Origin of the sequence: Kiloniella litopenaei, from assembly GCF_000982415.1 — a bacterium.
In the GTDB taxonomy this organism is placed as follows: Bacteria; Pseudomonadota; Alphaproteobacteria; order Kiloniellales; family Kiloniellaceae; genus Kiloniella; species Kiloniella litopenaei.
The window spans coordinates 1-115,343 of sequence record NZ_LANI01000021.1; the positions used below are offsets into that span (position 1 = coordinate 1).

General features: G+C 46.4%; 108 protein-coding genes and 1 tRNA gene (1 of these 109 running past the window's edge). 61 read left to right on the plus strand and 48 right to left on the minus strand.

Translation table 11 applies throughout. From position 1 onward, the window contains the following. Positions 1–90: 90 nt before the first annotated feature. Entirely contained in the window at positions 91–1,449 is a 1,359-nt protein-coding gene (locus WH95_RS14145; protein WP_046508411.1) for a DEAD/DEAH box helicase, read from the minus strand. A 480-nt stretch (positions 1,450–1,929) separates the two neighbouring features. Between WH95_RS14145 and WH95_RS14150 the strand changes: the two genes are divergently transcribed. From WH95_RS14150 to WH95_RS14175, 6 genes are all read left to right on the plus strand, one after another. Beyond that, positions 1,930–3,117, plus strand: coding sequence for an ABC transporter substrate-binding protein (locus WH95_RS14150; protein ID WP_204247795.1), 1,188 nt, complete (start codon positions 1,930–1,932; stop codon positions 3,115–3,117). Positions 3,118–3,274: 157 nt separating this feature from the next. Continuing rightward, positions 3,275–4,201: a branched-chain amino acid ABC transporter permease gene (locus tag WH95_RS14155; RefSeq protein WP_204247796.1), complete on the plus strand. Its 927-nt coding sequence runs from the start codon at positions 3,275–3,277 to the stop codon at positions 4,199–4,201. Positions 4,202–4,209: 8 nt separating this feature from the next. Continuing rightward, the gene (locus tag WH95_RS14160) at positions 4,210–5,226 is read left to right on the plus strand and encodes a branched-chain amino acid ABC transporter permease (protein WP_046508413.1); all 1,017 of its coding nucleotides are present in this window, start codon (positions 4,210–4,212) and stop codon (positions 5,224–5,226) included. Next, the gene (locus WH95_RS14165; protein WP_046508415.1) at positions 5,219–5,965 is read left to right on the plus strand and encodes an ABC transporter ATP-binding protein; all 747 of its coding nucleotides are present in this window, start codon (positions 5,219–5,221) and stop codon (positions 5,963–5,965) included. The genes WH95_RS14160 and WH95_RS14165 overlap by 8 nt, the downstream gene beginning before the upstream one ends. Next, positions 5,966–6,676 (plus strand): ABC transporter ATP-binding protein, encoded by a 711-nt coding sequence (locus WH95_RS14170; RefSeq protein ID WP_046508417.1) that lies wholly within the window; start codon positions 5,966–5,968, stop codon positions 6,674–6,676. Between the two features lie 3 nt (positions 6,677–6,679). Beyond that, the gene (locus WH95_RS14175) at positions 6,680–7,525 is read left to right on the plus strand and encodes an alpha/beta hydrolase (protein WP_046508420.1); all 846 of its coding nucleotides are present in this window, start codon (positions 6,680–6,682) and stop codon (positions 7,523–7,525) included. Positions 7,526–7,669: 144 nt separating this feature from the next. Here the strand turns inward: WH95_RS14175 and WH95_RS14180 are convergent, their stop codons facing one another. Continuing rightward, positions 7,670–8,137 (minus strand): thiol-disulfide oxidoreductase DCC family protein, encoded by a 468-nt coding sequence (locus WH95_RS14180; RefSeq protein WP_046508422.1) that lies wholly within the window; start codon positions 8,135–8,137, stop codon positions 7,670–7,672. A 130-nt stretch (positions 8,138–8,267) separates the two neighbouring features. Between WH95_RS14180 and WH95_RS20680 the strand changes: the two genes are divergently transcribed. From WH95_RS20680 to WH95_RS14190, 3 genes are all read left to right on the plus strand, one after another. After that, entirely contained in the window at positions 8,268–8,882 is a 615-nt protein-coding gene (locus tag WH95_RS20680) for a substrate-binding periplasmic protein (protein ID WP_052742041.1), read from the plus strand. A gap of 54 nt (positions 8,883–8,936) precedes the next feature. Continuing rightward, positions 8,937–9,071, plus strand: coding sequence for a hypothetical protein (locus tag WH95_RS21805; protein WP_281174838.1), 135 nt, complete (start codon positions 8,937–8,939; stop codon positions 9,069–9,071). A 295-nt stretch (positions 9,072–9,366) separates the two neighbouring features. Further along, entirely contained in the window at positions 9,367–10,299 is a 933-nt protein-coding gene (locus WH95_RS14190; protein ID WP_046508565.1) for a threonine/serine dehydratase, read from the plus strand. Between the two features lie 135 nt (positions 10,300–10,434). Here the strand turns inward: WH95_RS14190 and WH95_RS14195 are convergent, their stop codons facing one another. Further along, entirely contained in the window at positions 10,435–10,827 is a 393-nt protein-coding gene (locus tag WH95_RS14195) for a DM13 domain-containing protein (RefSeq protein WP_052742042.1), read from the minus strand. A 268-nt stretch (positions 10,828–11,095) separates the two neighbouring features. On the opposite strand from WH95_RS14195, the gene WH95_RS20685 reads away from it, so the two are divergent. From WH95_RS20685 to WH95_RS14215, 4 genes are all read left to right on the plus strand, one after another. Next, entirely contained in the window at positions 11,096–11,686 is a 591-nt protein-coding gene (locus WH95_RS20685; protein WP_052742043.1) for a TetR/AcrR family transcriptional regulator, read from the plus strand. A gap of 220 nt (positions 11,687–11,906) precedes the next feature. Beyond that, a complete protein-coding gene (locus WH95_RS14205; RefSeq protein ID WP_046508424.1) occupies positions 11,907–12,818 on the plus strand; it encodes a DMT family transporter in 912 nt (303 codons plus the stop codon). 35 nt (positions 12,819–12,853) lie between these two features. Beyond that, positions 12,854–13,834 (plus strand): hypothetical protein, encoded by a 981-nt coding sequence (locus tag WH95_RS14210; protein WP_046508426.1) that lies wholly within the window; start codon positions 12,854–12,856, stop codon positions 13,832–13,834. 189 nt (positions 13,835–14,023) lie between these two features. Beyond that, on the plus strand, positions 14,024–15,181 hold the full coding sequence (locus WH95_RS14215; protein WP_082114166.1) for a PA0069 family radical SAM protein: 1,158 nt from the start codon (positions 14,024–14,026) through the stop codon (positions 15,179–15,181). Between the two features lie 16 nt (positions 15,182–15,197). Here the strand turns inward: WH95_RS14215 and WH95_RS14220 are convergent, their stop codons facing one another. Next, the gene (locus WH95_RS14220; protein WP_046508428.1) at positions 15,198–15,692 is read right to left on the minus strand and encodes a DinB family protein; all 495 of its coding nucleotides are present in this window, start codon (positions 15,690–15,692) and stop codon (positions 15,198–15,200) included. A gap of 109 nt (positions 15,693–15,801) precedes the next feature. Between WH95_RS14220 and WH95_RS14225 the strand changes: the two genes are divergently transcribed. Both WH95_RS14225 and WH95_RS14230 read left to right on the plus strand, forming a co-directional pair. Continuing rightward, entirely contained in the window at positions 15,802–16,662 is an 861-nt protein-coding gene (locus WH95_RS14225) for a GNAT family N-acetyltransferase (RefSeq protein WP_204247797.1), read from the plus strand. A gap of 141 nt (positions 16,663–16,803) precedes the next feature. Beyond that, entirely contained in the window at positions 16,804–17,202 is a 399-nt protein-coding gene (locus tag WH95_RS14230) for a DUF983 domain-containing protein (RefSeq protein ID WP_046508430.1), read from the plus strand. A gap of 38 nt (positions 17,203–17,240) precedes the next feature. On the opposite strand, the gene WH95_RS14235 is transcribed toward WH95_RS14230, so the two are convergent. Further along, a complete protein-coding gene (locus WH95_RS14235) occupies positions 17,241–17,672 on the minus strand; it encodes an Lrp/AsnC family transcriptional regulator (protein WP_157845976.1) in 432 nt (143 codons plus the stop codon). A 184-nt stretch (positions 17,673–17,856) separates the two neighbouring features. Here WH95_RS14235 and WH95_RS14240 point away from each other — a divergent pair, with 184 nt between their 5' ends. After that, positions 17,857–20,889, plus strand: a complete 3,033-nt coding sequence (locus WH95_RS14240) for an aminotransferase class III-fold pyridoxal phosphate-dependent enzyme (protein ID WP_046508434.1) — start codon at positions 17,857–17,859, stop codon at positions 20,887–20,889. Positions 20,890–21,018: 129 nt separating this feature from the next. Beyond that, positions 21,019–21,588 (plus strand): TetR/AcrR family transcriptional regulator, encoded by a 570-nt coding sequence (locus WH95_RS14245; RefSeq protein ID WP_046508436.1) that lies wholly within the window; start codon positions 21,019–21,021, stop codon positions 21,586–21,588. Positions 21,589–21,613: 25 nt separating this feature from the next. Here the strand turns inward: WH95_RS14245 and WH95_RS14250 are convergent, their stop codons facing one another. Then, positions 21,614–22,510 carry a DMT family transporter gene (locus tag WH95_RS14250; protein ID WP_046508438.1) on the minus strand — a complete coding sequence of 299 codons (897 nt, stop codon included), beginning with the start codon at positions 22,508–22,510 and terminating at the stop codon, positions 21,614–21,616. A 171-nt stretch (positions 22,511–22,681) separates the two neighbouring features. On the opposite strand from WH95_RS14250, the gene WH95_RS14255 reads away from it, so the two are divergent. From WH95_RS14255 to WH95_RS14270, 4 genes are all read left to right on the plus strand, one after another. Then, on the plus strand, positions 22,682–23,560 hold the full coding sequence (locus tag WH95_RS14255; protein WP_046508440.1) for a helix-turn-helix domain-containing protein: 879 nt from the start codon (positions 22,682–22,684) through the stop codon (positions 23,558–23,560). 115 nt (positions 23,561–23,675) lie between these two features. Continuing rightward, entirely contained in the window at positions 23,676–24,269 is a 594-nt protein-coding gene (locus WH95_RS14260) for an NADPH-dependent FMN reductase (protein WP_052742044.1), read from the plus strand. 116 nt (positions 24,270–24,385) lie between these two features. Continuing rightward, positions 24,386–25,012: a GntR family transcriptional regulator gene (locus WH95_RS14265; protein ID WP_046508442.1), complete on the plus strand. Its 627-nt coding sequence runs from the start codon at positions 24,386–24,388 to the stop codon at positions 25,010–25,012. Between the two features lie 169 nt (positions 25,013–25,181). After that, positions 25,182–25,748, plus strand: a complete 567-nt coding sequence (locus WH95_RS14270) for a D-sedoheptulose-7-phosphate isomerase (protein ID WP_046508443.1) — start codon at positions 25,182–25,184, stop codon at positions 25,746–25,748. 90 nt (positions 25,749–25,838) lie between these two features. Here WH95_RS14270 and WH95_RS14275 read toward each other — a convergent pair whose 3' ends face one another. Beyond that, complete coding sequence (locus WH95_RS14275) at positions 25,839–26,534, minus strand: D-glycero-alpha-D-manno-heptose-1,7-bisphosphate 7-phosphatase (protein ID WP_052742045.1); 696 nt, start codon at positions 26,532–26,534, stop codon at positions 25,839–25,841. 428 nt (positions 26,535–26,962) lie between these two features. On the opposite strand from WH95_RS14275, the gene cysD reads away from it, so the two are divergent. The 8 genes from cysD to sthA all read left to right on the plus strand — a co-directional run bounded on the left by cysD (position 26,963) and on the right by sthA (position 41,781). Further along, complete coding sequence (gene cysD / locus WH95_RS14280; RefSeq protein WP_204247798.1) at positions 26,963–27,871, plus strand: sulfate adenylyltransferase subunit CysD; 909 nt, start codon at positions 26,963–26,965, stop codon at positions 27,869–27,871. Further along, the gene (gene cysN / locus WH95_RS14285; RefSeq protein WP_046508447.1) at positions 27,871–29,769 is read left to right on the plus strand and encodes a sulfate adenylyltransferase subunit CysN; all 1,899 of its coding nucleotides are present in this window, start codon (positions 27,871–27,873) and stop codon (positions 29,767–29,769) included. The genes cysD and cysN overlap by 1 nt, the downstream gene beginning before the upstream one ends. A 260-nt stretch (positions 29,770–30,029) precedes the next feature. Beyond that, entirely contained in the window at positions 30,030–32,381 is a 2,352-nt protein-coding gene (locus tag WH95_RS14290) for a serine aminopeptidase domain-containing protein (RefSeq protein WP_052742046.1), read from the plus strand. After that, positions 32,378–34,060 (plus strand): long-chain-fatty-acid--CoA ligase, encoded by a 1,683-nt coding sequence (locus WH95_RS14295; protein WP_046508449.1) that lies wholly within the window; start codon positions 32,378–32,380, stop codon positions 34,058–34,060. The genes WH95_RS14290 and WH95_RS14295 overlap by 4 nt, the downstream gene beginning before the upstream one ends. A gap of 71 nt (positions 34,061–34,131) precedes the next feature. Further along, positions 34,132–35,274 (plus strand): thiolase family protein, encoded by a 1,143-nt coding sequence (locus WH95_RS14300; protein WP_046508451.1) that lies wholly within the window; start codon positions 34,132–34,134, stop codon positions 35,272–35,274. Beyond that, the gene (locus WH95_RS14305) at positions 35,271–37,610 is read left to right on the plus strand and encodes a 3-hydroxyacyl-CoA dehydrogenase/enoyl-CoA hydratase family protein (protein ID WP_046508452.1); all 2,340 of its coding nucleotides are present in this window, start codon (positions 35,271–35,273) and stop codon (positions 37,608–37,610) included. Before WH95_RS14300 ends, WH95_RS14305 begins: the two co-directional genes overlap by 4 nt. Before the next feature lie 58 nt (positions 37,611–37,668). Continuing rightward, positions 37,669–40,089 carry an acyl-CoA dehydrogenase gene (locus WH95_RS14310; protein ID WP_082114167.1) on the plus strand — a complete coding sequence of 807 codons (2,421 nt, stop codon included), beginning with the start codon at positions 37,669–37,671 and terminating at the stop codon, positions 40,087–40,089. 300 nt (positions 40,090–40,389) lie between these two features. Next, the gene (gene sthA / locus WH95_RS14315; protein WP_046508580.1) at positions 40,390–41,781 is read left to right on the plus strand and encodes a Si-specific NAD(P)(+) transhydrogenase; all 1,392 of its coding nucleotides are present in this window, start codon (positions 40,390–40,392) and stop codon (positions 41,779–41,781) included. 97 nt (positions 41,782–41,878) lie between these two features. Here the strand turns inward: sthA and WH95_RS14320 are convergent, their stop codons facing one another. Continuing rightward, positions 41,879–42,355, minus strand: a complete 477-nt coding sequence (locus WH95_RS14320) for an OsmC family protein (RefSeq protein WP_046508454.1) — start codon at positions 42,353–42,355, stop codon at positions 41,879–41,881. A gap of 105 nt (positions 42,356–42,460) precedes the next feature. Here WH95_RS14320 and WH95_RS20690 point away from each other — a divergent pair, with 105 nt between their 5' ends. Continuing rightward, complete coding sequence (locus WH95_RS20690) at positions 42,461–43,360, plus strand: LysR family transcriptional regulator (protein WP_052742047.1); 900 nt, start codon at positions 42,461–42,463, stop codon at positions 43,358–43,360. A gap of 35 nt (positions 43,361–43,395) precedes the next feature. Here the strand turns inward: WH95_RS20690 and WH95_RS14330 are convergent, their stop codons facing one another. Next, complete coding sequence (locus WH95_RS14330; RefSeq protein WP_082114168.1) at positions 43,396–44,361, minus strand: DMT family transporter; 966 nt, start codon at positions 44,359–44,361, stop codon at positions 43,396–43,398. An 85-nt stretch (positions 44,362–44,446) separates the two neighbouring features. Then, on the minus strand, positions 44,447–45,046 hold the full coding sequence (locus WH95_RS14335) for a nitroreductase family protein (protein WP_046508457.1): 600 nt from the start codon (positions 45,044–45,046) through the stop codon (positions 44,447–44,449). A 114-nt stretch (positions 45,047–45,160) separates the two neighbouring features. On the opposite strand from WH95_RS14335, the gene WH95_RS14340 reads away from it, so the two are divergent. Beyond that, positions 45,161–45,691 (plus strand): MarR family winged helix-turn-helix transcriptional regulator, encoded by a 531-nt coding sequence (locus WH95_RS14340; RefSeq protein ID WP_046508458.1) that lies wholly within the window; start codon positions 45,161–45,163, stop codon positions 45,689–45,691. Between the two features lie 27 nt (positions 45,692–45,718). On the opposite strand, the gene WH95_RS14345 is transcribed toward WH95_RS14340, so the two are convergent. The 6 genes from WH95_RS14345 to WH95_RS14370 form a co-directional block, all read right to left on the minus strand. Further along, the gene (locus tag WH95_RS14345) at positions 45,719–46,699 is read right to left on the minus strand and encodes a bestrophin family protein (protein ID WP_046508459.1); all 981 of its coding nucleotides are present in this window, start codon (positions 46,697–46,699) and stop codon (positions 45,719–45,721) included. A gap of 167 nt (positions 46,700–46,866) precedes the next feature. Continuing rightward, positions 46,867–47,517: an ABC-type transport auxiliary lipoprotein family protein gene (locus tag WH95_RS14350; protein ID WP_046508585.1), complete on the minus strand. Its 651-nt coding sequence runs from the start codon at positions 47,515–47,517 to the stop codon at positions 46,867–46,869. 89 nt (positions 47,518–47,606) lie between these two features. Then, complete coding sequence (locus WH95_RS14355; RefSeq protein WP_046508460.1) at positions 47,607–48,641, minus strand: MlaD family protein; 1,035 nt, start codon at positions 48,639–48,641, stop codon at positions 47,607–47,609. Positions 48,642–48,755: 114 nt separating this feature from the next. Then, entirely contained in the window at positions 48,756–49,538 is a 783-nt protein-coding gene (locus WH95_RS14360) for an ABC transporter ATP-binding protein (RefSeq protein WP_046508461.1), read from the minus strand. Between the two features lie 2 nt (positions 49,539–49,540). Further along, positions 49,541–50,668, minus strand: a complete 1,128-nt coding sequence (locus WH95_RS14365) for an ABC transporter permease (protein ID WP_046508462.1) — start codon at positions 50,666–50,668, stop codon at positions 49,541–49,543. 83 nt (positions 50,669–50,751) lie between these two features. Continuing rightward, positions 50,752–51,321 (minus strand): CYTH domain-containing protein, encoded by a 570-nt coding sequence (locus tag WH95_RS14370; protein WP_046508464.1) that lies wholly within the window; start codon positions 51,319–51,321, stop codon positions 50,752–50,754. A 213-nt stretch (positions 51,322–51,534) separates the two neighbouring features. On the opposite strand from WH95_RS14370, the gene WH95_RS14375 reads away from it, so the two are divergent. Further along, positions 51,535–52,299, plus strand: coding sequence for a substrate-binding periplasmic protein (locus WH95_RS14375; RefSeq protein ID WP_046508466.1), 765 nt, complete (start codon positions 51,535–51,537; stop codon positions 52,297–52,299). Between the two features lie 87 nt (positions 52,300–52,386). On the opposite strand, the gene WH95_RS14380 is transcribed toward WH95_RS14375, so the two are convergent. Beyond that, positions 52,387–52,695, minus strand: coding sequence for a hypothetical protein (locus WH95_RS14380; protein WP_046508468.1), 309 nt, complete (start codon positions 52,693–52,695; stop codon positions 52,387–52,389). Positions 52,696–53,183: 488 nt separating this feature from the next. Here WH95_RS14380 and WH95_RS14385 point away from each other — a divergent pair, with 488 nt between their 5' ends. Next, positions 53,184–53,948, plus strand: a complete 765-nt coding sequence (locus WH95_RS14385; protein WP_052742048.1) for a sulfite exporter TauE/SafE family protein — start codon at positions 53,184–53,186, stop codon at positions 53,946–53,948. 66 nt (positions 53,949–54,014) lie between these two features. Here the strand turns inward: WH95_RS14385 and WH95_RS14390 are convergent, their stop codons facing one another. Next, positions 54,015–55,172 (minus strand): TauD/TfdA family dioxygenase, encoded by a 1,158-nt coding sequence (locus WH95_RS14390; RefSeq protein WP_046508471.1) that lies wholly within the window; start codon positions 55,170–55,172, stop codon positions 54,015–54,017. Between the two features lie 241 nt (positions 55,173–55,413). Between WH95_RS14390 and WH95_RS14395 the strand changes: the two genes are divergently transcribed. Continuing rightward, a complete protein-coding gene (locus WH95_RS14395) occupies positions 55,414–56,568 on the plus strand; it encodes an aminotransferase (RefSeq protein WP_046508473.1) in 1,155 nt (384 codons plus the stop codon). A 37-nt stretch (positions 56,569–56,605) separates the two neighbouring features. Here WH95_RS14395 and pdxR read toward each other — a convergent pair whose 3' ends face one another. Beyond that, positions 56,606–58,105, minus strand: a complete 1,500-nt coding sequence (gene pdxR, locus WH95_RS14400; RefSeq protein WP_046508474.1) for a MocR-like pyridoxine biosynthesis transcription factor PdxR — start codon at positions 58,103–58,105, stop codon at positions 56,606–56,608. Positions 58,106–58,407: 302 nt separating this feature from the next. Between pdxR and WH95_RS14405 the strand changes: the two genes are divergently transcribed. From WH95_RS14405 to WH95_RS14430, 6 genes are all read left to right on the plus strand, one after another. Then, positions 58,408–59,502, plus strand: a complete 1,095-nt coding sequence (locus WH95_RS14405) for an extracellular solute-binding protein (protein WP_082114170.1) — start codon at positions 58,408–58,410, stop codon at positions 59,500–59,502. 189 nt (positions 59,503–59,691) lie between these two features. Then, positions 59,692–60,837 carry an ABC transporter ATP-binding protein gene (locus tag WH95_RS14410; RefSeq protein WP_046508476.1) on the plus strand — a complete coding sequence of 382 codons (1,146 nt, stop codon included), beginning with the start codon at positions 59,692–59,694 and terminating at the stop codon, positions 60,835–60,837. Then, entirely contained in the window at positions 60,834–61,733 is a 900-nt protein-coding gene (locus tag WH95_RS14415) for an ABC transporter permease (protein WP_204247799.1), read from the plus strand. The genes WH95_RS14410 and WH95_RS14415 overlap by 4 nt, the downstream gene beginning before the upstream one ends. Positions 61,734–61,744: 11 nt before the next feature. After that, positions 61,745–62,614, plus strand: a complete 870-nt coding sequence (locus tag WH95_RS14420) for an ABC transporter permease (protein WP_046508478.1) — start codon at positions 61,745–61,747, stop codon at positions 62,612–62,614. 480 nt (positions 62,615–63,094) lie between these two features. Then, positions 63,095–64,279: an extracellular solute-binding protein gene (locus WH95_RS14425; protein ID WP_046508480.1), complete on the plus strand. Its 1,185-nt coding sequence runs from the start codon at positions 63,095–63,097 to the stop codon at positions 64,277–64,279. Between the two features lie 223 nt (positions 64,280–64,502). Then, on the plus strand, positions 64,503–65,045 hold the full coding sequence (locus tag WH95_RS14430) for a glycine cleavage system protein R (RefSeq protein WP_046508482.1): 543 nt from the start codon (positions 64,503–64,505) through the stop codon (positions 65,043–65,045). 62 nt (positions 65,046–65,107) lie between these two features. On the opposite strand, the gene ung is transcribed toward WH95_RS14430, so the two are convergent. The 4 genes from ung to WH95_RS14450 form a co-directional block, all read right to left on the minus strand. Further along, complete coding sequence (gene ung / locus WH95_RS14435) at positions 65,108–65,806, minus strand: uracil-DNA glycosylase (protein WP_046508483.1); 699 nt, start codon at positions 65,804–65,806, stop codon at positions 65,108–65,110. A 52-nt stretch (positions 65,807–65,858) separates the two neighbouring features. Next, positions 65,859–66,776 (minus strand): LysR family transcriptional regulator, encoded by a 918-nt coding sequence (locus tag WH95_RS14440; protein WP_046508593.1) that lies wholly within the window; start codon positions 66,774–66,776, stop codon positions 65,859–65,861. 165 nt (positions 66,777–66,941) lie between these two features. Beyond that, positions 66,942–68,207 carry an FAD-dependent monooxygenase gene (locus WH95_RS14445; RefSeq protein ID WP_052742050.1) on the minus strand — a complete coding sequence of 422 codons (1,266 nt, stop codon included), beginning with the start codon at positions 68,205–68,207 and terminating at the stop codon, positions 66,942–66,944. A gap of 184 nt (positions 68,208–68,391) precedes the next feature. Further along, positions 68,392–69,228, minus strand: coding sequence for a DUF748 domain-containing protein (locus tag WH95_RS14450; RefSeq protein ID WP_046508485.1), 837 nt, complete (start codon positions 69,226–69,228; stop codon positions 68,392–68,394). Between the two features lie 709 nt (positions 69,229–69,937). Here WH95_RS14450 and WH95_RS14455 point away from each other — a divergent pair. Then, a complete protein-coding gene (locus WH95_RS14455; RefSeq protein WP_082114172.1) occupies positions 69,938–70,627 on the plus strand; it encodes a cell wall hydrolase in 690 nt (229 codons plus the stop codon). 90 nt (positions 70,628–70,717) lie between these two features. On the opposite strand, the gene WH95_RS14460 is transcribed toward WH95_RS14455, so the two are convergent. The 3 genes from WH95_RS14460 to WH95_RS21030 all read right to left on the minus strand — a co-directional run bounded on the left by WH95_RS14460 (position 70,718) and on the right by WH95_RS21030 (position 71,892). After that, positions 70,718–71,119, minus strand: a complete 402-nt coding sequence (locus WH95_RS14460) for a carboxymuconolactone decarboxylase family protein (RefSeq protein ID WP_082114173.1) — start codon at positions 71,117–71,119, stop codon at positions 70,718–70,720. Beyond that, a complete protein-coding gene (locus tag WH95_RS14465; protein WP_046508486.1) occupies positions 71,109–71,531 on the minus strand; it encodes a MerR family transcriptional regulator in 423 nt (140 codons plus the stop codon). The genes WH95_RS14460 and WH95_RS14465 overlap by 11 nt, the downstream gene beginning before the upstream one ends. A 184-nt stretch (positions 71,532–71,715) precedes the next feature. Next, a complete protein-coding gene (locus tag WH95_RS21030; protein ID WP_082114174.1) occupies positions 71,716–71,892 on the minus strand; it encodes a DUF4169 family protein in 177 nt (58 codons plus the stop codon). Positions 71,893–72,017: 125 nt separating this feature from the next. On the opposite strand from WH95_RS21030, the gene WH95_RS21715 reads away from it, so the two are divergent. From WH95_RS21715 to WH95_RS14475, 3 genes are read left to right on the plus strand one after another with little or no spacing between them, the layout of a single operon-like run. After that, positions 72,018–72,818: a S9 family peptidase gene (locus tag WH95_RS21715; RefSeq protein ID WP_204247800.1), complete on the plus strand. Its 801-nt coding sequence runs from the start codon at positions 72,018–72,020 to the stop codon at positions 72,816–72,818. Continuing rightward, positions 72,818–74,119 carry a S9 family peptidase gene (locus WH95_RS21810; RefSeq protein ID WP_281174841.1) on the plus strand — a complete coding sequence of 434 codons (1,302 nt, stop codon included), beginning with the start codon at positions 72,818–72,820 and terminating at the stop codon, positions 74,117–74,119. The genes WH95_RS21715 and WH95_RS21810 overlap by 1 nt, the downstream gene beginning before the upstream one ends. 34 nt (positions 74,120–74,153) lie before the next feature. Further along, on the plus strand, positions 74,154–74,801 hold the full coding sequence (locus tag WH95_RS14475) for a lysozyme inhibitor LprI family protein (protein WP_046508487.1): 648 nt from the start codon (positions 74,154–74,156) through the stop codon (positions 74,799–74,801). 16 nt (positions 74,802–74,817) lie between these two features. On the opposite strand, the gene pyrF is transcribed toward WH95_RS14475, so the two are convergent. From pyrF to carA, 5 genes are all read right to left on the minus strand, one after another. Then, the gene (pyrF, locus tag WH95_RS14480; RefSeq protein ID WP_046508488.1) at positions 74,818–75,609 is read right to left on the minus strand and encodes an orotidine-5'-phosphate decarboxylase; all 792 of its coding nucleotides are present in this window, start codon (positions 75,607–75,609) and stop codon (positions 74,818–74,820) included. A 56-nt stretch (positions 75,610–75,665) separates the two neighbouring features. Continuing rightward, on the minus strand, positions 75,666–76,244 hold the full coding sequence (locus WH95_RS14485) for a histidine phosphatase family protein (protein ID WP_162199391.1): 579 nt from the start codon (positions 76,242–76,244) through the stop codon (positions 75,666–75,668). Between the two features lie 67 nt (positions 76,245–76,311). Continuing rightward, positions 76,312–76,788 carry a transcription elongation factor GreA gene (gene greA, locus WH95_RS14490; protein WP_046508492.1) on the minus strand — a complete coding sequence of 159 codons (477 nt, stop codon included), beginning with the start codon at positions 76,786–76,788 and terminating at the stop codon, positions 76,312–76,314. 78 nt (positions 76,789–76,866) lie between these two features. Then, on the minus strand, positions 76,867–80,127 hold the full coding sequence (gene carB / locus WH95_RS14495; RefSeq protein ID WP_046508494.1) for a carbamoyl-phosphate synthase large subunit: 3,261 nt from the start codon (positions 80,125–80,127) through the stop codon (positions 76,867–76,869). Positions 80,128–80,241: 114 nt separating this feature from the next. Continuing rightward, positions 80,242–81,447 (minus strand): glutamine-hydrolyzing carbamoyl-phosphate synthase small subunit, encoded by a 1,206-nt coding sequence (gene carA / locus WH95_RS14500; RefSeq protein WP_046508601.1) that lies wholly within the window; start codon positions 81,445–81,447, stop codon positions 80,242–80,244. Positions 81,448–81,659: 212 nt separating this feature from the next. On the opposite strand from carA, the gene WH95_RS14505 reads away from it, so the two are divergent. The 6 genes from WH95_RS14505 (at position 81,660) to WH95_RS14530 (ending at position 88,138) form a co-directional block, all read left to right on the plus strand. Continuing rightward, positions 81,660–82,112, plus strand: a complete 453-nt coding sequence (locus WH95_RS14505; RefSeq protein ID WP_046508497.1) for a GatB/YqeY domain-containing protein — start codon at positions 81,660–81,662, stop codon at positions 82,110–82,112. Between the two features lie 128 nt (positions 82,113–82,240). After that, positions 82,241–84,244 carry a DNA primase gene (gene dnaG / locus WH95_RS14510; protein WP_046508499.1) on the plus strand — a complete coding sequence of 668 codons (2,004 nt, stop codon included), beginning with the start codon at positions 82,241–82,243 and terminating at the stop codon, positions 84,242–84,244. A 76-nt stretch (positions 84,245–84,320) separates the two neighbouring features. Continuing rightward, entirely contained in the window at positions 84,321–86,330 is a 2,010-nt protein-coding gene (rpoD, locus tag WH95_RS14515) for an RNA polymerase sigma factor RpoD (RefSeq protein ID WP_046508501.1), read from the plus strand. A gap of 15 nt (positions 86,331–86,345) precedes the next feature. Next, complete coding sequence (locus tag WH95_RS14520; RefSeq protein ID WP_046508502.1) at positions 86,346–86,828, plus strand: ASCH domain-containing protein; 483 nt, start codon at positions 86,346–86,348, stop codon at positions 86,826–86,828. 133 nt (positions 86,829–86,961) lie between these two features. Further along, a complete protein-coding gene (locus WH95_RS14525) occupies positions 86,962–87,876 on the plus strand; it encodes an MBL fold metallo-hydrolase (protein WP_046508504.1) in 915 nt (304 codons plus the stop codon). 185 nt (positions 87,877–88,061) lie between these two features. Then, positions 88,062–88,138 (plus strand) — tRNA-Ile (locus WH95_RS14530). A 48-nt stretch (positions 88,139–88,186) separates the two neighbouring features. Here WH95_RS14530 and WH95_RS14535 read toward each other — a convergent pair. Then, the gene (locus WH95_RS14535) at positions 88,187–91,132 is read right to left on the minus strand and encodes a cold shock domain-containing protein (RefSeq protein ID WP_046508603.1); all 2,946 of its coding nucleotides are present in this window, start codon (positions 91,130–91,132) and stop codon (positions 88,187–88,189) included. A 165-nt stretch (positions 91,133–91,297) separates the two neighbouring features. Further along, positions 91,298–91,939, minus strand: a complete 642-nt coding sequence (locus tag WH95_RS14540) for a class I SAM-dependent methyltransferase (protein ID WP_218044508.1) — start codon at positions 91,937–91,939, stop codon at positions 91,298–91,300. A gap of 219 nt (positions 91,940–92,158) precedes the next feature. Here WH95_RS14540 and WH95_RS14545 point away from each other — a divergent pair, with 219 nt between their 5' ends. Then, positions 92,159–92,608, plus strand: coding sequence for a hypothetical protein (locus WH95_RS14545; protein ID WP_046508506.1), 450 nt, complete (start codon positions 92,159–92,161; stop codon positions 92,606–92,608). 1 nt (position 92,609) lies between these two features. Beyond that, positions 92,610–92,843: a helix-turn-helix transcriptional regulator gene (locus WH95_RS14550; RefSeq protein ID WP_281174840.1), complete on the plus strand. Its 234-nt coding sequence runs from the start codon at positions 92,610–92,612 to the stop codon at positions 92,841–92,843. A 124-nt stretch (positions 92,844–92,967) separates the two neighbouring features. Here WH95_RS14550 and WH95_RS14555 read toward each other — a convergent pair whose 3' ends face one another. From WH95_RS14555 to WH95_RS14570, 4 genes are read right to left on the minus strand one after another with little or no spacing between them, the layout of a single operon-like run. Then, positions 92,968–93,978, minus strand: a complete 1,011-nt coding sequence (locus WH95_RS14555) for a zinc-binding alcohol dehydrogenase family protein (protein WP_046508508.1) — start codon at positions 93,976–93,978, stop codon at positions 92,968–92,970. Between the two features lie 19 nt (positions 93,979–93,997). After that, a complete protein-coding gene (locus tag WH95_RS14560) occupies positions 93,998–94,414 on the minus strand; it encodes a cupin domain-containing protein (RefSeq protein ID WP_046508510.1) in 417 nt (138 codons plus the stop codon). Continuing rightward, positions 94,411–95,514 (minus strand): alkene reductase, encoded by a 1,104-nt coding sequence (locus tag WH95_RS14565; RefSeq protein ID WP_204247801.1) that lies wholly within the window; start codon positions 95,512–95,514, stop codon positions 94,411–94,413. Before WH95_RS14565 ends, WH95_RS14560 begins: the two co-directional genes overlap by 4 nt. A gap of 5 nt (positions 95,515–95,519) precedes the next feature. Beyond that, on the minus strand, positions 95,520–95,945 hold the full coding sequence (locus WH95_RS14570) for a VOC family protein (protein ID WP_046508515.1): 426 nt from the start codon (positions 95,943–95,945) through the stop codon (positions 95,520–95,522). Between the two features lie 114 nt (positions 95,946–96,059). Between WH95_RS14570 and WH95_RS14575 the strand changes: the two genes are divergently transcribed. Then, the gene (locus tag WH95_RS14575) at positions 96,060–96,971 is read left to right on the plus strand and encodes a LysR family transcriptional regulator (protein ID WP_046508517.1); all 912 of its coding nucleotides are present in this window, start codon (positions 96,060–96,062) and stop codon (positions 96,969–96,971) included. Here WH95_RS14575 and WH95_RS14580 read toward each other — a convergent pair. From WH95_RS14580 to WH95_RS14590, 4 genes are read right to left on the minus strand one after another with little or no spacing between them, the layout of a single operon-like run. Further along, the gene (locus tag WH95_RS14580; protein WP_281174842.1) at positions 96,968–97,258 is read right to left on the minus strand and encodes a GNAT family N-acetyltransferase; all 291 of its coding nucleotides are present in this window, start codon (positions 97,256–97,258) and stop codon (positions 96,968–96,970) included. The genes WH95_RS14575 and WH95_RS14580 overlap by 4 nt on opposite strands. Before the next feature lie 18 nt (positions 97,259–97,276). Next, a complete protein-coding gene (locus WH95_RS21300) occupies positions 97,277–97,420 on the minus strand; it encodes a hypothetical protein (RefSeq protein ID WP_157845978.1) in 144 nt (47 codons plus the stop codon). Then, complete coding sequence (locus WH95_RS14585; RefSeq protein WP_046508520.1) at positions 97,417–98,562, minus strand: saccharopine dehydrogenase family protein; 1,146 nt, start codon at positions 98,560–98,562, stop codon at positions 97,417–97,419. The genes WH95_RS21300 and WH95_RS14585 overlap by 4 nt, the downstream gene beginning before the upstream one ends. Beyond that, on the minus strand, positions 98,550–99,110 hold the full coding sequence (locus WH95_RS14590; RefSeq protein ID WP_046508522.1) for a DUF4166 domain-containing protein: 561 nt from the start codon (positions 99,108–99,110) through the stop codon (positions 98,550–98,552). The genes WH95_RS14585 and WH95_RS14590 overlap by 13 nt, the downstream gene beginning before the upstream one ends. Positions 99,111–99,320: 210 nt before the next feature. Here WH95_RS14590 and WH95_RS14595 point away from each other — a divergent pair, with 210 nt between their 5' ends. From WH95_RS14595 to WH95_RS14605, 3 genes are all read left to right on the plus strand, one after another. Next, on the plus strand, positions 99,321–99,785 hold the full coding sequence (locus WH95_RS14595; protein WP_046508525.1) for a DUF2269 family protein: 465 nt from the start codon (positions 99,321–99,323) through the stop codon (positions 99,783–99,785). A 65-nt stretch (positions 99,786–99,850) separates the two neighbouring features. Further along, positions 99,851–100,330, plus strand: coding sequence for a PAS domain-containing protein (locus WH95_RS20695; protein ID WP_052742052.1), 480 nt, complete (start codon positions 99,851–99,853; stop codon positions 100,328–100,330). A 142-nt stretch (positions 100,331–100,472) separates the two neighbouring features. Next, positions 100,473–100,712 carry a YdcH family protein gene (locus WH95_RS14605; RefSeq protein WP_046508610.1) on the plus strand — a complete coding sequence of 80 codons (240 nt, stop codon included), beginning with the start codon at positions 100,473–100,475 and terminating at the stop codon, positions 100,710–100,712. A gap of 100 nt (positions 100,713–100,812) precedes the next feature. On the opposite strand, the gene WH95_RS14610 is transcribed toward WH95_RS14605, so the two are convergent. From WH95_RS14610 to WH95_RS14640, 7 genes are all read right to left on the minus strand, one after another. Then, entirely contained in the window at positions 100,813–101,484 is a 672-nt protein-coding gene (locus WH95_RS14610; protein WP_046508527.1) for a Fe2+-dependent dioxygenase, read from the minus strand. A 99-nt stretch (positions 101,485–101,583) separates the two neighbouring features. Continuing rightward, a complete protein-coding gene (locus WH95_RS14615; RefSeq protein ID WP_046508529.1) occupies positions 101,584–102,687 on the minus strand; it encodes a DUF1513 domain-containing protein in 1,104 nt (367 codons plus the stop codon). A gap of 3 nt (positions 102,688–102,690) precedes the next feature. Beyond that, complete coding sequence (locus WH95_RS20700) at positions 102,691–103,818, minus strand: imelysin family protein (RefSeq protein ID WP_052742053.1); 1,128 nt, start codon at positions 103,816–103,818, stop codon at positions 102,691–102,693. Then, positions 103,818–105,347 carry a di-heme oxidoreductase family protein gene (locus WH95_RS14625; protein ID WP_046508531.1) on the minus strand — a complete coding sequence of 510 codons (1,530 nt, stop codon included), beginning with the start codon at positions 105,345–105,347 and terminating at the stop codon, positions 103,818–103,820. Before WH95_RS14625 ends, WH95_RS20700 begins: the two co-directional genes overlap by 1 nt. Before the next feature lie 137 nt (positions 105,348–105,484). Next, positions 105,485–106,771, minus strand: coding sequence for an imelysin family protein (locus WH95_RS14630; protein ID WP_204247802.1), 1,287 nt, complete (start codon positions 106,769–106,771; stop codon positions 105,485–105,487). A 393-nt stretch (positions 106,772–107,164) separates the two neighbouring features. Beyond that, positions 107,165–107,644, minus strand: coding sequence for a bacterioferritin (bfr, locus tag WH95_RS14635; protein WP_046508535.1), 480 nt, complete (start codon positions 107,642–107,644; stop codon positions 107,165–107,167). A gap of 301 nt (positions 107,645–107,945) precedes the next feature. Further along, positions 107,946–109,412, minus strand: coding sequence for an aminotransferase-like domain-containing protein (locus tag WH95_RS14640; protein ID WP_162199392.1), 1,467 nt, complete (start codon positions 109,410–109,412; stop codon positions 107,946–107,948). 80 nt (positions 109,413–109,492) lie between these two features. Between WH95_RS14640 and WH95_RS20705 the strand changes: the two genes are divergently transcribed. From WH95_RS20705 to WH95_RS14665, 5 genes are all read left to right on the plus strand, one after another. Further along, the gene (locus tag WH95_RS20705; RefSeq protein WP_052742054.1) at positions 109,493–110,107 is read left to right on the plus strand and encodes a LysE family translocator; all 615 of its coding nucleotides are present in this window, start codon (positions 109,493–109,495) and stop codon (positions 110,105–110,107) included. A gap of 414 nt (positions 110,108–110,521) precedes the next feature. Beyond that, complete coding sequence (locus tag WH95_RS14650; protein ID WP_046508539.1) at positions 110,522–112,036, plus strand: helix-turn-helix domain-containing protein; 1,515 nt, start codon at positions 110,522–110,524, stop codon at positions 112,034–112,036. Between the two features lie 116 nt (positions 112,037–112,152). Then, positions 112,153–112,536 carry a response regulator gene (locus tag WH95_RS14655; protein WP_046508541.1) on the plus strand — a complete coding sequence of 128 codons (384 nt, stop codon included), beginning with the start codon at positions 112,153–112,155 and terminating at the stop codon, positions 112,534–112,536. Positions 112,537–112,597: 61 nt separating this feature from the next. Further along, a complete protein-coding gene (locus WH95_RS21035) occupies positions 112,598–112,942 on the plus strand; it encodes a hypothetical protein (RefSeq protein ID WP_046508547.1) in 345 nt (114 codons plus the stop codon). Beyond that, a protein-coding gene (locus WH95_RS14665) for a sensor histidine kinase (protein ID WP_046508548.1) crosses the window boundary here: on the plus strand, positions 112,932–115,343 show its 5' portion. It continues 345 nt past the right edge of the window; 2,412 of the gene's 2,757 nt are visible here — the first part of the coding sequence; the start codon lies at positions 112,932–112,934; the stop codon falls past the right edge of the window. Before WH95_RS21035 ends, WH95_RS14665 begins: the two co-directional genes overlap by 11 nt.

The window sequence follows — 115,343 nt, forward strand, 5'->3', positions numbered from 1 at the left end:
AAAATCGACGGGGTTTGTCAACGGTCTGAAGGCTGCCCGATGGGCAGCCTTTTGCGTTTGTTAGAAACGTTATTGATGTTTGCTCTGGTATCAAGCGGCTTGACGCTTGGTGAATCTTTTCTGAGATCTGTTCTCGCCATTTGCATTTTGAGCCTGACGATTACCAAAGCCACCATTTCCGTTACCTGCGGAACGACCACGTCCAGGACCGCTTCGCCCGGGGCCACCGCGCCCCCGATTGCCACCGGGTTTGCCAAAGTTCCGGCCGCGACGATTGTTCGGGCGTTGGGAATTTGCATCGCGTTTGCTGATTTCAACGTGGAAAGGGTGATCCTTTTCAACGGTGATATCTTGACGGATGGATTTTTCAATACGTTTCAGCGTACCAATTTCTTTTGGCGAACAGAATGAATAGGCATCACCTGTGGCTTCAGCACGGCCAGTACGACCAATACGGTGTACGTAGTTTTCCGGGTCGGTCGGTAGGTCGATATTGACAACAACCTTGATGCCTTGCACGTCAATACCACGTGCCGCAACATCGGTTGCGACCAGAACGTCGATATCACCGCGACGGAACTTGTTCAGTACTTTTGTTCTTATGCGCTGTTGCTTGTCGCCGTGAATGGCATCAACGCGACGTCCATCTTCGCGAAGGGCGTCGGACCAGCGATCACACTCTGCTTTGGTCTGCATGAAAACCAGAACGCGCTCACCCGGATGTTTATCCAGAATATGGCCGAGAAGAGCCTGTTTCTGGCCACCGTGAACATAAAATGCACGCTGTGTAACGTTCGCAGCTGTTGTTGATTCTTTAGCTGTTTCGATGCGCACCGGATCTTTCAAAAGCTTTGTGATCAGACGATCAACAGATTTCGGCATTGTCGCAGAGAACAGAACAGTCTGGTGTTCAGTTGGCAGACTGTTTGCGATTTCAATCACTTCATCTGAGAAGCCAAGGTCGAGCATGCGATCAGCTTCATCAAGAATAAGCGTTGTTGTGTGATCAAATTTAACAGATCCACGTTTTACATGGTCGAGCAAACGGCCCGGTGTTGCCACAAGAATGTGCACGCCGCGATTAAGATCGCGGAACTGTGGGAACATTGGTGCACCACCCGTAACCGTTGTGTAACGGATCGGCAAAAACTTGGACAGGCCGCGAAGAACGTGACCGATCTGCATGGCGATTTCACGGGTTGGGGCAAGAATGAGGGCTTGTGGATGGTTGGCAACATAGCGCTCTTTTCGTTCATACAGACGCTGTAATAGCGGAAGAACGAAGGCAGCTGTTTTACCACCACCTGTTTGGGAAAGACCAATAACATCTCTGCCTTCCATGAGGGCAGGAATAGTCTTTGATTGAATAGCAGTAGGCGTGGTGAAACCTTGTGCGTCGATAGCACGTTGAAGCGGCTCAATCAGATTGAGCTCGGAAAACTGAGTCATGCAGGAAAGTTCCTTTAAAAGCATGGTGAAGGCTATACCTGGATCAATCTAGCTCTTCGCCGCACTTTTGGAGACATCAATGTCCAACACAAGGATAAGCGCTATCGATCTAGGCGGGGCTATTATGCAACCCCATCACAGCGAAAAAACATGTGCCGAAACCCAAGCTCTCTCGCGAAGTGACGCTTGAATATAGGAAGGGTCTCTTTGGGTCAAGCCCGATCCGACGATATCTTTTGCATGGCGCCTATGCATTGATTGTAATCGCATTGTGCATTCAGGCATTAGTTTAATGGTGCAAAAAGACATTCAAGTCACTGGATGCCGTGTTTTTGACGATAAAAAGTTGCCTGTTCCTACCCCTTCGATTACCGTATCCGCCATAATAATAGAGGGAGGCGCCGGGCTGTTGGCTTCGGGCCATAAATCGCGAGACAACTTCTTGGCTCGTTTTTAACGGGCAAATTTTAGGGGCGAAAAATGAAAAAAAACAAACATCTATTACCAATGCTTATGGCTGGTGCCATGGCGTTAAGTGCAAGTTTTGCATCGCCAGCTATTCAAGCTGCGGAGCCTGTTAAAATTGGTATGATCACAACATTGTCCGGTGGCGGTGCGAGCCTTGGCATTGATATTCGTGACGGTTTCATGCTTGGCTTGAAAATGAAAGACGGCAAGCTGGGGGGCGTCGAAACGCAGGTTATCGAGGTCGATGATGCCCGCAAGGTTGAAAACGCCAAGCAGATTGCAACGCGGATGATCAAACAAGACGATGTTGATATTGTAACTGGAATTGTCTGGTCAAACCTTGCCATGGCGGTTGTCCCAAGTGTAACCCGTGCGGGCAAATTTTATATCAGCCCCAATGCAGGGCCCTCTGCTTTGGCAGGGAAAAAATGCCATGAAAACTATTTCAATGTCGCATGGCAAAATGACAATCTGCACGAGGCTGCCGGGCAATATGTCACCGATAAGGGCCTGAAAAATGTTTATCTCATGGCCCCGAACTATCCGGCTGGTAAAGATGCGATTGCCGGATTTAAGCGGTTTTACAAAGGTAACGTAGCTGGCGAAGTTTATACAAAACTTGGCCAGGTTGATTACGCAGCAGAGCTGGCGAACCTTCGCGCGGCGAAACCGGATGCTGTTTATTTCTTCTTGCCGGGTGGTATGGGCATTAACTTTGTGAAGCAGTATTCACAGGCTGGACTTAGTGCGGATACGCCGCTTTTTGGCCCTGCCTTCTCGTTTGACGAAGGTATTTTGAAGGCGGTAGGTGACGCGGCGATTGGCGTTTACAACACATCGCAATGGAACAAGGACATTGATAATCCTGCGAACGCTTCCTTTGTAAAGGCATTCAAAGAAGCTTATGGACGCAGCCCGTCCCTCTATGCCAGTCAGGGATATGATGCGGCGCTTTTGATTGATTCAGCGATTGCTTCTGTTGGCGGGGATCTTTCAGATGATGACAAGTTCCGCAATGCCCTTCGCAAGGCAGAGTTTGAGTCCGTACGGGGTAATTTCAAGTTTGGATCAAACCAGCACCCGGTACAGGATATCTATGTGCGTATTGTTCACAAGGACGGGGACACCGTAACTAACAAGATTGTGAGCAAAGTCTTCACCGCTCATCAGGATGCTTACGCAACAGAATGTAAGCTATAAGTATAGTCCAAGCCTAATGACAAGACCTTAACAACAGGATCGGTTGACGTCTGAGAAAAGTGTTTTACGCACTCAGAATGCCAATCGATCCTGATGCTATATGGGGAACTGGCTTGGTCATGTCTGGCCGTGTCTGGCAATTATCTGGAATGTATTTATGTTAACGATTGAACTGTTTTTGGAACAGTCATTAAACGGGCTTCAACAGGGGGTTATGCTTTTCCTGATGGCGGCGGGCTTGACGCTGGTTTTTGGAATTATGCACCTCATTAATCTGGCTCATGGGTCTCTCTATATGATCGGGGCTTATGTGGCGGCCAGTGTAACCCAGGCAAGCGATAACTTTGCCCTTGGTATTCTGGCTGCTTTGGTGGCTGCTGGCCTGACCGGAATGTTATTGGAATTCTCGGCATTACGCAGATTGTATAACCGTGATCATCTTGATCAGGTCCTCGCAACCTTTGGTATGATTCTGTTTTTTAACGAGCTTGTGAAAATCCTCTGGGGTCCTCAGGCGTTATTTTTATCCACACCGGAATTTCTTTCGGGGACTTTGGAATTTATTCCGGGGGCTCCCTATCCATCCTATCGACTGTTTATTATCGGGGCGGGCCTTGTTGTCGCGTTACTTCTACGGCATTTGATTATTCATACTCGGGTCGGAATGCTGATCCGGGCCGGGGCAACACACCGTGAAATGGTTGGGGCCTTGGGGGTGAACATTGATCAGCTCTACACAATTGTCTTCGGGTTAGGGGCGATGCTTGCCGGGCTTGCCGGGGCCTTGGCCGGGCCAATGCTTGCCGTTGAGGTTGGGATGGGTGAAAAAATCCTGATCCTTACCTTTGTGGTTATTATTATTGGGGGCATTGGCTCTGTTCGTGGTGCCTTGGTTGGTGCGCTGCTGGTGGGAATGGTCGATACCTATGGTCGGGCTTTTTTACCAACAATCATGCGAGAGATTCTTGATCCGGCCTCTGCTGATACTGTGGCTGCCTCTATGTCTTCTGTTGCTATTTATGTGTTGATGGCTGTGGTGCTGATTTGGAAGCCCCGCGGTTTGTTTCAGGCGTACGGGAGCTAGCGGGTCATATGTTTTTAAACAAAATTTTAGGCTCAGAGGCCAGCTTAAGAGCAAAGATTGTGTCTTTGATCGGGCTTGTCATCCTCTTGACTGTTCCGGTTTTTGCCAACCTGTTCGATGAACCTTTTCTGGTTGATATCGCCAGTCGCATTCTGATCTATGCGTTGGTTGCTGTCAGTCTGGATCTTATCCTTGGTTATGGTGGCATGGTCAGCTTTGGCCATGGTGCTTTTCTGGGACTTGGCGCTTATGTCGTGGGCATCTTGACGCATCACAGCTACGAAGGAACCGCAATTGCCTTTTTGCCCGGGGAGTGGCAGGGAACAACGCATGCTTTTATCCAATGGCCATTGGCAATGCTGCTCAGTGGTTTTCTGGCATTGATTATCGGGGCCTTGAGCCTGCGAACATCAGGTGTTTATTTCATCATGATCACGCTGGCTTTCGCCCAGATGTTATATTTTTTCATGATCTCTATTCCGACCTATGGCGGTGAAGACGGCCTTAATATCTGGGAGAGAAGTGAAATTCCTCTGCTGGATCTTTATGACGCCAAAAGTTTTTATTTTACCTGTTTATTTCTTTTGCTTTTGTGCCTGTGGTGTTGTTCGCGGATTGTGAAAAGCCGCTTTGGCATGGTTCTACGTGGATGTCGGCAGAACGAAGTCAGAATGAAGGCGCTGGGGTACCCTGTATATCGTTATAAGCTTATGGCATTTGTATTGTCGGGCATGATCGCGGGACTAGCAGGTGCTTTGTTGGCGAACCATACCGAGTTTGTTGGTCCCGGCCTGATGCATTGGACCCGTTCCGGAGAGATCATGATCATGGTTATTCTCGGTGGAATGGGATCTTTGATTGGTCCGGTTCTTGGGTCTGCCGCCCTGTTGATGATGGAAGAAGTGTTGGCCGGGTTAACGGAACACTGGATGATTTTTCTGGGGCCGATGCTGGTTCTGATTGTCCTTTTTGCGCGCAAGGGGCTTTACGGACTGCTCGTCGGAAAGGGGGCAGACAATGGCTGATCCTATTCTCGAAGTCATAAGCCTGACGAAATGTTTTGGGGCTATTGCCGCGAGTGATGGCCTTACCTTTTCGGTGAAGCGTGGCACCATTCACGGCTTAATTGGTCCCAATGGTGCGGGTAAATCCACGGCGATTGCACAGTTGTCTGGAGAGCTGCAATCCGACGCGGGGCGTGTCCGTTTCGATGGGCAGGATGTGACCCGCTGGTCCGTGGACAAACGAGCAAGGTCGGGATTGCAGCGGTCGTATCAAATAACCAGTTTGCTACCGGAATTTACCGCCGAAGATAACGTGGCAATGGCGATACAGTCCCAGCAAGGTCACAGTTTCCGCTTTTGGGAGAATGCGCGCAGAGATCACAGCCTGCGGACGCCTTCGCGAAAAATACTGGAACGAGTTGGCCTTTCTGATTTTGCCGATAGTCCGGTAATGGATCTGGCACACGGGCAGCAAAGGCAGTTGGAACTGGCAATGGTTTTGGCGACAGCGCCCTCGATGCTGTTGCTGGATGAACCAATGGCCGGGATGGGACAATCTGAATCTCTGCGGATGATGGAACTTTTACGTCCCTTGAAAGGGGATGTAACCATGTTATTGGTCGAGCACGATATGGATGTTGTCTTTGCCCTTGCGGATATGATCACCGTTCTAGTCAAGGGGCAGGTGCTGGTGACGGGAACGCCTGATGAAATCAAAGGTCATCCCGAAGTACGGCGTGCTTATCTGGGGGATTATTAAATGGGGGATTTAAGGCTTTCAGGTGTTGAAACCAGCTACGGCCCCAGCCAGGTTCTGTTCGGTGTTGATCTGGAGATCAAGGCCGGAGAGGTTGTAACCCTGATGGGGCGTAATGGTATGGGAAAAACCACCACTGTTCGTTCGATTATGGGGCTGACGCCTGCAAAAAAGGGCGAGATTTCTTTCGGTGGTGTGGCCATTCAGGATTTTCGAAGCCATAACATCGCGCAGCTGGGTATTGGCTACGTTCCCGAAGGGCGTCAGGTTTTCTCGAACCTGACCGTGCTTGAAAACCTTGTGGCTACAGCAGCCAATCATGCGGGTGTTGATGATCCGTGGTGTGTTGATATGGTTATGGATCTTTTTCCTCGATTAAGAGAGCGTGCCAAACAATACGCCCGAACGCTTTCTGGCGGAGAGCAACAGATGTTGGCGATTGGTCGCGCTTTGATGACCAACCCAAGCTTTATGATTCTCGACGAAGCAACCGAAGGGCTTGCGCCGATCATTCGCGATGAAATCTGGCATGTGCTGGAACACAATCTGAAAAAATCGGGACAGGCCATTCTTGTGATTGATAAGCATCCGGAAGCCATGGCCCGGATTGCTGATCGACATTATGTCATGGAAAAGGGACGGGTTGTCTGGTCGGGAACCTCAGAAGATCTCCTGGAAAATGAAGAGATGCAACACCGCTATTTGGGAGTTTAGGCAATGACGATAGATCCTGAACTGGAAAAGCTTTACAACGTCCGTGCCGCGATACCGGACCATATGAATATTTTTGCTGAATGGGAACAGCGTGCGACAGATTTCAGCAATGCTGTTCCGGGTCTGTTGGACCTTCCTTATGGTACGGGCGATCGGGCAAAATTGGATCTTTATCTGACGGAAGATAAAGAGGCGCCACTGCATGTCTTTATTCACGGCGGCTATTGGCAAGCAAGGGATAAAAGTCAAACCAACTTTTTGGCCAAGGCCTTTGTGGATACCGGAGTGAATGTGGCGATGCTAGGTTATGACCTCTGTCCGACAGTCACTTTGAGAGAGCTTACTGAAGAGATCAGGCAGGCATTCGTCTGGCTATGGCAGCATGCTGACAAGCATGGCTATGACCAGCGCAAAATTCAAATTTGCGGACATTCGGCAGGGGGACATTTGGTTGGGATGTTGTTGACGACAGATTGGTCAAAATATGGTCTGCCAGCTGGTGCAAAATTCATACACAGTGCAATTGCAATTAGTGGCCTTTTTGATCTAACACAATTGGTGCCAACATCAATCAATAACAAACTGGGGCTGGATTTGGATGAAGCAAAGGCGTTAAGTCCTTTATTTGCGGAGCCCCAAAATATCTGCCCTTTTCTTCTTGTGGTTGGCGGTGATGAAAGTCGTGGTTTTCACCAGCAATCTGATAATCTGGAGAAAGCGTGGCGTGATAAATTTACACAGCTTGATCGCATGAATACTGAGGGTTGCCACCATCTTTCTGTGGTTGCTCAACTGGCTGACACAGAAAGTACCCTGTTCCAATGGGCTATCGACATGTTGAAAAGGTAGGCTCGTATTTTCAGGCACGACAGCATATCGAAAAAAGTAACAAGGTTACTGTGATGGTATGGTTTTTAACTCCGGACAGTCTTGTTTCGTTTTAGGCTTCTTCAGAGTGATTGGGAAATCGTTATAGATTGCTGTTTTCTATAGCTATTCAATCAAGCGCTTTTTCAGATTTTCATCAGGTAACAGACAGCGGTCTGTTCGTCCGAATAAGCGGTATCGGTTTCGTGCAATCATATCATACAGCCAGGTATCTAGCGGAGAGGGGATATATTTGGCTAAACTGAGAAACTTGGCCGGATAGGGCAGGAGAGATGTGGTTTGTGAAAATGCAGACATCTTGGCGTAGGCTCGGCCTTTTGATATCAAAAGATTGGTCTCAAAATTCACAGTATCCAAACCATAGTGCTGGAAGAGTGCCTGACCTAAATTGGATTGCCCCGTTGAAAATTGAAACTCTTTTTGTTTGTCGTGCTTGATTACAAATTGAACGAAGGCCGAACACAAGGCACATTCACCATCAAAGACAATGATTGGATTTTGATCGTTAAAGTCTGAAACTTTGGGATCAGCTCGATAGCTATAGTCTTTGAAGGGTAGGGATTTTCTTGTCATTGTCATTTCCCGCAGAGCCAAGGACAGTCTTTATCTGGTAAAAAAGAAAAAACAGCTAAAGTTTGTGGTATACTGTTTTGTGAGAGGGTTCAACCGCCTGTTTGGCAGATCAAGATGAAAGAGGTTGGCGATGAAATCTCGTACAAGTTCCATTTTTGCGGTCAGCATGTTTATATGCTGTTGGTCACAAATCACGTTGGCGGATGATTGTGATAAAACATACTCTATTGCTTATTCCAATAATTATATCCCTTATCAATATGTACCTGAAAGTAAGCAGCCGACGGGCTTGGATATTGATATTGTAGAATCAATTATGTCTGAATTGGGGTGTGAATATCGTTTGGTTTTGTCGCCGTCAAAACGGGCTCAGGCACTTTTACAACAAGGTAAAATAGATATTATGCCCGCAGCATCCGTTACCGAGGAACGGTCAGAATATGCTCATTTTTCAGCCCCTTATCGGGATGAGACCGTGGCAATGTTTGTGCGATCAATGGATTATGAACGCTACAAAGACTATGATTTAAAGGACGCTATTGATAACAAACTTAGTCTCGCGGCTGGTCTGGGTGGTTGGTATGGCCCTGAGTATGGCAAAGAGAAACAGCGTGCTTTGGATGCTGGCGTATTGAGACTGAACGCCGAGACCGGGGTCCGTATTCAACAGCTGTTAAATGATCGTGTTGATATTGTTATTGCAGATTTGTACGTTGGGTATCATCACGCCATAGAGGCCCGTTGATTGAATTCAATCCGACCTTTGCCTCATTTGCTGAATTCAGACCCTGCACATTTTATGCTAAGTAAAGAATCCGTATCCCCCGCTTTTGTTGATCGTTTTAACCTGGCATTGGCGAGTGTCCTGAAAAGCGAGGCGTATCAGGAACTTCTTGAGCGATATCGTCCGATAGAAAGTACGCCCTCTAATTAGGGCAGTCCCAAAAGCTGTTGTTGATTTGAACAGTAGGGGGCAATAAGAAAAACGAGCCAAATCGTATTTCTTTTATGCCCATGATCGCTTTATCCTGAAGATTGTTAAAAACACAGGTGCTGTCCCTTCCTCTTTGCTGTGCAATAGGGGAAATGTTTAGGCAATCTTTGTGTCAGGTCTTGGTTATGCTTGTTACTACTTGAAAAACAAGTCATTAATCATAATGTTTCATGTTGAAATTTTATCCTTTATTCTGAGAAATCCCAAATCTTTTTCATTAATTCTGGTGGTAACTGTGCCCGGACATATAACACAATCAACAATTTTGAATGCTTACGACTCAATCCGGGAGCATATTCGTCGTACACCTGTTTTAAGAGTTCCGGCGGGTGAGCTTATTCATGATGTACCAATCACACTAAAATTTGAACAAATGCAGCATTCTGGCTCTTTCAAGGCGCGGGGTGGATTTAATGCTCTTTTGTCGGGTAATATTCCAGAGACCGGTGTAATTGCGGCGTCTGGTGGAAACCACGGGGCCGCAGTTGCCTATGCAGCAAGTAAGCTGGGTGTTCGTGCCGAAATTTTTGTCCCGGAAATTGTCTCTCCGGCAAAGTTGGCCAAACTGGAACAGTATGGTGCCCGCATCAATGTTGTCGGGGAAAACTTCTCAGAAGCATTTTCCGCTTGTCTTGAGCGACAAAGGGAAACAGGTGCTCACCTACTTCATGCCTATGATCAGCTGGAAATTGTCGCAGGGCAAGGGACCGTGGGGCTTGAGCTAGAAGAACAAGCGCCAGAGATCGATAGTTTGTTGGTTGCCGTTGGCGGCGGTGGCTTAATCGGCGGGGTGGCATCGTGGTATCGTGGCAGGATAAAGATTATTGCTGTGGAAACAACAGGAACTGCGACACTACATTCGGCTTTGAAAGCTGGGTATCCGGTGGGTGTTTCTGTTTCCGGCTTGGCGGCGGATGCTTTGGGGGCAAGTACTATAGGTGACTTTGGCCTTGAAGCCAGCAAGAGCTATGTCCATCAGTCTGTTCTTGTCGATGATGCGGATGTGAAAGCTGCCCAGGATTGTCTGTGGAATAACTATCGCCAGATTGCTGAGCCTGGTGGTGCGACGGCTTTGGCAGGACTGTTGTCGGGCGCTTATGTTCCAGAAAAAGATGAGAAAGTTGGTGTGCTGGTTTGTGGTGGCAACGCTTCTCTATCTTCTTTTTAATTAAGGTTTTGGTTTAGAGCCGGATAACATAGAAAACGGCTAATCAACTTAATGATTAGCCGTTTCTGGAACGGGGTATCTCGGGGGGAGAGACAACCAGTTCTAGAGAAAATAATCTCTTGAGTTTTCAGGGGATTATTTCAGGTTGGCGACCCCCAAAGGGACATCAAATTTTTCACACCAGACATAAATTTCGTTGAAGTTTGCTGGATTGATGCCTGCCGGAAGGCTGTATTCCTGTTTCCCGGTTTTGCTTTTAAGTGGCGCAAAGATAGTGCTTCTATCAACGCCATCTTTACCAAAGGCAAGCTTTGGATCTGGGGCGCCATCAAGCGAAAAATTGTCCGCTAAAATAACGGTGTAACTGCCATCACTTGCTTTTTTAATTTCGACATTTCCCGTGGTGATATGGTCGCTTCTTCCTTCAAATGTTCCTTTTGAAACGATGCCACCTGCATGTGCGGATGTGATAGAAAAAGTTGTCGCGGCCAAGAAAGTTAATGCCAAGAATTTGAATAAACGGTTCATTTTTGTCTCCACAATAAAACGAGCTATACGGTTTCTGAAAGACCTGCTCATTTGTCTGGGCAGATCGGCTCAATAGTATGATTAAGAGTATCTGGTGCCCTGACGGGTGTTGATCCTGCTTCCTGATTAACATAGTATTGGGAACTGATCGGTTAAAAACACAAAGGCGTGATGATTTCGTTACCTCCACAAGATCGATCAGGGTGTTGAGATGCTATCGATCTATTCTTTTTGAGTTATGGATATCTAGGATTAAGGAGCGTAAAATTTGGCACGACCACGTGAGTTCGATGTTGATGATGCCCTGAATGGTGCATTGCAGATATTCTGGACAAAAGGGTATGAAGGAACTGGTATTACAGATTTGCTGAACGCAATGAAAATAGCCAGGGGGAGCCTCTATAAAGCTTTTGGTGATAAAAAGGGTTTATTCATTGCTGCATTGAAGCAGTATGAAACAAGCTGTGTTGATCCGGGGGTAGAGCTGCTACAGAGTAACAAAATCCCTGACGGAACAATGCGTATCCAAATGCTATTTGATACGGTTATTCTTGCTGTTGAAAATGACAACGATCGCCGTGGGTGCTTTTTGTGCAATACGGCGGTTGATCAAGCACCTCATGACACGGAAATAAGTAAAATCTGTCAGCAAATGATGGAAAAGATGGTTGAAGGATTTTATTGCGCTCTAGAGGATATTGCAGATCAATCAGATAAAGAAGACAAGATTTTACGTTCAAGGGCAATGAGTTTAAATGTGGCTTATAATGGTCTTCGTGTTATGGCCAAAGCGGGATATCCGCCATCAGATATCAAAGACGCGAGCAATAGAACACTGATAGAATTTGGGTTGTTATAATCTATTGATAAGGCTTGCCGCCAAGTTTGATGTCTGGTTTTTGAAAGCTGTCAGGCCCAAAAATTGTTCCGTTTAATTCATGTCTTGCCGAAGCTCATTCCATGCCTTAGCTTCCAAGGGCCTGCATATGGTTTGATAAACGGATGTTGGCAAAATCCAAAAAAACGCCCGAAAAGGGGCTGAAACAGGGCTTAGGCTAAGGCCCGAAAAAGAGGTTCGTATGTCTTCTCAACGCTGGGCAGTTCTGTTCTTGGTATCTGCGCAATTACTATGGGCTGGAAACTTTATTGTTGGCCGCGCGGTTTCTACTGAAATAGCCCCGCTTACACTTTCTTTCTGGCGTTGGACACTTGCGCTTGCCTGCCTTTTTCCCTTCACAATTTTTTCTCTAAAGAAAGATTGGCATTTGTATCGCCCTGTTATGGGGAAGATGATTGTTCTTGGGCTGTTAAGTGTCGCCAGCTTTAACACGCTGCTTTATTTTGGCTTACAGACAACTGCCGCGACCAATGCCGCGCTTTTTAACTCTATGATTCCGGTAATAATCATTGGACTGTCTTTTTTGGTTTTTGGGGATAGAATTCGGTCGATACAGGCCGTCGGTATCGTGATTTCCTTTTGCGGGGTTGTGACCCTTCTTGTCCGGGGGCACCCTGAGAATTTGATGAATCTGTCTTTGAACAGTGGTGATTTATTTGTTCTGGGCGCAGTATTGAGCTGGTCGTTATATTCTCTCTTACTTCGATGGAAGCCAGCTGGCGCTTCGCCTTTTTCTTTCATACTGTTGAGCGTGCTTATTGGTGAAGTGGCTCTTGCGGCACTCTATTTACCCGGGTGGATAGAGTCAGCCCCTCTCGAGATGACAACAAACAATTTGTTAGCTGTTTTCTATGCTGGTGTGCCGGTTTCTATTGTTGCTTTCATCTGCTGGAACGAAGGGGTTAAGCATGTCGGGGCCAGCTTGGCGGGACAGTTTATTCACCTTTTGCCTGTCTTTGCTGCGTCACTCGCTATTTTGTTATTGGGGGAAACGCCCGAGTTGTATCATGCGGTCGGGGCCGTATTGATTGGCTTTGGTGTCTGGCTGTCTGTGCGGAAAAAACGAAAACCAGTGGTTGTTTCATCCCAATAGAAAGCAGGTACCAGATTTCTATAAGGTAAAGGGATATGGGGGTACTATCGACACTCTTTGCAGGCATTGGAAACAGAGCATCTGTTATTCTCGCGCTGAGTTTACCCCTTTGTGCTTTTTTACCTTCTAAAGTAAGCGAAGTACTTCTGCCCTATATGGGGGGAATTATCATCGGGCTAATAACTGTGGCGATGATCAGGGTCGATCTGTCACGGGTTTTGGGGCATTTGAAAAGCCCTATTGCTTTGCTGGTTGTCTTGGTTGCCTTGATGTTGGTGTTTCCGCTAGGTGTCGATTTGGTCGCGCGCCATTTTTCACTGGACACCACAATACATATTGCATTGGTGCTGGTGGCCTGTGCGCCACCGCTAGGGTCGGCACCAAACCTTGCTTACCTTTTGAAGCTTGATGGCGAGTTGGTGTTCAATATTACTTTGGCTGGCACTGCGATTATACCTTTGACGGCACCTTTTATTATTGGGATGACGCTGGGGGATCAAATGGCCTTTGATCAATGGGCGCTATTTCAAAAGCTATTGATTACAGTGGGAAGCTCGTTTTTGATTGCCGTTATCGTCCGCAAAATGTTGGGGCGAGAACGCATTAAAAGAAGTGGTCTTCAACTAGATGGTATAAGCACTGTTATCATGGTGGTGTTTGTGGCAACGGCTATGGCTGGTGTATCAGTCACCATAGAAAACGACCCTGTGTATATGGTGTTTTTATTCGCTATTGCTGTTGTCTCTAACTTTGGGGCGCAGTTTTTGTTTTCTGTCCTTGGGCTTCTTGTTCGAAGCATGGTTGGACGATTTTCTTCTTCCCGGGGGATAAAAGTAGAAAGCGTTTTATCCTTTGCGATGGTCGCGGGAAATAGAAACTTGGGGCTTGTGGCAGCGGTCATACCGATTGTTTTTTTACAAGAGATATTACCCTTTTTAGCTCTTTATCAGATACCGATTTATTTGACGCCTCTGATTGGTGGTCTGTTTTACGGATACGTCTTGAAAAGACGATAAATGTCTAGGTTGGCGTGGATGTCGTACTGCATATCCCCTTGTTGAATGAGTACGATTCGCTGCAATTCTGAATCTGTTTTCCAGTGTAATATTCGTTGTAAGATTTTGATTTATAATAAATATTTTTGTTTTATAAATGAGTTCAATGAAAATGTTCTCTTTTTGTTCTTTTTGTTGTATTTCTAGTTTATGGAACAAACTACAGATCAATCATCGGAAAAGCAGGACGCGATTGTTACGGGACATCTTCATCCCAATGCGCATCGGGGACGGGGCGCCATAACAAATCGTGTTGGGCGGTTCGAAACCTTTGAGCGTGAGCGAACGGATGATGGCTGGGGCAGTCTGGATGAAGGCGAAAGGTTGCAAACCGAAGTTGCTCCTGATCCAAGTCGTTCTGTCATATCCAGAAATAATTCTCCGGATATACCTTTTGAACTGTCCTTTAATCCCTACAAGGGGTGTGAACACGGATGTATCTATTGTTTTGCTAGGCCGACGCATGCCTATCTTGGCCATTCGCCCGGGGTGGATTTTGAGCGTTTGATTTATGTGAAAGATGATGCCGCTGAACTGTTAGGTAAGGAGCTATCAAAAAAATCTTACCAGTGTAAGGTGATCGCATTCGGGGCCAATACAGATCCCTATCAACCCATTGAGCGAGAACAACTAGTTACTCGGCAGGCCTTGGAAGTCTGTGAAGCTTTTAATCAGCCAGTAGGTATCATAACCAAAGGCTATCTGGTCATGCGGGATGCAGATATTCTACAGCGGATGGCACAAAAAAATCTGGTTTCTGTAGCCGTATCGGTCACGACACTCGACCGGAAGTTGGCGCGGGCGATGGAACCCAGGGCGAGTACGCCGATGAAGCGTTTGGATGCAGTTCGACAGTTGACGGAACTTGGCGTGCCTGTTTCTGTGCTCATGGCGCCTGTCATTCCGGCTTTGAATGATCATGAAATTGAACGGGTTCTCGGGCTTGCGGCACGTGCGGGTGCTGTCTCCTGTAGTTATGTTTTATTACGACTTCCGGGGGAGATCAGGGACCTTTGGGTCGAATGGTTGCACTTGCACTATCCGGACAGGGCCAATCGTGTCATGAAAATCTTGAAATCTATGCGCGGCGGGCGAGATTATGATGCCCGATGGGGCAAGCGTATGCGGGGGGAAGGTGTCTTTGCACAACTCATTGCTGACCGTTTCTCTTTGGCCAGAAAGCGCTATGGATTAAATAAAAGATCGCTGCGGCATCTGGATGTCAGTCTCTTTTCAGTTCCATCTGATTTTTACCACTCTGGTTCTGATAAGAAAGCATCTACTAATCAGATGGATCTGTTTGACTGACATGCTTATCAAAACTCTAATCCTGAGCGCGCAAATAAAATGTCATACCTAGAGAAGGAGGGGTAACATTGGTTTGACTTAAAAGACAGTGTATCTGGCCTCTATGGTGCGTTTGATGGTTAAAGGCGTGTTGGAGAAGAATTCCCAAGGGGTCAGAATAGGTATCTCCGGCAATAGTGGTATAGCTAAGGGTGCTATCCAGTGTGTCTTGTGTAATGTTCCGGGCGTAATCAAGGATACGTAAATCTTCGTTCTCTCGCGCAGTTTGTAAGCTAGCGAAATCCTCATACAGCACATCAGACAAAGACAGCTTTTCGGGTTTGTTCTCAAAACGGCCGAACCAAATTCTGTCACCAACAAGGATGTGGTTAAGTGTGTTGTGGATTGATCCGAAAAAGCTGGGGCGTTCAGCTTTGTAATCCGTTTCAGAAAGATTTGAGCAGCTTTTATAGAGGGTATGATTGGCCCAGTAATTATATTCGGCGAGTTGTTGTAATTCCTTTGGTGTCATGTGGTGCAGTTCCAATTTTTGACATAATTTTGAGCTAAGCAGTGTGTGGTTAAGGTGCAAATTTTTCAATACTATAATGACGTAATTTATTTATCTAAAAGGTTTTTTCGTGACTGAAAGTACAAGTAAAGATCATTTTGAAATTCGCCTTGCTAAAGAAGACGAAATTCAGTTTTTGTGCGATCTGGCGGCGGGTGAAGGCTGGAACCCCGGCCTGAGAGACATTGAATGCTTTTATCAGGCGGATAAGACTGGCTTTTTTATTGGGCTTTTGAATGAGGAGCCTATTGCATGTATTTCTGCCGTTAAATATGGCGCTGATTATGGATTTGTCGGCTTTTATATCGTCCGGGAACAGTGGCGAGGAAAGGGCTATGGGCTTAGTATCTGGGACTATGCCTTGAATAGCTTGAGCGGGCGTATTGTTGGCTTGGACGGTGTTGTTGACCAACAGGATAACTATATCAAATCAGGCTTTAAACTTTCGCACCGGAATATCCGTTTTGAAGGTACGGCGCGGGCGCAAGGGAAAAAGGCACCGGGCCTTGTTGATGTGAAGTCCTTGCCTTTAGAACAGATCATGGCATTTGACGCAGGATGTTTCTTTCAGGAACGTAAGGATTTTCTGAAGGCTTGGCTTGGTGAAGAGGGCCACCAGGGCTTTGCAGCTGTTGATGGTGATAAGATTAGAGGTTACGGCCTTGTTCGCCCCTTTTTCGACGGTTATAAAACAGGACCCTTGTTTGCGGATGATCCCGTTGTAGCAAATGATGTTTTTGACGCCCTCTGCGCGGCGATTGAAGGCAATACCATTATTTTAGATGTGCCCGAAAACAATACAGAAGGGCTGTTGCTGGCAGAAAGATATGGGCTGGTACAAAGCTTTGAAACGGCCAGAATGTACAAGGGGGGTAGTATTAATCTGCCGCTGGATAGAATTTACGGCATAACGTCATTTGAACTGGGATGATGATTTGACAAGACGATGCTGCGACGTTGTGAAGCGTCACTTTGTTATCGTATAAAGCGTAATTTCAGACTATCTATAGTTCCATAACTAATCGGACCTGTTCGTTTGGGACAGTAACCGAATAACAATATGGAATTTAACATGCACGATACAGCAGAGAAAATTTACCCCAAACTGTCTTCTATGAAGACGGGAACCCGGGGGAAATGTCCGAGATGTGGCGAAGGGAAAATCTTTGACGGATTTTTGACCGTTGCCAAAGGGTGCAAGGTCTGTGGCCTTGACTATTCCTTTGCAGATCCAGCCGATGGACCTGCTTTTTTTATTCAGATGCTGTTTTGTATTCCTGTTGTTGTTTTTGCCCTATGGTTCGAAGTCAAGTTTGAGCCAGCGATCTGGGCGCATTTTCTCACTACGATGCCCTTGCTTTTGTTGACCTGTATCCTTCCTCTACGCCCCTTGAAGGGGTGGTTGATTGCTAGTCAGTTCTTTTTCAAAGCTGAAGAGGGACGCTTGGTTGTTGAGGGAGAGGACAAGTAAAGTCCAATAGGTAATTTAAAAATTGATTGGTTCTTAATCTAGGTTTCTAGTTCTCGGTTAAGAACCAAAGATGTTTTAAGCTCACTGACTACCGGGTTTGCAGACAATTTGTTGCGCACATCGTTGAGGGCCTCGGGCGTCTTTGCCATCACCTCAACCAGAAGATCGGGTTCACCCGCCAGAGAATAACACCGGATGACTTCCGGGAAGCTGGATATTTCGGTGATCAAATCTTTTGCGGGCGTCTGAGTCAGGTTCAAAAACAAAAAAGCACCAAAGCCACGGGTTGATGCATTTTTAAGCTCAACTCTGTACCCCGTAATGATTTGATCATCTTCAAGACGTTGTAAGCGATGACGCACTGTGGATCTGGCGATATTGGTTTGTGCCGCAATTCCCTTGATCGTTTCACGCGCATTATGGCGCAGTACCTGTAGGATCTGGCGATCAATTTCATCTAAGTCACGCATCGAACCGTCAACATCTTTTGCTTGGTGGAAATAACGGGCAGAGAATATCAGGCAGAGAATATCAGGCACCGGCCATAAAAACAATCAAACGCGCATAATGGCGAAAGAAGTGGGCGTTTATTTTTTTTATACTGCTTTCAACTAATTAACCGCAAAACATCATTCGTAGTACAAGGTGCATAAAATGTCCGTTGATCAACTCCATGTTTATACCATAGGTGAAGCCGAAGCTCTTTTTCAGGAGTTTTATGGTCTTGCGGCAAAGGCCACGGTTTTGCCGAGCGAAAGAGATCAGAACTTTCGAATGGACACCACAACGGGTGAGAGTTTTGTTCTTAAATTATACGCGCCCGAAACGGATGTGTGTTGGTTAGATGCTCAGGATCAGCTGCTTATTGAGTTGGCAAATAAGGATTCTGAATTGCCGCTTCCGAGAATGGTAGAGAACAATAAAAAAACAACGACTTTCAAGATTACAGATTATAACGGGCAAGATAGGTTCATCCGGGCACTCAGCTGGTTAGAGGGTGAGGTTTGGAATAAGGCTGCGCAAAATCAAAACCTGGATTTCAAACAGATCGGGGCGTTAATGGGACGCATGGACCTGGCTTTGAAATCCTTTATGCATGCGGGCGCAGACAGAACCTTTTTATGGGATGTCGCCCAGGCATCAGCTCATACAGCATTTATTGATTTGATAGAGGATACGGTCACACGCGATATCGTTGCGTCTATTCTTGATAAATTTACCAAGGAAACGGCAAGTGCTTTGAGCCGGTTGCCACGACAAGTTATTCACAACGATGCCAATGATTACAACCTCCTTGTGGATACACAGGGAAATATCAACGGCCTTATTGATTTTGGCGATTTCATTCAAAGTCATCGGGTATGCGAGGTGGCAGTCGCTTGTGCCTATGCGATGTTGGCACAAAAAGACCCGGTCGGACGCGCTTGTGATGTTGTCGCCGGTTATCACAAGGTTAATCCCCTGCACGAAGGTGAACTTGCCATACTGTATGATTTGATACGCGTGCGTCTGGCGGAATCATCCTGTATGGCTGCACAGCAATATGCGGCTAATCCGGACAATGAATATCTGTTGATTAGTCAGAAAGATGTACGCGATCTTCTTCACAAGATGGAACAGATCAACCCGAAAGTGGTGCATTATCGTTTGCGGGATGTCTGTGGTTTCGAGGCATGTGCCGGATCGCGAAAGCTGGAACAGTGGCTTTTGACCAATGCCGATAAGATCGGACCAATCTGCCAGCACGATCTTTCGCCCGAAAATGTACTGGTCCTTGATCTCTCGCCTCTGTCAGTAAATGACGAGGGGATCCCGCGTAGTGCAGAAGAAGCCACGGATGTTATCTTTGCTTTAATGAAAGAGGCTGGTGCAGCCGTTGGGGTTGGCAGTTATCTGGAAGACCGGGATGTATATAAGGGAGACTTTTTTGAGACGGTAGATCCGGATGAAAAACGCACCGTTCATCTAGGAATTGATCTTTTCCTTCCCGCCTATGAACCGCTTTATGCGCCGTTAGATGGTATTGTCCGTGTTCATAATGATAATACGCGGGATTATGACTATGGCCCGGTTGTGATTCTGGAACACAAAACAGATGAAGGACAGGTATTCTATACAAAGTACGGTCATTTGAGCCGAACATCGCTAGAGCTTTGGGAAGACGGTAAGACCTTCAAGAAGGGGGATGTTATTGGTTATCTTGGCCCTTATCCTGAAAATGGTAACTGGGCGCCTCATGTTCACTTTCAGCTTCTGCTGGATTTGATGGGAATGGAAAATGATGTCTGCGGTGTTGCCGCACGCAGCGAAATCAATGTCTGGTCATCTGTCTGCCCAAGCCCGAACCTTATTCTTGGGATGAAAACCAAATGTCAGGGAGATGTGACGCGCAGTTCGAAAAGCATTCGCGAGGAACGAGCCCGACATTTAAGTCCTAACCTGAGCTTGTCTTACGCGGAACCGCTTAAAATCGTTCGTGGGGAAGGACAGTATCTCTATACCGAACAGGGGGAAGAGTATCTGGATATGGTGAACAATGTTTGCCATGTTGGCCACTGTCATCCCCGTGTTGTTGCCGCTGCTACCGGGCAAATGCCTGTTCTCAATACGAATACGCGCTACATGCACGACAATATTGTCAACTATGCGCGTGAATTGTTGGCAACATTCCCGGACTCTCTTGAAGTTTGTTTTTTCACGAATTCAGGCAGTGAAGCCAATGATCTCGCGCTACGTTTATCACAGAACTATACCGGGCAAAGGGATATGCTGATTGTGGATCATGCATATCACGGAAATCTGACATCCCTGATCGATCTCAGCCCCTATAAGTTCAATCGCAAGGGGGGCAAGGGCTGCCCGGATCATGTGAAAATATGTCCGATGCCGGATGGATATCGGGGGCCGGTAAAATGGGATGATCCTGATTGTGGTGAAAAATACGCTGATATGGCCATTGAGCAGTTAGAGCTCTTGCAAAAACAGGGGCGGAAACCTGCGGCCTTTATTGCTGAGTCTCTGCTGGGGTGTGGCGGGCAGATTGTTCTGCCGGACGGGTATCTGAAACGTGTGTACGAGGCTGTGCGCCGTGCGGGCGGTCTTTGTATTGCTGACGAGGTTCAGGTTGGTTTCGGTCGCATTGGAAGCCACATGTGGGGCTTTGAACTGCAGGATGTGGTGCCAGATATTGTGACCCTTGGCAAGCCAATTGGAAATGGTCATCCCCTGGGGGCTGTTATCACAACCCGGGCCGTTGCGGATGCTTTTTTCAATGGCATGGAATACTTCAATACCTTTGGTGGAAACCCTGTCTCCTGCGCTATCGGGCGGGAAGTGTTACAGGTTATCCGGGACGAACGTTTACAACATAATGCTGAAAAGGTCGGGCAACGTATTCTCGATGGCCTGACAGAGATGATGGCACGCTATCCATTAATCGGTGAAGTGCGCGGGCGGGGCCTCTTTATCGGTGTCGAGCTGGTATCTGACCGGAAAACCCTGGAACCTGCTACTGCAGAAGCAAGCAAGGTTGTTAATCTTATGAAGGAAAAGAACATTCTGCTGTCAACGGATGGTCCGCTGGACAATGTCGTGAAGATCAAACCGCCAGTTTGCTTTACGATGGAAAATGCTGATCAGTTCCTGAAAGAGTTTGATGAGTGCATGGCTTTGGTTAGTCAGGCCTGATCTATTTAAAAAGGTTTTATGTGTTAGCCCAAAGGGACTTGAACAGTTTCAGGTTCTTTTGGGTTTTCGTTTGCTCATTCAGGAGTATAGTGAGTGCTTAATCACAACTGAAATTGAGTTGATTAAGTTATGCGTGATGGCACGGCGACAAAAAACAAAATCAATCGGGTGGCGATGGAGCTCTTTGCCAAACAGGGGGTGACTGAAACCACAACCAAAGATATTGCGGCTGGCGCTGGTATTGCCGAAGGCACAATATATCGTCATTACAAAAGTAAAGATGAATTGGTGAAAAAGCTCTTCCTGTCGCTTTATGAAGAACAGGGGAATTATCTATGCGACATTGCTGCGTCTGCAAAAGACCCCAAGCAAAAAATTGCTGACATGATTGCCAGATTTTGCCAGCTGTTTGCAGAGGACAAGGCGCTTTTTACCTTCTTGCTTTTGACACAACATGGTCAGCTAAAAGAAGTCCCGGATGACATGGTGACACCAGTGGTTGTCTTGCGAGATTTAATTGCGCAGGGGCAAGACAACGGACGAATAAAGCAAGGCGATCCTGACTTGATGGCGGCAATGGTTCTGGGCGTTGTTGTGCAACCCGCCGTCTTTCATGTCTATGGTCGCCTGACCCAGGATTATAAAAGCTTCACGCAAGATCTAACCGAAGCAGCGTGGGGTGTTCTTGGTCTTGACTAAGGTTGCTTTTGCTTTCTTGACCTGATCAGATTTGCTGTTGTCTTTTTGTCCCAGGTGACCATTTTGAAAAGACGATCAGATTTCCGCCGAGTGCCAATAAAACACCCAGAACTGACGTCTCTGTCCAGATATAGCCTTCGAAAAGGGTTGAGAGTGACAGGGCGACAATCGGAAAAAGAACTGTTGAATAGGCTGCTTTTTCCGCACCGATCTTGCCAATGAGTTTAAGATACATGGCGAAACCAATGACGGTTCCAGGGATGGCGAGATAAAAAAGAGATCCCAGATATTTGTATGAATTTTCCACATCAAATGAGAAGCCTTGAAGCAGGCACCAAAGCCCGAGTGTTATGCTGCCATAAACCAGTGCATAGGAATTCGAGACAAGGACATGGCGTCCCGCTTTTTGTTGATGCTGTGAGACCAGGTTACCAAGAGAGAAACAATAGGTTCCGGCAAGGGACAGAAGTAAGCCCAACAGGCCGGTATTTGCCCAGTTGCCAAGTTGAATATCTTCCCAGAAGAGGGCGCAAACTCCTAAAACACCAAGGCATGCACCAATCAAGGGTCTTGGTGTTGGCGTTTTTTGCTGAAAAACAGAGGCATTAATCATATTGAATATACTTGCCAGGGAAAAAACAACAGCGATCAGCCCGCTGGGCAAGTATTTGGCGGCGTTATAAAAGAAGATGAAATTTAGACAAAAAAGAAACCAGCCTTGTAGAACAAACCACTTATGCTGCCTGATGGGAACCCATGTGAGTTTTCCTATAGCCAACATAAAAAGAATTTGTGTCAATGCCGCCAAAGAAAATCGATAAAAAGCGGACACTTCGACCTGTACAGTGCCGACCTGAAAAGCAATTGCCAGCCAGGTTGTTCCCCAAATGAGGACTGTTCCGATATAAAGCAGGATATTCACGGGATGCCTAAATAGTTTTCTGTTGAAAGAAGCTTAAAGTCATAACGGCGGGAAGCCATGCTGTATATCAGTTTTGTGTGCTTTTTTCATATTCTTGCGGTTAAGTGAAGGCAGATGCCTTCTCAAAAGAGGATAAGCGGGCTAGATTAATAGAAATTTGTTTTGGCGAAGATGATGCGGCCTGAAGAACTGTATATATATAAAACCCTGAAAGAAGTGGGTGCGCAATCCAGTCAGACGCTTGATGTTGGATCAGGATTGTCTTTGTCTGCATGGCACAATGATGGCGGCTATGCTGTATATGAGAAAGCAAGCCATCACACGCTTAGTTATTATCTGCAGGGTGGCAAGGGCACACGGCGCCATAATGGAGAGCGCTCACTGGGAAAGGGCCATCCCGGTGCTGTTTGTATTATGCCTGCGGGTGTCCGTTCTGAATGGAGTATTGAAGCCCCTTTTAGGTTTATGCACCTCTATTTTGATCAGGCAGAGTTCGATAGGATTGCGCTGGAAAGTTATGACATTGATCCAAATTTGGTCGAGTTGGAAGATATTACATTTCAAAGTGATCCTGTTATTGAGCAGCTGTTTCGCCAGGTTATTTTGCCTTTGGATTGGCAGAACCCTGCGGATAAAATGAGTCTGTCTCATGCTGGTCAGCTTTTGATACAACATCTCTTTCGCCACTATAGTAATAAAAATGTCGAACCGACGCTTGCACGGGGCGGATTGTCACCTTTTGTAACGAAAAGGGTAAAGGATTATATCGAAGAGGCTCTGGATCAAGGACTGGTCATTGAAGATCTGGCCGCGGTTGCAGAGTTGAGCCCTTTTCACTTTACGCGTATGTTTCAATTGACAATGGGGCTTAGCCCGCATCAGTACGTTTTGTCGCGGCGCGTGCAACGGGCCAAAGATTTATTGGGTGACACTTATAATACGTTGGGGGCAATTGCGCTTCAGTGTGGGTTTAGCAGTCAAAGCCATCTGACAACACGCTTCCGCCGGGCAACGGGTTTGACACCGAGTAAATTCCGACAGCTATCTTAAGAATTTTATCTGGCTTAAAATTTACCTGATTTTGTTAATCTCTCTGGGTTCAGAGCTCTGCCCATGTTATGGCATATTTTGCCGATAACATTCTTAACCTACAGAGGGAAACAAGATGGCTTTGCCGGAAGATCAAAACAAGCCTTTTCATATTGTGGCTGTGGTCGGAAGTTTACGAAAAGATTCTTATAATCGTGCCTTGTTGAAAGAAGCGATTGCGGCAGCACCGGAAGGTGTGACCATCGAGTTTTTTGATCAACTGGCTGATATGCCGTTTTTTAATCAAGATCTGGAAGATATCGAGACGCCAGCAGTGGCGCTGGCCTTTAAGGAGGCAATTCGTCAGGCTGATGGGCTGCTTGTTGTGACGCCAGAATATAACAGTGGTTTACCCGCCGTTTTGAAGAATGCCATTGATTGGACTTCGCGCGGGGCACCGTCTGTTTTCAAAAATCTTGCCGTTGGTATTATGGGAACCAGCCCGGGGGCCTTGGGGACATCCAAAGTACAGCAGCAGTTGAAACAAAGTCTTTCTGGTCTGGGCGCCTATCCACTAGCGGCACCTGATTTTGTCTTACCACTTTACAAAAATCAATTTGATGATGAGATGAAACTTAGTGATCCGAAAACGGTGACACGTATAACCAATTATCTGAACCGCTTAAGAGAATTGGGACTTTGTTTAAATACTATTCGCCATCCAGCATAATTGCCCTGGAATATGATGTCGAGAAACCGGGGGAGTAATTAAATCATCTCTTGTCGATCTCTCTCCTTAGAAAATATTAATCGAAAGGTCGTGGCGTGCCCGTAACAGGTTTGGGAATGAGCGACGCGATTGCGTTGCAACTACGGAATGATATCCTGCGAGGAGAAATTTCTGGCGGTGAGCGTTTGCGTCAGGATCATATTGCCGAGCGCTTTGGAGCTAGTCACGTGCCTGTGCGTGAGGCCTTGCAGAAATTGGGTGCAGAAGGGTTGGTGCTTTTTCAGCCTCGACGTGGTGCGATGGTTGCGCCCTTGACCATGGAAGATGCCCAGGAAATCACGGACATGCGTGTTGAGCTGGAATGTCTGGCTCTTAATAAAGCCATGACTTTGTTTCCTGTAGCTGATTATGAAAGCGCCCAACAAGCTATTTTAAAGGGGAACCAATCTGAAGATCTTGATCAGCTCATGATAGCTAATTGGGATTTTCATCGATCTATTTATGCAGTGGAAAAACAACCCAGACTTATGAAGTCTCTTGATGAGTTGTGGTTGCATAATGAACGTTATCAAAGGCTTGTTTTTGAAACGATTCCCTATAAGCTGAAATCTCAACAGGAACATGCCGATATTTTAACCGCGGTCGAAGCGGGTGAGCGTGATCAAGCCGTAGATTTACTCGCAAAGCATATCACCGAAGGCGGGGTTATGATGACGCAAATTTTGGGTGATCGTTTATCCTGATCTTTGTTGGTATAACATTTCTCTGTACTGATAGTTTCTCTGGGCTGGAAAGTTTATGCCTTAAGTGCTAGGCCTGAAAGACGTGTAGAGGTATAAGCACATAATATGGACATAATATTAGTGCATTTCACTTAAATCATATTCCAGAGTTTCATAAAAAGGTTCTCCCGTGTCGTTTCAAAATTATTGCCAGACTGTTGTAAAAAACTTTGAAGCCCTCAGCGTTTTGGGGGATGTCATGGATGAAGCTGCTGATATCTGGGTACAGGCACTTAAGCGCGGCAATAAGATTATCTTTTGTGGAAATGGGGGATCCGCTTCTGATTCCCAGCATCTGGCGGCTGAATTGGTTGGGCGTTATATTATTGAACGTGATTCTCTTCCTTCGATTGCCTTGACCGTAGATACCTCTGCCTTGACGGCGATTGCAAATGACTATGGATATGAGCAGGTCTTTGCGCGTCAGTTAAGCGGTCTGGGTAAAGAGGGCGATGTTTTTGTTGGTATTACGACCAGTGGCAACAGTGGCAATATTATTGCTGCTGTTGATGTTGCAAAGAAGATGGGAATTACAGTGATGGGGCTCACCGGGCAAGATGGTGGCAAACTCGCTGAACTCTGTGATCTCTGTATCAAGGTGCCATCGGATACAACAAACCATATTCAGGAAATGCATATTGCCGTCGGCCATTATATCTGTGGCGTGACCGAAATCAGATTACGGGATGAACAATAATCACAGGTTTATCCTGTTTTATGATTGCTGTTAATACTTTCTCTTGGCCTTCGGTTGGCTCTTGACCATCGATTGGCGCGTCCAGAAAACTTAAGACACAAACAACGGCAGATTTTGCGCAGCTTTGATCGATTCCGCATCCTGAATTCGATAGGTCGGGCTGGATAATTGTCTTGCGAGGGTGACTTCCCCCGCACGAGAACCATGCCCGGTCAAGACGTGTAAGCCGCCAGCCAGCCCGGCTTTTTTCCCCGCCTCAAGATCTGAAGCTCTGTCACCGACAATCCATGATTTCTCCATGTTGATTGAAAACATGGTGCTGGCCCGCAGAAGCATGCCTGCATTGGGTTTCCTTGCTTCGTGGTCAGGGTGTCCGCCCCATGGGGTATCCCCTTTTTGGTGAAAGGGACAGGCGTAGACCGCATCTACATAGGAGCCTTTGGCCTTAAGTTGTTCATGCATCTTGTCTTGCACGGCCTGAAAATCCTGCCACCCAAAATACCCATACGCAATTCCCGCCTGATTTGTGATGATGATCACCGGTATGTTTTGTTGATTGGCGGCTATGATTGTTTCGGCTGCTCCGGGAATAAGCTCGACATCATTCGGGTTTTGAAGGTAATTCACTTCTTTGACGATAACACCATCACGATCCAGAAAGAGAGCTGGCCTGTTTTCTGACAAAATGTGGCTTTTGACATTTCTCTTTTCACACCAGATACCATCTTGCTGAATAGAAGGCATTGTTGTGTAAGGAAAACCGGGATCGTGAAAGAGCGTTTGCATGTGTCTTATTTCATTTATGAAGCAATAAGAGAATATATACCCTGTCTATCTTGTTGATAACAGATACTCAAATTTATTAATAAAAATACATTTGTTTTGTGTTGTTTGGTGTTTTTTCTTTTCTGGTTAAATGAAGAATCAGTAAGAAAAGTTTGTTAATTTATTGAAATATATAAAATATTTATAACTTAATTAATAACATATAATTAGTGTGCAATATTAAAAAATATCTTTTATTGTTGTTAAATTGAGTGTAGTACCTATTTTACATATCAGTTGAGCATGATTTTTCACTATTTACTGAAAAATTGTGTTTAATGGGTGGCCCTGATTTTCAGTTAAAACTTGACATCTGTTGAGTTTATGGCTGCTTTGGGGCTGATTTTTTTGTATTTTACCTGCTTGATAGCAGTATTTCGGAGGAAACGGTGAGCGACCCGTATCTGACACACTTAAAACAGCTGGAAGCTGAAAGCATCCATATCATTCGTGAGGTAGCGGCAGAGTTTCGTAACCCAGTGATGCTCTATTCCATCGGTAAGGATTCTGCCGTTATGCTGCATCTTGCGCGTAAGGCTTTTTATCCGTCAAAACCTCCTTTTCCCCTGATGCATATCGACACCACATGGAAATTCAGGGAGATGATTGCATTCCGCGACAAAATGGCTGCGGAATACGGGTTTGATCTTATCGTTTATACCAATGAGGAAGGACGAGAGAAGGGGATGAACCCCTTTGATCATGGCTCCGCTCTTTATACCGATGTGATGAAAACCGAAGCTCTGAAACAAGCGTTGGATAAATACAAGTTTGATGCTGCTTTTGGGGGCGCGCGCCGGGACGAAGAAAAGTCCCGTGCTAAAGAACGCGTGTTCTCTTTCCGGTCAGAGAACCATCGCTGGGATCCGAAAAATCAGCGTCCGGAACTGTGGAATATTTATAATGCCCGTGTGAAACCGGGGGAAAGTATTCGTGCCTTCCCGATATCCAACTGGACCGAGTTGGATATCTGGCAATACATCTATCGTGAAAACATTCCGATCGTGCCGCTTTATTATTCTGCTGAACGTCCTGTTGTTGAGCGCGATGGTGCTTTGATCATGGTTGATGATGATCGTATGCCACTTAAGCCCGGTGAAACACCGGAAATGAAATCTGTTCGGTTTAGAACGCTTGGGTGCTACCCACTTACAGGCGCGGTTGAATCAGAAGCCGCGACACTGCCGGACATTATTCAGGAAATGTTGCTGACAACGACGTCAGAACGCCAGGGGCGTGTCATCGATCACGATCAGGCGGGGTCAATGGAAAAGAAAAAGCAGGAGGGCTACTTCTAATGGCCCACAAAGATACCCTTATTTCTGAAGATATTCTCGCCTATCTAAAGGCACAGGAAGAAAAAAGCCTGTTGAGGTTTATTACCTGTGGTTCTGTAGATGATGGGAAATCAACACTTATTGGTCGCTTGCTTTATGATTCAAAGCTGATCTTTGAAGACCAGTTAACAGCGCTTGAAAGTGATAGCAAAAAAGTTGGCACGACAGGCGAAGATATTGATCTTGCCCTTTTGGTTGATGGACTTCAGGCCGAGCGCGAGCAGGGCATTACGATTGATGTTGCCTATCGTTTTTTCTCTACGGACAAGCGCAAATTTATTGTCGCGGATACACCGGGTCATGAACAGTATACCCGGAACATGGCAACGGGCGCATCGGGGGCAGAGCTTGCGCTGATCCTGGTTGATGCCCGCAAGGGTGTTCTGACCCAGACGAGACGTCACAGCTATATTGTGTCCCAGCTTGGCATTAAGAATGTTGTGCTGGTGGTCAATAAAATGGATCTGGTTGACTATTCTCAGGACAGATACAACGAAGTTGTTGAAGAGTATCTGGCCTTTGCCGAAAAGCTGGATATTCCAAACATTATCACCACACCAATCTCTGCGCTTAAGGGCGAGAACGTTATTGAGCCTAGCGCCGAGATGGATTGGTACAAGGGCCCAACATTACTTGGTCACCTGGAAACTGTTGATGTTACTACGGATATAACCGAGACAGCTTTCCGGATGCCTGTGCAATGGGTGAACCGCCCCAACCTTGATTTCCGTGGTTTTAGCGGAACGATTGCATCCGGACGTATCAAGCCGGGGGACGACATCGCCGTTTCTCCGTCAGGTAAAACATCCAAAGTTGACAGGATCGTTACCTTTGATGGTGATTTGGACGAGGCGATCGCGGGGCAAGCGGTTACTATTACCTTGCAGGACGAAATTGATATCAGCCGGGGGGATGTTCTGTCCAAAGCTGATGAAGTTCCGGAATTGAGTGATCAGTTAAGGGCACATATTCTATGGATGCAGGAAGATGCTTTGTTGCCCGGACGTCCCTATCTGTTGAAGACAGCGGCAACGACTGTTCCTGTCGTGATTTCTGATCTTCATCACAAGGTAAATGTGAATACCTTGGAAGAACAGGCAGGGAAAACACTGGAACTGAATGAGGTTGGTGTCTGTAACCTTGCTTTGGATCGGGCTATTCCCTTTGATGCCTATAAAGATAACCGGGAAACAGGTTCTTTCATTCTGATTGATCGCTATACCAACGCCACAGTTGGTGCTGGTATGATTGACTTCGGATTGCGCCGCGCAAGTAATATTGTCTGGCAGGAACTGGATGTTAACAAGGGTAATCGAGCCGAGCAGAAGGGGCAAAAACCCTGTGTTCTTTGGTTTACCGGTTTGTCCGGGGCAGGTAAGTCAACCGTGGCCAATCTGGTTGAAAAGAAGCTTTTTGCCGAAGGCCGACACACATACACGCTGGATGGGGATAATGTACGTCATGGTTTGAACAAGGATCTTGGCTTTACAGATGCTGACCGTGTTGAAAACATTCGCCGTGTCTCTGAGACCGCAAGTCTGTTTGTCGATGCCGGATTGATTGTTCTTGTGTCCTTTATTTCTCCCTTTAGAAGCGAACGTCGTATGGCACGCGAACTGATGGGCGAAAGCGAGTTTCTCGAAGTCTTTGTGGACACGCCATTGGAAGTCTGTGAAGAACGCGATCCAAAGGGCCTTTACAAGAAAGCACGCGCCGGAGACATCAAAAACTTCACGGGTATTGATTCTGCTTATGAAGCCCCCGTGAATGCCGAGATTGTTTTGGAGGGCGGTAGCGCAGAGCCAGAGGTCTTGGCTGATCAGGTTATTGCTCAACTCAAAGAGCGTGGGTTTATATAAAACAAACCTTGTTTGCTATTAGAAAAGGGGTTGGTGATTTTACCAACCCCTTTTTTATGCCTTAATTTTGCGCGAAAGTAAGTAATATTAATACTACCTTAGCCCGTATTGTGGTTTACTTAAGCATGAGAGGATTGAGATAATGTGTTTCTTGATCTCTGAATTGTGATTTTCAGGTGAGGATGTTCGTACACAGATAATTATTATGAAGCCGCATTCTAATCTAGCAGGATTTTGCGGGTAATGGCTTAGGTGGGGAGATGGATACAGAGCTGGACCTCGACTTCAAACCAACATACGACTGGTGTGTGAGGGCTTTTTCTTTGGTGAAAAGTCGTCTTGGCATCAATATTTGCCTGCACGATGACTACGATAAGTTTGCTGAGGGCGATATTTATCTTTTTAATCATTTCGCCCGGTTTGAAACCATTATCCCCCAGTATCTCATCCACGAAGAAACAGGCCAGTATTGTCGTTGTGTTGCCGCGGGTGAATTGTTCGAGGGCAGTGAATCTTTTGCCAACTTTTTATACGGTGTTGGCGCTGTGCCGCATAATCATCCGGGGTTGCTCCCATTTTTGGCGGCTGAAATACTGAGAGGCCGTAAGGTCATCATTTTTCCAGAAGGAGGAATGGTCAAAGACAGGCATGTTGTCGGGCCATCCGGCGAATACAGTATCTTTTCTCCAACAGCAAAGATCAGGCGTAAGCATCATACCGGGGCCGCGGTTCTGGCGCTGACTGTGGAGCTATTCAAGCAACGCGTTTTGTCTGTTTTTGAAGCCAAGGAGTATGCACGTCTTGAGCGGTGGGCAAAGGCATTGGAGATGGATACAACAGAAGAGCTTCTGGCGGTCGCCAGCAAGCCGACAGAAATCATTCCGGCTAACATTACGTTTTATCCCATCAGGGCGAGTGACAATATTTTAAGCCGAAGCGCAGAGTTCTTCAGCAAAGGAAGTAACCCCAGGCTGGTTGAAGAGGTGCTGATAGAGGCGAATATGATCCTCAAGAATTGTGATATGGATATTCGTGTCAGCAAGCCATTGGATGTGCGTCATGTGTGGAAATGGTGGGAAAAACGCCTGCTTTCCAGAGTATTTAACCAGATCAATTCTCTGGATGATTTTTTCAAACTATCTCATGCTCCGGATACATTGAATGAAAAGATCTTCAAGCTGTGTAGTTCCCGTGGAACCAATCGTCTGCGCGATTATTATATGGACGCGATATATACAGGGGTCACGGTAAATCTCTATCACTTGGCCTCGTCTTTAATTCGGTATCTTGTTTTAAAAAAAGAACCGCGCATTTTAAAATCAGATTTTCATACTGCTCTCTATCTCGGTATTAAGTCGTGTCAGAAAAAATCAGATGTTCACCCGCACCGTAGCCTGACGAAGCCTGAAAATTATTGGAACCTGGGGAACGGGCAGATTTGTGGCGCGTTGGAAAAATATATGTCTGCCGAAGGCTGTGCAGAACACATTACGCAAGATGGGGATTATTATATTTTTGATGAAACTGTTCTTGAGATGACAAGCTTTAATACGGTTCGATTAGAGAATTTGATCCGTGTTTATGCTAACGAAGTGATGCCCATCAAAGAAGCTGTTGTCAGTGTCGAAGAAGCCTATGAAACTCTAATGGATGTTGAGCGAAAGACATTGGCATTCCATCTTTTTGATGATGAAATGCTGTCTCTTGATTGCGATCGTAAAACCTATACCAAGCCCCATCATCTGGAAATCAATATTAAGGAAACAGCCTGTGCACCCGCAGAGCCTTATCTAATCGTACCCGAAAACTGCCGTAAAACGGGGGTTCTTATCGTTCATGGCCTTTTGGCTTCTCCATCTGAGTTGTATGAATTCGGACGTGAAATATCCGAGCTTGGTTTTGCTGTTATGGGCGTTCGTTTAAAGGGGCATGGTACATCCCCTTGGGATTTAAGGGATCGGCACTGGCAGGATTGGATGGATTCCATTGGGCGCGGGCGACAGATTTTATCTGCTTTTGTTGATGATATTAGTCTCGTGGGGTTTGCGACTGGTGGCACGCTTTCCCTGCTTGAAGCTGCGCATAACCCCGTTGGGATATCCTCTGTTTCAGCAGTTTCAGTACCGTGGCAGTTCAAGGCGCGTAATCTGTTGTTTGCTCACCTTGCTCATGGTTTGGAAAAGCTGACAAGCTGGGTGCCGACAATAGAAGAAAAAGGAGTTTTTAAAGAGCACCCCAGTGAAAATCCGGAAATTAACTATCGTAGCGTCCCTGTGCGAACGACATATGAGCTTTATCAACTGCATGAACAGCTTCGCGAAAACCTGCCGCATGTTTCCTGCCCAGTGAAGCTTTTTCAGGGGATTGAAGACCCAATTGTCGATGCCGAAGGGATTAACAAGGTTTTTGATTTGATCGGTGCAGAAGATAAAGAGCTGATCATGGTGGAATCAGAGAAGCACGGCATTTTGCACGAGAACATTGGTAATTGTCGACAGGGCATTTTGGGCTTTCTGGAAAGTATTGATCAGCGGTCAGTGGCCGATCACAAGGTAGAACAAAAAGGAAAAGCGGAAGAGCATCTTTTGGAAAATCAAGGGATAGGCGCATGAGTGAACAGGTGAAAAAAGCATCTCATACTGGTACTTATCCCGAAGCTTCTTTACTGCGGGATGATGCGGTTCGGCCTGATAATCAATCTCTTTATCAAAATCTGGAACAGGTTGCTGCGCGGTTCCCCGACCGTACCTGTGTCGAGTTTCTTGGCCGCAGCTATAGTTACGCAGATATTTATGAGCAAGTACAACTTGTTGCAGCAGGGTTGCAGCGTCAGGGTGTTAACAAGGGGGATTGTGTGGTTCTGTTCCTGCCGAACTGCCCTTATTTTGTTGTTTGTTATTATGCGATTTTAAAAATTGGGGCGATTGTTGTTAATTCAAATCCTTTGTATGCACCTGAAGAACTGGAACACCAGCTCAAGGATTGTGGCGCGAAGCTTTTGATAACGCTGGATGTTAAAGAACTTTGCGAGAAAGTCGAAAAACAGTTCTTTGAAACACCTTTGGAAAAAGTTGTTATTTGTCGGCTTGCCCAGGCGATGCCAGTGATCAAGGGAACACTGTTTTCTTTATTGCAGTTTCACAAGATATCGCACCCTTCAGGGCCGGAATTTATAGAATTTACTGATCTGTCCGAGAGCAAAGAAGGTGCTTACGCCGTTGATGTTTCTCGTAAGGATACCGCCGTCTTGCAATATACAGGGGGCACGACGGGTAAACCGAAGGGTGCTATCCTTAGCCATGGTAACGTTCTTGCCAATACGACCCAAGTTGTGGCCTGGTTTTCGGATGCTGTGCCGGGTGAAGAACGTATTCTTGGTGTTTTGCCGATGTTTCATGTCTTTGCCATGACCACCGTCCTGAATATGGGAATTGCGCTTGGGGCAGAGATAATTTTGCTCCCCCGGTTTCAATTGGGGCAGATGCTTAAAACGATAGATCGCTTGAAGCCAACAATAATGATGGGTGTTCCAACGTTGTATGGCGCGGTTAATAATTCTCCGGTTGTCGGGCGGTATGATCTTTCTTCGATTAAGTACTGTATCTCTGGCGGGGCACCGCTGCCATTGGATACAAAAAAGCAATTTGAAGCCATCACTGGCTGTGTTCTTGTCGAAGGGTACGGTTTGAGTGAAGCGTCACCTGTTTGTGCCTGTAATCCCGTAGGAGGAAAGAACAAAGAAGGAGCGATTGGATTACCGTTACCTGAAACGCATTTTGAAATTCGGGATATCGAAGCACCCCATGCCTTGCTGGACATCGGGGAGAAAGGAGAGCTCTGTGTTACGGGGCCTCAAGTCATGTCAGGTTATTGGCATAACGAGGAAGCAACTGGGCGCGCAATCAGGGAAGGACGCCTTCACACTGGTGATGTTGGCTATATGGATGACGAGGGATATGTTTTCCTTTTGGATCGTCTCAAGGACTTGATCATTTGCAACGGCTACAATGTTTATCCCCGGAATATTGAAGAGGCGATCAATCGCCACCCTGCCGTCGAAGAAGTTACGGTCATTGGTGTTGCCGAGGTTGAGCACGGTGAAATCCCCAAAGCCTTTATCAAGTTACGGACAGATAAAAAACTGGCTGAAGATGAGCTGTTAGAGTTTCTGGAAGAATACCTGTCCCCGATTGAAATGCCGAGAGAAATTGAGTTCAGATCTGAACTTCCCAAAACCATGATTGGCAAACTTTCCAAGAAAGAACTACGGGAAGAAACATCTTCGACATAGTGCTTTAGCGGGAATAGCAAAAAGATATTGAAATACAGAGCAACAGTTCTGAGAGCAACAGAGGTAGAAATATGGTCGATATAGTCATTGCAGGTTATGCGCGTTCCCCGTTTCATTTTGCGAACAAAGGCGCTTTGGCCAAGGTTCGACCCGATGACCTTGTCTCGCAGGTCATTAAAGGACTGGTGCATAAAACAGGGATTGAAGGAAAGGCGATTGAAGCCGTTTTCATGGGGTGTGCTTTTCCAGAAGGCGAACAGGGATTAAACGTCGCCCGTCTGGCTGTGTTTCTGGCAGATTTACCGCAATCTGTAGGGGGGGCGACAATCAATCATTTTTGCGGGTCATCAATGCAGGCCATTCACATGGCTGCTGGCGCAATCTCAATGGGTGCAGGGAATGCTTATGTTTGTGCGGGTATTGAATCAATGACCCGTGTGCCGATGATGGGTTTTAACCCTCTGTTGAACCTGGCCCTCGCAAAGGAATATCCCGCGGCTTATGTTTCCATGGGGGAAACGGCTGAAAATGTTGCAGATAAATATGCCATCAGCCGAAAGGATCAGGATCAGTTTTCCCTTAACAGCCATCTGAAAGCTGCCGCTGCACAGGATAAGGGAAACTTCAGCGATGAAGTCATTCCTGTAAAAACGGCAACGGGGGATGTCATTGATCAGGATGGCTGTATACGGGGCAGCAGTACGATTGAGGGATTGTCCGGGCTTTCCCCTGCTTTTAAAGAAGAGGGAAGCGTAACCGCCGGATCGTCATCGCCACTGACCGATGGGGCAACCGCAGTTATTGTCTGTACGGCTGACTTTGCAAAGGCGCAGGGATTGGATGTGCTGGCTAAAATTCGCAGCATTGCTGTTGCAGGTTGTGCGCCGGAAATCATGGGAATTGGTCCGGTTGCCGCGACAAACAAGGCAATTGAACGCGCCGGAATTTCCCTCTCTGATCTTGATGTTATTGAATTGAACGAAGCCTTTGCCAGCCAGGCGCTGGCCTGTATGGCTGATTTAAAGCTGGATGAAAGCAAAATTAATCTGGATGGTGGCGCGATTGCCATTGGGCATCCCTTGGGGGCTACAGGGGCGCGTATTACAGGTAAAGCGGCCCAGTTGCTAAGGCGGGAAAAGGGAAAGTTTGCGCTGGCAACTCAGTGTATTGGCGGCGGTCAGGGAATAGCGACTGTACTGGAGGCCGTTGAATGAAGGGGATAAATAAAGTTGCCGTCATCGGCGCAGGCGTCATGGGGGCTGGCATTGCCGCGCAGATTGCAAATGCAGGCGTGCCTGTTCTCTTGTTTGATCGCCCGGTAGAAAGTTCAGAGGATAAAGAGGGACGTAATCAAATCGCCAAGGATGCCATTGGTAAGCTGATCAAAAGTAATCCGGCTGCTTTGATGAGCAAAGGGAATGCAAAACGCATTACCCCCGCGAACACAGAAGATGATTTGGGGCTTTTGTCTGACTGTGATTGGATCGTAGAGGCAATTATTGAAGACGTCACGATCAAGCAGACGCTTTATAAAAAAATTGATAAATTCCGCAAGAAGGGCGCGGTTTTTTCATCCAACACTTCTACTTTGTGCCGAGAACAGCTTGTCGCTGGTTTGCCTGAAAGCTTCAGGCGTGATTTTCTGATCACTCATTTTTTTAATCCGCCTCGTTATATGCGCTTGCTTGAGCTTGTCTCGGGTCCTGAAGTTTCGGAAGAACAGTGCAAGCTGATCGAGCGGTTTTGTGATCACAGTCTGGGAAAAGGTGTCGTTCATTGTAGGGATACACCGGGCTTTCTTGCCAACCGTATAGGTATTTTCTGGCTGCAATGTGCCGTTGTCGAGGCCATGAAACAGAATATTTCCATAGAGCTTGCAGATGCTGTGATCGGGCGACCCTTTGGTATTCCCAAGACAGGCGTTTTTGCGTTATTGGATATGGTTGGGCTGGATCTCATGCCCCATGTTCTCTCTTCTATGTCAGAAAGCTTGCCACCTGATGACCCTTTTCATGAAATCTATCAGGAACCGGAACTGATCAAGACCCTTATTGCCGATGGCTATACCGGACGTAAGGGCAAGGGAGGGTTTTATCGTCTCAGGCCGGATAGTTCTGACAAGATAAAAGAAGCGATTGACTTAAATACAGGTGACTATGCAAAAGCGGAGCGCCCTGTCGTTGCAGTTGTTAAAAAAGCAGGTCGCAAGAACCCGCGCAAGGTTCTGGAAGATGACAGTACTGCGGGGCGTTATGCCTGGTCTGTTATGTCAAAAACACTGGCCTATGCGGCATCACTGGTCCCTGATGTTTCCGATGATATTGAAGCCATCGATGAAGCCATGCGGTTAGGGTACAACTGGAAATATGGTCCTTTCGAGTTGTTGGACCAAATCGGTGCGGAATGGTTCTGCGCGAAGCTGCGGTCTGAAAAGATAGAGGTTCCCTCAGTTTTACGAAATGTCGGCACGGGTAAATTCTATCGTAAATCAAAAGGAGCCAGAGAAGTCTTTGGACCTGAAGGACAGTATTTAAAGCGTTATCCCAATGCCGGAGTTCTCAGGCTCGATGATATTAAAGCCAGATCAAAACCTGTCATGCGGAACCCCTCTGCATCCCTGTGGGATCTGGATGATGACGTTTTGTGTCTGGAATTTCATAGCAAAATGAACTCTCTCAATCTTTGGACCTTGTCCATGATGGACCGCGCCAGAGAGAAAATTGAAACCAGTGAATACAAAGCACTGGTTGTTTATAACGATGGCAGCAATTTTTCGGTCGGGGCCAATATCGGTTTGATGTCAGTTGCGGCCCGGCTTTGGGCCTACCCCTTTATTGATTATATGGTTCGTCGCGGTCAGGAAACGTACAAAGCATTGAAGTTCGCGCCTTTTCCCGTTGTTTCTGCGCCTTCGGGGATGGCGTTGGGCGGGGCCTGTGAGTTGCTGTTACACAGTGATGCAGTGCAGGCACACGCAGAGACCTACACAGGGTTGGTCGAGGTCGGTGTTGGTATTATCCCGGGATGGGGAGGCTGCAAGGAAATGATGTGCCGCTGGTCTTTGGCATCCGATACACCGCGCGGCCCCATGCCCGCGGTGTCGAAAGTTTTTGAGCTGATTGGACTGGCACAGGTCGCCAAATCTGCAGAAGAAGCACGAGATATGAAAATCATCCGGGCGGATGACAGGATTACGATGAACCGTGACCGTGTTCTTGCTGATGCCAAAGAGCGGGCGCTTGAACTGGTTTCCGGATACCACGCACCAACAGCAGCTGAAATCGCTTTGCCGGGTGAAAGTGGTAAAGTTGCTCTGGATCTGGCTGTGGAAGGTTTTCGAAAATCAGGAAAGGCCACGCCGCACGATGTCGTCGTTTCGGCGGCCCTTTCAACTGTTCTGAGCGGCGGTGATACGGATATGACTGGTAAAGTCAGCGAAGACAGATTGTTACAGTTAGAGCGTGAGGCATTCCATACACTGTGCCGTCATCCTGATACGATTGAGCGTGTACATCACATGCTCAAGACAGGTAAGCCTTTGAGAAATTGAGTATTGTTTGTAAACCTGGCCAAAGTTTGAGATTACAAAATAAGAAGAGGTCTCCCCTATGATTATCCTTTTCACGTTCATACTTGCGATCATTGTTGCTGCAACGCTGTTTTATCGCGGGCAAGGGTTTTGGGGATGGGTGCTGGCTCTTCTGGTGCTTATTGCTGGTGGTGATCTGGCCGGAATGCCAACGGTCCTTACAGGATGGGCAATCATTCTGACAGCGGTTTTGTCCGGATTGTTTGGTGTTCATGCTATCCGGCGACCTTTTCTAACCGCAGCCTTGATGAAAATAGTCAAGCGCAGCCTGCCTAAAATCAGTGAGACCGAACAGACTGCGTTAGACGCCGGTACAGTGTGGTGGGATGCTGAGATATTCAGTGGCCGCCCTGATTGGGCGACGCTGGAAGAGTTTAATGTTTCCGGATTAACAAAAGAAGAGCAGGCGTTTCTGGATGGTCCTGTCGAAGAAATCTGTCGGGAAACAGACGACTGGAAGATTGCTCAGGATCGGGATCTTCCCGAAGAGTTATGGCAAAAACTGAGGGATATGAAATTTTTCGGGATGATTATTCCCAAAAAATACGGAGGGTTGGGCTTTTCTGCACAGGCGCATTCTGCTGTCGTGCTGAAGCTTTCATCCCGTTCTCTGCCTCTGTCGGTCATTGTGATGGTCCCGAATTCTTTGGGACCGGCTGAACTGTTACTCCATTACGGTACGGATGAACAAAAAGATTATTATCTTCCGCGTCTGGCAACCGGAGAAGAGATGCCGTGTTTTGCTTTGACAGAACCAAAGGCCGGAAGTGATGCGGCCTCAATTCAGAGCCACGGTGTTATTTGTGAAGAGAAGATCAAGGGTAAGAAAGTTCTGGGTATCCGCCTTAACTGGCGTAAACGCTATATTACATTGGCTCCTGTTGCGACGGTTATTGGCCTGGCTTTCAAGTTGAGTGACCCCGATGGTTTGTTGGGTGACAAAGAAGACCTTGGTATAACCTGTGCGCTGATCCCACGGGATACAAAGGGTATGTCAATTGGCAGACGCCATGACCCGATGGGCATTCCCTTTCCAAACGGCCCCATTGAGGGCAAGGATGTTTTCATCCCAATCAGCTATGTGATCGGTGGTGAAGAAGGCGTTGGGCAGGGGTGGCGTATGCTGATGGAATCTCTTGCCGCAGGGCGATCGGTTTCTCTTCCCTCTCTTTCTTTGGGGGCATCACAGTTGGCGACGCGTGTGACCGGGGCTTATTCTGCCGTTCGCCGTCAGTTCGGACTGCCAATTGGCAAGTTTGAAGGGGTGGCAGAACGTCTGGCCAGAATTGGCGGGCTGACCTATGGGATGGATGCGGCGCGACAATTAACCTGCGCCGCTGTTGATGCCGGAGAGCGCCCTTCAGTACTATCGGGCATCGCCAAGGCTTACTTAACGGAAAACATGCGAACGGTTTTTCTGGATGCCATGGACATATTGGGCGGTGCTGCGATTTGTCGGGGCCCGAAAAACCTTCTGAGCCGGGCCTATGATGGATTGCCGATTGCCATTACGGTTGAAGGGGCAAATATCTTGACCCGATCCATGATTATCTTTGGGCAGGGATCTATTCGTGGCCATCCCTTTGTCCCAAAAGAGCTGGAAGCTGTGGCAAAGAATAGCCTCGAAGATTTTGATGATGCTTTTTGGGGACATATCAACTTTACAGTTTGTAATGCGGTCAGAGCTGGTATTGACGGATTGACCGCAGGACGTTTTCTCAAAGTTAGGGGCACGGCAAAAGCGCGTCGGCACAAACAGCTAATCACCCGCTATTCATCGGCCTTTGTTTTGGTTGCAGACGTTTCCATGCTGTTGCTGGGCAGCAGTTTAAAGCGCCGGGAAACCCTTAGCGGGCGTCTTGCAGACGCTTTATCCTGGCTTTATCTGGCGACAGCAGCGGTGAAGCGTTTTGAAGACGAAGGAAGTTCGAAAGAAGACGAACTTTATCTGGACTGGTTTTGCGCGCATGCCTATCAGGAAATAGAAACGGCGTTGCTGACAATCACACACAACTATCCGGTCAAGTTTGTCGGAACGATGCTGCGACTACGATTGTTCCTTCTGGGGCGAAAAGCCCATGGCCCAACGGACATGCAGAACATTGCACTGGCTAATCGATTGATGGGGGATCTCGGCGGACGCGAAAAACTGTCCAGTGATATTTCAGTATCAGATAGTCCGGATGATGCTATGGGAGCTTTGGAACAAGCCTACCGCAAGATACAGGCGGTTATTCCGTTGGAGGCCCGTATCCGCACTTCGCGGAAAACGGGCGTTTTGAAGGGTGTTGCGCGGGAAGATCTATATCAGGCTGCTCTGGAAAAAGGTGTCGTTGATGACGATGAATTCCAGCAACTCTTGGAAGCTCAGAGCCTCGCAGATGCGGTTGTCGAGGTAGATGACTATAGTCAGACTGCCTATAAACGGCTGAAGGGGTGATGTCTATCTGACTGGAGAGGCCAAAGAATCAGATTGTAATTAAAGGTAAATTATAGCATTTATCAGCTTTGAAATAAGAAGCTGATTTAATTAGGCGATGGGTGACTTCTCTTATTGTAAAATCAGGGGATGGCTTTAATTACTATCGGATTGATGTTGATCAATAGCGATTGAACTGATCTTGCTCTATATAGCTGAGGTTATACAGCGGATGTCATCAGAGCTATTCGTGTCGCTGGATGTTTTGATGTGTTTTCTGGCATAAAACCTGATAGAAAAGAAAGATTGCAGGGGGAAAGTATGGAACGGTATGAACTTGTTGTTATCGGCAGTGGACCATCAGGGCGCCGTGCTGCTGTCCAGGCTGCCAAATGGAACAAACGAGTTCTTGTTATCGAAAAAAGTCCTGCTATTGGTGGGGTTTCTGTTCACACTGGTACATTGCCGAGTAAAACGCTACGGGAAACTGTCCTGAATTTGTCAGGTTGGCGCGAGCGTACTTTCTATGGCCGTTCCTATCGTGTGAAAGATAACATTACTGCCGAAGACCTTCTGGAGCGCTTGCATATGACCTTGCAGCACGAGGTGGATAACCTTGAGCATCAGTTTGTGCGCAACAAGGTAGATTGGTTACAGGGGCTAGCACACTTTGTCGATCAGAACACACTTGAAGTCGTTGATGATGAAGGTGAGGTGACCTCTGTTCATGGTGACAAAATTCTTATTGCAACCGGTACGCAGCCTCATAGACCTGACTACATTCCTTTTGATGGCGAAACGATCATCGATAGCGATGAAATTATTGACCTGAAAACTTTGCCGAGATCACTTGCAGTAATTGGTGCCGGGGTGATTGGTATTGAATACGCGACTATTTTCAGTGCATTGGATGTTGCAGTCACTGTTATTGAACCGCGTGAAACCATGCTTGATTTCATTGATCGCGAGCTTATTGCTGAATTCATGCATCTTCTCAGACAGCAAAACGTCACTTTCCGTTTTGGGCAAGGAGTAGAAGCAATCGAAAAGGTCGAGGGCGGTAGCAACCTGATCCGGCTTGAGAACAAACGTATTGTCAAAGCCGATATGGTTCTTTTCTCTGCCGGAAGAATGGGGGCCACAGATAAGCTTGGCCTGGATAAAGCAGGGATCAAGGCCGACCATCGTAACCGAATTCAAGTTAACGAGAATTTTCAGACCGAAGTTGATCACATCTATGCCGCTGGCGATGTCATCGGCTTTCCAAGTCTGGCGTCAACGTCCATGGAACAGGGGCGTATTGTTGCTTGCCATGCTTTTGAGCAAGATGCCTATGATGCGCCTGAATATTTTCCCTATGGTATTTATTCTGTCCCGGAGATGTCCACAGTTGGTATGTCAGAGGAAGAAGTCCAACAGCGCGGTATTCCCTATGAATGTGGTATCTGTCATTTCCACGAAACTGCCCGAGGGCAGATTATGGGCCTCAGCCACGGTATGATGAAAATGATTTTCTCGCTTAAAACTCGACGCCTTCTCGGGGTCCATATTGTCGGGGAAGGAGCGACAGAGCTTATTCATATTGGACAGGCCGTTCTCAACCTAAAGGGGACGTTGGAGTATTTTGTAGAAAATACTTTCAACTATCCAACACTTGCCGAAGCCTACAAAGTCGCTGCATTGGACGCCTGGAACAGAATGCCGTCTGAATAGAGTGTGACCACGGTCAGTTTTGAGACTGACCGTGGCATTGTGCAGAGAATATTGTACTGGGAACATAGTACTGGGAACATAGTACTGGGCGCGTTCTCTATTTTATCTCATTCTTTATTTGTGGGTCATGGTGAATCGGAAAGTTTACCGACCTGGCTATAAAGCAGAGTTTGTTTGCTTCATGATGGAGTTGAGCGGCTTTTTCGCTATCTGAATCCTGGCTGATGGTGACGACCGGGTTAAGCGTTGCTGATGAAAACTGTCCGCTGCCATCAGAGTTCATGGTCATTGTTGCTGTTGACGTGTCTTGATAATCAACCACAACAATTTTGTTGACCGAACAGAGATGCAAATACCAGAGCATGTGGCAGGATGAAATCGACGCCAGTAACATATCTTCGGGGTTATGTCGTGTTGGGTCCCCACGAAAAGCCGGATCCGAAGAACCTGACAACGTGGTTTTGCCTTCGATTATAATATCATAGTTGCGGTCATAAGCTTTGTAATTAAGCGTTCCGTCTCCTTTGTTCCCAGTCCAGGAAAGGTGTGATTTGTATTGGTGCTCTTGGCTCATCGGCGTGATCCTGTCACAGATTATTCATTCAGGTAGAAGCATACGAAATTAATTTTATAAATAAAAATGTTTGTTTTTGATCTCAATTAATACAAAAATGAATAGATGAGTGATTGGGATGATTATCGATATTTTCAGGCCGTTATGAAATACGGTGGGCTTTCTGCTGCGGCACGAGAGCTGGGCGTGAGCCAGCCAACAGTTGGCCGACGCATTACGGCTATGGAAGAACGGTTGGGGCAGCAGCTTTTGGAACGCGATGGCAAGTATGTTCAGCCAACTGCCTATGGTCTGTTACTTGCCGAGCGAATTGCGCCCCTTGTTGAAACGGCTTTTTGTCTTGAAAGAGAATTGGAGAGCTTTGGGCAGCGCGATTATCCTCCGGTACGTTTGACCGCAACCGGGGGGCTGGCAACCTATTGGCTGCCAAAGGTTATTGCTCAACTTCAAGGGCGGGAGCCGGATTTGAAGGTTTTATTGACGCCCGGGAACCAAGTAGAAGACATAGATCGGGGTGATGCCGATATTGCATTCAGAATTGGTGGGCGAAAAGTAACAGACCTTATTGAAAAACAGATATTCGCCTTGAAAAATGCATTGTGGGCATCAGAAAAATATCTGGAGGCTTATGGAATGCCTCGTTCTAAAGCGGATCTTGGTTTGCATAAGCTTGTTGCCTTTAACGAGGTCTATATGTCGATGCCTGCTATGGAAAGTTTTGCATCACGGGAGCTTTCCCGGAATATTGTCTTTCGATCAGATAATGTACCTGTTCAGGCGCAGGCCGTGCTGGCCGGGATCGGGATCGGTATTTTGCCAAGCTATATCGCAATTCCCTTGGGGCTTTGTCGTATCCAGTGGCAAGATGTAATACCTGAAACTCAGGTTTCAATGCTGTGTCATCCTGAGGCACTGAAAAATTCTCATGTTAACTTCCTCTGGCATAGGTTCTTACAGGATGGAGCTGGCTTGATGGCCTCGCTGCAAACCCAGGATGTTTTGTGACATCCTGGATCAGTTATGGGCGTTGGGTGTGTATGTTATGCCTTTGTCCGTTGAGAAATGATGGTGATGACAATACCTATGGCTATGATTCCTGCGCCGCCCCAGGTGAAGAGACTATAACGTTCACCTAGAATAAAGGTTGCGGTAATAAGGCCGACTGCGGCGGCAACATACCCGATCTGGCTAAGAAGAACAGGCCCGCCTTTTTGTTGCAATCTAAAGAAAACCGGAAAAGTTAAACCCGCAACAACGGCTTGGGTTAGTGCTATCCAAGGAATGACTGCCAATTCAGAAATGCGAACTGTTCCTGTTGTGGCAAGAAGCAAGACAATGAAAACAAATATTGCAAAGCTATGGCTCCAGAATGCGAGGCTGTCGGGTAGAGCATTTTCGGGCCAATCGATGGTTCTGTAAATGTTACCACACGCCAAGGTTAGCGGTATGAGGATCGCTGCGATGATCCAAATCAGCTCAGGTGCTTCCGCAGATCCGGCACGGGTAATACTGACCACGATGGCCCCGATCAGGCCGATGGCAATGCCTGCTATTCCCAAAAGATTAGGTGTTTTTAGCCTGAATAAAGTTGCAAGCGCCAGTGTGAACACAGGCGAGAGGGCAAACATTAATCCTGTGTAACCCGCCCCGGCATGAGGGATAACGCTAAAGAGCAAAAGGTTAGGGATTACAAAGGAAATAAGGGCAGATAAAACCGCATAGCGTAACGTTTTGCCTTTGGGCCTTTGCAGTTGTCTGCGAAAGAGCAAGCTTGGAAAAAGCAGGCTACAAACCCCGACAGAAACCAAAAGAGCCCAGATCATCGGTGACACGTTTGCTTCACCAGCAATCTTTCCCAAGGGAAAGTTGAAACCAATCAATGTGCCGGTAATCAGGAGAAGGCTGGTTGGGCTTTTCAGTACGTTTTCACCTTTTATATTCTTGCCGCCTATTTTCTGGTCGCCAATATTCTGGTTCGGGGCATCGTCTGTTGTTGATAAGCTCATTAATCTTCTCCTGAATACTAGAGTACTTTAGCGCGGGGTAAAGTTGCAAAAAGCGAGGGGCTTCAAACGCTATGAATGGGAAGCACTATGAAAAGGTGCCAGCAAAAATAATGTCATCACTTGCAAGGCGTTGGCTTGGTACTTCTCTTTCCTGTAGTTCAGGTGCAAGAAAGTCCGGTGCTGTGTTTTTGCCAATCGCGACAGCGACCTCGACTTTATAGCGGTCGGGAAGCTTTAAGGCTTTTTGTGCTTGGTCGAAATAAAGACCAGCCATCGCGTGGGCTTTGTATCCACTGATAGAAGCTTGAAGAGCCAGTTGTGCCCAGGCTGCACCCGCGTCAAAGCTGTTGTAGTTTGAAGGGCTGTCAGGACGTGTGCCATCCCCCGATACAATCTTATCTGATATGACAAAAACAAGTGCTGAAGCATTTTGCGCCCAGCTTTTATTGAACGGATCCAGCAGGTCCAGCTGTGTGTTCCAGTGTTCATCACCACGGCGGGAATAGACAAAGCGCCAGGGCTGCACATTAAAGGCAGATGGCGCCCATCTGGCGGCTTCGAGAATGGTTTGAAGATCCGCGTCTGGAATGCTGTTGCTATCAAAAGCGCGAGGAGACCACCGGTTGATGAAGATTGGATCAATTGGGTGGTTGGGTGCGCGGTGTGGAAGTGATGTATCTGGCATTACGAAGTCCTTTACAATTTTCAGGACGTCATGTATCTCTATTTAGGATAATTTGATATAAGATATTTTGACGTCAAATAATTTGATATCGAAATAAATAAGGATTTTTTTAGGATGAGTCAAGACCCTGAAAAGGCGATTCACAAAAATAGTGCTACGTCACAGGCAGCAGAAGGTGGCCCTATGGAAGGAATTCTGGCGCAATGGCGCCGGGAACGGCCAGACATTGATCCTGCGCCAATGGCTGTTTGCGGCGAGGTTTGGCGGGCCGGGGAAAAACTTCGGCAGGGAGTTTTAAATAATATTGCCACCTATAATCTGGACTTTGCTGGCATGGATGTTTTGTTGACCTTGCGTCGTCAGGGGAGGGGAGAGACGTTATCTCCTTCTCTGTTGGCAAAGGACATGATGCTGTCGACATCTGCCATGACCAATCGGCTTGATCGCCTGGAAAAGCGTGGCCTTGTCGAGAGAAGGATGGACCCAAACGATAGGCGCGGACAAATGGTGGCCTTAACTACTGAGGGGTTTGATCTGGCAAATGAGGTCGTGGTGACGCATGTTGAAACAGAAGAAAAGTTGCTGTCAAATCTATCGCCCGAAGAACGTCAAAACCTTCGTTTCCTTTTAGAAAAGATAGCCTGATCAAAGACGAGGCTCGAGATGATGTTGTCAGGTATGATAAAAGCCATCCGGCTGTATCGGGTCGGGCAAATTCTCTTCGTTGAGGGTTTCTAGTAGATTGATTTCAATGTTGTAAGACATTGTGGTCAGGGCCAGGTCGTGTGCCGAAGTGCCAAAAGGATCTTCCAGTTCTTCACCCAATGCATCCAGACCAAAGAAGGTGTAGGCGATTATTGCGGTGACAAAAGGTGTCATGATGCCCAATGAAGTGACGAGACCGAAGGGAAGACAAAAACAATAGATATAAGCTGTTCTGTGGAGGAGCAGGTTATAGGCAAAGGGTAAAGGCGTATTATGTATCCGCTCACAAGCTGCAAGAATGGTCGATAGGGATGTCAGGCGTTCTTCCAGATTTCTTGCCGAGATCTCACCGATAAATTCTTTCTGAAGCATGTGCCTAAGTTCATCCCCCATTAAATTTAGAATGAAATTTGGCTTGTGGCGCGTGCTTTTTAAGTGACTAGAATCATCAGCGGATAAAAACCTGTGAACGTCGTTGTTATACTCAGTTCCTCTAAGGTGATGCCGCAGTGCATGTGAAAAACTGATCGCAAGTAGAACAAATCGTTTTTGATGTTCTTTGCATTCTAATGCGTAATCATTATTTTCATCGTTGTTTTCATTAAAGGGCTTGGGATCGGATCTATCTTTTGCCCATGCGTATGTTTGGACCTGCCTTGCAAGAGAACGTGTGTCGATAATCAGTTGTCCCCAAAGTTTGCGTGCTTCCCACCAGCGTTCGTAAGAAGCGCTGTTTCTAAAGCCTAAAAATATCGAGAGTGTGACACCCAGCAAAATAAAGGGCGTGACCGTTAGAATTGGCAACCAGTCAGGAAAGTTGCTGTAAAGAAAATAGACAAACAGGCCGACCAGTGCGGAAAACAAAATTTGAGGGGCAATTGTCGGAACGACAGATCCCTTGATAATGAAAAAGAGTTTAAATGCGTTGGGTTTGTCCCTGATTATCATTTGGAAACTTGCCTTGGTCGTATGTGTTTGATCGGCAAGGTTTAAGAGAATTTAATGCCAGCGCAATTCGTATCTTTGGTATAGGAGTTTTGAAATTTCGAATAGAGACAGGCGTGTATTCATGCATTGTAGAAATAAATACTGCAGCTTGGTTTATTTGATGAGCCTTAACGCGCTCTATAGTGAGAATGTGCCGTAAAAAGAGTCCATTCAACAAGCTTCTTTGTCACTTTACCCAATCCGTCGTCGAAAGCAGCAACAATCGAATTTAACTGGTCTGACTGGGCAGGGATGTTTGCTTCGAAGCTTTGCGAACCAATAATGGTCCTGCGGGGCATTTGTACAATTTTGGCGTTGAGGACGACACGGACTTCAGGTGTGCTTCCAAAATAGAGTGTTTGGAACTCACGGAGCTCTGTCTTTAAGATGAAATCTGATCTTAGGCCAATTGTTTCCCGGCCTACGGCAACAATCTTGCCCGTGTTTTCAAATGATTCCACTAAAAGTGTCTGTACCATAATTGGCGCTTTATCAACCCACCCGGCGTTTGCATAGTATTCCATTTGGTTTGTTTTACGCTGTAGGGCAATTTTTGTGGTATTGAGGCTAGCGTTGGCTGATGTTTGTTCCAGAACCAGTTGCCAGGGTACTTCGGGTAAAGTTGCGTCGAAGGTGCTTTTGGGCGACAGACGATAGAGATCAGGCAAAGGCCCTTGCCCGGGTATAAGTGTCGCGCAGGATGCAAGAAGGCCAGAAACAGGGAGCAGCCCGGCAAGCTTTAAAAAGTTACGTCGGTTGTTGTCTCTTGTATCGTCCATTGGGCTCATTCTTTTTCTGTCTTTGTCATTGTTATTTAGAAAGATCGACATAGTTCGATCAGGAAACCAGTATTTATGTTGCTTCTATATTATTCCGGGGGTTCAAAGCCCTTTTGTTTGTCGCCAAAAAAGAATCTTGCAGGGTCGCGTTCAATTTCCCCAGCGATGAGTTGCAGGTCCCGGACAAGAGTTCTGGTTTCAGATAACAGGTTGGAAAATTCGTAGAGGCCCGTTGATGTGAAATCCTGTAATGGCTCGCGGTTTTCGCTAATTAAAGCCTCTACCTGATCGCTGGTCTTTGCAAAACTACGTGCTGTTTGCTGAAAATCCTGCACCAAAACTTTTATTTCAGGTGAGCTTTCGGCAACGAGCTTATCGATGGATACTGCGGCGTTATCCAACGATGTAATAGCACTGTTGGTTTTGTTCATTATTTCCGAGCTACCCTGATGTAATTCTTCTGTTAGCTCTTTTACTGATATTGATACAGTTTTCATGTTGCTGGCGGTCATCGCTGTATCGTCAATGAGACGGGCAATCTGGTTTTCTTTTTCAGCAAGCGCCTGTGTCAGTGCTTCAATATTTTTCAGGGTTTGTGCAATGCTTGCTCTGTTTTGATCGTTAAAGAGATCATTGCCTCGGGCAAGAAGCACATTGGCATTTGAAACAAGTTCCGGAGCACCTTCCAATAGTTGGTCCAAGGCCGATGTTTTGGACTGAATCACCGGGTGCCCATAAGGGCCTTTCTCGACAAGGGCTTCGGACTGCATATTTCCGATGGTCAACTGGATGGATTTAACCCCTGTAATCCCCTCGAGTTGCAGGGTTGCTGTTGTATCTTTCTTAACGGGTGTACCTTCTTCGACTTCGAGTAAAATAACGACCTCTTCGGCTGGCTTGTCAGGTGACAGCGAGACGTCAATCACTTCCCCTACATTAACCCCATGGTAGCGAACGGGGCTACCGGGTTTCAGGCCAGTGACGTCGCCACGATAAATAATATTGTAATTGGCATAGCTGCGGTCAGCTTCAAATTTGGCGAGCCAGATTACAAAGACCAGTGCCCCGATAAAAAAGGCAATGACAAAAGAACCGACAATCATATGGTTTGCACGGGTTTCCATTATATCTCCTCGGCAAGGCAGGATGCCCTGATATCAGCTTTTGTTAGAGTATAGCTTTTTGTTTGGTCTCTGTTAAAAAATCTCATAAGAGTGTCGGCTATTGTTTCTATAATATCAGTCATGTGATCTTGTCGCGGCACGTCCCCTGGGGCCGCCGAAATATTCTTTAATCCATGGATCTTCTTCCTTGGACAGTTCAGTAATGGTACCAACCTTGATTTTTTTATCCAATAAAACGCCAATGCGATTACAAATGGCGTGAAGTGAGTCCAGGTCGTGGGTGATCATAATAACGGTGAGGCCAAGGGTATCTTGCAGCTTTGCGATTAAGTCATCAAATTGGGCTGCACCAATGGGATCAAGACCAGCTGTTGGTTCATCCAGAAAAAGAATATCTGGGTCAAGGGCTAGCGCGCGGGCAATCCCGGCTCGTTTTCTCATGCCGCCTGACAGTTCGGACGGATACTTGCCGCCGGCTTCAATGGGTAAGCCTGCTAATGCAATTTTCAAGGCCGCGATCTCTCGTACAAACTGTGCGGGAAGGTTTGTATGTTCGTTTATAACCGCTTCAATGTTCTGCGAAACCGTCAGTGAAGAAAAGAGCGCGCCATCCTGAAAGAGAACACCCATGCGCTGCCTTAGAGAGGCCAGTTCGGCCTGTGAAATCTGATCGACATCCTGTCCAAGAATTTTAATTGTTCCGGCAGCTTTGTGATTGAGTCCTACAATTGTTCGCATCAGAACAGATTTTCCGGTTCCGGACCCGCCAACAATCCCTAAAACTTCGCCTTTTCTGATATCCAGGTTGAGTTGATTGTGAAGAATATGGTCCCCGAACTGATTCCGGATATCTTTTAGAGATATAACAAAATCCCGGGATTTAAGTTCTTTTGGCATTCTCAAATTCCCATCACGGAAAAGAGGATGGAAAGAAGAGCATCCAAAACGATTACAAAGAAGATAGCTTCAACAACAGATCGGGTTGTTTGTCGGCCGACTGATTCTGCGCTTCTGCTGACCTGTAGTCCTTCGTGGCAACCGATCAAAGCAATGATAAATGCAAATATTGGGGCTTTGATCATGCCGACAAAAAAATCACCGAGAGATGCGGCATCCTGAAGATAGCGAATGTACTGGAACAGCGATAAATCCAGGGTGATCATTGTCATGGCTGCCCCGCCGAGCAATCCCATGATATCGGCATAGAAGGTGAGAAGGGGTAACACCAGAATGAGGCCGAAGATTCGGGGAAGTACCAGAACATCAATTGGGTCGAGACCAATGGTGCGCATGGCATCAATTTCTTCATTCACCTTCATCGTACCCAACTGTGCGGTGAATGCGCTGCCTGACCGACCGGCAACAATGATTGCCGTTAACAGAATTCCCATTTCTCTCAGGACACCAACCGCGACGAGGTTGATGGTAAAGATTTGTGCACCAAAGCGTTCGAGTTGTCCGGCCCCCTGAAAAGCAAGGACAACACCAATAAGAAATGAAATCAGACCCACAATAGGAAGCGCATGAATCCCGATCTGTTCCATCTGCGCAACAAGAGGTGTCCAGCGAATACGCCGGGGGTTAATAAGCTGTTTTCCAAAAGCGTTGAGAACAAGCCCCAGAAAAGTGACCAATTCACGCCCCTGGGTCATAATCTTGAAAAAGCTTTCACCCGTATCGGTGAGAAGTTTTCTTATGCCCTTTAGTGTTGTTTCAGGAGGGCATTCCTTAACGCGGTGTTTTTCTACCGTATCCAGAATTTGTCTGACATGTTTCGGAACATTTTTCAGTGATGTTTTCTGTCCGCTTGTTTTAACATCATCTCTGTACTTTAAAAAATAAAGGGCGCCAGCTGTGTCCATGACCTCAACGTTTTTAAGATCAAAAATTTGTTCATCATGACCTGATTTATTTTTACGGGGTGTTTGTGCGATAAGCTTAGCAAGCTCTTGTGTGGTCCAGGAACCGGAAAGAGCACAGGTCAGGGTCGTCTTGTCAGAAGAGAACTTGATTTCCGGTGACGTCAAACTATCAGTGGCCGCTTTTTTGTTTCAATGGGTTAGTTAATATATTACCCGTTTTTTTCCTAAAAAAGCCAGTTTAAAGAAAGTTATGTGACCTGATAGGTTGAAACGAGTTCCCGCACGGCATCTTCACCTGCGATAAAAGCTGCTTCTACCTGTTTTGCATATTCAACATGCAAAAGACGCTTGTTGGACAGAGTTTTGTCGTGGCGGCCAGTTCCACCCAGTACATAATCTTTTATCAGGTCGGGAGGTGTCGGGACTGTGCGTTGGTTTTCTGGTAATTCTACTTCGGCTAAAGAGAAATATGTTTTGCCATCCTGTTTTAGAAAATCGACATCCCATGTCACATCATCGATGATGAATTTGAAGCGGATTTTTGTGACATCATATTCGCGCACAGACCAAAGACGGTTAAAATCGTCTTCGGATATATCTGTTTCGATTTCTATAACGTCATCATCGACACGTTGTTTGTATGTAAAAATATAGCGAATGCTTTGTGCCTGAAGATCGCGCCATTCCCGAATACGAGCACCTTTTCTGATGTAGCCCTGTCGAATGGCGACACGGAAATAATCCGAGGCCAATAACCTTGCTTCCAGCTTGCCCTCTGGATCATGGAGGGCAAATTTATACTCGTTTTCAATTGGCACTTTCTTGCCTTTCACCTTTGCAGAAAAGATTTATTACCTTTTTCCAGCTGTGCAAGCCAGAGCAAGAAGGTACTGTCATAATAGTTTCATATTTCTCAATTTTCTTTAAATAACTATGTAAAGTTATGCACTTAATATAACGCTTGATGGTCAATGAAATTGTTGTAATGATCTGCTTACGTTTGGTTTTATTTGGTTTGGTTGCTTGCGTTTATGAAGTCTAGCTTGCTTGTTCTGTGTTTTATGCTGTCATCGATCAATGCTGTGTTTGCAGCGGATATACCGTTGAAAGCAGTTGTGTTGGCAGAAGAACCTTGGGGCTTTTATAATGAAGCGGGCGATGTCGATGGTGTGACAGTCTCTTATTTTAAGCGTTTGTCAAAATTTTTGAATGAACCTGTCGAAGTGTTTCTTGTTCCACGACAAAGGCTCCTTCACGGTATGAAAAAAGGAACCTATGACTTAACGATTACATTTCGAGACTATTTGCCAGAAGAGTTTGCGACAGCTTTGGACCCAACCATACAACTAGATAAAATGCTTGTTGGGTTGAAGGGGCTGGATATCAAATCGCGTGAAGATATCGAAGGGTTACGACTGGCTGTGGTAAGAGGGGCAAGTACTGGATCCTGGGTAGATCAGAACGAGGCGATCAAGAAAGTTGAAACAGCTAATTTTACCGAGGCATTGTGGTTACTTAAAAAAGGTCGTGTAGATGTCGTAACCGGAACCAAGCAGGTCATCCATGCTTCTTTGGCCAAGGTTGGCATGACAGCAGAAGATATTGGAACACCTTATTTTTTAAGTTGTAAGCATGTTCTTTTGATGCTCTCCAAGGCTTCGCCAAACTATGTTCGAAAAGCTAAAATTAAAAAGGCGGCTGAAGAACTCAGAAATAGTCCCGAATGGGATGTGCTATTAAGGGATGCAACAAAAATCGCACCCAACTTGATTCATGACTACAGCAACCACAACTAGCCATGACTAAAGAACCCGGGCTTGGCCTATCTTGATCGTGGAAGTTGTGGGCGCCTATCTTGGCCAAGCGCCCGCAACAATGGTTTCTTAATTATATACATATTTTGATGTATTGGCGTTATAAAGCGATGCTTCCTGAGTGTTATTTAAGATATAGAAAGCAACTCTTGTGCTCGGCGTCTTAATGGTACTTTTCTTTTGCCAGGATGTTTCGCGCTGAGACGTTTTCCATTGTTGGGCAACTTTTTGTCTCCAAGCGGCGTCTTTCGCCAGGGCGGCAAGGGTCATCGCTTCACCTTTATGGTTTTTGGGAACGATGATGTCCTGTGAAAAAGCCTGAACGGTAAGCGTCGATGATAAAGTGATCAGGGATAGAGCAAGCATAAGTTTTTTCATAACAAGAATTCCAAATACAGTTTTAAGACAGTGAATTATTTAAATCGAACGGTCGATTTGGTTTGTCAGGCCTAACCATTCATTCATTTAGGCCTTTTAATGCGGTGCTTTGGATTAAAAGGCGCGGACTTAAATTTCATTCATACACGGTTTAAATACTGCAATTTGGGCTCCTCTTACTTATCGGTTTGTTTGTTCAGGATTTGATGTCTAGAACAACAGTTAAACTATCCTCAGTTGGTCGTGACACTTAATCTAACCAATAATCCCGGTTTTTGGTGTGATATTAAAAAGACAACCATTTGTTCACAAAAAGGCAGGGCGTCTCGTTTTTGTGGGAAAAGGTTAACGTCATAGTTTTTTTGAGATTTGTTTTTAAAACAATGTGTTATGTGGGTTTTTATGTCCGGGATATCCTTGAGCTTGCTTTTGGCGAGATTAAAAGTGTAACTGTGTGACACATTATTCTCACAGGATCGCCGCGCTTTATGTTGCCAGATGTCACACTTAGTTTTTATGTCGTTGCTGCCTTTGCCGTTTTAATCACCGGTATTTCCAAAAGTGGTTTTTCTGGTGGAATGGGAGCCTTGACTGTGCCTTTGATGGCGATGTTTATTTCTCCCTTTAAAGCTGCTGCTATCATGCTTCCGATATTGTGTTGCATGGATTTACTCAGCATCTGGGCCTATCGGAAAAGCTTTCACCGTAAAAATTTGATTATATTGGTTTTGGGGGCCTTATCAGGCATTGGTATTGGGACTTTGACCTATAGTTATGTCGATGCCAATGATATCCGAATTTTGCTTGGACTTTTGACCCTGTTGTTTGGGGTAAGTTATTTTGTTGGCGATCAAAAAGAAAAAAAACGGACAGAGGCGTCATCGTCGGTTGGGGGTGTCTGTGGTGTGATTGCTGGGTTTACCAGCTTTGTTGCTCATGCAGGTGGTCCCCCGGTTAAGTTTTTTCTGTTAAGGCAGCGGTTGGACAAGACAGTGTTTGTCGGGACAAATGTTGCCTTCTTTTTGATTGTTAATCAGGTTAAACTGATTCCCTATGCCTGGATGGGGCAATTTTCTAATGAAAACCTGCTATTATCGCTTATCTTTTTACCAATTGTGCCCTTGGGGATTTGGTTGGGGTTAAAGCTGCATAAATTGATTGCCCCTGAATTATTCTATCAGATCAGTTATCTGATGATGATATTGGCAGGTGGCAAACTACTTTATGACGGTATGTCTCCGCTGGTTTTTTAAAAAGGCAAAAGCTCGATCAGTTATGACCGAGCTTTTAGAAGGGGGGCAGGGCGTTTGCCCAAAACATTAACCGTATTTGCGCTCTAGAACACGTAATCGGCTGTCAAAATCGCTACGATCCACGTAACAGCCGCGTAAATGCCGTGCGCCACTATAACCTGGACCGGCTTCGTAGGCGTTTCGACCATGCATGACGCGTCGGTTATCAAAGATACATAGATCGCCCGGTTTCATCTTAATGGAAATAACAAATCGAGAGTCATTGATAAGGTCCATGAGTTTTCTATAGGCCAGATAAAAACTGTCCATTATGCTTTCATCCATATCAAAGGTATCGACCAGATGAGGACTGTATCTCAGTTCTACAAGGTTGCCATTTTCATCGACATTGATGATTGTTTTCCGTGTACGGATGTCTGTTTCAAAGTCATGAAATCGCATTGGGACAGTTATGGTCGTTAACAGGTGGAAAGCATCCGGATCTGTTTCTCTTAGTTCTTCTATAATTTTGAAGCCATCGGCATAGGTTGATTCACCTCCTTGACTGTCATTTACAAGGCAGTGAAGGAATTGGTATCCCGGTGGTGTCTCTTGATTGATCAAATCAATGTGCAGCGGCAGGGCTTCGGATGTATAGGCATTGTTTATCGGATTGGGTTTTGATTGTACGTCAAAAACAGTACCAAAGTTTGTCTGCCGCAGGAAGGAAATGCGATTGGCCACATCGGTCACACCCTCGTCAGTACAGGGCACGTTACGCACATAGGAAATTCCTGATTTTTTAACTTCTTTTAACCAGTTAAAGAGGACCAGATCATCTTGCATCAGATCGCTGTAATCAACCTCGTACAGGCTGTTCAGGATTTCCGTCCCCCACGGTTCGATAACAGATGTAAGCGTTTTTTTGAAATCCGGGGAATAGGCATTTTCATAAAGCCATTGAAGTGGATAGGCGCTTTTATGCGCACCTTCTGACCAGGTAATGTAAAGGGTGGTTGTATCAAAGGTGCCTTCGAATGCGTAGATGTCAGGGCTTACTGTTGTCAGGTTGAATAAACGCTCTTGAGTAGAGGGGTGAAAGCCGCTGGGGCAGTTATCGCGAAGCCACAGATAATGGAAATTTGCATTTTTTCCGTCCGACCACCTGATTTCAAGCGACCGTTCAGAAAGTTTCAATGTTTCTGCTAAAACATGAAATTGCTCTTCTTGGGCGAGCGAACTCATTTGCTACTCCATAGATAACTGTTTTGTCTCCACTGGGTGAGGGAGAATCTGTTGATGATTTAAAAAGAATTTGGAGTAGATCAGCGTTATGGGGAAGTGATTTTATTTGGTGAACCAGTCAGTTTTTCTCAGGGGACTGGCTAACGAATAATCAGATCGATAATAGTTTGAACTTTCATTGTGTATAAACCAGCTAAGATGTTACTATTAATACAAGAAATTCTAAACGGGAGCCAACACCATGAAAGATGCCAATTCTGTCCTCTCTTCTTATAGTACCACTGTTTTCGAAGTGATGTCCCAATTGGCGCTGGAACATGATGCGATTAATTTGGGTCAGGGATTTCCCGATGAAGATGGCCCGGAAGAGTTACGAAAAATAGCCGCTGACAGCCTTATGGAAGGGCCGAACCAGTATCCGTCAATGATGGGTATTCCTGAACTGCGTCAAGCGATCGCGAAGCACGATAAAAAGTTCTATGGCATTAATCTGGATTGGAAGACAGAGGTGATGGTGACCTCTGGCGCCACGGAAGCTCTGGCGGATTGTTTGTTCGGGTTGATTGAGCCGGGCGATGAAGTTGTGGTGCTTGAGCCGTCCTATGATTGTTATATTCCGCTTATTAAAAGAGCAGGGGGCATTCCCGTAACTGTCCAGATGTCGGCGCCGGACTGGAAATTACCAATCGAAGAGCTGGACGAAGCTCTTACGCATGACACCAAACTGATTATTATCAACAGCCCGATGAACCCGACTGGAAAGGCATTTCATTGGGAAGAGCTGGAAGCCTTGGCTGAATTATGCCTGCGCTATGATATCTATGCGGTTTGTGATGAAGTGTATGAGCATCTCATTTTTGACGGGCGCAAACACTATCCACTCATCACGCTTCCGGGTATGAGAGATCGTACTGTCCGTATTGGCTCTGCCGGGAAAAGTTTTGCGCTCACAGGCTGGAAAATCGGTTATATTTGCGGCGCGCCAGAGGTTCTGGCCCCGATTGCCAAGGCACATCAATTTACCACCTTTACCACACCGCCAAACTTGCAAAAGGCTGTGGCCGCCGGGCTGTCAAAAGACAAAAGCTATTTTGCTAGTATGACAAAAGATTTGGAAGCTAAACGAGATTATCTTGCCAAAGCACTGGCTGATATTGGTTTTGAGGTTCTGCCCTGTGATGGAACCTATTTCGTAACCGTTGATATTCGCGGTGTTCATAATGGCAGGGATGAAGAGTTTTGTCGTTACATAACGACCGAGGCAAAGGTGGCCGCAATTCCGGTTAGCGTGTTTTACGATATGGAAGGTCCATCGAACCTTGTCCGTTTTTGCTTTAGCAAACGCAGGGAAGTTCTCGAAGAAGCGGTGAGCAGATTAAGGAAGGCTTTGTCGTAAGTTCTTTACTGTTAAAGGTGAAAGAGATCCTTGGTTATCAGAGGATCTCTTTCAGTATTTTCGCCATGCCTTTGATCCCATCGGGGATTTTTTCTTCGGGTGTGCCAGCAAAACCGATCATGAAGCCCTTTCGTTTGAGTGGGGTCATGCAGTAATAGTCCAGGTTATTTACGGCGTATCCAGCGGATCGTAGAGTTTGTTCTACCTGTTCAGGGTCGGCATGGTCGGGAAGCCATGCGTTACAGTGAAATCCCTGTTCTACCGGATTAATTTCAACCAGACCTTTGAGGTGTTTTTCTGCGGCTTCAATAAGAATTTGCTGACGCTGGTGATAGATCCGACGCATTTTCCGCATGTGTGTTGCGAAGAAACCTTCGTTTATAAAGTCGGCAATGATTTGTTGCGTCAATTTAGGGGTTGAACGTTGTAATATGGTCGAGGCGTGTGCAAAATCTTCGGCCATTGATTTGGGAACAATCATATAGCCCAACCGAAGGCCGGGGAAGAGAATCTTAGTGAAGGAACTGACGTAGAGTACACGCCCACCCTTGTCGAGGCCTTGCAGAGCAGATAGCGGACGACCCGTGTATCTGAATTCACTGTTATAATCGTCTTCGAAGATCCAGGTGTTGTTTTGTTGCGCCCATTCCAAAAGCTTGATCCGTCGCGTGAGGGGCATGCGATAGCCCAAGGGGTGTTGGCTTGATGGTGTTACATAAGCAAGGCGTGCCGGTGTGTTTTTAACTTCTTCCGGGCAAAGATCAGGGTTGAAGCCATGTTCATCCAAAGGAACAGGCACGACATTGGCACCTGTGCCTTCAAATACACAGCGTGCAGCCGTGTGACCGGGATCTTCCATCCAGACTGTATCGCCGGGGTCAAGCAGAAGCTGACTTGCAAGGTTCAGGGCTGACTGAGTGCCAGAGGTAATAATTATTTGTTCGGGTGTGCATCGCACCGAACGGGATGTTTTCAGATAGCTTGAAATCGCTTCTCGTAAAGGCATGAAACCGCCGCGATCTGCATAGGTCAGATCATCGTTAGATGGTTTGCGTTGATATCGGTTGGTCAGGCGAGAAAAAACATCATGGGGTAATAATTCGTATGCAGGTTGGCTTGGCCTAAAGGTGTAAATGCCTTCGGGTTCGTATTGATGCGGCAGCTCCGAATATCTAAGTCCCCGCTTTGAAAGGGTTAAATCGGGATCTTCGTCGAAAGAATCGGGGTCGTCATCACTGGCAGATTGATAAAAATCTGTCATGGCTGATAAACGATGGGTTACATAAGTTCCGGCACCGCGGCGTGTTTCCAGAAAACCTTCGGATATCATTTGCTCAATCGTATTAATAACCGTTGTTCTGGAAATTTCGAGTTCAGTTGCGATTGTTCGGCTTGCCGAAAGCTTGGTCCCGGGGGGTAAGTCACCGGAAAGAATAAGCTTTCTGATCCCGCTGTAGAGTTGTCGGTAGAGCGGGGTGTGTGATGTCGGGTCCAGTTTAATGCCTTCTAATAAGGCGCCGGATGCAAATTTAGCCATAATCGTGAACTTAATGTAAAATTGGTCTGCTTGGGTGTCCAATAATGGATCTTAAAGTGATGCCACTATCTGTGTAGTATTTCCAAAATAACAAAGCCGCAAGCAAAACCGTGTAAAAGCGGAATTGCAAACAAAGTTCAATGTCACTGTAATACATGCCCTGTAGGTGTGCATTCATGATAAGAAAATGTTCATTCTGAACATTAAGATCAGACTTGGAGAGCTCTTGTTCGGTGAATGAAAGGTTCAGTTTGAGCCTATGACGTATTCGAACATGCGCATTATTAAACACGGAGGTTTTTATGACTAACACGAAAGCCAAGCTTTCGCTTAAACAGGCAATTCTGGGTGTAACTGCGGTTGCAGGATTGGCATTTGCTGGTCAAGTACAGGCAGAAGAACTACGCCTTCTTACTTGGGGTGGTTATGCACCTGAATCTGTTGTTAAGCAGTTCAAGGAAGAAACTGGTATCGATGTTAAGGTTACTAAATCTAACAACGAAGAAATGATCGCAAAGCTTCGTGCGACTGGCGGCGGCGGGTTCGACCTTGCACAGCCAAGCCAAGACCGTATTTCCGGTGCGCAGGCCGAACACAGAATTTACAAGCCAATCGATCTTTCAAAAATCGATTCCAGCCAGTTCATTGGCTCTATGCTTGAAGCAACTAAGACCAACACAACATACAAGGGCGATGTCTATGGCGTGCCGCACGTATGGGGTACAAGTGGTCTGGTTCTGAACACAAAGCTGGCAAGCACTGTTAAAGACTATACAGATCTTTGTAACGATGCTGTTGCTGGTAAAGTTTCTTACCGTCTAAAACGCCCGACATTGATCGGTTTTGCATTTGCCCTTGGCCACGATCCATTTGCGGCCTATGGCGATAAAGCTAAATACGAAGAAATCATGGGCGATGTTGAAAAGAAACTCATTTCCTGTAAAGCAAATGTAAAAACATACTGGGAAGGTGGCGATGCCCTTCTTAGTTTGGTTCGTTCCGGCGAAGTTGTTGCCGCTATGGCTTGGGATACAGGCGGATGGAAGCTTAATAACGACAATGCTGATGTAACTTTTGTTGCGCCTAAATCCGGTGCTCTTGGTTGGATTGATACCTTTGTTCTGCCAAAGAAAACTGAAAACGAAGAAGCTGCTTACAAGTGGATCAACTTTGTAATGCGTCCTGAAATTGCAGCACAGATTACCGCTGCTGCGGGTAACTTTACAGCGTCCAAAGGTGCTGATGAGCACGCTGATGACAAACTGAAAGCTCAGTTTCAGGGTAGCTTCCCGCAGGAAGATCTGGATAACATTAAATGGTATCCAACAGTACCACCAGGGCTTGAGACCATCGAAGGTAAAGTTCTGGACCGTGTGAAAGCTGCTTCTTCTAACTAAGAAGACGGTGCCATTCGGTGCATAAACGGCGGCCCCCGGTCTTAATAGAGATCGGGGGCATTGCCATAAGCGGAATGATGGACTGATTTTCCGCTAAAGCCCTAATCTCGGGGGGCTGAAAGAAAACCTGACATAACAGGTCTTCAGACCTGATAAAACACAACATCCTTTCGTAGGTAAGTAAAGAATATGAGCAATCAATTGGATCTTGAGTGTCGCCAGCTGGTGAAGTCCTTTGGGAAATTTACCGCGGTTGATAATGTGTCTTTGGAAATTCCAAAGGGATCTTTCTTCTCAATACTCGGTCCAAGTGGCTGTGGTAAAACCACTCTGTTACGTATGCTTGCCGGTTTTATTGAACCGACAGCCGGCGATATTGTTATTAAAGAACAATCCATGTTGGGGGTTCCCCCGAACAAGCGCCCTGTGAATATGGTCTTTCAGCATCTCGCGCTTTTCCCAATGATGAACGTGGCCGAGAATATTGCCTATGGCCTAAAGCGCAGAAAATTGCCGCAAGCCGAAATTGATAAAAAAGTTGCTGACGTTCTGGAACGCGTCAGCCTGCCCGATGCTGGACCAAAGGACGTCACACAGCTTTCCGGTGGGCAGCGTCAGCGCATAGCAATTGCGCGCTCGCTTGTTCTGGAACCTGCAGTTTTACTTCTTGATGAGCCGCTAGGGGCTCTCGATTTAAAACTTCGCGAACATATGAAAGTAGAGCTGAAACAGCTTCAGCATGAGGTTGGAACAACCTTTGTCTATATTACGCATGATCAATCAGAAGCGTTGGTGATGTCCGATAATGTTGCCGTTATGAACGAAGGCCGCTTTGAACAAGTCGGATCCCCGCAGGATCTTTATTACAATCCACAAACGGCTTTTGTTGCCGGATTTGTGGGGGATACAAATCGCTGGAGTGGTAGGGTTGATTCGCTTGATGGTGGACAGGCGCTGGTATTACTTGACGATGGTGGCGTTATTGCCGGGATAAGCGGTAATGACAGGACGCTTAATGTTGGCGATCGTGTCGAACTTTTTGTACGTCCCGAGGCGATTACTATTGAACGTGACAGCTCGGCACAAACAGGCGCGCATCTCGAAGATGGTCAAAATACCCTGTCCGGCATTGTTGAAAACCTTCTGTTTGATGGTGCAAACAGCCGTGCTCAGGTGCGAGATCAGCAGACAGGACATCAGGTAACCGTTTCCTTGCCGCAAACCGGTGCTTTTAGTGATCTCAAGTCAGGTGAACAGCTCCGTTTGTCCTGGGGAGTGGATAAGGCCCGCGCTTATATCTCTCAGGCTGGTGTTGGTAAGGAGCAGGCAGCATGAGTACACTCCAGATGACCTCTGGAACAGAAAAGAGCGATACAATCCCGATGATCAAGCTCGGGACTTTCCTTTTGATGTTGCCACTTTTGCTCTGGCTGTTCCTACTTATTATTTTGCCGCATCTTGATCTTTTGACGGTTTCTTTACGTGAAAAGCTGGGGTATCGGGAATACGCTTTCAGTCTGCAAAACTATATCGAATTTTTTACTGAGCCTCTTTACTGGAACACTTTTGTTCGAACGGCAGTTATGTCGATTGTTGCGACAGCTATAACCCTGGTCGTGGGCTTCCCGGTGTCCTATTACATCGCCAAGGTGATCAAGGGCAAAAAGCGTAATCTGTTGTTTATGATGTGTCTGATCCCCTTTTGGGTTTCGGAACTTGTCAGGACTTTTGGGTGGATGATTCTGCTGCGTGAATCCGGTGTGATCAGTAGCTTCCTGCAATGGGCTGGTCTGGTTGATGGCCCTGTTGAGCTGCTCTATAGTGATGCAACCCTGATGGTCGGTTTGGTATATACATCCATGCTGTTTATGGTCGTGCCGTTGGTTTCTGTTTTGGACACGCTGGATGATAGCCTGATCGAAGCGGGGTATGATCTGGGGGGGAGTACCTATTCCATTCTGCGCGAGATTGTTATTCCACACGCGATGCCGGGGATTGCTTCGGGCTGTATCGTCGTTTTTATGTTGACGCTGGGGAACTATCTGACGCCAACGCTTCTTGGCGGTAAAGACAGTCTTTGGTTTACCGAGCAAATCTATAACCAGTTTATTACCCGCTTTAACTGGGAATCTGGTTCTGCTTTTGGCTTCCTGCTTTTGTTCCTGTCATCTGTCATCGTTTTTGTCGGCTTGAAGTTAAGTCGCCAGACACTTGCTGATACTGTGAAATAAGGAGCTTTGATATGATACCGTCTCTTCCTCAATCAAAGTTCAGCACCCGTCTTTACGCGGCTTATATCACGCTGTTTTTCATCTATCTGGCGGCACCGTTGGTTGTTGTTGGTGTGTTTGCCTTTAACGACAGTCTGTTCCCCTCCATGCCGTGGAACGGTGTTACCTTTGACTGGTTTGTGGGCACAGAAGAACCACGCATCGGCATCTTTAATGATGGGCAGCTTTTGGAATCAATTGGCTATTCCGGCTTTATTGCTGTTTGTGTGACGTTACTTTCGGTCTTTGTTGGAACCTGTAATGCATTTCTGTTCGAACGCCATAACTTCCCGGGTAAAAATGTTCTCTACATTTTTGCCTTGATGCCGCTGGTTATTCCCGGGGTGATTTTGGGCATCTCGATTTTGATCTTCACCAATTCGATTGCCAATGGTGTTGAAGACAGCTTTGGATTGGATCTGGACTTCCTGCGCCCCGGTTTGTTTATCGTTATTATGGGGCAATTTGCTTTTGTCACGACAATCACGACCTTGGTGATTTCGGCGCGGCTTCGAAAGTTTGATACCAGCTTGGAAGAAGCTGCTTTGAACTTGGGGGCAACAAAGTGGGAAGCGGTGAAAACCATTACGCTTCCCTTTTTGAAGCCAGCAATGATTGGGGCCGGGATTGTCTGTTTCCTTATGTCTTTTGAAAACTTCAACACGACCTTGATGTTGGTGGGATCTGACTCGCCGCTAACCATCACGATGTTTGATCGCCTCAAGCAAGGATCAACCCCTGCATTGAATGCTGTATCGTTGATGTTGATGGTCGTATCGGGTGTTCTGGCATTGATATCTGTTTTTGTTCAGCGCGATAAAAAGGCGGTGGATGATGAGTAATAGAAGGGTACTGTGCTTGGATTGAGGCTTCTCGGTTCTGCTCAGACCCACGAGTTATGCGCCGTCCGATCCGAAAGGCCGGCGCATAAAAAGGAAGTTGCTCTTCGAGTAACTTACCCCACATGACTTGGCCGGGCTTTTTGCCCGGCTTTTTTTTGCCGGCCTTTTTTGGGCTAGTCTTTTGGCCCCCAGCTACTTTTTGTATCACGCAGCTGTTATATCCAATGGATGTGGATTCAAGGTATACGCTTGTTGGTCGGGATGTACCTGAGTGAGAAACATGTTCGGGCTATTTTCTTTATGGCTTTTTGCAAAGCTGGCTATTATGCTCGCTATGTGGCGGTCAAGGAATTGGGGACTGATCTTTGGCGGGTCACTAATATTTTACAATAAAGCTTATTTTATCTGATCAGGTAAATGTGTTGAGTGGGGGCTTGATGGCATTATCTGAAAGGGAAATTAATTGGGAAGTTTCAGTCCATGGCCTTGCCGTATCGTCCTGTTGTGTCTGACAAAAGTACTAACTCCGTTAAACAGAGTGTGCCCCTTTTGGGACGTCGTAGCCTTCTTAAAGGGCTGACTGGCCTTGCGGGGGTCAGTTGTGCGTCCACCCTTTTTTCTTCGCCAGCGATCAGTGCGGCGCAAGAGCTCGAAGTTTTTTCCTGGAGAGGGTATTTCAGCCAGGAAATGATTGATGAGTTTAAAAAGGATACAGGTATTCAGATATATCTGACGGAATATGACAGTAACGACGAAGCACTCTTAATGCTGAAAGCTACCAAGGGATTGGGTTTTGATCTTGTCTTTCCATCATCAACTTATTTGACAAACTGGCACCTGGCCAGAGATCTCTTGCGGCCAATAGACGAGACCCGGCTAAACCTTGATTCCGTTCATGACAGTATTTTGTTGAATGCCGAGCGGATGGGAACGGTATACCGGGGGCGTCGTTATGCTGTGCCTTTTGCATGGGGGTGTGAGGGTATTATCTATGATAGCCTTTTAAGAGACTATCAGCCGGGCGAAATTTCCTGGAATGACCAGTGGTCGTTTATTAATAAAGGTTTTGTTGCGACACGCCCTGAATCTGCTTTGATCTCTATGGCACTAATGATCGATGGAACAGGGGAACGATTGAACGATGCCTATGTAAATGAGGATCTGTGCCGCGAAATATTTGGCGAAGCGCTCCTTTTTGGAAAGGAACATAAATCGCATGTTCGCCAGTTTTGGCGTGATACCGATGGTTTGGCATCAGCTTTTACCCTTAACAATTGCGTTGTTGGGCAGGGATGGTGCGGTCCGGCACATGCGTTATGGAAACAAACAAAAAGCAGGTTTAAATTTTTAGCACCGAAAGAAGGTGCCTTGGCCTGGATGGATACCTTGGCTATGCCCAGTGGCACCCCAAATGTTGATCAGGGCTATGAATTGATCAATTGGTTACTATCAACCAAAGGTGCGGGAATGTTTATGGCGGCATCGGGATTTAATTCGGTTGTCGAGGGTGCTCAGAATGAATTGGATTTAGCCGCGCAAGAACGATTTAATTTTTCCTATAATGATGGCGCAGCCATTGATCAGCTATATTGGCTTAAACCTGAAGCAGCTTGGTTCAGGGACCTACGTGATATTTACGTTCGAAAATATATTGAATCAGCGTGATTGCTGAGGATTGTTGGGTATTCTTTTTCGGGGCAATTGCGATTGAGCCAAGAAAATTTCGGGGTATTATTTCGTGTTCAACCAGGTATCATTATGATCTTGATTCTGCATAGTTTTGAAATATTGTGTCATTAAGTGGAGAAATAAAGTCGTTTTTGTATAAAAGTGTGGTTGTTTTTGATCTATACTGATTGTGTAATGCACAGGGAAAAGGAATTGTGTTATGGCGAATACCATTATCCTTACAGTTATTGGGTCTGATCGACCGGGGTTAGTAGATGACCTGTCTACCATGGTGAACAAACACGGTGGAAACTGGCTGGAAAGCCGGATGACCAGGTTGTCCAGTAATTTTGCGGGTATTGTCCGTGTTTCTGTGCCTGAAACCAATCACGAAGCACTAGAACGTGATATTCAGTCTCTTGGGTGTGCCAACTGTCAACTTATTATTGAGCAAGAAGCCAAAGCTGGTGCTGATGAGGCATTGCGAGAACTGAGCCTGGAAATTATCGGTCCGGATCATCCCGGTATTGTTCAGGACATTTCTCACGCACTTGCAGAGAAAAAAATTGGCATTAATGAAATTTCGACAGACTGCCAAGATGGCGCGATGTCTTCGGAAAGAATTTTCAGTGCAGAGATTAATATTGCAATCCCGACATCAATACCGGTCGATAGTATTCGCGATCAGCTAGAAGAACTGGCAAATCAGTTATTCGTCGATATCACCATGGATGATTTACAGGGTACAGTGACACGGATCTAACTGTCTTTATTCATTCAAGCTTATCAAATACAGAAGGCAGCCATCATCTGGTACAGGGGGCATTACGGGCTTTCGGGGAGTAACCAGTTGATGGCTGTCTTGTTCTGTTGTTCCAGATAAGTATTTGTCTTTGAGAAGTGTTGATTACCAAAAAATCCGCGATGGGCACTTAGTGGTGAGGGGTGCGGCGATTGCAAAACGAGATGTCGGTTTCTGTCTATAACCGCACCTTTCTTTTGGGCGTAACTTCCCCAAAGCAGAAATACCAGCCCGCTATGTTTCTGATTCAGAGTTTCTATTATTTTATCTGTAAAGATTTCCCAGCCACGTCCTTGGTGGGATCCGGCTTTATGTTGTTCTACGGTCAATACAGAGTTTAAAAGTAAAACGCCCTGTTCTGCCCAAGAACAGAGGTATCCATGCGGAGGCTGGGAAATGCCCAGATCCTGTTCCATCTCTTTATAAATATTTTTAAGGGAAGGTGGGATTGGAACGTTAGGTTTAACGGAAAAGCACAGTCCGTGAGCTTGACCGGGACCGTGATAGGGGTCTTGTCCCAGAATAATAACTTTCACCTTGTCAATTGGGGTGAGGTCAAGGGCCTGAAAGTATTCATTCCCTTTGGGGAAGATAACCTTATCATTGTTTTTTTGCTGCTTTAAAAAGGCCTTCAGACTTCGCATATAGTCTTTACTAAACTCGGAGGCCAGGGCCTCTTTCCAACCGGGTTCAAGCTTGATGGTGTCTGTTGTCGTATTCATCACTGGTATCAGTAGTTTCTATCGTCGATTAGTGAAGTCAGCTTTAACTATTTCAATTTTCCCGGTCAGCTTCCTGCAGTAACTTTTCCACATCCAGACGCTTGGTGTGTTTAAAAAATTCTTTCGCAATGGGGGAGCTGGGCTCTCTTTTCGCGATAATCATACCGATTTTGTTGACAAGTCTCGGTTCCGACAAGGGGATAGCAACGACGCCCTCCAAATTCCTGAGAACATGAATTAGGCTGATTGGGACGATACTGGACGTATTGCCAAATCGTGTTTCATGAAGAAGCTGAGTGATCGAGTTGGTCTGGGTATGGGGAGTGATAAAGCAGTCCAATTCCTCAAAGGTCTTATCAATAATGCGCCGATACTGCATATCCCGTGTTAAAAGGCTTAGCGGTAGCTCGGCAGCTTCTTGCCAGGTTATTGTTTCTCGGTCCTTGAGGGGGCCGTCTGCCTTATGGATAAGGGAATATTCTTCGTGATAAAGCTCGTGGCTTTCTACGTTGGTGCTGAGTTCGTTGCTGAGGTAGGTGACACCGACTTCGAGGTCGAATTTTTCCAAACCGAGCTGTATTTCAGCTGATGAGAGCGATAGAATTGAAACGGTTATATTGGGATGTGCTTCGCAAAAAGGGTTTTTAATAAGTGACATCATTGGCATTGCTGATGGAATGGCCCCGATACGGAGATGACCCGCCAGACCCTTGCTCATTTGGCTGAGGGATTGTTTCAGTGTGCGGGCTTCGGCCAGAATGCGCTGTGCAATGGTAACAACCAGTTCTCCCTCGGTGGTCAGCCCTTGGAAGCTGCGTTCTCTCTTTACGATTGGAACACCCAGTTCATTTTCCAGCTGTCGAATTCTGGCGGAAAAGGCAGGCTGTGAGATATTGCAATTTTTCGCAGCTCGCCCGAAATGTTTTTCGCGCGCCAGCGCACAGAGTAGTTCCAATTGGCGCAAATCCAAAGTCGTGATCTCCTGTAGTGCAATAAAATTAATTTTTTTGTTTTGAGAACTACGGCGTGCCGAATTCCTGACAGAGGCTGTATACAACATATCCCTAAAAGATATAAGGGGATATGTTCTTAGAGCCATGACTCAAAACGGCAAAGTCATATAACCTTGGCGACATCAGGCTTGTTTTTTTATTACTTTGCCTGTCATTAAGCTTGGTGTCCCAAGCGGCGATGTCATGCCTGATTTCATCATGAAATGGCGTAGCGGAGCAAAATTTCGCACGGCTGACAGGCCTAGGTCTCTTACCTTGTGAAGAATGGCGCTGTCATTTGATGCAAATCGGTTAAGACCATCCGCAGCAGCGAGACGGCTGACAACATCGAACCGTCTGGCTCTGTCGTATTCAGCAAGTAACTGGCAGTCGCCCAAATCATAACCTTTATTATGCTGGTCGATTAACTGTTCAGCCAGAACGGCGACGTCGCGCAAGCTAAGGTTAAGGCCCTGAGCCGCAATTGGGGGCAGCGCGTGTGCTGCTTCTGCAATAAGCGCAAAGCGGTCTGTATGGAAAGAATTGCTAAGCATGGCAGAAATAGGGAAGCCACCGCGTCTGCCAAACAACTTCACACTACCCAAGCGGCCTTTGATCTTCTCTTTTAGGGCCTTGGTGAAGTCATCCTCGCTTAGTGCGAGCATTTTTTTTGCCAGAATAGTTTCTTCGACCCAGACAATAGATGATCGCTTCCCGGTCATGGGAACAAGAGTAAAGGGGCCAGCCGGATAATGCGTTTCAGTCGAGATGTTTTGGTGTGATTTACTATGTTCAATATAACAGGTTATCGCCGTTTGCGGATAAGGCCATGACATGGATTTGATACCAACAGCTTTTCGACTGGCGGAGTTTTTTCCATCAGCGCCAATTGTTAGTTCTGCGGTAGATTTTTGTCCGTTTGACAAGGTGAGAATATGGCCTCTGTCATCTTTTTGCAGAGCTTGCATTTTTGTTGATGTCAGGTGCGTGACAGCGGGGAGTTTATCTAGCCTGGCGCACAAGGACCTGCGCAAAACCGCGTTGGGAACATTAAAGCCAAAGGGGCTGTCATTTATCTCGCGGGAATCAAAATCTGTTGAACTGGGGTATTTTTGTTTGCCGCGGGGCAGATTAACAATGCGCATCACTGTTAATGCTGTGGCGTATTCTTCACATCCAGTCCAGGCTCCACAGGCATTAAGTAGGTTAATCGAATTTTGAATCAGAGCGGTAGTTCGGTTATCTTTGGCATCCTGATAAGGATCTTCCGGGAGGGGAGGCTCAAGGTCGACCAAAAGAGTTTTTATACCTGCTGTACCCAGTGCAGCGGCTAAACTTAATCCGGCCAGCCCGCCACCAATAATCTGAACCTGATTTGTGAGCATTGTGGAAGAATTCTGGTCGGTCATGGTTTTGGCGTGCACCTGTGCTGAATGCGGACAGTATTATTGATATTCTGAGGTACCCCCAAAGTAACAGTGGCGCAAGGCGTTGTCTTGTCACAGTTCACAGAATCTTGTGAATTGATAAAGAAAATGGGGTCACTCTTGATCAGGGACCCCATTTTTTACGTTTCCTTATATCGGTTTGTGATTAATCACCAAGCAAACCCTTTAACGCTTTTCCGGCGCCATCCGCTGCACCCTTTAGCTCTTCGGAAGCCCCCGAGGCAGCGTCTCCAACTGTATCTGTTACAGCTGATGCACTGCTTGCCGCTCCCTCGGACAGGTCCTGTACGCGGCCTTTTACATCTTTGGCTATACCTTCAAGATCTACTGAGTTCAGCGCGCTAGTGATATTTTTCGTTACCGCCCCAAGTGCTGCTTTTAAAATGACATCTGGGCTTGCGCCATTGCCGCCCTTGCCAATGTCCTTGAGGTGAATATTCGGCAGGTCAACGTCAATCGTTTTATCCCCAAGAGGTGCGGCAGCCACGGAAACTTCGCCATCGTTCAGGTAAAGGTGCTCAACAATGAATTTAGGGCCAGAATCTGTGCCGTTGCTACTATTGTCACTTGAACCGCTGTTTGATTGGGCATTTTCATTAATGGTGTCGATATTACTTTTTTGTGGTCCTACTTCATAGGTGATGTGTGGTGCTTTGATACGGATCTCATTAATAACAACCACGTCGCTCGCGATAGAGGCTGGATCAACCTTTATTGTGATTTCCTCGAATTTAAAGGCGTCGCTTGATTTGAAACCTTTCGGGTTGCTCATTAGAAAGCCGGATAAGCTGCCTTCACCTGTCGTTGGTGAAATTGAGACATTATCCAAAGTGACTTCGGTTTGCGTCATGTCCGAAGCAACACTCTCGACAGCAGCTTTTACAATTGAATCCAGTGACGAATATATGAAAATGACGCCGGCAACGATGAGTACAGCAATTGAAATAAGTGTGATACCGGCAACTTTAATGGTCTTGTTCATAGTTTCAGGCTTCCCCGAGGTTGATCTGATAGGGCACTTAAACATTTGTGACGTCTAAAATCTATAGGTATATGCCGCAAAGACCATGTCAAATTTGGGGACGTTTTTTTGTGAATCCTTGGAAAACTTGGTTTTGTTTACAGTAAATATGGTTAACGGGTTAAGTAAAAAGGTTAATGAAAAAGCAGTGAGAAACAGGGGCTATCGAATGCCTTTTACCTGTTGTAATTTTGCCACGTTGTGTTTTTTAAATAAAAAATATTAACGCCAAGAATTCGCTTGAAAATTATAAGGTAAAATAAATTTATATATATCAGCATCTTGGGGTGTTTTTTAGATTTTGAAACTTTGGTCTCATTTTTATCACAATAAATATCAGTATTTTTAATTAGGCGGCATAGGTTGCATGCGAAAGTTGCATGGCTATTTATTTTTTATTTAAAGTAAAAATGCATTTGTTAAAGTAAATGTTGTTTTTAGTTAGTGTATTCATGGGTGTTGTAAGTAGTTTTAGTCGTTTTTGTCTCTAATTCATGATAAATATTTCTTTGACTCTTTGTGTTAATCTCTTGTAAAGATTTGGGCGTAACAGGCGACACAGGGTTGCTTGTTTTTAATTCATCCCCATATCGGGGTACGCTCACAATGATACAGGCTGTGTGGGCACGGGCTTGAAGAAGCTGCTGAAGTGATAAACTGAGGTACTTAAATGAGACGTGGTTTACGACAGATCAGACGTGTAGGGTATAGGCTACGTGGCCAATTCCGTAACCATTGGTATGGTTTTTCGTCATTCTTGTTCGCACTTGTTATCAGTGCTGGGTTGATTGCACCCGAGGCACAGCAAGGTGCGCAAGCTGTGCAAGTCGCAGAAGATGATTTTATTTCCCCTGTAGATGTACGGCCATTGGCACGTGATTACGCTGTTTTGCCCGAGCTAGAGCGTCGCCGCCCAACACTGGCCAATTATGACACCGAGCTTGAGTGTCTGGCACAGAATATTTATTTTGAATCCCGCAGTGAGAATACAAGTGGAAAACGTGCAGTAGCGCATGTTGTCCTTAACCGTGTTGCCAGCAAAAGATTCCCGTCAACTATTTGTGGGGTCGTGCAACAGGGGGGGTCTTCTCGCCTACACAAATGTCAGTTTTCCTGGTGGTGTGACGGCAAAAAAGACGAGATTAAAGATCTGGCCGCATGGGACGAAGCGCAGAAGCTTGCGCGTTATGTGTACTGGGGTGTGTCTAACGATGTTAGTGAAGGTGCTCTGTGGTATCACGCTGACTATGTGAACCCCAAATGGCGCACTGCTTTTGATGAGGGACCAACGATAGGCCGTCATATTTTCTATCGTGAGAAAACGGATGATCTTGAAGTTGCTTCGCTGGATGTAGAGTAAGATATCTGTCGAATGCCGGAATTGAAAAAAGCGCCAATTTTGGTGGCGCTTTTTTATTGTGAGCAATTTGATTTTTAACAGCGATTATCATTATTGCGCTTCGTGGGATGCAAAAACTTCTTTTGCAGCATTTAATCCGTTAATCGCAGCTGGCAATCCACCATAGACAGCCATTTGCCAGATTGTTTCAGAAATTTCCTGTTTATTTGCACCGCTTTTAAGGGCGTGTTCGATATTGATTTTAAGTTGGGGGGCTGTTTGACCTCCAAGCACAGTCAGGGCGGCTACGGTACAAAGTTGTCTCGTTTTTGGATCAAGGCCATCTCGGCAATAATGACGGCCGTAAGCCCATTCAATAAGACTTTCTGACATGCCAGGAACCAGGTCATCGTAGCGTTCGCCTAAAATTTCTTCCAGATTTGGAGTGAGATTTTTTGCGGCGTAGTCTCGCCCTTTTTGTAGGGCTGATTTATCTGTTGTCTCAATCGTCATTTTTCAAAATACCTTTGGTTTGAACTCTGGCTTCCAGCGGAGAATTTATCGTGGTGTTGGATGCTTCCATTTTTTCGTAGAGATCGATTTTGTGATTCAGCAAATCCAGACAGTCAGAAAGTTCTGCAATTTTATTTTTGACGATTTCCCGACGTTCTTCGAGCATCTCGCGTCGTTGATTTGCTGTCTGTGGCCCAACTTCTCGCAATGCGGCGTAGCGGGCCATATCTTTGACGCCCATACCAGTGGCCCGAAGCTTCTTTAAAAAGCTGATCCAGTCTGTGATCGAAGGTTGGTAAACCCGTCGCCCACCGTGATCTCTATTGGTGTCAGGGATTAAGCCAATCTTTTCGTAATACCGAAGAGTATCTATGGAAAGGCCACTTTGGGCTGAAAGCTCGCCGATATACATAATTTTCCGTCCATCTGTTGTAAGTAAAAATGACTGTCACCAGCACGCTTTTCAGGACAATGAAGGTGCTTTCGGGTGCAGACACTTTGTACCGTAATTGCTGGAGTGCACTCTAGGTCAAGAGTGTTTTTATGAAATGTATAAAAATATTAGAAACAGGTGATAACGACAGTATAAGAGATCGCTATTTATCCAGCTTGTGGTCGTCAAGAATCTTTGTTTGGCGTTTCTTTTCGGTCTTTGAAATTTCTTTTTCAGCTTTTGTGCGACCGAACTCGATACGGTTATCAGCAGCCTTTGACGCCTTTTCTTTCCGTGCCTTGCTTTTACGGGCCTGCTTTAGATTGATAACATTGCTCATGGAATATCTTTGCTATTTGTATGTGCTGTCGCCAGATACAATTTCCTGTGATTTCTTGTTTCCTAATATGATGTAACCATTTAATGCTTCTGTACCAGAACTTTTTATGACCAGATGGAGCCAAGATGAGCCGCAGTCCTGTATCTGAAAATACCTTTGCCCCAAAAGCACAGCAAAAACCACATGTGCATGAACTGCATGGTGATCGACGCGAAGATCCCTATGCATGGTTGCGGGCAGATAACTGGCAGGAAGTCATGCGGCAACCGGATAAACTTGCGCCGGATATTCGGGATTATCTTGAACAGGAAAACGGATACTGCAAGGCTGTTATGGCCGATACAGAAGATCTGCAAAAGGTACTGTTCGAAGAACTGAAGGGGCGGATTAAGGAAGATGATTCATCCGTGCCATCACCGGACGGCCCCTGGCTTTATTATGTGCGTTATGAAGAGGGGCAACAGCATCCGATTTTCTGTCGCAAACCACGGGATAATCAGGGGAGTGAAGAGGTTCTTCTGGACGGGAATGAGAAGGCTGAGGGAAAGGATTTTTTTCAGATTGCAAGCTGTTCCCATAGCCCGGATCACCGCTATGTCGCCTATAGTGTCGATGAAAAGGGATCTGAATACTACACGTTGAGAATTAAGGACCTGGCCACCGGGGCCGAATTGGACGATGTTATCGACAGTACATCTGGTTCGGTGGTCTGGGCAGCAGACAACCAGACGCTGTTCTACACTGTACTGGATGACAACCACCGTCCATCAAAAGTACTGCGACACTATCTGGGCGATGACGAGAGCCTTGATGTGCTTGTCTACGAAGAAAGTGACCCGGGTTTTTTTGTTGGTATTGGCAAAAGCGAGTCCGGCAAGTTCATTCAGATACTGCGCACGATCATCAGACTTCTGAAGTTCATCTGATCCCGGCAGATAATCCTGCGTCAAAACCTTCTGTTGTTTCCGTACGAGAGCCGGGAATTGAATATGAAGTCAGTGACCATGGCGATCGCCTTCTTATCCTGACCAATGCCAGTGACGCGGTTGATTTTAAGGTCTGTGAAACGTCTTTGGATCAGGCTGGACGGGAAAACTGGCAAGACCTTGTTGCCCATAAGCCCGGCGTTTTGATTCTAAGCCTGATTGTGTTCCAGAATTTTATGGCCAGACTGGAACGTGTCGAGGGGCTACCCAAAATTATTGTGACGCATTTTTCAGACAGTCAGGAGCACGAGATCGCTTTTGATGAAGAGGCTTATAGTCTTGGTATTTCCGGTGGATATGAATTTGATACCAAGACACTGCGGTTTAGCTATTCCTCTCCTTCCACACCCGCGCGGGTTTTTGATTACGATATGGAAAACCGGGAACGGACGCTGCGCAAGGAAGATGAAATCCCGAGCGGGCACAACCCGGATGACTATAGTGTTCGCAGGTTGTTGGCGCCGTCGCATGATGGTGCGCTTGTGCCGATTTCACTGATACACAGAAAAGATACTGCACTGGATGGCAAAGCACCACTTCTGCTTTATGGCTATGGTTCCTACGGGAATGCCATTCCAGCAGGTTTTATGCGCAACAGCTTCTCATTGGTGGATCGGGGCTTTGTCTATGCTATCGCGCATATTCGAGGCGGTACAGACAAGGGCTATGGCTGGTATCTCGATGGTAAGATGGATAGGAAGAAGAATACCTTCATCGATTTTATCGCCGCTGCAGAACACCTGATTGCTGAGGGCTATACCGCGGCGGGACAGATTGCGGCCCATGGGGGCAGTGCGGGTGGCATGCTGATGGGCGTGGTTTCCAACATGCGCCCGGATCTTTTCAAGGCAATTGTTGCGGATGTACCCTTTGTGGATGTCCTGACAACCATGTGTGATGAAACCTTGCCGCTGACGCCACCGGAATGGCCGGAATGGGGTAACCCAATTGCCAGTAAAGCGGCTTATGACTATATCAAATCCTACTCGCCTGTGGATAATGTAACGGCACAGGATTACCCGAATATACTGGTCACAGCTGGACTGACCGATCCGCGCGTGACCTATTGGGAGCCAGCAAAGTGGGTTGCGCGTCTGCGTGAGCTTAAAACAGATAGCAATCATCTGATCTTCAAAACCAATATGTCCGCAGGCCACGGGGGCGCGTCTGGTCGTTTCGAGCGTCTAAAAGAAGTCGCTCTGATGGATGCGTTTCTTTTGAAGGTATTTGGTTTGGTGTAAGTGCTGTGCTGCTGGGGATTATGAAAGGGGTGATATGTTTAGAAGAATAATTTCTTGTTTGGTTTTATCTTTGACAATTTTTACGCCTCTTTCTTCTATGGGTAGTGAAACTCAAGCGCATGAGAATGCTGTTACCCTACGGTTTAAAGCCTTCCACGATCCAGGATATCTCTATTTTTCTGATAAGGAAGGCAAGGAAGTCGAAGCAGGATTTTTCTATCGTTTCATAACATTTGAAATGGTTGATACGTGGGAGGCGGGAGAGGAATTTCTTCTCTTTATTAACCCCGATATAGGGGTTGGGATAAAGCGTATTGTTGATGGGACGATTTATAAGGCCATATTTGCATCAGACAACCCGATTGATAGAGCTGAAGCAAGCTGCCTGTCTAAGGCAATAAGCACCTTGGATATCTCGGGATGTTATTATGAAAGCCGCTCTCACTGGCTGCGCGAGATAGATTTTTTGATGAATGAGCTTAGGAAATCGAGTTCTGAAAGCTTGGTTTCAGAATTGTCAGCCGCTGAGCAATCTTGGCAGGGATATGAAACCGATCTCATGAATAGCTTCTATATTCATGCCGAAGAACAGGGCGGTTCTATAAAAAAAATACAAGCCGCAGCTTTGCAGAGTGAGCTTATGAAATCCAGATATAAACAACTTTTAAGTTTCTTTGAATAGCAAGAACTTTTCTTTGTTATATCTTTGTAATTGCTGCGCGAATATCTGTAACTTCTGGGCCTTCTGCTGCCAGACCACGGCTGGAACTGACGATAATTCTCTTTAGGTCAGGGGTGAGGGCCTTCACATCTTCTGGTTTTGCGCCCTGCTTTCCGATGCCTGGTGTCAAAAAGTAAGCGTTAGGGAGTTGTTCGAGGGCATATTTAAGGTCGCTGGGAACGGTAGCGCCGACAACCGCACCTATGGTTTTGTTGCCGTGAATTGCTTCCCAAGTGCCGATGTCATCCAAAATTGTTTGCCATAATTTGGGGGAGCCGTGTTCCTGCAAAACCGTGCCTTCAGGGTTTGATGAGCGGGTTACAACAAAGACGTAAGCACCAGCATCATGGGCTCTTTCAAGCAGCGGTTTTAATGAACCAAAACCAAGGTATGGCGTAACGGTAATGGCATCCACCTGCATCGGTGCTTTGTCGCCAAGCCAAGCTTGGGAGTAGGCATCAATAGTGGAACCTATATCACCTCTTTTTGCATCTGCGAGAACAAGAAGCCCCATTGATCTGGCTTCCTTGATGATATCAGTCAGCACACGATAACCTTCGGCCCCAAAACGTTCGAAATAGGCGACCTGGGGTTTTACTATTGAGGCATTATTGTGAGCTGCTTCTAACATCGTTAGCGCAAATTTTTGAGCACCAGTTGCGGTGTCATCCAGCCCCCAAGCTGTGAGCGTATCTTGAGTAGGATCAATCCCCACACATCTGGTTAGAGCATCACAAGGAGCTTTTGATAAGGTTTCGAAGAGTGTCATTTATTGGTGCTCCTTTTAAGATGTGTTGCTACCGATCAGATTAAGTTGTTGTTCGTTTAGTCCTTATTCACAAAGCGTCGTAACCAAAGAGGGTTTTTTGCGTTTGGCGGGGTATGGTGACAAAGGGCGCAGTTAGGGAGGGGCTCGTAATCTGGCAAATCGAAATAATGTTTTATGGCTCCATAGAGGCCGCCGTGGGCAGCGATTAAAACTGGCCCGGGGTAATCAATTGCTGTGTTAACAGCGTTGGTAGCGCGTTGGATAAATTCTTGTCTTGTTTCTGCGCCTTCGGGGGTGAATTCGCCGTCTTTCCAGGCTGTAAACCATCCGTCATCGACAAGTCCTTCCTGAACCCCAAAGCCTGCTTCTTTTAAATCATCCAGAATGACTATTTCACAGTTGAGGACCTGGTTCAGAATTTCTGCAGTTTCCAAGGCGCGGCCCAGTGGACTGGCACAGATGGTTCTGATTTTTGTGCCTTTAATCGCTTCTGCTGCTTCGTAAGCTTGTTTTCGCCCCGTTTCGTTCAGCGGAATATCTGTGAAGCCCTGCATCAAACCTTTGGCATTCCAGTCTGTTTGACCGTGGCGAATATAATAGAATTCTTTGTGATGCAGCATAGTTAATTCACTCACTCTACTTAAAAAAATACCCGGTATCTCAATGGAGTACCGGGTATTATCTTAGCCAAAAAATTGTGGCTTAAATATATTCAATCTTGACGATCTCGTAGCCTTTTTCACCCGCAGGTGTTCTGACTTCGACGGAATCACCTTCTTCTTTACCGATCATTGCACGTGCCATAGGTGACGTAATCGCAATGCGGCCAGCTTTGACATCTGCTTCCAGATCGCCAACCAGTTGATAGGTGGATTCTTCGTCAGTATCTTCGTCAGCAATGGTTATCGTTGCGCCGAACTTCACGGTTGAACCGCTCATGGCTGCGACGTCAATAACCTCTGCACGGGAAATTCGTGCTTCAAGCTCAAGAACGCGGCCCTCAATAAAGCTCTGCTTTTCGCGGGCGGCGTGATACTCGGCGTTCTCTGACAGATCGCCATGTTCACGTGCTTCGGCAATAGCGCGAATCACTGCCGGACGCTCGACAACTTTTAGGTTACGGAGCTCTTCTTCAAGACGGGCAAGGCCCTCCTTGGTCATTGGGAACTTATCACTCATTCGCTTTTCCAGGCGTTTATAAAAACAGTTGCTCCCGATTCCACCACCGTTTTACGGCAGAATCGGGAGCCACTTAAATTAGAACGAACTCTTAAAATAAGCCTGAAGTGGCTCAACTTCAAGTATGCCTTCTTTTTTTGCTTTCAAAGCCTCTACCATGGCGCGGGCACCATTGGCAGTTGTGAAGTAAGGAACCGAGCTGTCGAGAGCGCCACGACGGATATTAAAGCTGTCCGCAATCGCCTTGGCACCTTCGGTTGTATTGATGATCAGGTGAACTTTACCAGACTTGATGTTATCGGCAATGTTCGGGCGGCCTTCACGAACTTTCAGGGCACGTTCTACTTCAAAACCCTTTTCCTGAAGATGAGTCGCTGTGCCGCTGGTCGCGACAATTTTGTAGCCCATATCCAAAAGATCCTTGGCCAAGTCTTCCATAACTTTTTTGTCACGATCTTTGACAGAAATGAAGACTGTTCCCTCGTCCGGAAGATCAATGCCAACGGCCATCTGTGCTTTGAGGAAAGCGCGGCCAAAGGAAGTATCCAGTCCCATAACCTCACCAGTTGACCGCATTTCAGGGCCAAGCATTACATCAACACCGGGGAAGCGGTTGAAGGGGAAAACAGCTTCCTTGATGGCAATATGGTCACCGCGTTCTGTGATCAGGTCGATATTGGCAAGCTTTTCACCAGCCATAACGCGCGAAGCAATTTTAGCCACGGCATTGCCGGTTGCTTTTGCCACAAAAGGCACCGTACGGCTGGCACGCGGGTTAACTTCGAGAATGTAAACAACATCGTCTTTAACCGCGAACTGAACATTCATCAGGCCCACAACATTGAGGGCCAGAGCCAGTTTGTGCGCTTGCTCATTAATCTCGGCAATAATGCTTTCAGACAGGCTGTATGGCGGCAAGGAACAGGCGGAGTCACCAGAGTGAATACCCGCTTCTTCGATGTGTTCCATGATCCCGGCTACAAAGACATCCTTGCCATCGCAGATTGCATCAACATCCACCTCAATGGCGTCTTGCAGGTAACCATCAAGCAGGACAGGGTTCTTTCCAGAGACCTGAACAGCTGTGTTGATATAGCGTTCCAGCTGACTGGTTTCGTGTATGATCTCCATAGCACGGCCGCCGAGAACATAGGATGGACGAATAACAACCGGGAAACCAATGCGTTCAGCAACGGCAAAGGCTTCTTCCTTGGTTGTTGCAGTACCATTTGTTGGCTGGCGCAACCCGAGTTCCTGCAAGAGCTTCTGGAAGCGTTCGCGATCTTCGGCAAGATCAATGGCATCCGGTGAGGTGCCGAGGATCGGAATGCCCGCATCTTCGAGAGCCTGTGACAGTTTAAGAGGTGTCTGTCCGCCAAACTGTACAATCACACCTTTGAGGGTGCCGTTACTCTGTTCCTTGCGGGCGATCTCGATAACGTCTTCACCTGTAAGCGGTTCGAAATAGAGACGATCAGAAGTGTCGTAATCTGTGGAAACTGTTTCCGGGTTACAGTTGACCATAATGGTCTCGTAGCCTGCATCGCTAAGGGCGTAGGCCGCGTGCACACAACAGTAATCAAACTCGATACCCTGACCAATTCGGTTTGGGCCACCGCCAAGGATCATAATTTTCTCGCGGTCAGTCGGCTCTGATTCGCATTCTGCCGGGTTTACGCCGTCCCCTTCGTAACATGAATACATGTATGGGGTGGTAGACGGGAATTCACCTGCGCAGGTATCAATCCGTTTGTACACGGGGGATACGTTCAGGCTGTGGCGATGTTTCGTGACTTCGCTTTCTTCCTGATTGGTCAGCTCGGCAAGACGCGCATCTGCAAACCCCATTTTCTTGAGGGTCAGGAAGGATTGACGATCTTTAGGAAGGCCATTTTCGCGAATATCATTTTCCATCAGGACAATGTCTTCGATCTGGCGCACAAACCATGGATCAAATTTGGTGACGTCAAAAATTTCTTCGACAGTCAAGCCGTGACGCAGAGCCTGAGCAATGGTCAACATTCTGTCTTTTGTCGGTTTTGACAGGAAGGAACGAACCGTGTCTTTATCCACATTGCCGTCGGCATCAACGGCGCCGGGGATATGAACTTCGTTAAAGCCTGTCAGGCCGGTTTCCATGGACCGCAGTGCTTTTTGGACTGATTCGCCAAAGCAGCGTCCGATGGACATGGCTTCGCCCACAGATTTCATCGCTGTGGTCAGATAATCTTCAGCGCCGGGGAATTTTTCGAAGGTAAAGCGAGGGATCTTGGTCACGACATAGTCGATTGTTGGTTCAAAAGATGCCGGTGTGACTTTGGTAATATCGTTCTTGAGCTCGTCCAGTGTATAGCCAACAGCCAGTTTTGCCGCGATCTTGGCAATCGGGAAACCTGTTGCTTTGGATGCCAGTGCAGATGAACGGGAAACACGCGGGTTCATTTCGATAACCACGAGCTCGCCATTTTCCGGGTTGAGGCCGAACTGTACGTTTGAGCCACCTGTGTCCACACCTATTTCGCGCAGACAATCGATAGAGGCATCGCGGAGAATTTGATACTCTTTATCTGTCAGGGTCAGGGCCGGGGCAACGGTGACTGAGTCGCCTGTGTGAATGCCCATGGGGTCGATGTTTTCGATGGAACAGATGATAATGCAGTTGTCGGCACTGTCGCGGACAACTTCCATTTCATACTCTTTCCATCCCAGAACAGACTGTTCAACCAGTACTTCAGTAGTTGGTGAGGCTTTCAGGCCGCTTTTGACGATCTCTTCAAACTCTTCGGGGTTGTAGGCGATGCCGCCACCCGTGCCGCCGAGGGTAAAGGACGGGCGGATAATGGCCGGAATGCCAACATATTCCAAAGCTTCCAGAGCTTCTTCGTAAGAGTGTACAACCTTTGAACGTGGAGAATTCAGGCCAATTTTTTCCATGGCCGTTCTGAACAGCAAGCGGTCTTCGGCCTTTTCAATGACATCGGCTTTCGCACCAATCATTTCAACGCCGTGCTTGTGTAAAGCGCCCGAACGTTCCAGAGCAAGGCCTGTGTTCAGGGCTGTTTGGCCACCCATTGTTGGCAAAAGCGCGTCGGGTTTTTCTTTTTCGATGATCTTTTCGACAACTTCCGGTGTGATCGGCTCGACATAGGTTGCATCAGCAAGACCGGGGTCGGTCATAATCGTTGCCGGGTTCGAGTTCACCAGGATAACCCGGTAGCCTTCTTCGCGTAGTGCTTTACAGGCCTGTGCACCGGAATAGTCAAACTCGCAAGCCTGACCGATAATGATCGGCCCCGCGCCGATGATCATAATGGATTTGATGTCTGTTCTTTTAGGCATGGTCTGCTTTACTCATCTTTTGTCTGTTTGCTCGTGCCTTGTGACGGGCAATGAGCTGTTCAGCTGTCTTGTTAAAACAATGGCGGCTGCTGTCGAAAGCGCCGCCATTGCAACTTATTTTCGGCGGTCTGCCATAAGATCGCGGAACCGCTTGAACAGGTATTGGCTATCCTGTGGTCCGGGCGAAGCCTCTGGGTGATATTGAACAGAGAACACCGGGCGGTCCTTCAGACGGATGCCCTGATTCGTGTTGTCGAAAAGTGAGATGTGTGTCTCTTCAACATTTTCAGGCAGGCTAACTTTATCCACCATAAAGCCATGGTTCTGGCTGGTGATCTCTACCTTGTTTGTGGTGAAATCCTTGACGGGGTGGTTTGCACCACGGTGGCCTAGATGCATTTTCTTCGTGCGAGCACCAAGCGCGAGAGCAAGGATTTGATGGCCAAGGCAGATGCCAAAGATTGGCAGGTCTTTTTGTTCCAGAAGGCTCTTTACCATTGGGATGGCATATTCACCTGTTGCAGCCGGGTCACCTGGGCCGTTAGACAGAAAGACGCCGTCAGGCTTGTGAGCCAAAATTTCATCTGCAGTTGCGTTGGCCGGAACCACCGTCACGCGACAGCCTTGAGAGCTAAGAGAGCGCAGAATATTGCGTTTGGCTCCGAAATCAACAGCGACAACATGAAATTCGGGATTGTCTTCGCTTTGATATCCTTCTTCAAGTGTCCAGCGTTTTTCGTTCCAGTTTGATGTCTGGGCACAGGTAACCTCTTTGGCAAGGTCCATACCATTTAGGCCGGGAAAGTCTGCAGCTTTTTTGCGGAGGGTTTCCAGATCAAACTTGCCATCAGCGTGATAGGCGATACAGCCGTTAGGCGCGCCATTGTCACGGATCAGACGGGTAAGAACACGGGTATCAACGCCTGTGATAGCGCTGAGATTATGAGATTTTAGCCACGCATCTAGATCACGGGTCGCGCGCCAGTTAGAGGGCTGCGTAATATCCATTCGCAGAATGGCACCGCGTGAAGAAGGGGTGATTGTCTCAATGTCTTCATCATTGGTACCAACATTCCCGATATGCGGGAAAGTAAAGGTGATGATCTGTCCAGCATAGGAAGGGTCGGTCAGGATTTCCTGATACCCGGTCATTGAGGTGTTAAAGCAGACTTCTGCAACGGCTTCACCTTCTGCGCCCAAACCTCTTCCCCAAAAAACTTGCCCGCTGGCAAGAACGAGGACTGCGGTTGCTCCCGCAGGTTGTTTGCAGGCAGAATCAATAGCCCCTGTCTGGGAGACGGAGGTTTCTTTTGATGTCATAATACTCATGGATGAGGCGTCCTTTAGGCAGACGTAATCGTCAGCGATTTAATAGCTGAGGCCTTTGTATAAGCATAAGTGGCTTTTAGGTCAAGAAAAACACGAAAGAAAATATTGTTTAATAACAGTTACTTAGAAACTTTTTAAAACTTTGCCATTTCTTTGTTTTTAGAGTAGGTTCTGGTCCTTTCTAAACTTGTTCGGGGCAAATGATGCTACGCAACAGCTTGAATGATGCTCTCAAAGAAGCCATGCGCAACAAAGATAAGCAAGCAATATCAACGCTTAGGCTTATTTTGGCTGCTTTAAAAGACCGCGATATTGCGGCGCGTGGCGAGGGGAGTGATCCTATTGGTGAGGAAGCGGTTCTGGAAATGCTCCAGAAAATGATTCGCCAAAGAAGAGATTCGATTGAAATGTACGAAAAGGCTGGTCGTACAGAACTCGCAGAGCGGGAACAGAGCGAAATTGAGGTAATCGAAAAGTTTCTTCCGAAGCAGATGTCTGCTGAAGAAGTTGAAAAGATTGTCGAAGACCTTATTTCAGAGCTCGGGGCAGATTCCATTAAAGATATGGGAAAAGTCATGGGCGCTCTTAAATCCAAGTACGCAGGTACAATGGATTTTGGTAAAGCCAGTGGTGTTGTAAAAGCCAAACTGGTTTAAACCTGCCAAAAGCTGATTATATGTTAACAGAACTCATGGGATGCCTATGGGTTCTGTTTTCTTTTGCACTGCTGTGATAAGCTAACTTTCAGATCAAGGTACTTGTTGGTTTGGGAACACGCCCTTCAATGTCATTCACGCCAGAATTTTTAGATGAACTGCGCGCACGTGTGCCGGTTTCCGGTGTGGTCGGGCGCAAGGTAAAATTGACCAAACGTGGCCGGGAATTCAGCGGCCTCTGCCCTTTTCATAATGAAAACACCCCTTCGTTCACGGTTAATGATGATAAAGGTTTTTATCATTGCTTTGGTTGCGGTGCTCATGGGGATGTCATTACCTTTGTCACCGAGACAGAGGGACTTTCTTTCCCCGAGTCTGTAGAACGTCTTGCCGAACAGGCAGGTTTGCAGGTGCCAAAAGCCAGCAAAGAAGAGGCCGAGCGGTCAAAGAAACGCGCCAGTCTTTATGATGTGATGGAAGAAGTCGCCAAGTGGTTCGAAGAGCAACTGGCGGGTGATGCAGGCAAGGAAGCGCGTGATTATGTTAATCGTCGCGGACTTAGGCCAGAGACTGTTAGCCGTTTTCGTCTTGGGTATTCCCCCAATCAACGGGGCTTGATCCGCAAAGCAATGAACGCGCGCGGGATTGACGACGAACAGTTGGTCGATGTCGGGGTGATCAAGCACAGTGATGAGGACCGACGTAAAGACGGGAATGAATACTGGGATTATTTTATCCATCGCCTGATGTTCCCGATTACTGATCGTCGTGGTCGAATTATTGCTTTTGGTGGGCGTGCGCTTGGTGACAGCAAAGCCAAGTATTTAAACTCGCCAGATACGATCCTATTTCATAAAGGCAAGATTCTTTACAATCTGGCAAACGCCCGTCAGGCGGCCCACGATCTGGGCGAAGTCATTGTGACCGAAGGTTACATGGATGTTATCGCGCTTGCCCAAGCGGGTTTCCCGTCGGCGGTTGCGCCGTTGGGCACAGCGGTAACCGAAGATCAGATACAGGAACTCTGGCGCATGGTGCCGGAACCCGTGCTGTGCCTTGATGGCGATACCGCGGGTATTCGCGCTGCGAACAGAGTGGTCGAGCGGGCTTTGCCGATCATTCAGCCCGGGAAATCCCTCAGCTTTGCAACCTTGCCCGAGGGCGAGGATCCGGACAGCCTTATCCAGACCCAGGGCCCGGCGCAAATGCGCGAAGTTCTGCGCACAGCAAAACCCTTGTCAGAAATGCTATGGCGAAAAACCACCACAGGCGCGGATATTGAAACACCTGAACGGCGCGCGGCCCTGAAAGCGGAGTTACGCCGACAGTTCAGTGTTATCACGGATAAAGATCTAAGGTTCGAATATCAAAAAGAGATGTTCAGGCGCTTTGACGAGTTAACGGGCGTTATCAGTAAAGGCGCGGCACAACCTGCTGCTCAATCTTATGGTGGACCCAGCTATAATCAAGGGTATAACCAGGGAGGGGGTGGTTATGGTGGAAATAGCTATCAAGGCTATAACAAGCCCTTCAAGAAACAGGCCGGGCGCAAGCAGAATCGCAACCGCCAATGGGGGAAGAAGGATTCGTTTGAACTGGACCCACGGATCCCACGACCGAATTTACCCACGAGAAAATTAGCACAACGACAGGAACAGGTTTTACTGGCGACGCTGATCAATCACCCCAATGTTTTGTCCAAACAGCTAGAGGATCTGGCGAGTTTGAGGCTGCCGAGTGAAGAATATAACAGGGTGTTACAAGATCTCGTGGATGTTATTGTTCGAGACCCAGATCTTGACAGAGAGGCACTTAAATGCCAACTCTGCGATAAGGGATATTCTCGACTAATGGATGAACTCTTGAGTCCTGCTGTTATGGATCACGGAAAATTTGCGCGACCGGCAACGGACAGCTACGCAGCTGAGCACGGTGTGACGCATATAGCGGCTATGTTCCGCGAGAAACAGGCAGAACAGGAAAAAGGTGTTCACAGTCGCGAATTTGCGGCGAATATGGATGAAACGGGATTGACTCAGCTGGAAGCGCACAAGCAACTCCGGCAAGAGGCATCTGGTATAGCTATTGATTTGGACAGCTATGACCCGGATGCTTATGAAGACAGTCACTAAGCGTTACGAAAGAGCACGTTGGCTAATGAGTAGAATCGGCTAGCGTGCTAAATTGCTATTTGGGGTACAAGGTTATATGGCGACCAAGGCGACCGAAACCGCTGAAAAGAGCACGGAAAATCGGGAAGAAACTTCCGACGGACCTCTAATGGATATTACATCGGCGACCGTCAAAAAGATGATCGCGAAGGCAAAAGAAGTTGGCTATGTCACTTATGACGAGCTCAACAAGGTTTTGCCATCTGATGAGATGTCATCCGAACAGATCGAAGACATTATGGCCCTTCTTTCCGAGATGGGTATCAATGTTGTCGAAAACGAAGAATCAGACGAAGCCGTTGACGAAGAAGCAAAACCCGACGAAGCCGTTGTCGGGAACGTAAAGGAAGAGGACGCGGGTCGTACCGATGATCCTGTCCGGATGTATCTTCGTGAAATGGGTACGGTTGAATTGCTGTCTCGCGAAGGTGAGATTGCGATTGCAAAACGTATTGAGGCTGGTCGGGATAAAATGATTGGCGGGATTTGCGAAAGCCCGCTGACTATTCGGTCCTTGCTTCACTGGCGCGAAGGTCTGATACAGGGTGATCTTCTGCTCAGAGATATTATTGATCTGGATGCCACCTATGGCGGCGGGCCAAACGACGATGATATCGCGTTTGAAGAATCCGGTGCGGGTGACAAGACAGATGTCGAAGACGAAATCGTCAGCCAGCCGGGTGAGCAGGTTGATGATGACGATGACGACGACAAGCCTGCCCCTGCCGAAGGGGAGGAAGAGTCTGGAGAAGGTGGCGAAGATGACGGCGAAGAGAACAACATGTCTCTTGCTGCCATGGAAGAAGCATTGCTGCCGCAGGTTCTCGAGATGCTCGAAAACATTGCCAGCCATCAACAAAAGCTGAGCAAGGTTCAGGAAAAGCGCCTGACATCTCTGCTTGCTGGTGACAAGGTGCCGGATGCTGTAGAGAAAAAATACAGCAAGATGAAGCAGGAAATGATCGAGCTTATGGAAGGGGTTCATTTTAACTCTAACCGTCTTGAACAGCTTATGGATCAGCTTTACGGCCTGAACAAAAACCTGATGTCTCAGGAAGGTAAACTTCTGCGTCTGGCTGAAAAGTCCGGTGTTGCACGTCAGGAATTCCTCGATACCTACTTTGGTAGTGAGCTTCACCCGAACTGGCTGGAAGAAATCAAAACTTACAAAGGCAAGGGTTGGGATAAGTTCGCAGAACGTTACGCGGACGACATTACAAAAATCCGTGGCAGCATTTCCAAGGTTGCTGATGATGTTGGCCTGCCAATTCCAGAGTTCCGCAAGACTGTTAAAGTCGTGCAGACCAGTGAAAAGGAAGCCAGCCGCGCCAAGACCGAAATGGTCGAGGCCAACTTGCGTCTTGTGATCTCTATTGCCAAGAAGTACACCAACCGTGGCCTTCAGTTCCTGGATCTTATTCAGGAAGGTAACATTGGCCTGATGAAGGCGGTGGACAAGTTCGAATACCGTCGTGGTTACAAGTTCTCGACCTATGCGACCTGGTGGATCCGTCAGGCCATTACCCGCTCTATCGCGGATCAGGCCCGGACAATCCGTATTCCGGTTCACATGATTGAAACCATCAACAAGCTGGTTCGCACCAGCCGTCAGATGCTTCATGAAATTGGCCGCGAGCCACAGCCGGAAGAATTGGCAGAACGTCTGGGCATGCCGCTTGAAAAAGTGCGCAAGGTCCTGAAGATTGCCAAGGAACCTATTTCGCTTGAAACCCCGATCGGGGACGAGGAAGACAGCCATCTCGGTGATTTCATCGAAGATAAAAATGCTGTTATTCCGCTTGATTCTGCAATCCAGTCAAATCTGCGCGAAACCACAACCCGTGTTCTCGCCAGCTTGACCCCACGTGAAGAGCGCGTGCTCCGTATGCGCTTTGGTATTGGTATGAACACTGACCACACTCTGGAAGAAGTTGGTCAGCAGTTCTCGGTCACACGTGAGCGTATTCGTCAGATTGAGGCGAAAGCACTGCGTAAGCTCAAGCATCCAAGTCGTTCGCGCAAACTGCGCAGCTTCCTAGATACATAACTATTGGAACCTGAAATGGTTGATAATCCACTTCGGGAATCAGATGAAAAGCTAGAGGCGTTTTGGAAAAGCTGTTGGGACTATGTCCCGGCACAAGACCGAAACGCCTCTTTTTCGTCGTGGTTCTTTGGTGATAGTCCTGAAATGGCCGACGATCTTCTGGCTCTTGTTATGAAGGGTCAGAAAATGGCAACCTGTGGTGCGCTTTTTGATTACGAGCATGATAACGAAGATCCACCCGAAGATGGCAGTTATCATATCCTGACCGATTTTGACGGAAACCCACGCTGTTTGATCCAGATGACATCGGTATCACGCGCTGCCTTCAAGGACGTTACCGAAGACTTTGCGCTGTCAGAGGGGGAGGGAAGCTATCAGGAGTGGCAGCAAGTTCATGAGGAATTTTTCGAACGCCGTGCTGCGGCAACTGGAAACAGCTTTACACCTGACACTTTATTGGTGCTTGAGCGTTTCAAGTTGATCTATCCAATAAAATAATACCAATAAAACATTATAGTTTCATTTGATACTTTTTCTGTGCAAAGTACAAAGACAAGAAGCCAGTTAAAAAAACGTGTCATGACGTCCGCATCAAGACGGATTTGATGTGCCGGATAATAGAGAGGTAAAGATGGATATCACACTTTTGGGAACGGGATGTCCGGCGGTCCATACGGAACGCTATGGGGCGGGGCAATTGATCCGTCATTCTGGCGTCGATGGTGATACCGAAATCCTGATTGACTGTGGTTCCGGTGTGACGCAGCGCCTCGTCGGTACGGGATCATCCGGGGCCAAGCTGGATGCTATTTTGCTTACCCATCTGCACTCGGACCATGTGATTGATATCTATCAGGTTATTGTCTCTGCCTGGCATCAGGGCCGAACAACGCCGCAACGGATCTATGGCCCCACGGGGACGCGCAAGTTTGTTGAGGGATTGATGGCGGTCTGGAAAGAAGAGCTGGACCTGCGCATCGCGCATGAAAAGCGCCCTTCGACTGCGGCGCTGGAACTGGATATTACCGAAATCAAAGCAGGCGAGCGTCTCCAGTTTGGCGAAGTGACCGTTGATATTGTTGCGGTAGATCACCAGCCGATTGATCCGGCCTTCGGTTTTGTCTTTGCTGCGCCAAAGGACGCTGGAAAGGATAAGGGAAGGGCGGCAACCAAGATCGCACTGTCTGGTGATACCACCTATTGCCCGGCCTTGATTAAGGCAGCCAAGGGCGTTGACCTTTTGGTGCACGAGGTTTTTGTCCACCGGGAAATGCACGTGGTCGAAGGCGTGCGTTCCGCCGAGACTATCGCCGCCGTTGCGGGCTATCACACCTTGTCAGACGAAGTGGGGAAGGTGGCAAGTGAGGCTGGTGTTGGATGTTTGCTTCTGACCCATATCGTGCCGCCAAACAGCAACCGCGATGACCTGCTTGCCGAAGTCCAGAAGTCATTCGATGGCCCCGTACTGGTTGGTGAAGACCTGATGCGAGTTGATCCGGTCAGTAAATCCGTCTCTTACGGTGCCGCTCGACTTTCCTATGCCTGATACACTGCGTGTACCATTTTGTTTATAGGCGTGTATGATGCAAAGAGTGATATCCATCGTCGGTTATTAGGCTCAATATTTGATAGGTAAAATTATCAAGTCGAAAATTTTAATGATTATGTTCCAGAATCGAACATTTAACACTTGAAGATTCCGAGCGCCTGAGCAACATTAGGCGCTCAAGTGGGCCTGTAGTTCAGTTGGTTAGAACCCTCCGCTCATAACGGAGATGTCGCAGGTTCAAGTCCTGCCGGGCCCACCAATTTTCTGTTATATTTATTGATGACTATGGCTCATTAATTTCGATGTTTTACGCGACTACGGACAGGATTTTCTTTACCTGAAAACTTGTACCTTTTTTATCTGGCGTGATTTCTACATCCAATTTTTGGTTTAATTGAATTTGATCTCTTTTATCTTCTGGAAAAACTGATACGTGAAAAAATGCAGTTCTCGCATTGCCATCTAGTTTGACAAACCCATATCCTCGTTCAGGAAATAGTCTTATTATTTGACATTTTACGCTCTCAACTTTGGCAGAATCTATTTCTATATCATGTATTTTTTGAATGAAGATACCTTTTGGTCCGCGAGCTAAATCACATAATATGCCGTCTCCATCACTCAACGATTTGATTCCATGTTCTTGTAACTTTTCAGCATGAATAAATATCCTGGAATCAATGCCTTCAACTTCTGTAAAACCAAATCCTTTTGAAGCATCATAATAATCGACAACGGCAATCACACCGCTTTTTACAATACCTTCTTTATATTCTTCTCCAAGGGTCGCCACTAAGTCATTATCAACAGGCGATTGAAGGAATTTATTTAAATTATTTATTAGTTCTATTTGGCAATTGTATTGAGGAAGTTCCACTCCGATTGAAAAATGTTGATGATCTTCTGCAATTAGATAATCAAGAAACATACTTCTAATTGCCTCAACTTTTTGTGGGAATGGAGTTTGGGCTTTGTATGCACTGTTTATTTTTAATGAAGTATCTTCATCTACAATCGCTGTAGTTAAAGCCATTTGGTAGAAAAAAACGCTGTTATGAGAGGCGAGTCTAAGGTGAACCATTCCACGGTATGAAATTGCGAGTTTTTGTTTTACAGATAGTTCTCTATTTGAGACGTCGTATGGTTCAATCAAATTGGCTTCAAGCATAGATGCAAGAGCTTTTTCAACTGCCGATTCTGAACATCCAATTGCATCAAAGTAATCAATTAAAGATTGTAGATCGAGATGTTTTTCATCAACGGAGCGGCTGTTTTTGTGAATTGAACTCAATAGGGTTAATATTCTGAGATTCAATAAAGGAGATTGCCTGATTTCACTGTCAACTTGGAATATCGGGTAAATTTCATGATTGTCACCCTGTTTATAAGCATCGTAATCACCTTTCATGAGAGCATCCATGAATTTAGTGAAGTTTGTTGTAACAGGCTCGTCGTTTAAATAAGATTTAATTAGGTCTTCAATCTTAATAACTGAAGAGGTTATTACTCTCTGTGATAATAATAATGTTCTTCTTATGTTATAATTTGTCAGTTCTCCAATTGTTTTTGAAGTGTAGTCATGATCAACAAAAACATTTTCTAGTACTTGAGCAAATCCATCAAGATTATCAATTGAAATTTTTATACCTTTACTAGAAAAATATCCTTTTTTCTCTTTCTTTTGAAATTTATCTTCTGCAAGCTTTTGTTTTAAAAAATCGATACGTTTTCTGAAAACTTCTCTAGGGGAGGGAGTGGGTAGAAAAAATGATCTAGATTTATAAATGCCAAAGAGGTCTGTTTTTGAAAATGACCAAGCTGATTTGTCTGTTACGGGAAAAATAACAAGACAGTGATTCGTATGTCTTCTTAGTGCTTGTGTAAATTGAAATATTTTTTGTTTATACTCTGCTGAGAATTCATCAATATTGTCCACCAATATAATTGGAAGCATTTTCCTATTTTTTACGACATCATCAAGAACACGCTTTAAGTATCCTTCTCGATCTCCTTCGACTTGGCTATCCAAATACTGCCCAAATTTTTCTTTAAAACGCTCTTTGTCTTTATCGTATAGCTGTGCATCAACGCCCTTTGAGCGCCTTAAATATTCTCCATGATACAGACCTAATAAATCGTCCCAGCTTGGTGAAGCATCTGGGTATGTCGCTTTTTCTAATTCGGAAATAAGGCGCTCTGTTATCCACTCTAAAGCTGTATCTTCTCTACCTGTTGCATCTAAACAGTTTACACGAGCTAGAACACATCTTTTTCGTATGGGGTTGGTGAGAGTTTTTTTGAAAAATCGATCTAAGAATGTTGTTTTTCCCGCGCCAGTTGGTCCTACAATAAATATTGTTTGTCCTGATTCTGATGGTGATACTTCGACCTCAACATTTGATTTTATTAAGTTGGTAAGTTCTATATCAACATTCTTTTCTGATGGTGTGATATTTCCTAATATGCTTGTTGTCATTTTCTCTAAGGAGAAATCTGCAATTCGGCTTTCTCTGGTCTCAACAAAGCATTCAATTAGTAAATTCTCGTCTTCATCGCCAGTTAGCCTTGAAAAAAAACTTGAAAAAACTCGATCTAAGTCAAATGCAATTTCTGATTTATGAGAAAGTTGTATATCTTCCTTTTCTAGGGGGGCTTTTAAATCTTGAGACAACAATAGTCTTTTATTGTGAATTTGGTCAAAAAGCGAATTATATATCTTTTTACAAAACTGCTGTTTTGAAAGTAGATCATAAAATTCAGAAAAATCAGAAAGCACAGCTTCTAAACTTGGAAAAACAATAGCTTCTTTTAATTGGTAATTTTCTCCGGGTACAAATGTTTTAAATATGATCCAAGTTATACCGTCAGTTAGAACTGCAATAGGAAAGCCGTTGGGGGTTGAGTAACTCGCAGCTTGATGGATACCTTGTGAAGCTTTTTTTAAACTTGATCCAGAAATTTTTAGATACTTTACTTTGTCTTTTTCTGCTGTTGCTACATCTATTATGCCAATACGTTTGGCCTCGATAAGTAGTAAAGGTGTTTCATTATCGCTTAGTATGTAATCGGAATATCCATTATCGTGTTTACGTTCAGTTCTGAAGTCTTGATAGGACCAACCAAGGCATTCATTTAAAAATCGATTGATAATTTTAATTTTAGCGTCTTCTTCAGATATAATCTCGTTTAGATTTTCTTTTATATCTGTTATGATTTCGAAAGCTTTTTCTTCTGCTACGTCTAGTGTCCCCATCGTATTATCCAAAAATGTTTCAATGTTTTTAAAGCTTATGGCTTTATAGTAGCTATAAATTTTCAATTTATTCTAGAGAAAATTTAATCTTATGTTAGAAATATAATATCAAATAATTGCTAATAGTTGCTTTTTGGGGGAAGTGATTAGATTGAATTAAATTATCTATTTCCGCGCCACAATAAACATTGAATGGCTCTTTTCCGGTTCCCATGAGCTGATGATGTCAAAGCCTGCGTTGGTGATGCTTTTTTCCAGATGTTTGGCAGAGAAGAATTTTACCAGTGGCATAAATCCGAAGAGTCTGCCGATGGGGACAATCAGCTGCAGGAACCTCATCATTCCGGTCAGGCAGACGGTGCTGCTGATGAAATAGCCGCTGGGTTTGAGCATTTTATGGATGTTGGCGATGGTGGCTTCTTTGTCTTCGAGCAGATGAAGAACGCTGTGGGTCATGATAATGTCATAGGATTGATCCGGGACACTGAAAGTATCAATGGCCGCCTGATCAAAGGTGACGTTCGTGATGTTCTGTTGTTTTGCTTTGTCCTGTGCGATTTCAAGCATATTTTCCGAGATATCAACAGCGCGGATATGCTTGACAAAGGGCGCGTGAATAAGGGCTGTTGTGCCTGTGCCGCAGCCAAGTTCCAGAACTTCCATGTCCGGCGTGAAGTAGCTTTGTGTGATCTCAAGCTTCTTTTCATAGGCGGCCTGATTAGAGACGGGAGATTTCGAATAGCGAGCTGCCATTTTATTCCAAAATTTCGCCGAGGGTGCTTCTCTTGATGATGTGGTCATATTCATTTCTCTGGTTGCTCTGTTAATCACGTATCGGGTTTCTGCACTTTGATGAAACGCTTCAATGAGAGGGTGCTCGTACTGTGATCGCATTTAATGGTGGAGTCAAATATATTTGACTTTGAGTATGATTTACTTGATATTGTGTCGTGAAAATAAGACCCGCAGAAATAAGACGGGGAAATGTAATTGGCCCTTTAACCAAATGACAGGAAGATAGTGGCAATGTCACAACAGGAAAGAAGAGTTGGTGTTTCTCTATTAACCACGATGATTATGTTTGGGGTGTTTGGTTTTTATATGTTCGGCCTCTATCAGGACGGGGCAATGGACGGGCCGGATAGTTATCGTTTGATCGGGAAAAGTTTCTTTGTTCTTGTGGGCGGTGGTATTGTGGTTAGCATTGTGGTGCATATCCTCTTTACCATTATTCATTCGATCATCACCAAAGACTATGAACCCATGATGAATGACGAACGGGACAAGCTGTTCGACCTGAAGTCCATGCAAATTATTCTGCTGGTTTTCAGTTTTGGCTTTATGGTGTCCATGGGTATTTTGGCATTGGATATTCTGGCCCCTTCGCTGGTTTTCCTGTTGATTATTTTCTCCATGTTTATCGCCAACGTCATTGGTGATCTGGTTAAGCTGTTCCTCTACCGCGGTGGCATTTAAAATGGTCAAAAGAGAGATGATGAAAGGCAAGATTACCAATAACATTCGCCGATTACGTTTTGACCACGATGAAATGACGCAAAAACAACTGGCAGAAAAAACCGGGGTATCCCGGCAAACGATTGTGGCGATTGAAAAGGCAAAATATTCTCCGTCGCTAGAACTGGCCTTTCAAATCGCCCATGTATTTGGTTGTTCGCTGGGGGATGTTTTTTCCTATGAGATTACTGAATAGTTTACTCTCAAAGGGGCTATTCCTTTATTAGGGAAAACGAACTCTTCGTTTCGCATAAAAAAAGACGGCTCACCCTTTTGAAGGCGAGCCGTAAGAGGCAGGTCAAACTGAATTTTCGTGTGATCTAGAAACCTTCCAGCACAATTTTTCCCTTCACATTGCCGGCTTCAATCAAGGCATGGCTTTTTCGAATGTTCTGGGCATTGATGGGGGAGAGAATATCCGAAACGGTGGTTCGGATATGTCCGGCATCAATCTCTTTGGCGACGTGGTTTAGCAGCTTGTGTTGCTCGATCATGTCGGGGGTATTGTGCATGGCACGGGCGAACATGAATTCCCAGTGCAGGCTGGCAGCCTTCATTTTCATTCCGGCCATGGGCATTGGTTTGTCCGTATCGTCAATAGTGACAATACCGCCTTGGGGACGAATGAGCTCTACGGCTGTTTCCCAATGGCGCATGTCGTTGAAGATGGCAATGTGATCGACATGTTCCATGCCAAGGGCGCGCACCTGTTGAACCATATCTTCGCGGTGATTAACGACGTGATTGGCGCCAAGTTCTTTGACCCAGGATGTGGTTTCCGGGCGAGAGGCCGTTGCGATCACTTTCAAACCTGCGCGTTTGGCAAGCTGAATACCGATAGAGCCGACACCGCCCCCGGCACCAATGATAAGAATACTCTCACCTTTGTTTGCGCCGTTGATATCAAGGGAGAGGCGATCAAAAAACGCTTCATAGGCGGTGATTGTGGTCAGGGGAAGGGCAGCAGCCTGAGCGTGAGAAAGCGATTTGGGCTTGTGTCCGACAATGCGCTCATCAACCAGTTGAAATTCGGCATTGGTACCTGATCTGGTGATATCCCCGGCGTAATAAACCTCGTCACCAACCTTGAATAACGTGACATCTTCACCAACAGCTTCAACGACACCACTGGCATCATAGCCAATGACACGCGGGGTTTCTTCGACTGTATCCTTGGGGGCACGTACTTTGGTGTCAACCGGGTTCACGGCAACCGCCTTGACCGAGACAAGGATATCTCGGCCCGTTGGTGTTGGCTTTTCAAGATCGGCATCAAAGAATGAATTGGGATCTTCGATGGGAAGGTAACGGGTTAAAGCAACAGCTTTCATTTTGTGTTTCCTTTGCAGGTTATCTGTTTTTGATTGTGTCAAAGTGTCGGGTTGCGTCCGAAGTGACAGGGTGATCAACAGGGGAATGGAACTCGACAGTGACAAAAATCAGTGGTGTATTTCCGTTATTGGTCAGATCGTGCACAAATCCGCTTTCGGGGGTGAGATCAGGGAAATGCTGGGTGTCTCCGGCTTTGTATGTAACGGCCACTTCTCTACCATCGTCAAAGCGGGATAGCCCTTTACCGTCGGTCATAACCGTCCAGAAATAAGGACGGTCATGACGATGGGGCGCAATGGTGTCGCCGGGATCCAGCCGCAGATGCCAAATGGTCATATCATCGGTATCGAGAACACGTTCTGTACCAATGTTACCATTCTGCCAGCCGGCTTGAATTTCCTTGGGTGTTAGAGTTTCGCCAGTGGATAAGGTCATGATGCCTCTTTCCATGCGGGGTAATCGCTATAGCCCTTTTCTGTGCCGCCAAAGAGCGTGCTTCCGTCAAAGTCCGCGAGAGGGAGGTTGTTGGCAAAACGATGCGGTAAATCCGGGTTGGCGATGAAGGGGCGACCATAGGCAATGACATCAGCCAAACCATCAGCGATAATTTGTTCGCCGCGCTCTTTGGTGTATTTTCCGGCAACGATAATCTTGCCGGAATAGCACGCGCGCAGATCGTGGCGAAACTGGACCGGCACCTGCGGGGCATCGTCCCAATCCGCTTCGGACAGATGGATATAGGTCAATCCTATACGGTTGAGCTCTTTCGCAGATTTGAGGATAACATCAATAATTTCCTCGTCAGCCATATTGCGCTGGGTGATGTAGGGTGACAAGCGAATACCTGTGCGTTCGGCACCTATTTCATTCGCAATCGCTTCGGCTACTTCGACCAGAAAACGAATACGATTTTCCTGTGAACCACCGTATTCATCTGTGCGTTGGTTTGATGAACGGCGCAGGAATTGATCAATCAGGTATCCATTGGCACCGTGAATTTCGACACCGTCAAAACCCGCGGCGATGGCATTGGCTGCGGCTTGTCGGAAGTCGTTGACGATGGCTTTGATCTCGTGCTTTTCCAATGCGCGGGGGATCGGGCAATCAACCATGTTTCCTTCGCCAGTAGCCGGGTCAACAACCCAGACCTGTGCATCAGGTGACAAGGCCGAAGGGGCAACAGGTTTACCGTCGGCATGAAAACTTTCGTGGCTCATACGCCCGACGTGCCATAGTTGCAGAAAAATTCTGCCATCCTTTTTGTGAACGGCATTGGTTACAAGTTTCCAGCCGTCTATGTGTTCGTCAGAGAAAATGCCCGGCGTGAAGGAGTATCCCTGACCTTGCTGAGAAATTTGGGTCGCTTCGCTGATGATCAGTCCCGCAGATGCCCTTTGTGCGTAATATTCGGCCATGCGGGCGTTGGGAATGTTGCCGGGCTGAGTTGTCCGTGCGCGGGTCATGGGCGACATGGCAATCCGGTTTGGTAAATTTGCCGGGCCAAGTGAAAGCGGTTGGAACAGAGAGCTGGTCATAGTGATTATCCTTGTTCTTTATGAGGGCGTTTTTCATCGGGGGCGTGATCCGTAAAATCAGAAGCAGCGGCTGCGAATACGGCTTCGAGAAGAGGGCCGCAGGGCGTGCGAAAGAAAAGCCGTCTTTCTTTGATTTCAGGAAGATCCATACAGCTGTAACGGATACCCAGGGTGTGGAGCTTTTCCTTGAATTTCTGGTAATCGTGTAATCGAAAAGCAACGTGGTCAAAAGCTTCGGCAGCGCAGTCGATACCATGACCTTGTGAGCCGATCAGATGCACGATCGGCTGATCATTTGAATAGAGCCAGTGACCGGGAATACGTTTAATTGTCTGGGGACGGTCGTGTTCTTCCAAATCAAAAAGACTGATAAAGAAGTCACGTGTGACCGCAAGATTCCGTGTGCGTATGGTGACATGATCGAGTTGCATAAGAGGCTTTTCCTTTCGTGATTATCAGATAGCACTTGCTATGGCGCCTGATAATTGTGCAAAATTCGAAATGATATTTTGGAAAATCCGAATAATGAATGAGGCAGTGGCAATATGGATTTGGATAATCTGACGCTGTTTTTGCGTATTGTGGAAAAGGGGGGAATGGCTGCTGCCGGACGTGAACTCGGTTTGTCCCCGGCAAGCGTTTCCGAGCGTCTTGCTGCGCTGGAAGTATATTACGGTGCGAGCCTTTTGACGCGGACCACACGCTCTATCAGTCTGACCGATGAAGGGCGTGAACTGGTTTCGGGTGCTCGACGTATTTTGGCCGAAGCAGATGAAGTTCAATCACGTATCAGGCTTGGCGTGGAAAAGATTTCAGGCACAATTCATATCAGTGCGCCGATTGATCTGGGGTACAATCGCATTGTGCCGCTGCTGGACAATTTTATGGAACAACACCCCGAAATCAGTATCAATCTGACCCTGACGGATGGATATGTTGATCTTGTCGGGCAAGGACTTGATTTTGCGTTACGTCTCGGGGTTCTGGCAGACAGCTCTCTGCGCATCAAAAAGCTGGGGGATAACAGGCGTGTGGTCTGTGCCTCACCTGATTATCTTGAGAAAAACGGCACCCCGGGCCATCCCGATGATTTGATCCATCACAACTGTATCTTAATGAGGTTTGGCAATCAGGTAGATCACGCATGGCGCTTTGCCGTGGCGGGACGGGAAAAGAAGTACTTTGTCCGTGGAAACCGTACGGTGAACGATGGCCATTTGGTCCGGATCTGGTGCCGTGCCGGGCATGGACTGGCGTTAAAATCTATCTGGGATATTCAGGATGATCTAAAATCTGGTGCTTTGGTGCCGGTTCTGGAAGAATTTGCAGCTATTCCGGCTGGACTTCAGATTGTTTACCCCGATGGGGCAATCCAGCCCCGCCGTGTTCGTCTTTTGATTGATCATCTCGCGCGATGGTTTGCAAATAATCAGGTGACATTACCAGAGACAGGTTAGCCGAGATCAATCAACATTTTCGGAAGCATTTTATCCTGTACTTCCGAAGGGACTTCTCCCACTCGTTTGGCACCCATGGCTTTGTAAAAACCTTCGGCGTAAATATCAGAGACAATCGTGAGGCTTGGCCAGTTAAGTTTTTGTGCTTCCTTGATCAGAAGATCAAAGGCCTGTTTGCCATAACCTTTGCCGATGTTTTCAGGCAGTAGCCAAAAGCTGTCGATCATCGGTATGTCTTCCCAGAGCAGGCTCGCCATACCAACGATTTCGCTGTCTTGCACGAACAGAAAGGTATGGGATGTTTTCTAATATTCTTCTGTGTATTCCGCTTCAAAAAAGATTTTGCATTTGTCCAGAAAGTCCTGGGGGTAATCCCAATGGCTTTTGGACCTCAAAGCAATTGATGGCAGCAGAGGAAGATCTTCACGGCGGGCAGGGACAAGTTTCATCTGGTTTCATCTTCAAAGGTCTGGATATGGAAGGGGGCAAGCTCTTGCAAATAGTCCTCAAGAGAAACCAGCCCGACACAGGGCATTGCACCTGACGCTATCCTTTCGTTTCGGACAATTTTTTTTGCAAGGATGATGGCTGGAATTGTCGGGATCTGTGGGCCGTCACCGTCCAGGCCAATGATAAACCATTTCTTTGTGAGTGGCTGACCCTTGTTGTCTTTTCCCTTGAGGATGATATGCATGCCACCATCACTGGTGCCAAAGACATTAAACCAGTTACTGAGCTTGAGCAAAGTGGCGGCGTACTTCTCAGGCTTTAAGGGCAGGCCCCAGCGAATAAGCCATGAGAGGCTCCATAGACCAAAGTGGAGCAGGCTAAGCTCCATCCCGGCGGAAAACTGCAGAGACTTGATCTTGTAGTGTGATGGCAACAGATCGAGATCGGGAATATCGCAATTCGCCATCCAGCGTTTGCCGAGTAAGGGGAATTCCTGGCGATAAATATCCTGCCACCCATAGCGAGATGCTGATGACCCTTGCACAGACGAGAGTTTTTTACCCAGATAACTCATAATGCCCTGTGTTGTGGCCAGACCGCGCTCGGCACCCTGTCCGGGGGAAATGCCATAGATCATCTGATCAATTTCAGAAAAGAGACCACGGTATTTGTCCAGTACAGCAGATGACAATCCGGGAACAGTCGAAGCCCCGGAAATAACAGGTACCCCGGCCACGCAGGCTCTATCATCCAAAGTGCTGATGCCAACAACAAAATCGCGTCCATCCGCAAGGTCAATATAGGGAACAGCAGTCTCGATACAGATTTTTGCGACATCATAGTTACTGTTCTGAAAGGGACCACAGGTATTGATAACAACTGCTGGCTTAAGGCGGGTAAGCTCATGGGCAAGGTCTTTGCGAACATCGAAACAGGCTGTTCGAACCAGCTTGTCGGGGAGTTGTGTTGCGAAGATTCTGGCTTTTTCTGCGTTGCGCCCCACGATGATAACAGGGATATCGTCACGTGTTAGGGCAGAGGCGATGCGCTTACCAAAGTTACCATAGCCCCCGAGAATCAGGACGGATTGCTGGATTTCCGGTGTTGTTTGTGTTTTGGGCGATGTTTCTATTCGGGGCATCTGATGTCTGTGACTGTAAAGCTACCTGCGTACCCAAAGGTTGGCCCGAACAGAGAGTGTTTGGCGTGGGTCCACATGGAAAATTCATCATCGGAAAGTGGTTTTTCTTCGGCATAACCTTTGCCCATAACAAACGAGAGAGGCAGAGGAAGCAATTTTCCAAAGAGCCGCCAGACATAGCCCTTGTGACACAGGATAACTTTTTCACCATCCCACTCATAGGCAAGTTTCCAGCCAATACCGAAGCGCATGAATTCAACCAATACATTGCCTTCAATCTGTTCCATACGAGAGCGAAAGGTGATATCGCCGTGATCGGGGAAATGAAAGGTACGGTCAAAATAGAAGGGTGTGTTTGCTTCAGAAGTTCTGACCTTATGATCGCTTCTGAACACAACGGTAACGGGGATGTCTTTGCCAGAGTAAGCGAGAAGCATGCCGCTAATCCGGGCCATTAAACGAACCATTGGCGAGATTTTTATATCCAGCTTGCCTTTGACCTCGACATAGTCGTTGCTATTGGAACGCACGGCATAATGTTTTTTCATTACGGGTGGAAGCCTGTCCCAGTCTTTCCCGAAGACGGATTTGAATATGGGGTCGCCTGCTGACACGCTTTGCTCCGAAAGAAGTGCTGTGGAAATCAAATTAGTTTAGACAGGATTTTGTTTGTGGAACAAGTTGAAAACAAACTAATCTTTCAAATGCTTAAGTATGTTTAATTCAGAAAGTAATCACAAAGAGAGGGTAAGAACCCAATGGACTACGAACTCCTGAAATGGATACATATCTTGAGCGCGACAATTCTCTTTGGTACAGGGATCGGCAGTGCGTTCTATATGTTTATGGCCAATCGCAGCCGGAATTTATCGGCAATGTATTTTGTCGTACGCCATGTGGTTGTCGCTGATTGGTTGTTTACAACGCCTGCTGTGATTGTGCAGTTACTTTCGGGGCTCGGGCTTCTTTACGTCACGGGATATGATCTGGATGATACATGGGTTTTGTGGGGGATCGTCCTTTATTTCTGCGCAGGCATTTGCTGGCTTCCGGTTGTATGGATCCAAATTCGAATGCGAAACTTGATCAAGGCAGCTCTGGATAACAATAGGGATATCTCTCCAGACTATTGGATATTCGATCGCTGGTGGATTTTGCTGGGATCTTTGGCCTTTCCTATGGTTGTAATCGTGTTCTATCTTATGGCTTTTAAACCTGAATAGGTTAATTTATGTTATGCTGATAGGGACATCGTGATGTTTGCTGTAAAAAAAAAGAAGGGAAATAAGTGACAGCTACGTCGAATTTTGATGAAAACCTGGGCTTGGAAGCGACTCATTTGGTTGAATTGTTTCGGTATTGGCAATCTTTGTTGCGGGTAAAGGAGTTACCCGCCCGTGCAGATATAGATCCACAAGCAATCCCCGCCTTACTTCCTTATTGTGAACTGATTGATGTTCATCGCGACCCGCTTGATTTTGAATATCGTCTTGTTGGGACCTTGATTGATGAAATTGTCACGCAGAGTTATACGGGGTTGCGCCTTAGCGAGATTCCAACGCAAAACTCACCAAGTTTGATGTTTTCGCTTTATGAACAGGTTACCAAAGAGAAAAGGCCGGTTCGTTCTGTTTTACCCTACACTGGTGAACTGCCGGATATAAAAGACGTCGAAAGTCTTGTTTTACCGTTGTCCAGCAATGGTCACGATGTGGATATGTTGCTTGGTGGTATTGCTCTAAGAAGACCTGATCGTGATAATTATTAGTTGCTAACCGTTCTGTGCCTCTTATTTTGAAGTTTATACTTTAAAACGTTAGAAAAATATTCTGATTTGACCTACGTCAAAGTCTGAAACTCGCATTGCCTCTATTGTTATGTTTGTAAATGGCAGCAATGAAGGAGTGGGAATGTCACAGCACACACCGCATGAACTCGTAGAGGAATTTCCCGAGTTTAAGGACCGCATCCACACCAAGAAGCAGTCTGATGCACATTTTGCAAAACTCGCCGAGGATTATCACCGTATTAATAAGATGGTCCACCGGCACGAAAGTGAGGTTGAAACGTTAAGTGATGATCACATTCATGAGATCAAAAAGGAACGTTTGGCGCTTAAGGATACGATCTACTCGCTATTAGCTGTTTAATTTACTTGTTAAATTCCCCAAGACAAACTTTGGCTGCCTGTTAAGGGCAGCCTTTTTTTATGCCCGCGTTAAGTTGTGCCCACGTTAGGTTGTACTCGTGTTAAGGCTCGGACCATAGTCGTAAAAGGTTGGCATGTGTCTTGGTCAAGAGGTCAAATTCCCGACTTTTTCCGTCTCGTTCAAAAAGGGTACGACGTGTTTGGTCAATGTCATAGATTATTTCTCGCTTTTCAGCGGATCGGACCAAGCTTTGTATCCAGCTGACAGCGACCTGTCTGACACCTTTTGTGACCGGGGCAACCCTATGTAATGTGGTTGATGGATATATGATGGCTGAACCTGCGGGCAGTTTGAATTTCTGTTCACCGATAGGGCTGTCCATAATCAGCTCACCACCTTCGTAACTTTCTGGATCATTGAGGAAGACGGTAAAGGAAATATCGGTGCGAAAGCCACGATCCGAGCCCATAATAGCATCATCAACGTGGCTTCCATATTCCATGCCGGGGTTATAGCGGCTAAAGAGAAGAGGGCGCATGCGTCGTAAAAGTGTTGCCCGGGAAAAAGTAGCGTTCCGTTGCAGGGAGTTGGTCAACTGCGCGGTTGCCTGTTTCGCGGCACTGTCGCGACCAGTGAGCTGGGTGTTGTTTTTTACAAGTTTTGCGTGCCAGCCTGCTGTTAACTTGCCATCTTTAAACTGACCTTGATCAAGAAGTGCATTGATTTTTTCAAGTCCAGCTTTGTTCAGAACATCGGGTATTGTTATAAGCATTAAATCATACTGGTTATAAAGGTTGATGCCCGAACAATAGCATTATAATTCACATTAAGCGATATTGCTGGGACAGACAAAATTGCTTGATGGTGTAATCTATGTTTGGGTGATCGCGCTCAGGTGATTATCCCATGCGATTTCTGGATCCTGATAGATTGCCCGATCTTTTTGCCACAAATTCCCCTGTCCATCGGATATAATGAAATCTTTCCCGCAAGCGGCAACCCCGCCTGCATCGCTGTGTGATAATATCTTAACCAATTCGCGGGTTTCGCTATTCCATATGGCGACCTTATTACCTTTTGGTGCTGTGGTGGCCACCAGACTGCCATCAATGTTTGCGCTAACGGAGCCAATATATTGCTTCATTCCAAGATAGGTTTTCTCATGGGATACGGGGGTAATTTCTTCTCCTATACGGTGTGTCGCGACAAGGCTGATGTTACTGCTTGGGTCACCTTCAAACTGTCCGCCGATCCATATATGGTCTTTTGCGGCACTCATGTGTCGTAAGGATAGCTGAGTGAAGTCAGCGGGCAGTTTACTTTGTGAAATGATCTTTCCATCACGGCGATCAATATAACTTATCTGTGGTTTCATTGATGACAGATTCAGTTTCTGCCTGGGGTAGTCTGGGTGTGTGATAATACCGCCATTTGCAATGGCAATGGTAATGCCATCAGAAAGCAGGATTGCTTCGTGTGGACCTATACCATAACTATCGTAATGCCCGATACGTGTGAAAGAATTCGTTGTATCGTATATGCCGATAATGCCACGTTCGTTTTCGTAGTCATTTTCGGTGGTGTAGAGAAGCTTACCATCGGGAGAAAAAAAACCGTGACCATAAAAATGATGACCAGCTGGGGGCGAGAAGGCTAGATGTCGTTTGTTGTTTATTAGGTCCAATACCAAGGCAAAACGCCCAGGGCGGCGAGCAAACACAACAGCAAATTTTTTGTTGGGTGTTATTGCTGTTGCATGCCCTCTGTCATCCAGGTGTTCCTGAAAGATTAAACCTCCCTCACGATCAATAACAGCGGCAGCAAAATGCCCATCTGCTGTTCTTAGGGTCGAAACATAAGCGGCTTGCAAAGAGGAAGCTTCGGCCTGTGCAAAGGAAGCTATAGGAAGATACCCGGTAGCCAAAACACCGCTGGCTGCAATTCTGTTTAAAAACGCTCTTCGGGATAAAGGCATTCTTTAATCACCATCCAGCGAATTAAAACCGAGGCTGAGACCAAGTTTTTGGGGGATGAGGTCACTAACGATGTAGTGTGCACCCTCTAGCGGAATAAGGGTGAAAGCCAAAGTTTCGTGGGACTCTTTTTGTTTTACCAGTTTTTCCCAGGCAATGTTTTCTTGTTCGAGTTTTCTCAGAAACTTGTTTGTTTGTTCCAGTTCAAATGACAGGGATTTTGCGTAACGTGGGGTTAGTTCTGCCAATCCCCCCTTTATAAAGAGGTCCTCTACGGCATGAAGATTGTTCTGGTATGCGTGGAGAGTTTGGTTGGATCGCCAGAAAGGGGCGCGTTTGGGCTTTGATTTTTCGGGACTTTCCTTGATGGTATTCTGTATCTTGAGGTCCCGCGTACTCTGAATCATTTCACTGCTTATGCGCAGAAGGTCCTGTATGACTTCTGCATCTGATCGGTATATCGGGTTTGTGGGGCCTGTCTCAAGCATTACCGCTGCATAGCCAGAGGGGGATGACCAATCGCCAATAATTTTCTGTGCTGTCGTTTGTATTGCTCGGGTGATGCTTACCCCATAATTGCACCGATAGGACTGAGGATTAGCTGTTGCGAGCATTTCTGAATTTTTTCCAAAGAGAACATATTCAAGAGCAAGTACCCCCTGAACTGCAACGCTTTTCTTTTGGAGAGTTTCTTTCGTCAGGGCTGTTTTATCTTGGGTATCTATAAGTTTTCGGACCTGGCGTAATCCAATGGATTTGCGGTCGGGCCAAAAGAATAGCTTTTCTTGCCTGTTGTTTTTTATGGCGGGGCCAATACGATACATTTCAACGCCAGACCATGCACCGACAAGCGGACGAAAAGCCTGTTGAGCCTTCGTCAGGTTTTCTTCACTTGGTTGTTCACACAATTTTGCCAGATGATTTTCTTGTGCGTTGGCGACATCAGCTAGATTTTTGTATCCCGGCAGGATTGCTTTCTCAATAGTTTGCCTGATTATTGGTTTGAAGTTTATTTCCGGGGTTTGCCCCCAGGCGTTTACAGCGGTACCTGCAATTAAAATTCCGGCAAACACAGGACTAATTAGTCTGCTCAATCGCGGTTTTGGATTGGATTTGAAAGGGAGATTTATCATTACAGGGATTCCAGAAAAGTAATCAGGGATTTTCGTTCTTCAGGGGACATTGCGACAACATTGTCTCTGGCCTGTTTGGCTTCGCCGCCATGCCAGATAATTGCTTCTAGCAGATTCCGGGCCCGGCCATCATGGAGAAAATAGGTGTGTCCATTTACTTTTTCTGTCAACCCAATTCCCCACAATGGGGGTGTCCGCCACTCGCGGCCGGTTGCGTTGCCAACTGGACGATTGTCAGACAACCCTTCGCCCATGTCATGAAGCAACAGGTCGCTATAGGGCCATATCAGCTGGAATGCTAATTCTTTCTGGGCGGCATCTCGACGGGTAACAAACTTTGGCTTGTGACAAGAAATACATCCGCTTTTGTAGAAAAGTTCTTTGCCTTTTAGAACCGTTGGGTCGTTGACGTTGCGCCGTGCCGGAACAGCTAGGTTGCGAGAATAAAAAACAACCAGATCCAATACTTTCTGTGGGGCTTCGCCTTCGCCCAGATTGTGTTGTGATCCATGCGGCTGCGAAAGGCAGCTGGGTTGTTTTTCTGTGCAATCGCCCCAATGTGCTGTCAAATCCGGGGTAGATAGACCGATATCCCCGGCAAAAGCATTGACCGATTGGGTGTGAACGTTTCTGTTCGATGCTTTCCAGCCAAAGCGACCGATTTCCTTTTGTCCTGTTTCAGGATTGAGAACCAAGCTGGCTTTGCCGGATATACCGTCGCCGTCTTTGTCTTCGGGGTCTGCCAGATTCAAAAGGTCCTGTTCATGGATTTCTTCCAGAAGTCCAAGCCCAATCATCGGTGGGGCAACCCTGGGGGAAAGCATAACTTCCGGATCCATATCACCATAAGCTAATTCAGCAACGCTGTAGCTCGGTCTGCGTAAAGAAACACTTTCGCCCCCCTCTAGTTCGACAACTTCTTCTTCATAAGAAATTCGCATCTTACCTTCGGCGGGCAGGCCCGTTACCGCTTGGTCCTGCAACTGTCCGCCATAGGTCGGTTCTGGAATGCGGAGTAGTGTGCCTGTGGTGATGGCCTGTTTTTCTGCATCCGTTCTGGGTGGGACTGAAAGGCGTAAAAACATAGAGGTCGCCAAGTCTTCATTACTTTCGGGCGGGTGCCCCCGACCATCCTGTAAGTGACAGCGTTGACAGGACCTGGCATTGAATAGAGGTCCAAGCCCGTCGGAAGCTTTGGTAGAGGAGGGGGACGAAACCCAGATTTTCTTAAAAAGGCTGTTGCCTAACTTAAAATCTCGTTCTCCCTTGAAAGGTAAATTCGCCGAAGAATGGGAAAAGGATTTTGATGTGACTGATTTTTTTGATGTTGGCGCCCCTGCAGACTTGTTTTCAAAGGCCTCTGCTTTGGTGAAGTCACTGGTCGGTTGGGTGACTTTTTCAACACGCTTAAGATCTTGAACACTAAGGTCATCTCGGGATGGTTGAGCAAGGGCCGTGGCAGGGATAAGCGTCATCCCACAGAGAAGAGCGCAATAGAGGGACAGGCATTTACCAAATGACGTGGGCATCTTGTTTTAATCGATGATTAGAATATATGAAATGGGCAGCCCTGAATTCAGAACTGCCCACAAACTAGCATAACTAAATATTTTGGATAGATAGACACGTAGTCGCAGTGACCATGTATCTATAACCATATCATTTTTTAGTTAAAAACCGCATTCGGGTTGTCAAGACTATCTGAGCCTTCGACTTCAATAGCTGAAAGACCAAGTGCTACAACAGCGCGCTCAATCGAGCGTGTCTGGTCAATCAGGCCATCAATTGCTTTTTGAACAACTGCATTCCCGACAACATTACCTTCACCAATCATTTGGTCATAGGCTTCGATGCTTTCTGCGCGTGCTTTCATGACAGCCATGGATGTTACAGTTGCATCCAGCTTTGCGGTCAATTCGCTATCAACCGCAGCATCTTTTGCTTTTACAAGATCAGAAATGGACGGACCACTTACAACAGAACCGTCAAGGCGACGATAGTGACCAGTGTACACATTGCGAATACCGATTTGGTCAAAGTAGTGAGAGTTATGAGTGTTATCAGAGAAACAGTCGTGTTCTTCTTCTGGATCGTTGAGCAGAAGGCCTAGCTTCATACGCTCACCCGCAAGCTCACCATATGAAAGAGACCCCATGCCTGTCAGAATTGTTGTCAGGCCGGCAGAGGCGTCCTTTAGAAGGGCCGTTCTTGCAGCGCCTTTCTCATCCCAGTTTGCTTTCATTTCTTCCAGATCTGCAATCAGAAGGGTTGAAGCAGATTTCAGGTACTGAGCGCGACGATCACAGTTGCCGCCTGTGCAGTTTTTAACGTCAAAGTCTGTTGCCGGACGGCTACCAGCCCCTGCACCATTGCCATTCAGGTCTTGCCCCCAAAGGAGGAATTCGATCGCGTGGTATCCTGTGGCGACGTTTGATTCAACTTCTTCTGCTTCGTGCAGTGTTGCAGAAATCAATTCTGGTGTGATTTTAGAGGCATCAACTTCCTTACCGTTTACGGATAGTTTGGAATTTGCAATAACGTTCACAGTGTACAACGCGTTTTCGTCTGACTCGTCACCATATGATGTATCAACATAGTCAATCAAACCTTCGTCAAGAGGCCAAGCGTTAACGCGGCCTTCCCAATCATCAACGATGGCATTACCAAAACGGTAAACTTCGGTCTGCTGATAAGGGGCACGTGCGGAAACCCATGCTGCACGAGCCGCGTTCAGGGAGGCAGAAGTAGGCGAAGCAATTAGTTGATCAATCGCACTATCCAAAGCTTTTGCAGAGATCAGTGAATCTTCGAAACCTGCCTGGGCGATGTTTGCGTAGTTGTTCAAGACGCTTTTTGCGTCAACAGTGTCTGCAAATGCAGTACCTGTACCGAGTACAGTTAGAACGGTAACAGTGCTTGCTACACGCGCAGCTTTTTTAAGAGCGTGACTCATTTTCATTCCAATTTAGTTTTGGTCAGTTTCGTTTAGACCAATTCAGTTTTGGCTATTTTGGCTTTAATAGCCGGGCGATAAAACGTTTTGCTTGTAGAAGAAAGCAAAAGCAGTTGAGTGTTATTCGCAATTAATTAGCATGTTTGAGAATGAGTTGCAATTTCGTAATTGCTCTTTTTGAGAGAAAATATCTTACTTATATGGTCGGATATTTAGGAGAAATCCTTTGTGCTTAATAGGTTATGTTGGAAAAGATAATCGCAAATTATATGAAGTGATTTGATTGGTTGTAAAAAAGCCAGCTGCAAAATGCAGCTGGCTATAACATGAAAAAAACGTCAACATATTTCAGGACGAGTCAGGCTATATTGACTCAACAGAGTTCAGGGAAGCTTAGTCACCTTCGACTTTACTCTGGGATTGGATGTAGTTCTGAATACCAACACGTTTAATCAATTCAAACTGTGATTCCAGGTGATCCACGTGCTCTTCTTCGTCAACCAGAATTTCACGAAGCAACTCGCGGCTTCCATAGTCTTTAACGGACTCGCAATAGGCAATGCCTTCTTTGTAAACTTCGACGGCTTCCAGTTCTCCGGCCAGATCACACTTTAGGATCTCTTCGACATCTTCGCCGATTTTGAGTTTGTTCAAGTTTTGAAGATTTGGGAAACCATCAAGAAGCAAAATGCGATCCATCAGCTTGTCAGCGTGTTGCATTTCTTCGATAGATTCTTTGTACTCATGTTTAGCAAGACCTTCGACGCCCCAGTCTTGCAGAAGCTTGGAGTGTAGATAGTATTGATTAATCGCCGTTAGTTCATGCGTTAGAGCGGTGTTCAGGTGCTCGATGACTTTTTTGTCGCCTTTCATGATATCCTCGCTTTTAATTCGTTCTTCGTGAAATTTATTATCTTACTGCGGTTTGTAATCTACTTTAGAATCTTTCCAATAATGTAAATTGTCTGGCGAAAATTTCAAGTATTTTATCTGAAAAAATAGTGAATGATAATGATTATTAATTGCCTAATTATTATCTTGTAAGTATATTTTTGTGTAATCTCATGTTGTTTGTAGGATGGGATTTGTTTTTATTAATAATTTGGTGTTTTTGTCGCTATTTTCATGTTTATCGTTTTTGTATAATTTGTTTAATATTCTTGCTTTTCTTTTATTAAAAGAAGTCGCACGAAGTTTCATTTGGATTTGATAAAACAGTCTTAAGCTTTATTAGGGCTTTTTCTAGTTTTTGTGCTGTTTCAGGTGCCATGATTGAGAGCCTGACATTGTGTTTTCCTGCTGTGGCGTTATTTGCGAAACGGTTACCATCGAGAATATGGACTCCGGCTTCGGCAGCGCGTCGCACAAGTTGGGGGATTGAAATGTCTTGGGAAAATTCGATCCAGGCATGCGATTGACAGATCTTGAGGCTAGTTGCGTATGGGGAAAGAGTACGGATCGTTAAATCATGACGTTGCTTCGCCTCTTTCCTTATTTCTTCTAAAAACGAAATAAGATCGTCTTGCCGTCCAGCAATTTCTATGGCTGCGTTGATGAGTATGGGGGAAACCATCCAGGTCTGAGCTGTAATCCCTTGGGCCATAAGCATAGTGATATGGGGTGGTGCAATTGCAAAACCTATTCGAAGAGAGGGGGAAATCCTTTTTGCCAGACCGCTTAAATAAATGGTTTGTTCAGGGAAAAGGTGTGCGTAGGGGGGCGGTGCATCTGGATATAAAAATCCGTAAATATCATCTTCTATAATCAATACATCATATTTTTGCGCAATGAGGCCAATTTCTTTCCGTCGGGAAAGCGGCGTAGTGATACAAGTTGGATTGTGACCCGTCGCCGTTGTGACAAGAATACGGATGCGACCCTTTTTACAATGCTGCTCAAAAGAGATGGGGCAAATACCAAATTCATCGGTTTCTACTGTTATGTTTGAAAGGCCTAATTGGGATATAGCGGCCCTTACCCCCGGGTAGCTAAGGGGTTCGAGGCATATTGTATCCCCCGGTGTTGTCAGGCGTCCCAAGGCGGTGTAAACGCCGTTTTGAGCCCCATGGTTGATGAGTATTCTGTCCTCGCCGATTTCCTGAAGTAAGGGTGGTAAAAAGGCACGTAAGGCCAGTTTTTGTTGAGTGTCACCAAAGCCATCGCGATAGGTCATAAGATTAAAGCTCGATGCTTTGGTTGATGTTCGCTGAAGTGCCCAGCGAATTATTTCTTCCCCCCAGTCATTGGCAATAGCATTCATGCCTAAATCAATCATCTGCCCCAAATCAGTTGCCTGGCCAGTGTTAACGAGGGGGGCTTTCTGTGATTGCAGGGGATTAGGTAAAATAACATCAGCCCCAATATTTGTGGCTTCTTGAACAAAGGTACCCTGACCAACCCTGGCATTGACTAATCCTTTGCGTTCAAGGGAGCTGTAAACCCGTGACATTGTGCCTAGGCTGCATTTGGCTTCCCATGCAGCCGTTCGCAGAGGAGGTAGCTTCTCGCCAGGTTTTAGAATGCCATCACGGATGGCGCCTTTAAACAGCTGTTCCAGATGGGCGTACTTTTGACCTTGGTCGGATTTGTTTTCTGCAATGAGCGTTAAAATTGTCATAGGAACAATATAGTAATTGTTCAATGAACATTTCAATATAAATATTTAAAGGTGAATTGTAATCAGCCACCTGGTTCAGGTGTGAGTGAAAGGGGCATTATGTTATGCCAATTGAAAATATTATTCCTGCGTTGGTTTTTGCCGCGGTCATGTCTGGTACGCCAGGGCCCGCAAATATGATATTGATGGCAACGGGGGCAAAGCTCGGTTTTCGTGGCGCTTTTCCTTTTACCATGGGGGTGCAAAGCGGTTTCTTTCTGGTCCTTGCCGTTGCGGCCTTTGGGGTCACAAGTCTCTTAAAAGGTGTCCCGGGATTGGCGCCGGTTATAACAGTTATTAGTAGTGGGTATCTGTTATATTTGGCATGGAAAATAGCGCGTTCAGATCCTGGAAAGCTGTCAGGCGGGGAAAGTGTTAGTGCTGTTGGCTATTTGAATGGTTTGATTGTGCATCCAATGAACCCAAAGGCTTGGTTAATGGCAACAACCGTATTTGCCCAGTTTACAAGCCAATCCAGCCCGGTATGGGAGCAATGGGGCGTTATGTGTTTGATTTTTATTGTTGGTGGGTTTCCCACAAATTGTATGTGGTCCTGGTGCGGTTCTAGAATAATTTCTTCCATTCAAAGCCCGCAGAAACGTTTGATTATAAATGGGGTGCTGGCTGTTTTGACCGTTGCGATTGTGGCGTATATGGGAATTGGTCAGATGATGGCCTAAAAGAAAGTAGGTCAAGATCAAAAAAAGACGAGAGGGGCTTAGCCTCTCTCGCTCAGTAAGGTCGATAGAGCTTCACTGGTTACAAAGTTGGCGGTAACCAGTTTGCCTATATCCCCAAGGTGTTTTTTAGCTCGGGCGAAAACACAAACGCCCGAACAGACCTCAGAGATTAGTTCTCTGCCATAATCTGTTGTTTATCATCACTCTCTAGAGAAATGCGAACATCACAGGGCAGAAGTACGATGGCCATGCACAAAGCCACAACTAACAAAATCAAGCACAGGGACTGACTTGTTCGTATGGTGCGAAAGTAGAATTGATTGATAATTCTGGCAATAAAACGTTGTGTTGTTTTGCAAATTTTGTAAAAATATTTAGGTAAATTTTCTAAATTTTGTGAAAGCTGTAAATATTATGGCGCGACAAGTCTTTGCGGGGCGAAAAATTCGCCATCTACGCAGCCAGATTGGCCTTACACAACTAGCCATGGCAAAGAAAATAGATATTTCTGCGGCGTACCTGAACCTTGTCGAACATAATCAGCGGCCTTTGTCGCGCAAGCTTCAAAAGAAATTGGAAGAAGCCTTTAATGTAAAGGAAGGTGAGCTTACGGGGGGAGAGGAAGCGCGGTTACTTTCGGCAATGAATGAGCTTTTTGCCGACCCGTTGTTTGAGCGATCAAGACCAGATACAACCGTACTTGGTGATTTTGTCGCGATGCACCCTGAAATCAGTCGCGCACTTTTAAAGCTTTATCGTGCCTTTCGAAATGCCCGCGAAGATACGCTCAAGGCGCGTGAGTCTATTTCGGCGGATCCCTATTTTACTGAAACCAGTCATCAACTTTTGACCCAGTTAACGTCAATTCGATCCTTTGCTGAAATTCTGCAGGATAATGATGATCTTTCCGAGCATCAAAGAGAACGCTTTACCAATGTTTTGGTTGATGAAAGTCAGAAGCTGACCTCTATGGTTGGAGAGTTATTTGATTTCATTAATGGTGAATCTAAAAAGGGAACTTTGTTAAGTGAAACGCCCACTGATGAAGTTGTGGATATGCTTTCGGCCAATGACCATTATTTTCCGGTATTGGAAGCTGCAGCTGAAGAACTACGAGGTCGATTAGGTGAACCCAAGCCTTATGGGCTGTTCGATGCTTTGGCAAAGTATCTGGATCAACAGCTGGGTATTCAGGTCGAGATTGTTCCGGTTTCTTCTCAGGGGACTTTGCAGCGCGGTATGTGGGAATTGGAAGGTGAAGATGGCGGAACTCTTCGGCTTATGGAAACCTTGGCAACCAGCTCGCTTAATTTCAGGATGGCACGGATCATTGCCGAAGTGGCCTATGCCGATGTGCTGGAAAAGGTTCTTGCGGATGTGCCGCTTAGCAGCGATGAAGCGCAAAGCTTATGTTTAAAGGCTCTGGGCAGCTATTTTGCCGGGGCAGTGATGATGCCATACAGCGTTTTCCGGATTGCTGCTTATGATCTTCGTCATGACATAGATCTGCTACGTCGGCGTTTTCGCGCCGGGTTTGAACAAGTTTGTCATCGCTTGACAACCTTGCAAAAACCCGAAGAGGAAGGCGTGCCTTTTCATTTTATTCGCGTTGATCTTGCAGGGCAAATATCAAAACGTTTCAGTGCATCCGGCCTGCGTATTCCACGGTATGGTGTTTTATCGCCGGATTGGGGTGTACAGGATGCATTCCTAAAGCCAGGACGGATTAATCTCCATTCTTTGCGGGACGAGGATCAAAGTGTTTATTTTTCGATTTCAAAGACCGTGACAAAACCGGGTGTAATGGTCGGGCAGGCGGGAAATACCTATGCTGTTAGTTTGGGGTGTGAAGCATCATTTGCGCGGCATGTGGTTTATGCTGACGGTGTGGATTTTTCCCATCCAGATAGTGTTTTGGTTGGAAATTAAGGTCATCAACATTTTCAGAATGAAATCACAGCTTGGCAAAACACCTGACCAGATTGTAATGTAGGGCCTACAGGGAATGGAAAAAGAGATAACCGGATAGTGGAGAAAGGCAGAAAATGCCTCAGACGGTTCTTGTGGTCGAAGACGAGCCTCATATTGTCGACTCATTAAGCTTTTTGATGAAAAAAGCTGGCTTCGAAGTCTTTATTGCGCGTGATGGCGATGCAGCATTGCGGATGGTAAAAAGCCGCCCGCCTGATCTTATGCTACTGGATATCATGTTGCCAAGAAAAGACGGTTTTGAAGTGTTGAAATCTGTGCGTTCAAATGATGCATGGAAAGATATACGCGTTATTTTGCTTACGGCAAAAGGGCGTGATGTTGATCGATTAAAGGGGATGGAACTCGGAGCAGACGATTTTGTGACGAAGCCTTTTTCCACAAAAGATGTTGTTCGACTGGTTAAGCAACATCTTGGAGTTGAAGAGAAACTGGCATAGCACTCGACTTATCACGTCACTGATAAGATCTACTAGTTTGCATCCCTTAGAAGGAGTACGAGTGAGCCGTCCTGGTGATAAAGGCGATCGCAGTATAGCGCTTTTTCTATTGGCGCTACTGCTTTTTAGCCCTCTTTTTTTATCTATTTTTAGTGGCGAGAAGCTAATCTGGGGTCTTCCGCCCTTGTTTCTGTACCTCTTTGCCGCATGGGGCGGGATTATCTTGGCTGTCGCTTGGTCCGCATCAAAGGATGCTGATGATGCGACACGTTCTCTTGAAAGAAATGAATCGTCTGTAATTGATACTTTAGTGTCCGATCACCACAGTGATTTAAATCCAAGCCTTTCCGATCAAGAAGGGAAAGAACAGACAGCTACAGTAAAAGGTAATGATCATGCTGGTTGATTGGATCATTATACTTTCTTCGTTCGGTTATTTGCTTGTTTTATTTGCGATTGCCTATGTTGCCGACAAACGTGCTGAGCGTGGTGCTGGGATTACATCCCATCCCTATATCTATGCACTTTCGCTGGGGGTTTATTGTACGTCCTGGACCTTTTATGGTTCCGTGGGGCGCGCGTCATCCAGCGGGTTGGACTTTTTGCCTATTTATTTGGGACCAACGCTTGTTTTTATTCTCTGGTGGTTGGTTGTTAAAAAGATAATCAGGATCACCAAAGCCCACCGCATCACGTCGATTGCTGACTTTATATCTTCTCGCTATGGTAAAAGTACGCCTTTAAGTGCTTTGGTTACCGTGATCGCTGTTGTGGGCATTGTGCCCTATATATCTCTGCAGCTTAAAGCCGTTGCAACAAGCTTTAATGTTTTAAGTCAGTACCCCGAGGTTGTTGCACCGCTTAATTCCCCCCCGATTGCAACGGTTGCTGATACAGCCTTTTGGGTGGCGTTGGTTTTGGCTATATTTGCGATCCTGTTCGGCACACGACACATTGACAACAGTGAACACCACGATGGTGTGGTGGTTGCTATTGCTTTTGAATCTGTGGTGAAGCTTTTTGCTTTTCTTGCTGTTGGTATCTTTGTCACTTTTGGGCTTTATGACGGATTTGGTGACCTGTTCCAGCAAGCATCAAAGGTGCCCGAACTTGTGCAACTGATGACTTTTGAAAAAGAGGGGGCCTATATCACATGGGTAACCTTGACCACCTTGTCTATGGTTGCTGCGGTGTGTTTGCCCCGGCAGTTTCAAGTCATTGCTGTGGAAAATGTTAATGAGCCAGAGCTTCGTAAAGGCGTTTGGCTTTTCCCTCTCTATTTACTGGTGATCAATATATTTGTTTTGCCTATAGCGCTTGGAGGGATGCTGCAATTTCCCCGGGGCGACGTTAATGCAGATACTTTTATTTTGACGCTTCCGATGGCCCATGGGCAAGAAATGCTGGCGTTACTGGTTTTTCTGGGGGGATTATCTGCCGCCACCTCTATGGTTATTGTTGCCACCATCGCCTTGAGTACGATGGTTTGTAACGATCTGGTGATGCCTGTGCTTTTGCGATGGAATTGGTTGGGATTAAGAAAAAGAAGCGATTTTACCGGTGTCTTACTTTTTGTAAGGCGTAGCAGTATTATCCTGATCCTCTTGTTCGGGTATGCCTATTTTCGCTTTTTGGGTGAGAGCGATGCCTTGGTGACAATCGGCCTGATCTCGTTCGCGGCAGTATTTCAATTTGCCCCGGCAATGATTGGGGGGATGTTTTGGAAAGGTGGCAACCGAAAAGGGGCTTTGGTGGGGCTTTCCTGTGGGTTTGTTATTTGGGCCTATACGCTTCTTTTGCCCTCGTTTGCAAAATCGGGATTACTGCCGATCACCTTTATTGCCGCCGGGCCATGGGGCATAGAATTACTCAGACCCTATGAGCTATTCGGATTGCAGGGGCTGGATCATCTAACCCATGCGTTATTCTGGACAACGGTTTTTAATGCCGGGTCCTATGTGTTTGTTTCTCTCTATACACGGCATTCAGCCATTGAGAGGGTGCAAGGAGCCTTGTTTGTCGATGTTTATCGTTACGCAGATCAAGGTCCACGTTCACAGCTATGGCAAGGTTCTGCATCTGTTGAAGATTTGTTTAATCTGCTTGTTCGGTTTTTAGGGCGTGCCAGAGCTGACAGGGCTTTTAGTGGATATTTCAGGGATAGAGGGTTAGAGCGCCGGCGGGTTATTGCTGCAGATGCGGACCTTGTTCATCTGACAGAACGTTTACTCTCTGGTGCTATTGGTGCTGCTTCGGCGCGTGTGATGATTTCTTCTGTGGTTAAGGGGGAGGTTGTCCGGCTCGAAGAAGTTATGACGATTTTGGATGAAACGTCGCAGGTAATTGAATACAGCCAAAATCTGGAACAGAAATCCAAGGAACTAGAAAGTACCACGGCACAATTACGGGCTGCGAATGAACGGCTTCAGGAACTTGATCGTCTAAAGGATGAATTTTTATCCACCGTCAGTCATGAATTAAGAACACCGCTTACGTCTATTCGTTCATTTAGTGAAATTCTAAGTGATCATCCCGATCTGGAGGACGAAGAAAAAAGCAGATTCTTAGGGATTATTGTAAAGGAGAGTGTTCGTTTAACCCGCCTTATTAATCAGGTGCTTGATCTGGCCAAAATTGAAGCGGGGCAAATGGAGTGGGTCTTGGAGGATCTGGACATTCCCCAGGTTGTTGAGAATGCGATGGACACCATGTCTGCAATCCTGAGTGAAAAAGACATTGTTCTTGATGTTGATTTTGAACCGGGTTTACCAGAAATCAGGGGGGATAAAGATCGACTGATGCAGGTT

What these genes read in the sequence shown, in the direction of transcription:
- WH95_RS14265 (WP_046508442.1), top strand. Translation starts at nt 24,386, where the DNA reads ATGAGCGACGCGATTGCGTTGCAACTACGGAATGATATCCTGCGAGGA.
- WH95_RS14605 (WP_046508610.1), top strand. Translation starts at nt 100,473, where the DNA reads ATGTCACAGCACACACCGCATGAACTCGTAGAGGAATTTCCCGAGTTT.
- WH95_RS14260 (WP_052742044.1), top strand. Translation starts at nt 23,676, where the DNA reads ATGGCTTTGCCGGAAGATCAAAACAAGCCTTTTCATATTGTGGCTGTG.
- WH95_RS14465 (WP_046508486.1), bottom strand. Translation starts at nt 71,531, where the DNA reads ATGTATATCGGCGAGCTTTCAGCCCAAAGTGGCCTTTCCATAGATACT.
- WH95_RS14430 (WP_046508482.1), top strand. Translation starts at nt 64,503, where the DNA reads ATGGCGAATACCATTATCCTTACAGTTATTGGGTCTGATCGACCGGGG.
- WH95_RS14520 (WP_046508502.1), top strand. Translation starts at nt 86,346, where the DNA reads ATGGTTGATAATCCACTTCGGGAATCAGATGAAAAGCTAGAGGCGTTT.
- WH95_RS14310 (WP_082114167.1), top strand. Translation starts at nt 37,669, where the DNA reads ATGATTATCCTTTTCACGTTCATACTTGCGATCATTGTTGCTGCAACG.
- WH95_RS14560 (WP_046508510.1), bottom strand. Translation starts at nt 94,414, where the DNA reads ATGACCTTATCCACTGGCGAAACTCTAACACCCAAGGAAATTCAAGCC.
- WH95_RS14350 (WP_046508585.1), bottom strand. Translation starts at nt 47,517, where the DNA reads ATGGACGATACAAGAGACAACAACCGACGTAACTTTTTAAAGCTTGCC.
- WH95_RS14615 (WP_046508529.1), bottom strand. Translation starts at nt 102,687, where the DNA reads ATGCCTTTATCCCGAAGAGCGTTTTTAAACAGAATTGCAGCCAGCGGT.
- WH95_RS14320 (WP_046508454.1), bottom strand. Translation starts at nt 42,355, where the DNA reads ATGAGCCAAGAGCACCAATACAAATCACACCTTTCCTGGACTGGGAAC.
- WH95_RS14355 (WP_046508460.1), bottom strand. Translation starts at nt 48,641, where the DNA reads ATGGAAACCCGTGCAAACCATATGATTGTCGGTTCTTTTGTCATTGCC.
- WH95_RS14245 (WP_046508436.1), top strand. Translation starts at nt 21,019, where the DNA reads ATGCGTGATGGCACGGCGACAAAAAACAAAATCAATCGGGTGGCGATG.
- WH95_RS14340 (WP_046508458.1), top strand. Translation starts at nt 45,161, where the DNA reads ATGAGTCAAGACCCTGAAAAGGCGATTCACAAAAATAGTGCTACGTCA.
- WH95_RS20700 (WP_052742053.1), bottom strand. Translation starts at nt 103,818, where the DNA reads ATGATAAATCTCCCTTTCAAATCCAATCCAAAACCGCGATTGAGCAGA.
- WH95_RS14275 (WP_052742045.1), bottom strand. Translation starts at nt 26,534, where the DNA reads ATGCAAACGCTCTTTCACGATCCCGGTTTTCCTTACACAACAATGCCT.
- WH95_RS14360 (WP_046508461.1), bottom strand. Translation starts at nt 49,538, where the DNA reads ATGCCAAAAGAACTTAAATCCCGGGATTTTGTTATATCTCTAAAAGAT.
- WH95_RS14390 (WP_046508471.1), bottom strand. Translation starts at nt 55,172, where the DNA reads ATGAGTTCGCTCGCCCAAGAAGAGCAATTTCATGTTTTAGCAGAAACA.
- WH95_RS20680 (WP_052742041.1), top strand. Translation starts at nt 8,268, where the DNA reads ATGAAATCTCGTACAAGTTCCATTTTTGCGGTCAGCATGTTTATATGC.
- WH95_RS14460 (WP_082114173.1), bottom strand. Translation starts at nt 71,119, where the DNA reads ATGACGATTGAGACAACAGATAAATCAGCCCTACAAAAAGGGCGAGAC.
- sthA (WP_046508580.1), top strand. Translation starts at nt 40,390, where the DNA reads ATGGAACGGTATGAACTTGTTGTTATCGGCAGTGGACCATCAGGGCGC.
- WH95_RS14650 (WP_046508539.1), top strand. Translation starts at nt 110,522, where the DNA reads ATGGCGCGACAAGTCTTTGCGGGGCGAAAAATTCGCCATCTACGCAGC.
- WH95_RS20705 (WP_052742054.1), top strand. Translation starts at nt 109,493, where the DNA reads ATGCCAATTGAAAATATTATTCCTGCGTTGGTTTTTGCCGCGGTCATG.
- WH95_RS14215 (WP_082114166.1), top strand. Translation starts at nt 14,024, where the DNA reads ATGGAACAAACTACAGATCAATCATCGGAAAAGCAGGACGCGATTGTT.
- WH95_RS14545 (WP_046508506.1), top strand. Translation starts at nt 92,159, where the DNA reads ATGTCACAACAGGAAAGAAGAGTTGGTGTTTCTCTATTAACCACGATG.
- WH95_RS14555 (WP_046508508.1), bottom strand. Translation starts at nt 93,978, where the DNA reads ATGAAAGCTGTTGCTTTAACCCGTTACCTTCCCATCGAAGATCCCAAT.
- WH95_RS14595 (WP_046508525.1), top strand. Translation starts at nt 99,321, where the DNA reads ATGGACTACGAACTCCTGAAATGGATACATATCTTGAGCGCGACAATT.
- dnaG (WP_046508499.1), top strand. Translation starts at nt 82,241, where the DNA reads ATGTCATTCACGCCAGAATTTTTAGATGAACTGCGCGCACGTGTGCCG.
- pdxR (WP_046508474.1), bottom strand. Translation starts at nt 58,105, where the DNA reads ATGGCTAAATTTGCATCCGGCGCCTTATTAGAAGGCATTAAACTGGAC.
- WH95_RS14295 (WP_046508449.1), top strand. Translation starts at nt 32,378, where the DNA reads ATGAGTGAACAGGTGAAAAAAGCATCTCATACTGGTACTTATCCCGAA.
- WH95_RS14420 (WP_046508478.1), top strand. Translation starts at nt 61,745, where the DNA reads ATGATACCGTCTCTTCCTCAATCAAAGTTCAGCACCCGTCTTTACGCG.
- WH95_RS14335 (WP_046508457.1), bottom strand. Translation starts at nt 45,046, where the DNA reads ATGCCAGATACATCACTTCCACACCGCGCACCCAACCACCCAATTGAT.
- carB (WP_046508494.1), bottom strand. Translation starts at nt 80,127, where the DNA reads ATGCCTAAAAGAACAGACATCAAATCCATTATGATCATCGGCGCGGGG.
- WH95_RS14155 (WP_204247796.1), top strand. Translation starts at nt 3,275, where the DNA reads ATGTTAACGATTGAACTGTTTTTGGAACAGTCATTAAACGGGCTTCAA.
- WH95_RS20690 (WP_052742047.1), top strand. Translation starts at nt 42,461, where the DNA reads ATGAGTGATTGGGATGATTATCGATATTTTCAGGCCGTTATGAAATAC.
- WH95_RS14575 (WP_046508517.1), top strand. Translation starts at nt 96,060, where the DNA reads ATGGATTTGGATAATCTGACGCTGTTTTTGCGTATTGTGGAAAAGGGG.
- WH95_RS14505 (WP_046508497.1), top strand. Translation starts at nt 81,660, where the DNA reads ATGCTACGCAACAGCTTGAATGATGCTCTCAAAGAAGCCATGCGCAAC.
- WH95_RS14655 (WP_046508541.1), top strand. Translation starts at nt 112,153, where the DNA reads ATGCCTCAGACGGTTCTTGTGGTCGAAGACGAGCCTCATATTGTCGAC.
- WH95_RS14150 (WP_204247795.1), top strand. Translation starts at nt 1,930, where the DNA reads ATGAAAAAAAACAAACATCTATTACCAATGCTTATGGCTGGTGCCATG.
- rpoD (WP_046508501.1), top strand. Translation starts at nt 84,321, where the DNA reads ATGGCGACCAAGGCGACCGAAACCGCTGAAAAGAGCACGGAAAATCGG.
- WH95_RS14145 (WP_046508411.1), bottom strand. Translation starts at nt 1,449, where the DNA reads ATGACTCAGTTTTCCGAGCTCAATCTGATTGAGCCGCTTCAACGTGCT.
- WH95_RS14445 (WP_052742050.1), bottom strand. Translation starts at nt 68,207, where the DNA reads ATGACCGACCAGAATTCTTCCACAATGCTCACAAATCAGGTTCAGATT.
- pyrF (WP_046508488.1), bottom strand. Translation starts at nt 75,609, where the DNA reads ATGACACTCTTCGAAACCTTATCAAAAGCTCCTTGTGATGCTCTAACC.
- WH95_RS14585 (WP_046508520.1), bottom strand. Translation starts at nt 98,562, where the DNA reads ATGCCCCGAATAGAAACATCGCCCAAAACACAAACAACACCGGAAATC.
- WH95_RS14220 (WP_046508428.1), bottom strand. Translation starts at nt 15,692, where the DNA reads ATGACACCAAAGGAATTACAACAACTCGCCGAATATAATTACTGGGCC.
- WH95_RS14380 (WP_046508468.1), bottom strand. Translation starts at nt 52,695, where the DNA reads ATGAAAAAACTTATGCTTGCTCTATCCCTGATCACTTTATCATCGACG.
- WH95_RS14625 (WP_046508531.1), bottom strand. Translation starts at nt 105,347, where the DNA reads ATGCCCACGTCATTTGGTAAATGCCTGTCCCTCTATTGCGCTCTTCTC.
- WH95_RS14235 (WP_157845976.1), bottom strand. Translation starts at nt 17,672, where the DNA reads ATGCGTGACTTAGATGAAATTGATCGCCAGATCCTACAGGTACTGCGC.
- WH95_RS14170 (WP_046508417.1), top strand. Translation starts at nt 5,966, where the DNA reads ATGGGGGATTTAAGGCTTTCAGGTGTTGAAACCAGCTACGGCCCCAGC.
- greA (WP_046508492.1), bottom strand. Translation starts at nt 76,788, where the DNA reads ATGAGTGATAAGTTCCCAATGACCAAGGAGGGCCTTGCCCGTCTTGAA.
- WH95_RS14395 (WP_046508473.1), top strand. Translation starts at nt 55,414, where the DNA reads ATGAAAGATGCCAATTCTGTCCTCTCTTCTTATAGTACCACTGTTTTC.
- WH95_RS14385 (WP_052742048.1), top strand. Translation starts at nt 53,184, where the DNA reads ATGTTGCCAGATGTCACACTTAGTTTTTATGTCGTTGCTGCCTTTGCC.
- WH95_RS21805 (WP_281174838.1), top strand. Translation starts at nt 8,937, where the DNA reads ATGCTAAGTAAAGAATCCGTATCCCCCGCTTTTGTTGATCGTTTTAAC.
- WH95_RS14565 (WP_204247801.1), bottom strand. Translation starts at nt 95,514, where the DNA reads ATGACCAGCTCTCTGTTCCAACCGCTTTCACTTGGCCCGGCAAATTTA.
- WH95_RS14375 (WP_046508466.1), top strand. Translation starts at nt 51,535, where the DNA reads ATGAAGTCTAGCTTGCTTGTTCTGTGTTTTATGCTGTCATCGATCAAT.
- carA (WP_046508601.1), bottom strand. Translation starts at nt 81,447, where the DNA reads ATGACATCAAAAGAAACCTCCGTCTCCCAGACAGGGGCTATTGATTCT.
- WH95_RS14590 (WP_046508522.1), bottom strand. Translation starts at nt 99,110, where the DNA reads ATGAAAAAACATTATGCCGTGCGTTCCAATAGCAACGACTATGTCGAG.
- WH95_RS14290 (WP_052742046.1), top strand. Translation starts at nt 30,030, where the DNA reads ATGGATACAGAGCTGGACCTCGACTTCAAACCAACATACGACTGGTGT.
- WH95_RS21715 (WP_204247800.1), top strand. Translation starts at nt 72,018, where the DNA reads ATGAGCCGCAGTCCTGTATCTGAAAATACCTTTGCCCCAAAAGCACAG.
- WH95_RS14570 (WP_046508515.1), bottom strand. Translation starts at nt 95,945, where the DNA reads ATGCAACTCGATCATGTCACCATACGCACACGGAATCTTGCGGTCACA.
- cysN (WP_046508447.1), top strand. Translation starts at nt 27,871, where the DNA reads ATGGCCCACAAAGATACCCTTATTTCTGAAGATATTCTCGCCTATCTA.
- bfr (WP_046508535.1), bottom strand. Translation starts at nt 107,644, where the DNA reads ATGAAAGGCGACAAAAAAGTCATCGAGCACCTGAACACCGCTCTAACG.
- WH95_RS14240 (WP_046508434.1), top strand. Translation starts at nt 17,857, where the DNA reads ATGTCCGTTGATCAACTCCATGTTTATACCATAGGTGAAGCCGAAGCT.
- WH95_RS14160 (WP_046508413.1), top strand. Translation starts at nt 4,210, where the DNA reads ATGTTTTTAAACAAAATTTTAGGCTCAGAGGCCAGCTTAAGAGCAAAG.
- WH95_RS21300 (WP_157845978.1), bottom strand. Translation starts at nt 97,420, where the DNA reads ATGAAACTTGTCCCTGCCCGCCGTGAAGATCTTCCTCTGCTGCCATCA.
- WH95_RS14210 (WP_046508426.1), top strand. Translation starts at nt 12,854, where the DNA reads ATGGGGGTACTATCGACACTCTTTGCAGGCATTGGAAACAGAGCATCT.
- WH95_RS14305 (WP_046508452.1), top strand. Translation starts at nt 35,271, where the DNA reads ATGAAGGGGATAAATAAAGTTGCCGTCATCGGCGCAGGCGTCATGGGG.
- WH95_RS14330 (WP_082114168.1), bottom strand. Translation starts at nt 44,361, where the DNA reads ATGAGCTTATCAACAACAGACGATGCCCCGAACCAGAATATTGGCGAC.
- WH95_RS14540 (WP_218044508.1), bottom strand. Translation starts at nt 91,939, where the DNA reads ATGAATATGACCACATCATCAAGAGAAGCACCCTCGGCGAAATTTTGG.
- WH95_RS14230 (WP_046508430.1), top strand. Translation starts at nt 16,804, where the DNA reads ATGCACGATACAGCAGAGAAAATTTACCCCAAACTGTCTTCTATGAAG.
- WH95_RS14180 (WP_046508422.1), bottom strand. Translation starts at nt 8,137, where the DNA reads ATGACAAGAAAATCCCTACCCTTCAAAGACTATAGCTATCGAGCTGAT.
- WH95_RS14610 (WP_046508527.1), bottom strand. Translation starts at nt 101,484, where the DNA reads ATGCTTATAACAATACCCGATGTTCTGAACAAAGCTGGACTTGAAAAA.
- WH95_RS14405 (WP_082114170.1), top strand. Translation starts at nt 58,408, where the DNA reads ATGACTAACACGAAAGCCAAGCTTTCGCTTAAACAGGCAATTCTGGGT.
- WH95_RS14535 (WP_046508603.1), bottom strand. Translation starts at nt 91,132, where the DNA reads ATGGGGACACTAGACGTAGCAGAAGAAAAAGCTTTCGAAATCATAACA.
- WH95_RS14630 (WP_204247802.1), bottom strand. Translation starts at nt 106,771, where the DNA reads ATGAGTCACGCTCTTAAAAAAGCTGCGCGTGTAGCAAGCACTGTTACC.
- WH95_RS14345 (WP_046508459.1), bottom strand. Translation starts at nt 46,699, where the DNA reads ATGATAATCAGGGACAAACCCAACGCATTTAAACTCTTTTTCATTATC.
- ung (WP_046508483.1), bottom strand. Translation starts at nt 65,806, where the DNA reads ATGAATACGACAACAGACACCATCAAGCTTGAACCCGGTTGGAAAGAG.
- WH95_RS14410 (WP_046508476.1), top strand. Translation starts at nt 59,692, where the DNA reads ATGAGCAATCAATTGGATCTTGAGTGTCGCCAGCTGGTGAAGTCCTTT.
- WH95_RS14450 (WP_046508485.1), bottom strand. Translation starts at nt 69,228, where the DNA reads ATGAACAAGACCATTAAAGTTGCCGGTATCACACTTATTTCAATTGCT.
- WH95_RS14425 (WP_046508480.1), top strand. Translation starts at nt 63,095, where the DNA reads ATGGCCTTGCCGTATCGTCCTGTTGTGTCTGACAAAAGTACTAACTCC.
- WH95_RS14175 (WP_046508420.1), top strand. Translation starts at nt 6,680, where the DNA reads ATGACGATAGATCCTGAACTGGAAAAGCTTTACAACGTCCGTGCCGCG.
- WH95_RS14455 (WP_082114172.1), top strand. Translation starts at nt 69,938, where the DNA reads ATGAGACGTGGTTTACGACAGATCAGACGTGTAGGGTATAGGCTACGT.
- WH95_RS14255 (WP_046508440.1), top strand. Translation starts at nt 22,682, where the DNA reads ATGATGCGGCCTGAAGAACTGTATATATATAAAACCCTGAAAGAAGTG.
- WH95_RS14300 (WP_046508451.1), top strand. Translation starts at nt 34,132, where the DNA reads ATGGTCGATATAGTCATTGCAGGTTATGCGCGTTCCCCGTTTCATTTT.
- WH95_RS14525 (WP_046508504.1), top strand. Translation starts at nt 86,962, where the DNA reads ATGGATATCACACTTTTGGGAACGGGATGTCCGGCGGTCCATACGGAA.
- WH95_RS14415 (WP_204247799.1), top strand. Translation starts at nt 60,834, where the DNA reads ATGAGTACACTCCAGATGACCTCTGGAACAGAAAAGAGCGATACAATC.
- WH95_RS14550 (WP_281174840.1), top strand. Translation starts at nt 92,610, where the DNA reads ATGGTCAAAAGAGAGATGATGAAAGGCAAGATTACCAATAACATTCGC.
- WH95_RS21030 (WP_082114174.1), bottom strand. Translation starts at nt 71,892, where the DNA reads ATGAGCAATGTTATCAATCTAAAGCAGGCCCGTAAAAGCAAGGCACGG.
- WH95_RS14165 (WP_046508415.1), top strand. Translation starts at nt 5,219, where the DNA reads ATGGCTGATCCTATTCTCGAAGTCATAAGCCTGACGAAATGTTTTGGG.
- WH95_RS14205 (WP_046508424.1), top strand. Translation starts at nt 11,907, where the DNA reads ATGTCTTCTCAACGCTGGGCAGTTCTGTTCTTGGTATCTGCGCAATTA.
- WH95_RS14195 (WP_052742042.1), bottom strand. Translation starts at nt 10,827, where the DNA reads ATGAACCGTTTATTCAAATTCTTGGCATTAACTTTCTTGGCCGCGACA.
- WH95_RS14475 (WP_046508487.1), top strand. Translation starts at nt 74,154, where the DNA reads ATGTTTAGAAGAATAATTTCTTGTTTGGTTTTATCTTTGACAATTTTT.